This is a genomic window from Paenibacillus rigui (assembly GCF_002234615.1).
GTDB lineage: Bacteria > Bacillota > Bacilli > Paenibacillales > NBRC-103111 > Paenibacillus_S > Paenibacillus_S rigui.
In genome coordinates this window covers 1-115,343 of sequence record NZ_NMQW01000001.1, presented here as the reverse complement: position 1 = coordinate 115,343, position 115,343 = coordinate 1, and the positions used below count along the sequence as shown (strand labels likewise).

The window sequence follows — 115,343 nt, the reverse complement described above, 5'->3', positions numbered from 1 at the left end:
TTGTTAATAAAGATTTTCATACCCTTCTGGAGAGACAGAAGGAAATGATCAGCCGCAGCCGGATGGGCAAGAAGGGGCAGCTGGAGAAGCTGATGCTTGAGTTTATCCGGTTCGGCTTGGAGAATCCGTATCATTACGAGATCATGTTTATGATCAATGATGCCGAGCTTCAGCTGTATTCCCGGACCCTGCAAGCCCAGTGCCTGGATCTGTTCTCTACGGTTGTACGTTCCGCCCTGTCGCTGCAGCCGGGCAATGAGCAGAAGATGTATACGATGCCCTGGAGCTTGTTCATGTCCATGCACGGCTTTATCTCTTACAATATACGTTACCGGCAGTCATATGAAGATGTGAAGCGGCTTGCGGAGCTGCACGTTGACTTTTTGTGCGAAGGAATTCGGGCATAGGGCGAAGCCTCTCCAAACGTGGTACAATGAGTAAAAGCGAGAGAGGATGAGTCTACCCAAATGAATTTAACTGAGAACACCTTCGAAAATTCGGAATTTATGATCGAGGAAATAAAGAAAAAGCTGCGCATGGCTACCGGTGCGGCGTTGAAGGCAACGGCCTTGAACGATGAGCAGTATGAGGATTTGCGGGATATTTATGAGATGGTAGCGGGAAAAGCCCAATTTAGCATTAGCGAGATTGAGGCCATTACAAAGGAACTGGGACGCCTGCGCAAGGCGTAATCCTTGTCTCCCTGCACGGCAGATTCAGGAAAAATGGGACAGGAAGCGGGCTTTTGAACAAGCAAGCGGACATCTATCTCCGTACAATATAGCGTAGTTCGATTGTTGAAGGGCAGCTGCCCAACGCTACTTGGAGGTGGACGTACTTGCAAAAAGCAGTACTGAAAAAAGATGTCCGTAAGCTGATTGGGAAAACCGTTTATGCGCTAAAAAAGGATGGAACGACCGTTAGCGGCAAGCTGGTTCGGATCAGCGGCAATGAGCTGGTATTAGCTCCGAAGAAGGGGAAGCAAGTGAAGACTTCCGCGCTGATTCCTCTCGTCTTGTTCGATCTGCTTGCTGTCGGAACAGCACCGTATGCAGGCAATTATGCCTACGGGGGTTATCCGGGAGCTGGAATTTATGGTCCCGGCTACGGCGGATTTCCACCGTACGGCGGCTTCTGGTAAGCCGCAGTCAGGGTACGTTGAGATGAAATGAAAAAAGCTCATTCAAGCGTCAGTTATGACGTTTGGATGGGCTTTTTGTTCGTTGAGCCTCGATACTAATGGGCTCTTCAAGATTAATGTGTTTATTTTGTTGTAAATGCAACAAAAATGTTGTATTATTTATTTAAACACCGGTTAACTAAAAAAGATGGAGCTGCATATATGGAGGAAATCCTACGTGAAATTGGGATGATTGCCAGGGCGTTAGATTCGATAAGCAATATTGAATTTAAGGAGTATGACCTTACAAAAGGGCAGTATTTATACCTTGTCCGAATCTGCGAGAACCCAGAAATCATTCAAGAAAAACTAGCTGAAATGATTAAAGTAGACCGAACCACCGCAGCTCGTGCAATCAAAAACCTTGAAATGAATGGCTTTATAGAAAAGAAAAATGATGAACATAACAAAAAAATCAAAAAGCTTGTTCCAACAGAAAAAGGGAAACAAGTATTTCCTTTTATACAAAGAGAAAATGATCATTCGAATCGTGTAGCCTTAGCGGGATTTTCCGAAAGCGAAGTAGAAACCATTTTTCATCTTCTTCAAAGAGTCAGAAAAAATATAGAAATTGACTGGGAATTTGTGAAAAAGGGAAACAAGCGAAATTATTGATTTGATATAAGGAGCAACATTTAAAATGACTGTAAATATAAAAAAGTGCAGCCTTGAAGATTTACAAATACTCCAAAAAATAAGTATTGAAACCTTCAACGATACATTTAAAGATCAGAATTCACCTGAAAATATGAAGGCCTACTTGGAAAAAGCCTTTAACTCTAAACAATTGGAAACGGAATTGTCCAATCGTTCTTCAGAATTCTTTTTCATTTGTCTTAATGAAGAGCTCGCCGGATATTTAAAGGTCAATACCGATGATGCTCAGTCTGAAGAAATGGGGGATGAGTCACTCGAAATCGAGAGGATTTATATTCGATACAAATGTCAAGGAAAAGGACTTGGGAAATACCTGCTAAACAAAGCGGTGGACATAGCCCTCAGACAAAACAAAAAGAATATGTGGCTTGGTGTTTGGGAAAAGAATGAGAACGCAATTGCCTTTTATAAAAAAATGGGTTTTGCTCATACTGGAGCTCACTCTTTTTATATGGGCGATGAAAAACAAATTGATTTTATTATGACCAAAGTGCTGGTATAGCGAGCAGGCTGGAGGATGCCCCATTTTCTTTGGGGAAACGGGCAGAATAGTGGGGGAAATTGTGAATTGACATACATTACATCGCGTGTTAGTATGGCCTTATTCAATAACTGAATAAAAATGTTTTCTAGGGTTCCGCAGCTTCAAGACTGGACTGGTCCGAGAGAAAACGCACAGCCGCTTGGTTGTGACACGGAGGGATAAAAGCCTGGGAGATAGACTGCATGATGCGGTTTATGTCTCAGGCTTTTTTTTATGGCCCAAATAACCAAGAAAGTTTAAGGAGGAGCATGTCATGAACAAAACGTGGGTTTCAGTCATTCTAGCGGCTATTTTCGAGGTTGCTTGGGTTATAGGGTTAAAGCATGCGGATCGCTTTGTGGAATGGGGTGGTACAGTTATCGCTATGTGCATCAGTTTTTATTTGATGCTAAAGGCGGCCCGTTCCTTAGCGGTTGGAACGGTATACGCTGTGTTTGTCGGCCTAGGGACCACGGGAACTGTCGTAGCAGAGATCCTATTGTTTCATTCTGCGGTAAGTGTTTTGAAAGTGGCTTTCATTGGACTGTTACTCATCGGAGTGATCGGACTGAAGAAGCTAAGCAAGAAGAAAGAGGAGGTTAGTGGGGGATGAGTTGGATATATTTGATTTTGGCCGGGCTTTTTGAAATGAGCGGAGTATTGCTGATTAACAAATTTAATCAATCCCGCAATTGGAAATCGTTCATACTTTTGATTTCCGGGTTTGGTCTTAGTTTTATATTTTTGTCGTTGGCCATGAAAACACTTCCGATGGGTACGGCTTACGCTGTATGGACAGGAATCGGCGCTTCAGGAGGTGCGATCCTCGGAATGATCTTTTACAAGGAGCCGCGCAGTTTCATGCGTATCTTGTGTATCGGCTTGGTCCTTAGTTCTGCAGTCGGGCTGAAACTAGCCGGTTAGAGTGGCGCTCTTTTCGTTGGCGGACAAATAAAGAAACAGGCCTCCCATGAAGCTCTGAGGGAAGCCTGTTTTGCAAGTGATTAATGTGCTACCTGATTGTAAGTCATGATCCAGATCGATCCGGCAATGATAGTCAGCAGGATGATCAGACCGAGAATCAAGGTCATCATATTCCATCGTGCGTTCTCGCCTTCTTTCAAATGCATGAAGAAGAACAACTGCACGACGAATTGAAGAATAGCCATGATGAGAATAATAACAATTCGCGTCGTCTCGCCGAACATATGATTCAGAATGACGACAAGCGGAATGATGGTCAGCACGATCGACAGCAGGAAACCGATGACATAAGACTTGAGCGATCCGTGCGAGCCGGAATGCGAGTCGTGACCATGTCCGTGACCGTGGGAATTGGAATTCGCTTGACTCATCTTACATCACCCCCATCAAATAGACGACCGTGAAGACGAAAATCCATACGACGTCCAAAAAGTGCCAGTACAAGCTGATGACATCGACTTTCCGTTTCGTAACAGGTGTGATGCCGTGTTTCTTCAGCTGAATCATCAATCCGATCATCCAGCATAGACCGAGCGATACGTGCAAACCATGCGTACCGACAAGTGTAAAGAAGGCGGACAGGAAGCCGCTTGTCGCGATAGTCGCCCCTTCGTTCGTCACCATGTGCACGAACTCGGTAACCTCTAAAGCGATAAAGGATGCGCCCAGCAGCGCGGTTACGGCCAACCAGCCGATCAGCTGGTTTTTGTTGCCCTTGTGCATGGCCAGTACGGCCAAACCGCTGGTGAAGCTGCTCGTCAGCAGGATGAACGTTTCCGCGATAATACCGGGTATTTGGAACAGCTCCTCGGCGGTAGGGCCGCCGGCTGTGTTGCCCCGCAGTACAATATAAGTGGCGAACAAGGTGCCGAATAAGATACAGTCTGTAATCAGGAATATCCAGAATCCGAATGTTTTGAGCGATTCGTGATCATGGTGCTCGTGCTCATGATGGTCATGCCCGTGCTGAGTTACCGCATGTGCCATTAGACCTTCGCCCCCCTTAGCTTTGCTTCTGTCTGTCTAATCTCATCTACCGGAATGTAATAGTCCGTATCGTAAGAGAACGAACGTACCAGCATGCAGATGAGGACACCGATCATCGATGGGATCGCCAGCCACAGCCAGCCCCATGTAAAGCCGAATCCGGCAAAGAACCAAAGAGCTGATTTAATAAATGGAATCGCTGAGTTTTTCGGCATATGGATCGGCTCCAACGGCGCCTGCGGCGCAGGTGCGATGCCTTTAGCGCGTTCTTCCTTCGTCTCCCACCAGTCATCGGTATGCTTCACTTGAGGCAGTACCGCAAAGTTGTACACCGGTGCAGGGGAAGGAATCGACCATTCCAGCGTGCGGCCGTTCCAGGCATCGCCAGTCACGTCGCGTTTGTTATGCTTAATGCTGTAAGCAATTTGCCATACTTGGAAAATGAACCCGATCCCCATCAAGAAACCGCCGACGGTGGATACCATGTTCAACGGGCCCCAGCCCATATCGAAATCGTACGAATACGTACGGCGTGTCATTCCATCAAGACCCAAGAAATATTGCGGCATGAAGCATACATAGAAACCGATGTTCCACAGCCAGAAAGCCCATTTGCCCAGGTGCTCGTTCAATGAGAAGCCGAACATTTTTGGCCACCAGTAGTACAGACCTGCGAAGTAACCGAAGGCAACGCCGCCGATCAACACTTGGTGGAAGTGAGCGATCAGGAAGTAGCTGTTATGGAACTGGAAGTCCGCCGGTGCAACCGAGAGCAGAACCCCGGTCATCCCGCCGATGACAAAGCACGGAATGAAGGCGACCGTCCACAGCATCGGAGTCGGATACGAAACCCGTCCGCGGAACATGGTGAACAGCCAGTTAAATATTTTCACCCCGGTCGGGATGGCAATGGCCATCGTCGTGATAGCAAAGAAGACGTTCACGTCTGCGCCGGAGCCCATCGTGAAGAAGTGATGCACCCAGGTGAAGAAGGAAAGGACGCTTATAATCAGCATGGCAAAAACCATTGATTTATAACCAAACAACTTTTTCTTCGAGAACGTAGCTACGACTTCGGAGAAAATACCGAATGCCGGTACGACGACAATGTACACCTCGGGGTGACCCCACATCCAGATCAGGTTGATATACATCATCGGATTCCCGCCGCCGGCAAGTGTAAAGAAGTGAGCGCCCATGAAGCGGTCCAGGAACAGCAATGCCAAGGTTACAGTCAAAATCGGGAAAGCGAAAATGATCATGATACAGCTGGAAAATACAGACCAGGTAAACATCGGCATTTGCATCATTTTCATGCCGGGAGTACGCATTTTGAGGATCGTGACGATAAAGTTGATCCCTGTTGCCAAGCTCCCGATACCGGAGATTTGAATGCCCCAGATGTAAAAGTTTTGTCCGACGCCCGGGCTATGAGACAGCTCGGAGAGCGGAGGATAAGCCAGCCAGCCTGCATCCGGCGATCCGCCGATGATGAAGGAGACGTTGAACAGCATGGCGCCCCAGAAGAACATCCAGAAGCTGAGCGAGTTCAAGAATGGATAGGCAACGTCGCGTGCGCCGATTTGCAAAGGTACGACAACGTTGAACAAACCGAACATGAGCGGCATCGCCATGAACAAAATCATGATAACGCCATGCGTCGTAAAGATTTGGTTGTAATGCTCCGGCTCCAGGAACTGGGCATTAGGCACCGCTAACTGAACCCGCATGAGCAGGGCGTCTACCCCGCCGCGGAACAGCATAAGAATAGAACATAAAATATACATAATACCGATACGTTTATGGTCAACCGTGGTAAGCCATTCGCGCCACAGCCAGCCCCATTTTTTGAAATACGTCAGCACGAACACGATGGCTACCATAGCAAGCGCGATACTAACCTGTGCGCCGAGAATCATCGGGTCGCCGGTAACGAAAAACCATGATGCAAAATCTTTAATAGCATCCAACATAGAAGTGCCCCCTTTCATGATGATTAATGTCCTGAATGATTCGTCATGTCCATTTTCATACTGCTATGGTCCATGCTAGTTTTTTTGCCTTCAGTCGATTTCGGTGCTTCTTGTTTCGGAGTTGTCTCCCCACCGCTGCCGGAACCATGATGAGCGTGTCCGCTGCCAGCCGTGTATTTCGTTACAATAAAGTTAAACAGTCCGTCCGGGAAAGCAGAGTAGAGCTCCTTGTTCGCTTTACCTGGAAGCGCCAATTGATTGTAGCCTTCCATCGTAAGCGGAGTGGCGGTTTGTTTCACGTCTTTGACCCAGTTATTGAACTGTTCGTCGGACGTGGCATGAACCTGGAATTTCATATCGGCAAAGTGCTCGCCGGAGAAGTTAGCGCCTGTACCGAAGTAATCGCCTTGCTCATCCGCTTGCAGGAACAAGGTCATCGCCATGCCGGACATCGTGTACATTTGGCCGCCCAGCTGCGGAATCCAGAACGAGTTCATCGGCGCATCCGAGGTCAGCTCGAATTTGATCGGCGTATCTTCCGGAATGGCGATGTAGTTCACCGTTGCAATGCCTTGATCCGGATAAGTGAACAACCATTTCCAGTCGAGGGACGTAGCTTGGATCGTAATCGGCTTTTTCTCGGAAACGATGGGTTTGGATGGTTCCAAAGCATACGTGTCACGAGCCGTTACAGCTGCCAGCGCAATGATGATAATGATCGGAATACTCCACCAAACGATCTCCATAGTTGTGCTGTGGGACCAGTTTGGCTTATAGGAAGCTTTATTGTCCGGCTTATCACGATACCGCCAAACAATATAAGCGGTCAGTATCAGAACGGGAACCAAAATAATGCCGCATAGAATGGATGCGGTAATGATGAGATCCCTTTGACCCGCCGCGATCGGGCCCTTCGGATCCATGACCATCATGGATTCCCCGCAGCCTGAGAGAAGAACGAGCATCAGCAGGAAAGCCAGCGGAGCCACAAATCGTGCAGCCTTTTTCGTTAATCGCATGTAATATCATCTCCTCAAGTTCTCTGAACGCTCGGATCTCATGTGAAATATGGAACGTTCTTATCTATTTCTTAAGATAACAGATATTAAACGAGATTTCGCTGCTGTTAACAAATACGTCAAGGTTTCGTCTTTTTTCTGTAAAATAAAGTTCACGAAAAAGATGATTATTAATTTTTGGCAAACAAAAACCCCTCTAAGATTCAATCTTAAAGGGGTTTCATGGTAAAAACCTGTATGGTCTTGTCAAATATTAGAGTTGGATGTCGTCCGAGTCCGATTGCTGCATCCGGGAATGGACGAGGTGGATGGCTGTGCGGATAACATAAATGAAGACGCTGCCCACCAAAAAGCCGAGTCCCACCATGAGCGATGGATTGCGGTCGCTAAAATGTTGAACATTGGATAGACACAGCAGGATACCGATCGTAAGAATAGACCATGCTGCTCCTGTCATCCAGTTAACTAAACGTTGTACATCCCTCTCATTGTGACGTACGCTGCTGACAGTTACGGTTTTCGTCGTCATAATGATCACTTCCGTTTCCTTTGTAAGTGTTTTCTTTTTCTTAGTATAGCACACTTTGCAAGTTTTGTTCAAGGAATGTTCAATATTTGATCGAAATTCAGACAAATTTGGGTGAAGGTACAAGGTTGAGTAACCCTGCTTCTAATTTACCCTGTTCAGAAGCGAATCATTCAAGTCAGCAAGCCTTCCAGACCGCTCACACTGATCGATATTCCTTCCTTCCGGGATCCGATTGTAATCGATGCACTGGCAGCGGGGATCGAAGCAAGCGTTGAATTTTTAAAATTGTTCATGTTCATTTTAGAAATTGTTAATATGTTGTTTCGAGGCTGTTTATTTCTCTCCTCTATGATAAAGGTACAGGCAACAACAACCCATGAGGAGGAATAATGGAATGAAACGACATCATAAAAAAGCAGCCGCCCTGATGGTGGCCGCAGTCCTGGGGCTCACCTCCCTGCCTTACGCCGTAATGAATGTTCAGGCGGCAGGCAATGATAAGGAAACCGCAGCTGTTTCCTCGGAATTATCGAATCAAGCTATCGAAGCCGCTGTAACTGCATTGTCTGAGCTCGGCATTTTACATGGCTATGAGGATCAATCGATGCGTCAGCAAAATCAAGTAACGCGCGCCGAAATTGCCAAAATGGTCGCCTTGACCTTTAAATTGCAAGGACAAGCTAAAAGTACTGCAGCCCTTACAGATGTGGACGCCCATGCTTGGTATTACAGCTATGCATCGCAGTTAGTAGGGCTTGATATTATGCAGGCGCCGGATGGGAAATTTAATCCGAATGGACTTGTAACGGATGCTGAATTGGTACAGATCGTAGCTAAGGCACTCAAACGCGATGTCAAATCCGTCAACTACTGGATGGAAAAGTTTTATTCGGCCAACAGCAACGTGTCCCGCGGCGAGGCTGCTTATTTGCTGAAGACGGCGCATGAAGCCATCTCTTCGGAGAAAGCGAGAGTAACCAGCGTGAAAGCATTGAATGCCATCACATTGATCGTGACCTTCGACGCTCCTCTGACCGGCACGGATGAGGCGTTTGATAAAGCCAAAGCGGACTTCGCATTCAACGATGGTTTGACCTTGACGAATATGCCGCGCTTGAAAACCGGCTCCATCGCAACCTATATCGTGCCTACATCCGTGCAAAAAGCGGGTGCTTCCTATGAGTTGAGCTACAAAGGTCAAAAGGCCGGCGCATTCACAGGCAGCGATATCAAGCTCGATATGACTCAGCCGACACAGGTGACGAGCGATACGTTTGAGATTGAATCGTTGAAAGCCAATGGAGTGGTCGATTACGGTTATGTCATCTCCGCCTACAGCGGCGGTCGCGGCGCCAACGCCTTCGTATTGGATGAGAACAACCAGGCGAACGGGACGACATATCAGGTGATTTCCTCGATGCAGGCTCGTCAAGTCACGATTACACCGGAAGGCGGGCAGCCGATCGTAGCCAAGTATGTGCCTTTCACGCAGTCTACGGACGGGAAGCAGGAGCCGAAATTCCGTATGCCTGAAGGGCAAGTCCTCACACCTGGTGTGAAATATACCGTCACCTCGGATTGGGCGAACGTGGCCAACTCCAGCTTTGTCGCCAAAGCATTTGACGCATTGCAGCTTACCGGAGCGGAAGCCGTCAGCGATTCCTCTATTAACGTGACGTTAGCGCAGGATCCGGGCGATGAGCTGTTCTCCGGCCGCAGCGTGACCTTGACGGCACCGAACGGGGAAAAGCTGACAGCGAGCTACAAATATCAAAGCCGCAAGGGTGCGGTCGGGGTGTTCGATATTCAGCAAAACGGCAAGCTGACGGCGGGTACGACGTACACGGTAACCCCGGTTGGGAATTGGGCAACCGCAGCCAATGTGCTGCTGACAGCGAAGTAAGAATAGGCTTGTGGAAGACTAAGACTGCCTTCACGTTGTTTTTTGTGGAGGCGGTCTTTTGTTATTTTTTAATAAAAAACCTCTTGCGTTAGAGCGCGCTCTAAGATGTAGCATCTAGCTATGCAGCTGCTATTTACTATATTTGGAGGGATTAGAATGACGACAACGGAACGTTATGAGCGCGGTTGGGAGAAGCTGAGACAAATTGACGGAGAAGCGGGGCCGAATGTGGTCGAGTCCTTAAAGGACATTGCTCCGGATCTGGGGAAATATGTGGTGGAATTCGCCTTTGGGGATGTATATTCCAGGGAGGGCTTGGATTTAAGGCAGAGGGAGCTTGTCTCGATATCGACCTTGGTTACCCAAGGGGGATGCGAGCCGCAGCTGCAAGTTCACATTCATGCGGGGTTAAATGTAGGGCTTTCTCCGCAAGAGATTGTGGAGGCGATTACTCACTGCCTGCCGTACGTCGGCTTCCCGCGGGTACTCAATGCGATGTTTACGGCTAAGCAGGTGTTTCAAGAACGTAAAGTAACCGTATGAAAAAAAGGCCATGCATCAACAGGGATGAATGTACCAGTGTTGATGCATGGCCTTTAGATTTGTGCCTTGTCGTCTTAAAGGCGGCAAGGCCGTTTATCCATTAATGAAGGAATTAAATCAGATCAGACTTTTGAAGCAAACGTTGAATAATCACTGCAACCTCGGCTCTCGTGATGTAAGCGCCCGCTGCAAGCTCTGTGCCGCTTCTTCCGGCTACAATGCCGGACTGGACGCTATCCGCGATGCCGTTCTTGGCCCAACCGGATGCGTTAGCTGCATCTGTGTACGGGCGAAGCGTTTCGTCCGCCGATTGGCTCGGAAGCTTCGACTTCAGGTTCGTGATCGTCATCGCTTTGGCAACAATGACCATGGCCTGTTCACGGGTGATGCGGTCGTTCGGACGGAACGTTCCGTCCTCGAAGCCGTTAATCAGCTGATACGCATAGGCTGTATGGATTGCACCGTTGTACCAATCTGCCGTATTCACGTCGGAGAAGGGCGAGGCTCCATTTTCTGGCTTGAGCCCTAAGCCGCGAACGAGAATTGCCGCAAATTCAGCACGGGTAATATCCCGGTCCGGACTGAATAGACTATCGCCTGTTCCATCAATGATCATCCGGGAGCCCATATCGTTCGCCGTATTTTTGGCCCAGTGATTCGAGACATCTTTGAATTCCAGCGGGTGCCACACGATAGCGTATGTGCTGTTTGTCAAGCTGCTGACTTTCGCGTAATACTTGCCGTCGATGGCAACAATTTTGGTAGGCACGTGGCGAACAGTGCCATCCGGATCCACAACGGTACCTGTTGTTATTTTGTTCGGATCCACCTCTGCCGGAAGGGCGATGGTGCGTTCTACATAAGCACTGAATGCTGAAGCCTCGGTCGATGTGCCGCCATAAACAGCACGGATCGTAAAGTCAACCGGCGGAACAACGAGCGTGAACGTTCCTTTTGCGGCTGCATGCTCAGCCATTTGTATGGTACCGGCCGTCGGTTCGGCAATTTCGATCTGAAGCTTGATATCTTGCAGAGCGACTGATTTTCCGAGTTTATCCGATAAAGAGGCGATGTTGATTTGCTGTGCAGGCAGCGTATAAGCTGCTTGATCTGTTTTTAATACCAGAATGGCTTGCTTGTCTTCCATGCTTTTAATCATTTGACCGGTGAGCTCGGCAATGACAACGTCGGATTGGCTATAAACAGGAATTGTGACGGTAGCATGCTGGCCTTCGGCTGCGAGTTTTTCTTCCAGCTTCGCCCGGTCCACAATAATGGTAGTTACGGATTGCTCATTGCGCTTGGATGTCACCGCAGTGCCTGCACTTTCCGCTTTGCCGTTAACCAGAATATCTACACCGGTCGTGTCGGGTTCAGCTGCATCCGTCGGTGTGGAAGGCTGCGATGTGCTGCTGCTTCCCCCATGGTTGGATCTTGATGCTGGCACGACCGCATTAGATTCGGCAGAAGGCGTACTGCTTCCAAGTCCGTTCATCGCCGTCACTGTAAAGGTATAACTCAAGCCATTCGTTAATCCAGTGACCGTGATGGGACTTTCCGTACCTGAAATGACAAGGTTGCCAGGCAAGGCTGTCACCGTGTACCCCGTAATGGCACTTCCGCCATTGTCCGTCGGAGGGGTAAAGGTGATTACAGCCAGTCCGTTCCCGGCAACGGCCGTGACGTCAGCAGGTGCAGCCGGAACCGTCGCAGGCGTAGCGCTCGCCTCGTTGGAATTGCCGCTTAAGCCGCCAAGGTTGCCCGCTCTTACTACAAAGGCATAGGTCGTTCCATTGATCAGGTTCGGAATCGTATAAGTAGTATAGGTTACGTTCGTTACGGTCGCCAGGCTGAATTGGCCTCCAGGGGAATCCATATAAATACTGTAATAGGTTGCTCCGGTTACACTGCTCCAGTTCAAAGTCACTTGTTTGCTGCCGGCGGCAGCCGTTAAATGGACAGGGGCAGGCAGGGACGGCACGGTCACAATTTTTGTGGGTGCGCTGATCACACCGTTGATGCTCTGTACGGCATAATAGGAGTGGGTTGCGGCCAATCCGTCAAATCGTACCGTTCCGGATCCCATAGCAGTTGGATTGCTCGATATTTCAAGACCGGTGTACTCATACAGCGTTACGTGTGCTCCCGGGTATATATTGCTAACGTCGACGCGGCCGATATCTGTACTGGCAGCAGGGGTCCTGAGGCTAGCTGACACAAAGCTGGAGTTCTGACTCTCTTCGCCGTTCACTGTTTGGGTTACATAATAACCGAGGCTATTCGGCTCCACATTTGGGAAGATGTAAGTGGAAGCTGTAACCGAAGGCTCAGTAGCCTTCAACGTGCCGTTGGTCAGATACAGCTTCAAGGTTGCACCCGAAGTGAAGCTGCTGACGCTGATGCTTTCTTCGCCGTTCGCAGCTGTCGGCGCATCCGGCATCGCTGGAAGTATGGTTACGAAGTTGGAGTTGACACTGGATACGCCGTTGATGCTTTGTATGGCATAATAGGTGCTTCTTGCAGCCAATCCGCTAAAGCGAACCGTTCCGTTGCCTTGATCCGCAGGAGAAATCGACAGGGGATTGCCCCCGAGATCATACAGCGTGACTACAGCACCCGGATACACGTTACTGACATCGACATGACCGATGCCCACGCTAGCCGCTGGTGTCCGAAGGCTGGCAGCAGCAAAGTTGGAGTTGACGCTCTCTTCTCCGTTTACTGTCTGGGTGACGTAGTAGCCGAGGCTGTTCGGCTCGACATTCGGGAAGATGTAAGTGGAAGTTGTAACCGAAGGCTCAGTAGCCTTCAGCGTGCCGTTGGTCAGATAGAGCTTCAAGGTTGCGCCTGAAGTGAAGCTGCTGACGCTGATGCTTTCTTCGCCGTTCGCAGCTGTCGGCGCATCCGGCACCGCTGGCAGTACCGTTGCAAAGCTGGAGTTGACGCTGCTCACCCCATTGATGCTTTGAATGACATAATACGTGGTTCTTGCCGTTAATCCGCTGAATCGGTACGTACCATTGCCTTGATCCGCAGGTGTGCTCGGTATAGAATGACCGTCTGCGTCATATAGCGTAATGGCCGCTCCCGGATAGATGTTGCCTGCGTCTATGTATCCGATGCCGCCACTGGCGGATGGCGTTCGCAGACTCGCAGCAGCAAAGTTGGAGTTGACGCTTTCTTCACCGTTTACTGTCTGGGTAACGTAGTAGCCGGGGCCGTTCGGCTCGACATTCGGGAACGTGTAGGTTGCAGCTGTGACCGAAGGCTCTGTTGCTTTTAGCGTACCGTTGGTCAAGTACAGCTTCAAGGTAGCACCTGAGGTAAAGCTGCTGACGCCGATGCTTTCTTCGCCATTCGCTGCCACAGGTGCATCCGGTATGGCCGGCAGTACCGTTACGAAGCTGGAGTTGACGCTGTTCACCCCATTGATGCTTTGAATGACGTAGTAGGTCGTTCTAGCGGTCAACCCGCTGAATCGATACGTTCCGTTGCCTTGATCCACAGGGGTGCTTGAGATCGTATGCCCGCCAAGATCATACAGCGTAACCGTGGCACCGGGATACACGTTGCTGGCGTCCACGTAGCCGATGCCTGCAGTGGCGGAAGGCGTTCGCAGACTTGCCGAGACGAAGGGGGAGTTGGCGCTTTCTTCAAGACCAACGGTCTGAGTCACGTAATAGCCGAGACTGTTCGGCTCGACATTCAGGAAGGTGTACGTCGGACCGGCAACCGAGGCTTGTGTAGCCTTTAACGTGTTATCGGTCAGGTACAGTTTCAAGGTTGCGCCCGAAGTAAAGCCGCTGACGCTGATGCTTTCTTCGCCGTTCGCCGCTAAGGGATTGCTGATCGCGGCAGAAGCTGTGTTTGTAAAGGTCGCACTGCCAACAAATACAAATGCGGTACAAAGCCATAAAATAAACAATTTTTTTATCATAAAATCCTCCTTTTAAGGTGTAATCGCAGGCATCGGTGTTGTGATGATAGATGATAGAATAGATACATGAAAATAATAGCATAAAATGTCGATAATAAGCCTAAAGTCCTTGTAAAATAATGAAAATATACAGCAAAGTTCATGAATTTTATAAAATTTTACCTATATCGAGCTATTTGTGCAAAAAAAGAGTCAAGAGACTCCTCCGGGCCTCTGACTCTTTCAAGTTCTGTTATATCTATCGAAGCACCCAATTTTTATAAACATACATAGAAATCCACACACCGGCCAAAACCCAGATCAGGATGAACAAGGCAGCCGTAAACCAGTTCTTCGGTCTGCTTTGAAGTTCTTGTGCTCGGGCCCGGTTGCCCTCAATCACTTCTCTTGGAATCATCTTGAGCGCGAGGTAAATCCCTAACGGGACGAGTATCAAATCGTCTACATAGCCGAGGATGGGGATAAAGTCAGGAATAAGGTCGATCGGGCTGAACGCATAAGCCACAACGCACAACACAAAAAGCTTGGCGTACCATTTGACCCTCGGATCGCTATAGGATAAATACAAAACGATCAAATTCGACTTGAGCTGCTTTGCTTTTTGCTTGAAATTCGTTAGAATGGCGGATTCTCCTCTCGTTATACACTGCGGATCCATTGAAATGTACGATACCGGCGCCACAACAGGATGGCCCGGACATAATTATCTAATCCGATTGCGATCCAAACCCCCATCAGACCCAACCCAAAGTACACGCCCAGCAGGTACACTCCCGCTGTTCGAATAAGCCAAATCCCTGCCGCGGTAACGTACATCGGATATTTGGTGTCTCCGCCTGCCTGCAGGACAGAAGTCAGGGAGGTGACAACGGCCGTGGCCGGCTGTGTCAACGTATCGATGCCCAATACTGTCACGATAAGGAGGATGACGGCGTGGTTGTCTGTAAACAGCCTTGCCGTCAACGGTGCGCTGGCAAACAAAAGGAAGAGGATGAAAGTCATGATGAGCATCTGGAGAGAAACGGATGCTTTGCTGTACAGCTTCACCGACTGCATATCCCGCGCGCCGAGCTGCTGCCCGATCAGTGCCGACGTGGCTGTGGCAATGCCGCCGCCGATAATCGTCGAAAATAATGTGAAATTGCCGGCCAGTGTATGGGCGGAATAGATTTCGACACCCATGCGGATAATCATGCCGAAATATATGACTTGACCGAACCGCATGAACAAGCGCTCTAAAGCGGCAGGGAAGCCGAGCCGTATCAGAGACCTCAGGATGTCCCGGTTCACCTTCCATACCTTAGCCTTCCAGGCTACCAGGCTCCGCTTGTGCAGGTACCAAAGCAGTAGAAGGACGCCGATGACTCGGGCACATACTGTAGCAACGGCTGCTCCGACGATACCGAATCCATGAAAGAACAGGCCGAACATGAGTACGTAATCCAGCAAAATATGCACGACGTTCATTAGGAGGCCGACTTTCATCGGTGTTCTCGTATCGCCGGTTCCTCTGAATAACGCTCCGAGCGTATACATCATGGCAATGAACAGGGAGGGGGTTGCTACGATACGGAAATAGGTGGTGCCAGAGTCCATGACCTCCGGGCCGGCGCCCATTAGTTGTAAAATCTGCTCCGCGAAGCAAAAGGATACGACGCCGAACAGGCAGCCTATAAGGCCTGTCAGCAGGATGGCGTTAGAGCAAATTCTCATGACCTGCTCCCGGTTGCCTTCTCCGCAGGAGCGGGACACGAGGATGGTCGAGCATGCAGCCATAGCCAGGAATACGGCAAAATAAATTTGCAGCATCGTATTGGCGATACCGACTGCCGCCACTTCGTGCAGTCCAAGCTGAGACAGGAATAATGTGTCTACGAAGCCGACCATGCTTTGAAGGAAGTTTTCCACTATGGCCGGGACTGCCAGAACGAGGATGGCCTTCCAGCTGGAAAGGATGTTATTCAAGAATCGATCGCCGCCCTACATCAATGTATACATAAGTATACAGCAGGTGGAGTGGGTTGGTATAACTCAGTTTGAGGCCGTATGCTGTCGTTGGATTTCAACTTTGTGCCGGATATGCAAACGCAGTGACCCCAATCTGCAGCGCATCTTCGTAAACAATCGTCCCGGGGGGCTTGTTGGCGACCGATTTAATGATTTCTACGCTATACTTTTCAGCTAGATCAAAGAATGGTTGTAAATTGTTGATCATGTGCCGGGTTGACTCGTTGTCCTTGAACCATGTCACTGCCCGTATGGAGTTATTGAGATCATCGTAGTAGGGGGGATTGGGCAGGTGTTCCTCAAACCAGTTAACGGTCGTTTCGTACAGCTGGAGGTCGAGGGACGACAATTTTCCATCACGCTTAAGAAAATAAATGACCGCAAATATACCGTAAGGCTGGTTTGTAAATGGGCTTATAGCTTTTCCATGAAATCTTATGAACATTACTGTGCACCTCCTGGTGAAGCAGGTTGTGGTTGTGATATTCGATTTATCGCTTCCTGTACTGTGATGATGACTTCGGACTCAAGCGTTATTCAGAGCTGCTTTCCTTTCCTAACAGATCATAGGCACGCAGGGCTATCTCGAGACAAATCCGATTGTCCGGCCGCAAGTAGTTTTCGCCCAGCAGCTCCTCCAATTTTTCCAGCCTATGGTAAAGGGTTTGCCGATGAATGAACAGTTGTTCGGCAGTTTCCTGCTTGGCCCCCATGCATGAGAGAAATTTATCCAGCGTTTCCAATAAGCTTGAATGGTTCCGCTTATCGTACTCGATAACGTCCCCCAAATGATACGTTACAAAATAGGAAAGCTGCTGTACATCGGACATTCCCTTGAATAATTGATAAATGCCTATTTCTTCATAGAATGGACTTGTCTGCGCGTCAGGCAGCTTCCGGGCTACCGACAGCGCGTCGAACGCTTCTTTAAAGCTTTGGGACGTATGTACAAGCTGCTCTTTCATAAGCCCAAATCCCGACCGGATGCGAATGTGCTTCGATAAATTATGCTTGATCGCGTTTTGTAACTGTTCCAGCGTTTTTAAGAGCGGTTCCTTTAAGATCGTGGGGGAGACGGCGGAAGCGAACGATTCCCGGATACAGAGCAAGTAAATTTGGTTATTTTTGGACAAAACCAGGTTATATATGCCATTTTTCGACAATAGCGAACGAAGCAGGACGACAATATCTTGGTTTTTGGCTTCGAGTTCCTCTTCATCGATAATCAGACTGTGCTCGATTTCGATTATGCCGGCTATAAACAGATACTTGCCTTTGTTTAGAGGACGAAGTCCGATTCGTGCCATTGCTTGTTCTTCGTTTTCGACCTTGTACTGGAGAATGTCGTTGATCAGTTGGGTATGGTTTTCCGATGTTTTTTGCTCGAGAAAAAGCTTGCGCAGTAAAATATGGGCTACGGCTTTACCTGCGTAATCAAGCAGCAGGACCATGTAATCCGTCGGTGCCTGATCGTGCACAATGATGCCGACATGGGATAAGGTTTGACCTAAGCAAATGACAGGCTGGGAAACGATGGTCTTTTTCTCGTTAATGGTCAGTAATGAATTTTCCGGTGAGGAGGACGGATTGCTGTCTACTTCGAAACGGTACCGTGCGATCAGGTCCTGGGCGATCTTGGGTGAAACGGAAGGGGAGAAGATAGGCTTGTCGATCAAAGAATAATAGATGACTTGGGCCGAAGTATGCTCATGCAGCAGCCGGAGAATGGCTTGAATATTCGTCGATTCCAAGGTCAATTGCTGGAGTTTGCGGGAAAATAATTCAAGGTCCTTTAGAATCTGATACTGCTTGTTGATCAGCAGGGCATGGATATCCTGCGTAATGTCGACAAACCGGACTGGCGTCTCGAAAACGATTAGCGGAAAGTCATGCTGCTCCGCCAAATCGATCATATCCTGCGGTACGGAAGGCAAATAAGGCCCAAGTTCAATGCATAAACCGGCCGCTTTTTGGTTGATCAGCTCCTGCAGGTACATCATGCGGATTTCGGTATGCTCGTGGATGCCGAGTCCGGTGGTAAGGATGAGGTCGTGTTGATTCGTGAAAAGCTTGGCATTCGTGATCTCCAGAATGTGAATCCACCCGACGCTGCGTGTAATCCCTTTGTTTCCGGCGATCAGTTTGGCTTGCAGAAACAAGGGGCGTTGTAAAATATCACGTACCGTAAGCGTTTGTTCGCTTTTCACTACAATCTCCTCCAAACGGGCGTTTAAGGTTGGTTTTACATATTGTAACTACATTTAAGGTCAACATCAATCATTTTGTATGATGAAAAGAACCCGTATCCGAGATACCATGTGAGTATTAAATCTAGGTTTAAAGGCGGTTATGTGCATGGGAGAACATCAAGTGGAAGCAATGAATCAAATCGATGCTCCGGGTTTAGACAAGGAAACGCTGCTGGAAAAAGATCGTCAGTATGTTTGGCATCATATTTCGCCTCATAACCCGAACCCGATGATCATTACGTCAGGGGAAGGCAGTTGGATTACTGATATTGATGGGCAGCGTTACTTCGACGGGATGTCGGGCTTGTGGTGTGTCAATGTCGGACATGGGCGGGAGGCGATTGCCGATGCGGCCGCAGCGCAGATGAAGACGCTGGCTTATTATCCGTTAATGCAAAGTCATCTTCCGGCGATTCAATTGTCGGAGAAGGTGAACGAATGGCTGGGCGGCGGGTTCCGGATCTTTTATTCCAATTCCGGCTCGGACGCCAATGAGGTAGCTTTCAAGATCGCCCGCCAGTATCACCATCAGAACGGAGAACCGTCCCGGTACAAATTTATTTCTCGGCACCGTGCCTACCACGGGAATTCAATGGGCGCTTTGGGAGCAACCGGCCAAGCCCAACGGAAACTAAAATATGAGCCGCTCAGTACGGGGTTTCAGCATATTGCGCCGCCGTATTGCTACCGCTGTCCCTTTGGCAAAAATGATAAAAGCTGTCATATGGAATGTGCGCAGGCTTACGATGATGTGATTAACTGGGAGGGCGCGGAATCCGTGGCAGGGATCATTCTGGAGCCTGTGATTACCGGGGGAGGTGTGCTCGTTCCGCCGCAGGAATATTTGGCTTCGGTCCGGGAAATATGCGATAAACACGGTGTTCTTATGATCGTGGATGAGGTGATTTGCGGATTCGGACGATCCGGCAAACGTTTCGGCCATCAGAACTTTGGCGTTAAACCGGATATCGTTACGATGGCAAAAGGAATTACGAGCGCCTATTCCCCGCTTTCGGCAACGGCCGTAAGGGAAGAGCTGTATGAAAAGTTTACAGGTTCCGGGGCCGACTCGCATTTTCGCCACGTCAATACGTTCGGAGGAAATCCGGTTTCCTGTGCGGTGGCATTGAAAAACCTGGAGATCCTTGAGGATGAACGATTAGTGGAACGTGCGGCCGCTTTGGGTGAGGCGCTGCGCCGGAAGCTGGAAGTGCTGGAGGAGCACCCGAATGTAGGGGATATCCGCAGTTTTGGCTTCATTGCCGGGATCGAAATGGTTGAAGATAAGGAAAGCAAGATTCCCGCATCGGCGGGCAAAGTAATGCAGGTCATTGCCGAATGCAAAAAGCGCGGTTTGCTTATAGGGAAGAATGGCGACACGGTGCCGGGGTTTAACAACATTTTGACATTAAGTCCGCCCTTTGTGACAACCGACGAGGAACTGGACTTTATAGTAAATACGCTAGTGGAAGCTTTCGCAACGTTAGCTTAATGAGCGAAATGTGATACGGAAACGACTGCTGAATCCGAGAGGGGAAATGATCAATGTCAATCTCAACCCAAGTAACCAGGCTCAAAAATTATATAGGCGGTCAATGGCTCGAATCGAGCTCCGGGCAGCAGGAGGCTGTGGTCAACCCGGCAACGGAGGAAGTGTTGGCCTATGTTCCGATATCCAATCGGGCGGATTTGGAGCAAGCGGTTGCTGCGGCGAAGGAGGCTTTTCAAGTATGGGGGAAAACGCCGGTCCCCAAAAGAGCGCGTACGCTCTTTAAATATCAGCAGCTGCTGCATGATCACTGGGAGGAGCTGGCCCGGCTGATCACTGTCGAGAACGGCAAAAGCTATGAGGAAGCCTACGGGGAAGTGCAGCGTGGCATCGAGTGCGTGGAGTTTGCCGCAGGTGCCCCCAGCCTGATGATGGGGAAGCAGCTCCCGGATATTGCGACGAATATCGAGTCCGGTATGTATCGCTATCCGATCGGCGTCGTGGGAGGCATCACGCCATTTAATTTCCCTATGATGGTTCCATGCTGGATGTTCCCTTTAGCTATTGCGTGCGGCAATACCTTTGTTATGAAGCCATCGGAGCGTACTCCGCTGCTGGCGATGAGGCTGGCCGAGCTTTTCGCTGAAGCGGGTCTGCCGGCAGGCGTATTGAACATCGTGCACGGTGCTCATGATGTAGTGAACGGACTGCTGGAGCATCCGGATGTAAGGGCCATCTCCTTCGTCGGCTCGCAGCCTGTTGCGGAGTATGTGTATAAAACGGCCGCAGCCCACGGGAAACGCGTGCAAGCGCTGGGCGGTGCGAAAAATCATTCCATCGTGATGCCGGATGCGGATTTGGGCCAGGCCGTGCAACAGATTGTGAATGCGGCATTCGGCTCGGCGGGCGAAAGGTGTATGGCGGCTTCGGTGGTCGTTGCGGTCGGCGATGTTGCCGAAAACTTAATCGACCAGCTGAAGAAAGCAGCCGATGGGCTAAGTATCGGGAACGGATTAGAGCAAGGCATTTTCCTTGGCCCTGTCATTCGTGAGTCGCATAAGCAAAGGACGGTCAAATATATTGAAACCGGGGAAGCCGAAGGGGCGGTACTTGTCCGGGATGGGCGGAAGGATACCGCCTATGAGGATAAAGGCTATTTTGTAGGACCTACGCTCTTTGACCGGGTGACAGCAGAGATGTCCATTTGGAAGGACGAGATTTTCGCGCCGGTTCTTTCCATCGCCCGTGTCGAAACGCTGGCCGAAGCGGTGGAGCTGAGCAATCAGTCGCCGTTTGCAAACGGGGCTTGCATATACACGAAGAACGGAAGTCATGTGCGCTATTTCCGTGAAAATATAGAGGCCGGCATGCTTGGCGTAAACTTGGGCGTACCAGCGCCTATGGCTTTCTTTCCATTCTCAGGGTGGAAAAATTCGTTTTATGGGGACCTTCATGCGAACGGACAGGACGGTGTTGAATTTTTCACCCGAAAAAAGATGATCACCGCTCGTTGGTAAGAAAGACAGCTTGAACTGTGCAAGGAAATGAATGAGGTGTCTTATGCGAAATATGTTAGTTTACGCAGCGCTTATCGGATCAGCTTTGTTTTGGGGTGCGAATTTTAATTTGGGCAAGCTGGCCATCGATGTCATGGATCCGATGAGTGTTATTGCGTGGAGGTTTGTCTTAGCATCGTTTTGTATGCTGCTGTTATTCTGGTTTAAGGAACGGCCATCCTGGAGCGGGATTCGTCCCTACTTAGCCAAGTATGCGCTGATTGGATTGATAGGTGTGTTTGGTACTAATGCGCTGGTATTCGCCGGTCTGAAGCATACCTCCTCTATTAATGCCGCATTAATTACGGCAACGAATCCATCCGTTACGGTCATTTTATCCGTATGGCTCCTTAGAGAAAAAATCGCTGTACGGCAAATGGCAGGGATCGTAATTTCCTTCCTGGGGGTTTTGTTTGTTATCACCGGGGGCTCCTTGGCCATGCTGCGTGCCATCTCGGTCGGAGATTTGATGGTATTTATCGGCAACGCTTCTTGGGCCGTTTACGGAGTTTTGGGGAGAAAGCTGCTGTCACAGAGCACACCGCTCGCCACCAGCGCGATTACGATGCTTGCCGGCTCTCTCTGCTTGCTGCCCTTTATCCGGCTTTCGCATGCGGAAGCTGGGGCCGGATATGTTCTGCAAATGTGGTTAGCCATCGGGTGTATGGCTATCTTCGGGACTTTCATGGCTTACTTATGGTGGAACTGGGGCATTTCGCGTATTGGCACCAATCGGACTGCCGTGTTTTTTAATCTGGTCCCCATTTCGACAATGCTCATCACTTTGCTTAGCGGCGGGACTATTGTTTACAGTCAATCCCTTGGTGTCATTATTGTTATTATCGGCGTGGTCCTATCTACCTGGAAACCCGATCCGGTCGGCTCGGTTCATACAGTTCATCGTCTGCAAACAGAAATCGGCAAGGGCGGCAAATAGCTGCCCTTGCCGATTTTTCTCATTTTTTGCGGCCGAGTTTTCCTGAAGGCCATTCAATGTACACAATGCAACAAAATATAGTAATTCTATAGTACATTTAGTATATTTTTAAACAGAAAAAATGTTATATAATATATACATTGGATGTGAATTATAAATGAAAAATCCCAAAATTTTGTCTTGGAAAGCTGGAAACAAGGGGAGGTAAGCGATTTTATTCTGAAAAATAGAATATTTATGTAAGGTAATATTACATAAAAGTATATAAGGAGGTGTTAACCTTTCTGTTTTTACACCAAGTCATCTATTGAAACATGGGCCACGCTATTCAGAAAGAAAAAACATAAAGGGAGTGGGTAACGTGAGAAGAGGAACATGGTGTACCTTGATGTTAATGTTATCGTTTGTTGTAGCTTTGGTCGGCTGTAGTTCGGACAAGCCTTCATCAAGCCCGGATGCAGCGAAGTCCAAGGAGTCCGCATCGGCGGCGGCCGGAGGAACGCTGAGAATTGCATACAGCGCATTGCCGAAGACGCTGGACCCGCATATGACGACCGCCAATGCCACGACACATACGGCGAGACAAATTTTTGAAGCGCTCGTTACGATCAACGAAAAATATGAAGTGGTTCCTATGCTGGCAAAGTCCTACGAAATCAGTAAAGACGGCAAGACCATTACCTTTGCGTTAAGACAGGGGGTCAAATTTCATAACGGCAAAGAAATGAAGGCGGAGGATGTCATCGCCTCCATGCAGAAGTGGCAAAAAATCGCTTCTACGGCAAAAGCCAATCTTGGTAATTCAACCTGGGAAGCGAAAGATGACTATACGGTTATTCTTCATGTAGAAACTCCGTCTTATGTTCTGATGTATGCGTTGGCCGAGATGCAGCAATTCCCCGCAATTATGCCTAAAGAGGCCATTGATGGAGCGGATGCAACAGGTGTGAAGGAATACATCGGAACCGGCCCGTTCCAATTTAAAGAATTGAAGCCAAACCAGTATCTTCTGCTTACGAAGTTTAAGGATTATCAACCCTTAACTACGCCTTCCAGCGGATTGTCCGGTAAGAAAGAAGCCCTCGTCGATGAATTGTATTACTATAATGTTCCGGATAGCTCCACAGCCATTAATGGGCTGATTAGCGGAGAATACGATATGGTATCCCAAGTGGCGCTGGATGCCCTCCCTCAATTAAAAAATGCTAAAAACGTTAGCCCCATTCTGTATCCATTCGGACTTCAAACGTTAGTTTTTAATAAAAAACAAGGACTATTCACGAACGTAAAGGCGCGGCAGGCGATAAATATGGCGCTGGATAAAAAGGCACTGATGACAGCCGGCTTTACGGGTCCTGATTATTTCCGGCTGGATCCGGGCTTGATGATGAGCGAGCAATCCGCCTGGTATACGAATGCCGGCAAAGAAAATTACGACAAGCATGACGCTGCACAAGCGAAGCAGCTGCTCAAGGAAGCTGGATATAACGGGGAAGAAGTGCGGATTATGACATCCAAGGAATATCCGAACCTGTATAATCCGGCGGTTGCGGCGCAGCAGCAGCTTCAGGAAATCGGTATGAACGTCAAGCTTGAGGTCATGGATTGGTCTACACTGCTTGACCGCCGGACAAAGTCCGACCAGTGGGAAATGTTCTTCACCGGCTTCCCGGCGAACGCCACGCCGCTCCAATTCCCGTTCCTGGATTCGAAGGCGAATTGGCCCGGCTGGACGAACAGTCCGGAAATTGACAAGCTTTTGGCGAAAATTAAAGCCTCGACGACGCAAGAAGAAGCGAAAACCGCTTTCGCTGAATTGCAAACGGCATTTTGGCAGGAAAATCCGGTTCTGGTGGTAGGCCAATATTTGCAGATTACAGCTGCTTCCAATAAGGTAAAAGGCTTCAAGGATTTCAACGGTCCGCTATTCTGGAACACGACCATTACACCATAATTTCAAATGATCATCCCCTCTGCTTCGTGTCCTGATGGTCAGGCGCGAAGCAGGCGGTTGAATCATAGAAAGGGGAACCGATTTGAAAACGTATATCCTTGGGCGACTTCTTTCTTTGATACCTGTCATATTAATCGTTGCTGTCGTTATCTTTTTTGTTATTCATTTGACGCCGGGCGATCCCGCTGCTGTCATGCTGGGGCCGGAAGCGAGCCCGGATGAGGTCGAAAAGCTGCGCCACGGGCTTGGCCTGGATCTGCCGATATGGAAACAATTTATCATCTGGTTTACAGGTGTTTTTAAAGGGAACCTGGGCATGTCCATTTTTTTAAAAGAGCCTGTCTTAAAGCTGTTTCTGGACCATCTCGGGCCTACTTTGTCATTGGCGATTCTAGCCCAAGGCATTTCTGTTTTGCTTGCGATTCCAATGGGTATTATGGCAGCCAGAAAGAGGGGGACGGGCGTCGACCAAACGTTCATGATCGTATCCCTGCTCGGCATTTCTTTGCCTGGCTTCCTGTTAGCCTTGCTGTTATCCCTGCTCTTTGCGGTAAAGCTCGCCTGGCTTCCCGTTGCAGGCTACCGGCCGTTAAGCGCTGGGCTGTGGATGCACCTCAAGTATCTCATTCTTCCCGCCATATCGTTAGGGTTTATTCAAGCGGCGTTAATTGCCCGGATGACAAGATCGTCGATGCTGGATGTGTTAAGCATGAATTACATGAAGACCGCCTATGCCAAAGGGGTTAGAGAGATTGTTCTAGTCTATAAGCACGCATTAAGAAACGCGTTTATTCCAATTTTAACGGTTATTGGCCAAACCTTCGGAACATTAATCGCCGGAGCCGTTGTCATCGAATCGGTATTCAATATCCCAGGGCTCGGCCAACTGCTCGTCCAGTCGATCAGTCAACGGGATTATGCGGTGATTCAAGGCGTTGTGCTCATGATTGCTGTCTCCTACGTGCTGATCAACTTACTAGTGGATTTGCTGTATGGTGTCATTGATCCGAGGGTGCGCCTAAGTCGAAGATCATGAAGTCGGATAGAAAGGAGATGTGCGATGGATACAAATTCAGCTTTGGAAGGAACGGTTTTCCCTAATGCAAGGCGAAAGCTGCAGGTAGAACGTCGCTCTTTGGTGATCCGCCGATTCGTTTCGAATCGTCTGCTGCTAACCGGAAGCATCGTCATGGCGGTGCTTTGCATCATCGCTTTGTTTGCTCCGTTGCTGGCCTCACATACCCCCTACGAGATGAAAACAGCCGAACGTCTTCAGCCTCCGAGCCTGGCGCACCTTTTCGGCACGGATAATTTCGGCAGGGATGTATTCAGCCGCGTGGTGTACGGTACGAGGGTATCGATGGTCGTCGGATTATTAGTCGCTCTAATTACGATGATCTTGGGAACGGTGGTTGGCTTGTATTCCGCTTATTATAAGGTGCTCGATCATATTTTGATGCGAATTTGCGACGGGTTAATGGCGTTTCCGGGAATTTTGCTGGCTATAGCTCTTACGGCGGCGCTGGGCTCGAATATGATTAATGTCATCATCGCGCTATCAATTATAAGCATACCTGCCATCGCGCGTGTGGTCCGTTCCTCTGCCATGGTTGTGAAAGAACAGGTTTACATTGAGGCGCTGAGAGCGCAGGGGGCCAGTTCCTGGCGAATCATTTGGCAGCATATAGCCCCTAATACAATGTCCCCTTTGATTATACAGATCACCTTCGTCTTCGCTTCTTCCATTCTGATTGAGGCGGCACTCAGCTTTCTCGGAGCAGGTATCGCTCCGCCGAATCCAAGCCTGGGCAACATTTTATTCGACGGCAAGGTAGTTATTTTCTCCGCTTGGTGGATGACGGTTTTTCCTGGCGCGTTCATCCTGTTATCCGTATTGGGGTTGAATCTGTTTGGCGACGGTTTGCGGGATCTGCTCGATCCGTATTCGAAAAAGGCGGCGAAGTAGCGGCTTGACGGCAGGGAATCATCTATCATCCATCCTGAAGGAGGAGAGCCTGATCATGCAAAATGAATGCTTACTGGAGCTTAAGGGGCTGAAAACGACGTTTTTCACGGAAAATGGCCCTGTCACCGTAGTCAACGGCGTCTCTTTCCGGGTATCCGCAGGGGAAACGCTTGGCGTTGTCGGAGAGTCGGGCTGCGGAAAAAGCGTCACTTCGGAATCCATCCTCCGATTGCTGAACGAGAAGACGACAAGGTATGAAGGGGAAATTAACTATAAAAGCAAAAACCTGCTAAGCCTAACGGAAGAAGAGATGAGAGACATCCGGGGAAATGAAATTTCTATGATCTTTCAGGACCCGATGACCTCTTTGAATCCGGTGTATACGATCGGGGATCAAATTGCCGAATCGATCATGATTCACCAAAAGCTGAAGAAGAAGGAAGCTTACGCGAAAGCCATCGACATGCTGCGGTTGACGGGAATTCCTTCGCCAGAGAAAAGAGCGGGTGAATATCCGCACGAATTATCCGGTGGCATGCGCCAAAGGGTCATGATCGCCATCGCGCTCGCCTGTCAGCCGAATCTGTTAATTGCGGATGAACCGACTACCGCACTTGACGTGACGATTCAGTCGCAAATTTTGGACTTGATTCAGGATTTGAAGCAGGAGCTCAAGATGGGCGTCATCCTGATTACCCACGATCTTGGCGTGGTAGCTGAGGTATGCACCCGGGTAGTCGTCATGTACTTGGGGGAAGTGATCGAAGAGGCCAGGGTGGGAGACTTGTTTGCCAATCCGCTTCATCCGTATACGAAAGGGCTGTTGAAGTCCGTTCCACAGCTTGATGGAGACCGTTCGCAGAAATTGTACGTTATTCAGGGCAGCGTGCCTCCATTATCCAACGTGCCCAAAGGCTGCCGGTTCGCTCCAAGATGCGCTTATTCGACGAAGCTGTGCGAAGAATCGGCGCCCGATTTGAGCGGGACAGAGCATAAAGTGCGGTGCTGGCACTATGAGGCCATTGTGCAAAAGGAGGGCGGACTTCATGCGGCACAGTAATGCAGAGGGTGAAGCCCCTCTTCTAACCGTCAAGCATATTAAAAAGTATTACCCGGTGTCCACACCTTTCGGCGGGCCAAAGAAGTATGTGAAGGCCGTAGACGACGTTGAATTTACGCTCCGTAAGCGGGAAACGCTCGGTCTTGTCGGGGAATCCGGCTGCGGGAAGAGCACGACGGGAAGAACCATCATGCGTTTAACGGAGCCTACGGACGGGCAGGCCTTTTACAAGGGTAAGGATCTTTTTCAATTAAAAGGTCAAGAATTGCAGCTGATGCGCCGAGAAATTCAAATGGTATTTCAAGACCCTCATTCCTCGTTGGATCCGAAACAGTATATCGGCCATGCAGTCGAAGAGCCGCTGCAAATTCACAAGATCGGGACGAAGAAGGAACGGTTGGAGCGGGCGATGGATTTGCTCCACAAGGTGGGTTTGAGGGAGGATCAGTATTACCGGTATCCGCATGAATTTTCCGGTGGACAGAGGCAACGGATCGGTATTGCAAGAGCGTTGGCGTTAAATCCGAAAATTGTTATTTGCGACGAGCCTGTCTCAGCGCTGGACGTCTCCATTCAATCGCAGGTCATCAACCTGATGCAGGAATTACAGGAGCAATACGAGCTGTCTTATTTATTTATTGCACACGATCTTAGTGTTGTAAGGCATATTGCGGACAGTATCGGCGTCATGTATTTAGGTAAAATTGTGGAAAAAGCGCCAACGGATGAATTGTTTGCCCAGCCTTTGCATCCTTACACACAAGCTTTATTATCCGCCGTGCCGATCCCGAACCCCGGGCTCAAAAAAAACCGCATTATTCTGAAAGGGGATATTCCTTCTCCCTTGAATCCTCCTGCGGGCTGCATATTTCATACCAGATGTCCTCACGCGACGGAACGGTGTAAGACGGAGGTTCCCCAGCTGAAAGAAAAGGCGTCGAATCATTGGGTGTCCTGCCATTTATATGATTAAACCATAGAAAGGTGAAGAGGAAGATGAGTGAAACGATCGCTGAAAATGTTGTAAACCATGTGGATGCGGAGGAATTGGTGGCTTTGACCCGGGCGCTTGTTCAAATCAAGAGCGTGTATCGTCCGGACGTCGAAGGAGGAAACGAAGAGAAGGTAGCCAGATATGTACAAAAATACCTTACCGAGATGGGGCTTGAGGTTCACTACGAAGAAGTGGTACCCGGCCGGCCGAATGTGATTGCCTTCCTGGATTCAGGGAAACCGGGTAAAACCCTGCTGTTTGAAGGGCACACCGACGTGGTAACGGAAGGGGATCTGGATTCCTGGACGTATGATCCATTCGGTGCGCAAATCGACAACGGAAGAATTTACGGCCGGGGAGCCTGCGATACGAAAAATAATTTGGCCGCCGCCATTTCTGCGGTTCGGGCCATTCAAAAATCCGGAGCTTCTTTTAGCGGGAAAATTTTGCTTTGTGTTCCTTGTGACGAAGAAGGTTTGATGATCGGCATCAAAGATTTCATTAAGAAGGGCTGGGCCAAAGGGGTGGATGGCGCAATCATCTGCGAGCCGGAAGAGAACCAGCTGTGCGTCATGCAGAAGGGAGCCATGCGTGTCATTATTAAGACATTCGGCAAGATGGCGCACGGAGCCATGCCGCTGACGGGGATTAATCCCAATACGAGAATGGCCAGAATTGTAGTGGAGCTTGAAAAATTGGAGCAAAGCGAGAAGGAACGTCTGGGCGCACATCCGATGCTAGGCTGGCCCAGCATTACGCCGACGATTTTGCTGGGGCCGGTCAAAGGCGAACCGCAAATCAATGTAATGCCGGATACTTGTATGACGGCCCTGGACATTCGGACAGTTCCCGGCCAGGACCACGCCATATTGAAACAGCAGATGGAACAAATCTTGGAGCACTTGGGTGAAATGGATCCGGATTTCAAGGCGACGCTGGAAGTTATTGAAGAGCGCCCTTGGACCTTAACAGATCCAAACGAACCGGTGGTCGTGGCTATGGCGGATGCCTACCGCACCGTAACCTGCAAGGAGCCGGTATACAACGGAGTCCCCGGGGCTACGGACGGAACTTTTCTTCACATGGAAGGCATTCCGATTGTGACTACCGGTGCAGGCGGCCGTGACGTTCCGCATCATGCCGATGAATATGTCGAAATAGATGAGCTGATTGAAACGACAAAAATATACGCTGTGTCAGCCTTAAACTTTTTGCGCGCATGAGTGCTTGCTCTCAACCTTCGTCTACCTTGACATTATAGCTGAAAGGGACGATCCCCATGAGGTGGTTAAGTCAACTATCGATCCGCAAGAAAATGATTACGTTATTCGTCATATCTTTGTTTTTTCTGCTGGTCGTCGGTTTGACGGGCTACAAGTATTTAAGCACGGTACAGAAGAACTCGGAGCAAATGTATGCGAATGTTATGGTACCGAAGGAATGGGTAAATGAAATCCGTACCATGACCTTTGAAATCCAGGCGTATACCTATGATATTATCATTTCAACCGACCCCGCACGCAAGAAAAAGCTGGAACAGCTCATTCAAGATCGTAACGCAAAGGTGACAGAGCTGTACAATTCACTTAAAGAGATGAACCAGAATGCTTTCCAGGCGGAGTCACTGGGCAAATACAACAAAATTCGGATTTCGTATATGAGCGCACAAAGCGAGGTTCGCTGGTTATCGACGCAGAATCAAAATAAAGAGTCATATACGTTGTATATTTCCCAAGTCGAGCCGCTGCAGAATGAAATGAACCAAATTTTGTCTGATATTTCCAAAAATAGTGATGAAGCTGCAGAGCAGTTAAATCAGCAAAATGGGAGCGTTGGTTTCAGAGCGCAATGGACGACGATTGGGATCATTGCACTCTCGATGATTTTGCTCGGCTTGCTGAATCTGGTAATCAGCGGGATGATCACGCGTCCGTTAACGGAAATCAAACAATTGATGACGCAGGCTTCCACAGGAAATATGAACGTCAGAGGGACTTATCGTTCCAAGGATGAGCTTGGCGAGATGACACTGTCCTTCAATAAGATGGTGGATTCCATACGAGGTCTGGTCGTGCAAGTCAATGACAACTCGGTCACTTTGTCGGCCAGCGCGGAGCAGCTGACGGCTAGCGCCGAGCAAACCGTCAATGCATCGGAAGTGATTGTCGCAGCAACCGCCGAACTGAGCTTCGGGCTGGAGGAGCAGGTACGGAGTGTGACTACAGCTACCGATGCCGTAACCGGCATGAATGAGCATATCCGGCGGATGGATAGGCAGGCGGCGGATATGCTGAGCTGTACGGCGGAAGCGGCAGAATCCTCGCAGCGCGGGGCGGAGTCGGTCCAGCGGGTCGTGGATCAGATGCAGGAGATTTCCGGTTCCACTGAGCGCACAAGCCTTATCATTGCCGCGCTCAGCGGACATTCGCAGAAAATCGGGGAAATCATCGGTTTGATTAACGAGGTTGCGACGCAAACCAACCTGCTGTCTTTGAATGCGGCGATTGAAGCGGCACGTGCGGGAGCCAGCGGTCGGGGCTTCTCGGTGGTCGCAGATGAAATCCGCAAGCTGGCCGAGCAGTCTTCGGCCTCCTCCAAGCAAATCGGCGAGCTGGTTGGCTTGATTCGCAAGGGGACGATGGAGGCGGCGCAGTCGATGAACGCAGGCACGAAGAGTGTGCAGACGGGGATTGCGCTTGCGGAGAGCGTGCATTCCGCCTTTGCTTTGATTGACCGCTCCGTCATGAATGTGACGCAAAGGGTGGAGGAGGTTTCTGGAGCGATCCGCGAAATTAAGGAAGGCAGCGAAGGCATTGTAAAGGCGATGGACACGGTGAGCGGGGTTACGCAAAAGGGGGCTGCAGCCAGTCAGGAAACCTCGGCGGCGAGTGAGGAGCAGCTTGCGACGATGGAGGATGTCACCCGTTCGTCTAAATTTTTGGCGGAGCTGGCAGAAGACATGCAGAACAAGCTATCCAGCTTTAAGCTGTAACCCTTCTATATACATACAAAGAATGCAGATGGCAAGAAGTACCAACCTTCTATGAGATTGTTGCTACACATTTTTATTTTACTGACTCAATTATCAAATAACATAAAGGGTGCCACTTATTATGCAAGACGAATAGGGTGGAACCCTTTATGGTTACTACCGTTCTTTTTATTTCACCGAAATATCTTCGCCGAACCACTTGGTTGATATTTCTGCATAAGCACCGTCTGCATGCATATCGGCGAGCGCTTTGTTAAATGCCGCAACGGTGGCCTCGTTGCCCTTGGGGAAAGCAAAGGAGGCCGTGTCGTTTTCCTTCGCTTGATCCACTACCTTGATTTTTAGATCAGGGCGATTTTTTTTGAGATCAAGATAATAAAGGTTGTTGTAAATGAGCGCGTCTACACGGTTTGTGCGCAGCAGCTCTACTGCCTCCGAGGACGCGGGCACCAAGGTTGCCCCATATTTCAAAGCAAGCGCCCCTTGAACGGTTTCGGCCTCCCCTTGAGTTTTCTTGCCCTTCAGGTCCTCGAAGCGTTTGATTTCATTATTATTCTCAAGCACAATAAGCGACAAGGAAGAGAACTGATACGGAGCGGTAAAGTCATATTTCTTCTTACGCTCCTCTGTAGCGGCAAGCTGAGGAATCGTATCGAAACGTCCAGCATCCAGCCCGGAGAACATGCCGGCAAATTCAACAACGCTGAATTTTACAGTAATACCAAGCCGCTTCCCGATTTCCTTGGATATATCAATATCAAAGCCGGTCAAGCCTCCGCTGCTCTGAAAAGAATAAGGAGGATACGTTCCGGTAGTTGCAACGACAATTTCGCCTTTCTGGTGCAGACGCGCCAACGAATCTGCTTGACTGGAGTTTCTGGCTTCTTTTCCGCAAGCTGACAAGGTCAAAGCCAAAATGAGCGCAATAAGGATAACGCTTTTGAAATTCATCTTCATGATCTGTAATCCCCTTTTTTTAGTCCGCGTGGATATTGGAATTGGCTTGGCACAAGTTAATTCAGTAATCCTGCAGATAGGCGGCTGACAAAATATCGAAGCTTTTCGTTGTCTTTTTTTGAAAAAACCTCCTGCGGTGATCCGCGTTCGATAATTTCACCCTGGTCCATAAAGAAAACACTATCAGCGACTCGATGGGCAAATGCCATTTCATGCGTGACAACAAACAATGTCATACCTTCACGCTTCAAATCTTTCATTACTTCCAATACTTCTTCGACCAATTCGGGATCCAGGGCCGAGGTAGGTTCATCAAACAACAATATTCTGGGTTCCATGGCCATGGCGCGCGCAATGCCGACCCGCTGCTGCTGTCCCCCGGAAAGCTGATACGGGTAACGCTCGCCGTAAGCATCCAGTCCCACCTTGTGCAGCAACGCTTTGGCGCAGACAAGTGCATCGTTTTTATTCTTTTTTTTGACGGTGACCAAACCGAGCATGATGTTTTGCAAAGCAGTCATGTGCGGGAACAAATGGTTTCCTTGAAACACCATGCCTGTTTGCTGACGAAACTCCAGAATCGTCCGATGGCTAAGCTTCTCGGATGTCGGAAAAGTCAAGGAATGGTCGCCAAGCCGAATGGTGCCCTGTGAGGGCAGCTCCAGCAAATTTATACAATTCAATAACGTGGACTTGCCGGAACCTGAAGGGCCGATGATGGCTGTAGTTGTTCCCTCGGTGATATCGATATTAATGTTTTTAAGGACTTCGCTTCCTTCAAATTGTTTACTCAATTGCCTGATGGTTAACAGCATATCGGACACCTCCTTTCCTAATGAGCTTTGATGTAAACGAAGTTCTTCTCTATTCGGCTTTGAGCGATATTTAATAGAGAGCAAAGTATCAGATAATAAGCGCCCGCAACCAAGTAAAGCAGCATAGGCTCAAAAGTGGAAGCGGCAATCAGTCGGGCTGCACCGAACAAATCAGGAATGGTCACCAGTGCAGCAAGCGAAGTTGTTTTAAATAATGAGATAAACTGATTTCCAAATGACGGTATGCATACCCGAATTGCTTGGGGCAAAATTACTTTTCTTAAAGTCTGGCCGTACGACATTCCCAAGGCGTAACTTGCTTTCCACTGTCCTGCCGCTACCGACTGAATAGACGCGCGGATGATTTCAGAGCAATAGGCTGCCTCGGAGACGGTAAGACTGATCATAACACTGACAAAAGGGTCGAGCACAATACCTAGGTTAGGGAGCCCATAGAATATGATAAACAACTGTACAAGCACGGGCGTACAACGTATAGCCCAGATATAGCTGCGTGATGCGGTATAGATCACCCTATTGCTTGACAAACTGGCCAGCGCGACGAAAAAGGCAAAAGAGATTCCCAGCAAAAAGGATACAATGGCCAGTGGAATTGTGTAATAAACGGCCCCCTTCAGCAGGGGGAGCCATGAGAAAGAGATGATCTCAAGCATGCGTTCAATCCGGTCGAGTGACATAAAATCCTCCGTTGACATTAAGAAATTTGTTGTTAATAATAAAATTATATGATTTATTAAATCCATAAATTTACTTGGTATTAGAGAAAAAATAAAATCTCCAATACTTAATCTACGAAAGGAGATGGATGGAACGATGATAGACTTTAGAAATAAAACGTATCGCTGCACATCGGAAATTGTTTTAAACTTATTAAGTGGAAAATGGAAATTAACGATTTTAAACCACTTAATTAAGGGGCCGGTACGGTTTAATGAACTGCAACGTATGCTTCCTGACGCGACCCAACGCATGCTTACGATGCAATTGAGAGTGCTTGAAAGCGACGGGCTCATTATTCGCAAGGTTTATCCGGTTGCACCGCCGAAGGTAGAATATTATTTGTCCGATCTGGGTGAAGTAATGGTCCCTATGCTTAAAATGCTATGCACATTCGGCACCGCATATATTGAGAGCTTTCCAAATGAAGTAACCGACACGAATTATAAACGTACCTAAGAATAAAACAGACGGCAACTACCACAATCCAAGGTATTGCCGTCCCATCTTCCGCCCATGCGCCAAAAGACTTACAGCACTAAAAACTTGGTGCCGAATCCCTTGCCGACAGCATGTGCTGACTCCAGCTCTTCCTCATCGCCGATGTCCAACAACACTACATTTTCGGGATATAGCTTTCCTAACAAAGCCCATAGCACAAGTTCATTTCCGCCGGTCGGAATGAAATGAATTCCATCTGCATTCGTCACAAGCCCCGGGTGGGAGAGAATATTTGCCGCCTGATGCAGGCTAATTGGGGTTCGCCTCACAACAGTGGCATTGGCATTGTTGTTCTCTTGCGGTCGATATAAAAATCGTTGTCCCCGAAAGAGTTGGCCTAGATCTACCGTAAATTCGCGGTCTTCCATGTTCAGACTGATTCGCAGTGTCGTCCGATCGGAGCCCGCATTCGGCAGCAGCCTAGCGATGGAAGGCTCATCGTAATGGTCTTCAGAAACAGGAAGGATATTTTCGTTCCCTAATATACCTGTTCCTGCCTCGTTACGTGGTGCGGCATAGTAATCGCCATATTCATAATCGAAAGAGACTGCGGCTAAATCTTCTGCGTCTTCTGTTTGTATGGTTTGGACCGGATGCCACTTTAGAAGGTATCTCGCCGCCGTCCGGGCCGACTCTCCCAAGCCAGCCGGCAATACGGTCCCCAGACGATATTGAAAGCCATAGCCGGCAGCGGTCAAACCCGAGCTGACCACATGCTGCGCATACTGGACAATCGATTTGTGAGTTAAATCCTTGCCAAGCAATCGAGTTAAAAAAGTCTTGCGGGCTGGCTCCAGAAAACGAAGCCCTTTGAACTCCGTATGTTCTTGAACTTCAAACGGAACTTGCTCCCAATTAGCGAACGGAAGCAATGCATCCCGCAGCAAAACAAATTGGTGCAGGTATTCATTATATAACTGCATCACCCTTGGGCCGCCTGAGGGTCCGAAAGCCTGTTGAATAGCCGCAGGGGTTAGGGTATGGCCATAACAATGGCTTCTGAATTCCAGTTCTCCGAGCGTTTCTGGCCCGTATTGTGCGAGTGCCCGCTTTTGCGAATTAATTTCCCTAGCCCAGCTTACCAATTGTTCGCTTATGCGCACCGCCTGAGCTGTAAGCTCAACACCAGCCTTATCCTCTAAAGCCAAAGGTCCAAGCGGCAGTGATGACGTTCGCCCGGAAATTGCCAAATTGGCCTGAAGGCTATCCAACAACACCTTCGGATCGCCGTTTGCCGGTTCACCAAGCTGAACCAGCATTGCCTCGAGCAGCTTATCCAGCTCTAGAACTACCTCTTTGGCCCGATATATACCTCCAGGCAGATTCCAATCCAAGGCCGTGTTCACCCCTTGCCTGATGGAATCGTTAGGATATTTGCCAACTAGCGGCTCAATATCAATAGCAGTCCCCCAAATGATACGCTTATCTTTCCAAGTGAGTTGATATTCCGGCACTCTTTTGCACCCCTTATCCTTAAAATGTAAACGACAGCTTCGGGTCGCTTGTTTGTTAGAATACCAGCTATACTTCTTATCGAACAGTACGCACTTTTTTGTATGATCAGATCAACTTTGTATCATAGGAACATTTTTGATACTGTTAATCATCGATGTCTAGAGGCCGTTAAGTTCATCAAGATAAATTAAATGAAATCAAACCTTACACAAAATAATCTAAAATTTATGTTAACATTTACCAAGGGAATCATTGTGCGAGGAGGGGGAATGACATGAAACGAACAGAGGTTTCCTTTGATATAGAGACCATACCTCTAACCATTAGGCAGTTTATAAATGGGGCAACAATTTATGATAGCAGTTGTTCCGAACATGCAAAGACACTTTTTGTTTCGGGCTCAGAGCGTGCTTTTCTAAAGATAAGCAAAAGAGGTACGCTTGAACGTGAATACCATATGACAAAATTTTTACATCAACATAACGTCGCACCGAATGCCATTGCCTACGAATCAGATTTAGATTATGATTATTTATTTACTGAAGCGGTAAGTGGAGAAGACGGAACGGCGGAATTACACCTTGAGAATCCAAGAAAATTGGCGTGTGTGTTCGGCGAATATCTAAAAATGCTGCACTCACTACCTATCGAGGGCTGTCCGTATGGTAATAGAACTCATGAATTGTTAAATGATGCTCAGATTAACGGGATAGACCTTAATATGTTGAATGAGTTCAGCTATTCGGCTATCGACAATGTGGTAATACATGGTGATTACTGCCTGCCTAATATCATAATGGATCACTTTTCATTCAAAGGTTTTATTGATTTAGGATATGGTGGAGTAGGTGACAGACATTACGATATCTATTGGGGAATATGGACCCTAAATTATAACTTGAAGACGGATACATACAGGGATATTTTTTTAGATGCTTATGGGAGAAGTAATATTGACGATGACGGACTGAATTACTTTACAAAACTGAATAAGTTGACGGATTAAAAAGCATCAATTAGCCGTATTCATTCTGACAAAAAGAGGGGCTCGCCGCCCCTCTTTGCTGTTTACGCCAATACATCTCCGATTTAATTGTCCTGCCGCACCAACAGCACGACGGACTCCACATGAACGCGTCCGGCAGGTAAAAATGCTCCTTGCCCCCATGTGCAAGAATAGCAAAAGCTCATTAATCCATATATTGCTCATCTGGCTCATGTAAAGCGGCAGCCAAGATTTTCTCTGCGACGAATTCAGGAGTATCAGCAGGAGTGGGAGCAGTAAAACCTTGTCGCTGCTGACGAACACCGAGAGCGTTTTTGCCAAAATCCGTTGCGGTTGAACGCGGATTGACGGTAATAACACGAATATTCTCTGAGGCTAATTCACCTCGTGCCGTATCGGAAAGCATGTTCAAAGCGGCTTTGGTAGCTGCATAAGCTGCTATTCCAGCAATATGCATCTTGGAGACCACTGAACTTATATTGATGATCAGTCCTCCCCCTTGCTCTCGCATGATAGGGATCGCAGCTTGCATAGCTGCTAGTGGTCCAAACACATTGAGTTCAAGAATTTTTCGGAAGTCATCAGGATTGAGGTCAGCGACCGTTCCAACTGCAGTTTGTCCTGCGTTATTGATGACCACATCCAGGCGACCAAAGTGGCGCATCGTTTCCTCAATGACTTGTTGAATTTGTTTCGAATCGCTCACGTCAGCAGGCAGGGCGATAGCGTCGCTTCCCTGGCTCTGTAATTCCTCGGCAAGATGATGGAGCACATCGGCAGAGCGGGCTACCAGTGCTAATTTAGCACCAGCAGCGGCAAAGCGGCGTACTGTAGCTAAGCCGATACCCGAGGATGCTCCAGTAATAAGAACGACCTTGTTCTGAATTTCCATAATAAATGTTCCTTTCTTTGAGAAGATTGGCCAAACCGTTACTGGGAGGAGGCGATCAAGCACGCTCCTGAAAAAATAACTGGTTATTGAAATGAGCAAAACAGATCGGCGCTTCAAGGTGCTCTGCTTGCTTTCCTCCTTAATCTTACAGTTGGAGCACTTGATACGGAAGTTCAAAAAGGTTAGCATGGTATTAACTAATAGTTTATGCAAAAGGGAGGTTCTATAAATGAATGAACAATTAAATACGTTTATTCAGGTAGCAGAGTCCGGTAGCTTTTCCAAGGCAGCTGAAAAACTTTTTGTTTCTCCAACCGCTGTGATGAAGCAAATGAATTTATTGGAAAAGCAAGTAGGAGTGCCTCTTTTAATTCGTACTAACCATGGTGTTGGGCTCACCGACGCAGGAAAATCCTTTAGCAAGGATGCGGCATTTATTTTGCAGTATTTTCAAGAAGCTGTGCTGCGCATGCGTCAATCCGCACAGGCAAGTCAGCATATTATTCGCGTGGGAACCTCTATGCTTAATCCCTGCAAGGTTTTGCTAGATTTGTGGAATGAAATCAGCGATCAATATCCGCAGTTCAAAATCAAAATTGTCCATTTTGAGGATGATGCTTATACACTCCCAACCACTTATCGCACCATCGGCAAACACTTTGATTTCATCGTAGGGCCAACCCTTACAGAAAACTGGAAGGAACATTTCCATATGCTTGAGTTGGGAAGTTACCGCTTTTGCTTTGCTGTATCTCGTAACCATCGGCTCGCTTCTAAAAAAACATTGTCTGTCAAAGATTTGTATGGAGAGATGCTGGCTGTGGTGAACGGTGGAAAAAGTGCAGTCATTGAGGAAATTCGCGTTTTTTTAAAAAGGAACCATCCTAAAATCCGAATTAAAGATGTTCCGCGCCTTTATGATATTGATGTATTTAATCGTTGTGAGGAAAGTGGTGCTGTCATGCTAACATTGGATGCATGGGCAGATATTCATCCGTCCTTAGTGACCATCCCAAGCGATTTGGACTTTACAATCCCCTATGGTTTGCTATATGCCTTACATCCATCTGAGGATGTCAATACGTTTTTAGAAATCATAAAAGAAATGCAATCTAAGCACAGCGATCTTCTTCACAAAGAGCTTAATAACAGAATTTAAGGGTACACAATCATAAAAACCAATGCATTCGAGCAATACGTATACCTGAAATCCTCCCACATGCACCGTTTCACTAATCCTTACAGCCACAAGGCTTCTCGGTCCTTCCCCCCATTTCTCCCAATTTCCTGGTTAATTAAAGTTTGCATAATAAAAAAAGAGCAGAGGAAAAACAGGAGTGGATCCCTGAATTTCGCTCGGCTCTTAGGCAGACGCTTTAGGCTTTAGGTAAACTTTGATTGCTATTTACAATTAATTCAGAACCATCAAAATTAAGCACTCCACATGCGACGTCTGCGGAAACATGTCCACCGGCTGGGCCCATGCCAGCCGGTAGCCGCTTTCGAGCAGCACCTGGCAATCCTTGGCCAGGGTGCTCGGATTGCACGACACGTACACGAGTCGTGCAGGCCTTGCGGCCGCGATCGCCGAGAGCAGCCGGCGGTCGCAGCCGGTGCGCGGCGGATCCACGACGACGACGTCGGGGCGGATGCCGCGCTTCACCCACTCGGGCAGCAGCGTCTCCGCGTGCCCGACATAGAACTCCGCGTTCGCCGCATGGCTCAAACGCGCATTGCGCCGGGCGTCTTCGACCGCCTCGGGAATAAGCTCGATGCCGCGCACCTGCTTGGCATACGGCGCAAGCCAGAGTCCGATCGTGCCGGTGCCGCAGTAGGCATCGACGACAAGCTCCTCGCCGGTCAAGCCTGCGGCCTCCTTGGCGGCATTGTACAGCTTCACGGTCTGCTCCGGGTTCAGCTGGAAGAATGCCCGCGGCGACAGGGAGAAGCTCAGGTCTCCGAGCTGCTCGTCCAGATGCTCGCTGCCCCACAGCACACGCGTTTCCTCGCCGAAGATCAGCGGCGTGGAGGTGGCGTTGATGTTCTGGGCGATGGTTGTCACCATCGGCAGCTCCTTGCGGATCGCTGCGATCAGCGCCTCCCGGGAGGGCAGCTGCTCGGTCGCCGTAATCAGCGTGAGCTGTACTGTGCCGGATTGGCGGCCGACACGGGTGACGAGCGTCCGGAGCGTGCCCTGACGGGTACGCTCTTGATACGGTGCGATGTTCAGGCGGGTCAGAATCGCTTTGACCGTATCCGTTACTTCATTAATAGCCGGATCCTGTACGGCGCAGCCGGAGATGTCCACGACCCGGTGGGAGCCGGGGGAGTAGAGGCCGGTAATCAGCTGCTCGTCCTGCCAGCCGGCCTGCAGCTGCGCTTTGTTCCGGTAGCCCCACGGGTTGTCCATCCCGAGAATCGGGCGCATCGGCAGCTCCTTTAATGCCGGCGTGTAGCGGGAGAAGGCTTCCCGTACAAGCTCTTCCTTCGCCCGCAGCTGAGCGGGATAGGTCATATGCTGAAGCTGGCAGCCTCCACAGGCGTCGTATACCGGACAAGGCGGCTGCTGGCGGTCCGGCGACCGCTTCTCGATATCCACAAGCCGGGCCGTAATATAATTCGATTCCGCTTTGAGCACGTCTGCCTTGACGACCTCATTCGGAAGCGCGCCGTCGATGAAGACGGCTTTTCTTTTGTAATAACCGACACCCTCGCCGTTGATCCCGATCCGTTTTATGGTGACGATAATACGGTCCCCCGGCTTCACATCCTCACCGGTTCCACCGTAAGGCTTGCTCCCGTTTTTCTGATTAGAAGGAAAAGGCTTGCCACCCAGTCTCTTTGATTTTCGCTGACGGTCAGCTGCCTGATAAGGGGCTGCACCGGCTTTTTCAACCCCACCTGCCGGACGCTTCGTTGGATTGAATGGGTTAGGTTTGTGATGATGATCGTTTTTCTTATTCATTGAAAGGCTCCGCTCCGATACTCATGGAATGTATAGTACCACTATATCATGTTCGGGCAGCCCGATAAACCGAGGTACAGAAGTGCCGTTTCCGGAGGCTTCAAGGCAGGCTTCGGGGGATTGCAAAAAAAGACAATGCCCGGAAATTGGCCGGGGATCCCTTGCTGAGCCTGATGCAGGCTATTCGTATGGGGCCGGGGGGACGGTAAAATAATGGAAGCTTGGGCGGTTCCTGCCGCAGGGACCGGCTTCTTTTGTGTGTTACGGAAGCCGCATATTAAAAAAAGATAACTCACATTAATTCACCGCATCCCTATATTCAAGCTTCCGTTGTACACTTCAGGTATAACAACTTGGATAGGGTGATGACATGAGCTACAGCGCGGTAAAGCCGAGAGCAGGGGAACGGCGGCAGGCGGAACAAAAACGCGGGTGGTTGTCCTACTACGGCAAATATAAAGTGATGTATTTGCTGTCGTTGCCGGGGATCTTATACTTTTTGCTTTTCAAGTATACCCCTTTACTGGGATCGGTGATGGCGTTTCAGAACTATAATATTTTCGCCGGTATTTGGAAGAGCGAATGGGTGGGGTTGGATAATTTTCAACGGATGTTCGAGTATGCGGACTTCCTGAGGATCTTGAACAACACGCTCGCCATCGGCTTCTACAGTCTGGTTTTTGCCTTTCCGATTCCGATCATTTTGGCGCTCATGATGAATGAGCTGCGCAATCAGATGTATAAGCGTTTTGTCCAGACGGCCGTCTATTTGCCGCATTTTTTATCCTGGGTCGTGGTAGGCGGCATCGTGATCGAAATTTTGTCCCCGACCAACGGGGTCGTTAATTACTTAATCCGCCAGACGGGCCATGAGCCGATTTATTTCATGGGGGAGGATTCATACGTCAGATCCATTATCGTAGGCTCGGGCATATGGAGGAATGCAGGTTGGAGCACCATCATTTATTTGGCCGCGATGAGCTCGATCAATCCGGACCTGTATGAGGCTGCCCAAATGGATGGCGCCAACCGCTGGAGACAAGCCTTTTCGATCACGCTTCCGTCGATCCTGCCGACGATTACGGTTCTGTTTTTGCTCCAAATCGGTAATTTTCTCGATCTGGGCTTTGAGAACATCTTCGTTTTCCTCAATCCGTTGAACACGGCCAGAGGCGATATATTGGATACGTACATTTACAGAGTCGGGCTGATCCAGCGGGAATACAGCTATACGACCGCTATCGGACTGTTCAAATCCGTCATCGGCTTCCTTCTGATTGTGACAGCGAACCTGTTCAGCAAGAAGGCGACCGGAGAAGGCTTATATTAAGGTAAGGAGGTAGGCGCTTTGACCAGAATACAACCGGCACACCGCATCGCGGTGCTCAACCCTGTGCTGCTGCTCATCATTTCATTGATCATGATTTTGCCGATCATCAATATTATCGCCCAATCCTTTAGCGGCGCGACGGCCATAAATGCCGGGGAGGTGCTGCTGTGGCCGGTCGAGTTTACCACGTCGAATTATGCGGCGGTGCTGAAGCAGGCAGCGATTTGGCGTGCCTTCGGTGTCAGCGTACAGATCACGGTTCTCGGAACCTTGATCAGTCTATTGATGACGGCGACCCTGGCGTACCCTCTATCCCGGCACGAATACAGAGAACGCAAATTCGTCCTGGTGCTGGTGCTCATCACGATGATTTTCCATGCGCCGTTGATCCCGAATTACTTGCTCATCCGCTCGCTCGGAATGCTGGACAGCTTGTGGGCGTTAATGATTCCCGGCGCGATTAGCGCATTTAACCTGTTCGTGATGCGGTCGTTCTACTTGTCGATTCCGAACGAATTGGTAGAATCCGCCAGAATGGACGGAGCCGGGGAGCTGCGCACACTGTGGAGCATTATTCTCCCATTGTCCAAACCGGCGATGGCGACGATGGCTATCATTTATTCCGTCACACTATGGAACAACTACTCGAATGCGCTTTACTTCATTAATAACCGTGCTCTGTTTCCGCTACAGGTCAAGCTGCGTGAGTTTGTCATCACCGATTCGTCCGATTTGGCCAGCACGGCGGGCGATGTCATGAACTTGTCTCCGGACGGGCTGAAAATGGCGGTCATCGTTATCGCCACTATTCCGATCATGCTGGTGTACCCTTTTTTGCAGAAGCACTTTATTAAAGGCATGCTGATCGGCTCGATCAAATCATGACTTCACTTTTTTATCAAACCTACTATGATTAGGTACAAGGGGGAACGAAGGATGAAACGTTGGCAAAAGGCAGGTATCGTCTCATCATTGGCATGTATGGCGGTTGCAGGCTGCTCCAGCCCGGGCAAGCCTGAGGAGTCAGGCAAGGCACAGGGGCAGGGGGCACAGACTCCGGTAAAGGTATCCTTATCGATGAGTGACGCGCTCAATAAATATGCTCTGGCAAGTCCGGATATCAATAAGGACAAATGGGTCAAAAAGCTTGGCGAAATGACAGGCGTCGAGCTGGACATCAAGCTGGTGCCGCATGCGGACTTCAAGCCCAAGACGGCGCTGATGTTCGCCAGCAACGACATCCCCGATGTGGTCAATACGATCCAGGGTATGTTTCCGGAAGGACCGGATATGGGCGGCGCCATCAAAGGCGGACTGTTTATGCCGCTGGATGACCTATTGAAGGAATATGGACCGGATTTATTGAAAGCGATTCCGAAGGAAGCGTGGGACGAGGTTCGCTATAACGGCAAAATTTACGCGATTCCGGAGTATTTGTCCTCACCTTCCCGCCGCGCTACGTTTATCCGTAAAGATCTGCTCGACAAAACCGGGCTGCCCGTACCCAAAACCGTCGATGATTTGCTGAACGTGCTGCGGGCGATGAAGAAGAACGGCGTGGAGCAGCCGTTTGCCTTCCGTCAAAACTTCGTCTATTCGGACTCCATCTTCGGAGCCTATGATGTGTTGCCTTACAGCACGATGTTCGAGAAGCAGGGAGATCAGATCGTCCCGAAGTTTTTCAAGGTCGAGGCGATGCAGAAGGCGCTGCAGGTATACAAAACAATGTACGACGAGGGCTTGATGGCCAAAGATTTTGCTTCGGTTGACGGAAACAAATGGACGAATAATATTAATGCGGGGAAATCCGGAGTGTGGAACCATAATGCGAACCTGCTGACAACCTGGATTAATAATACGAAGCCGGCCAATCCGAATTCCGAGGTCATTCTTATTCCTTCTCCGGTCGGGGATGACGGCAAGGGCGGGATGATGAAATACAGCTCCACCGGCGGGTTGTCCTATATTAACAGCAAGGTGAGCAAAGAGAAGGCGGCCGCCATCGTCAAAATGTATAACTTTATGGTGACCGATGCGGGAGATAAGCTGTTCAACTTCGGGATTGAAGGCGATACGTACGAGATGAAGGACGGCAAGGTCGTCTACAAGCAGCCAACCACGCCGGAAGGCACGTATGAGGAGCAGTTCCGCTCCGTCATGCTGCGTATGGTCAAGGATACGGCATTGAACCGTACGCTGCTCAGCTTATCCGACGACGGCAAGAAGCTGATCCAACAGTTCGATACCATTGTCGTCAAGGAAGGGCGCGACGGCATTTCGTTCACACCTGAGCTGACAGCCAGTGCGAAATATACGGATGCGGGTCTGAAATTCTCGGATATGCCGCCGGTCATCCTCGATCATATGCTCAAAATGGTGTACGGCAAAGAGCCGATTTCCGATTGGCCGAAGGTGCTGGAGGAGTGGAAGGCCAAGGGAGGCAATGATATAATCAAGGAAGCGACAGAACGGTACAACAAGAAAACCGGCGTGAAGCTGGGTGCGGATTCCAACGTGAAATAGCACCGCCAGATAGGCAGCGTTTTTAATTTCGATCTGCATAACATACGAGCGTGAAGCATTTGTCTGCGGGGAAGACCGGCGGGCAAATGTTTTTTGCCATAGACAGACACGAAGACGGAGGAGGCGGGCGATGAAGCATATTTTGGTGGTAGACGACGAGCCCCTCATTGTGAGAGGCCTTGTGGCCATGCTGAAGCAGTCACAGACGGCGTTCGAATCGATCCGGACGGCCTCGAATGGAAAGCAGGCGCTGGAGCTGATTGAGGAATCGGTGCCTCAGCTTTTGTTAACCGATATCCGCATGCCCAAGATGGACGGATTGGAGCTGTGCAAGCAGGTGCATGAGAAATACCCGCTCGTCCAAAAGGTCATCATCTCGGGGTATAACGATTTCGAATATGCGCAGGCTTGTATTTCTTATGGGGTTAAAGAGTATCTTCTGAAACCGTTTACACCGATGAAAATAAACGACCTTTTGCATAAAATGGTTGTCCAAAGCCAGCCGCTCTTCTCCATTTCGGCCTATGAGGATTGGGTGGAGCGTATTGTAGAGGCCGTGTGGAAGCTGCAAATTCCGGAAGCCGAGTCTCTTCTGGAGCAATGGAAGGCATACTGCGTTTCGGCCTCCACCTCAGATTCGGATTTCATTCAGCTGATGAAGGACGGACTGCCGATGATCATGAGGCGGCTGTCGCTGAGGGGCTTCCAGCCAAGAGCGGGAATGATCTGCGACACCTCCGATAAGCAGCGATGCTTTACCCAGCTTCAGGTTTGCATTCACCAGGTGATCGATGAGCTGGCGCTGCAGCGCGGCGGACTGGATCTGATGAAACAGGCCAAAGCCTATATTGACGCCCATATCACCCAAGAGCTGTCGTTGGAGGAAGTGGCCGAATTTCTGGGGATCAGCGCGCCTTATTTGAGTCTGTTATTCAAAAAGGTGCACCACGAATCCTTCGTGCAGTATCGAATTACGAAACGGATCCAGCTGGCCAAGCAGATGCTGGAAATCCCCCACTACCGTACGACGGACATCGCCTTGGAGGTAGGCTACGAGAATTACCCGCACTTTTCCAGAACGTTCAAGAAAGTGACGGGGGTTTCGCCCTTGGAATACCGCCATAGTATGGGGATCCGGTAAATGAAGCCTTCCTTGGCCCGTACAATATTCGTTTATTTCGCGTCGGTTATCGTGATCTCCATAGCGGCTGTCGGTTTTTTCTCGTATCAGCTTTCTTCCGTTCAGCTGGGCGAGCAGAGCGAGGAGCATTTGACCGAAATCGTCTCGAATGTCGTCAATCAGACGGACTTGTATTTACGCTCCTATGAGCGTGCGCACCTATCTCTTTTTACAAGCAGCGAGGTGAAGGATTTCCTGGACTCGCCGCCCGAAGGTGACTATGCTTACTATCAATTTACGAACGACTTGAAAAAGCATATTATCGATCCGCTCTTTATTAAATCGCCCGATATTATGACGGTCTACTTGATCGACTACAATAATAACTGGGTGTACTACGCGAACCCGGCCTTGAAGCTGATCGAGGACCCGCTGCCGGAGGTGACGCTGGAGGAGCTTGACCGCGAAACCGATCCGAACGGCAGCATGACGATCATTAATAACCGGGTGTTCTCGGAGAGCAACAATCAGCGCATTACTTTGGCGCGCAAAATCCACGGGCAGGTCTTTAACGAGTTTAAAGGCATTCTCGCCATCGAGATCAAATCGGACGATTTTTCCGCTCTGTGGAAAGGAATTAACCTGGGGCAAAAGGGCTTCTTCACCATCGTGGATACCCAGGGGCGTATCGTCTACCATCCCGATAAAAAGTGGATCGGAGCCCCGATCAGCAATGCGCTTGAAGCGAAGCTGAATCAGAGCGAGTCGAGGTCGTTTACGGATGATTTCTTCGGCGACGACCGGATGTTCGTCAGCTCGAAGTCCGCCTATTCCGGATGGAATCTGGTCGCATCCGTCCCGATGAACGATATTAAGCGGCCGATTTCAAGCATCCGCTATTCGTCTTTGCTCGTCGGGGGAGTCACGGTGCTTTTTGCACTGCTGCTGTCCTACCGGTTCGGAAGACATATTACGAAGCCGATTCAAATTTTGAAGAATGGAATGCAGCAGACGGAGCAGGGCAATTGGATCAAGATTCCGCCGCTTCGGACGAACAACGAGCTGGATGAGCTGATTGACCGCTACAACCTGATGGTGATGAGTCTGTCTGAATTAATGGATACGCTGTACAGGACGGAGCTCAGTAAAAAGGACGCCGAACTGGAGCGCCAGAAGGCGGAGCTGCAATCGCTTCAGCTGCAGATCAATCCCCATTTTCTATACAATACGTTCGAAAATATTATTTGCTATGCCGTCATCAAGCAGTCCTCCGAGATTACCGAAATTGTCGAAGCCATCGCCTATATGTTCCGCTATTCGGTGCAGACGCATATCGAGGAAACAGCCATTGTGAACGAATTGAAGCATGTGCTGAATTACATGACGATCATGAAGCACCGTGTAGGGAGGGAGTTTGAGCTCGATGTCCGCATTCCTCCTGCATTTTTCTTGAAAAAAATGGCGCGCCTGACTCTGCAGCCGCTCATTGAGAACATTTTCACCCATGCGTTTGCCGAAGGGATCGAGGAGTACCATTTTATAAGGCTGGACGCCTGGATTAAGGATCAGGATCTGGTGATTGTGCTGGAGGATAACGGGGTGGGCATCCGGCCGGAGCGTCTGGCGTATTTGCGGGCGCAGCTTCATTCCAACCAGCTGGCCGAGTCCGTTCGCCCGGGAACCCGGCGCAGTGGAGGCATTGGCTTAATGAACGTGCATAGGCGAATCCAGCTGGTCTTTGGGGAGAAGTACGGTTTGCAAATCGAGAGCACAGCCGGCATGGGCACCCGGATGATCCTTCGGATTCCGGATATGGGAACCTAACGGGGAGTACCGTGTGCAGCTCCCTGTGTCCGGTGTTGCATGGCCGCGTCAAGCAATCGCACTAGGATGTACACCGCATATTAAAAAACAGCAACAGAGCTTAAATTCGATCATCCTCCCGGCTATACGCGGGGCCTATAATTTAGGTATTCCACGAAAAGGAGTGTGATGGATTTAGTATGAGCTCAGCTGCTGCAAAAAGAAATGTAAGCGTTTTAATTTGTTTATTCCTTATGGTATCGTTCTTCTCATTGGCTGCCCCGGGACAATCCTTAACGGTTTCGGCCCTGGCCTCCAGCTACCCGTTAACCGAAGGCTTTGAAAGCTACGGAACCCAAGCGACAGGCTATACTTCACCGATGGGAAGCTCTGTAACCGCGGTACAGCCTTGGAAGAATGCGGTAGGAGCCAGCTCGAATTGGTCTGTGGGAGAGGAGAGCGTCGCGGGGGCCACATATTCGAATCATATTCTGAAGCAGACGGACGCGTCCACATCTGCTGCCTACGTTGTGACTCATGATTATTGGGGCAGCAGCCAGCCGGAGATCACGAGCCAGAGCATCACGATTTCCGGAAAGCTGAAGGTTACCGGTGCCAACAGCACCTATGCAGGGCTGGTGGCCAAATATTCGCTGATGAACGGCTCGCCTGCTTATTACCGGCTGACGATGAAGAAGAACTCGGCCAGCTACCAATTTTACTTGGAAAAGGTGACGGGCAGCTACAAGACCGCTGTCCCGAAAACAGCAGGGACAACGAATGCCAGCGGAGTTTCGATCAGCAGCACGACGCTGAATCCTTATTTTGACAGCCTCGGCTACATGCCGGTCCAACTGAATGTGATCCACAACATCGACGGCAGCTTGACGCTGGAAGGTTACTACGGCAGTACCTTGGTGCTGTCCGGTACGGATACGACGCCGTATGCAACCGGTCAAGTCGGCCTCTACAGCAATGCCGGTACAACGGCCTTCGACGATGTTCAAGTGGCGCTGTCGAATGCCTCCGGCAATCCGGTGACCGCTCCTGCCGTTACGGGAGCCGCAGCCGGCAGCGGGGAAGCGCAGTTGAGCTGGAGCGTTGTCACAGGCTTGCATTATGACGTTAAACGGCAAGCGCCGGGGGAAAGCGCCTATACCACCATCGCAGCGGATGCTGCAACGAACGCAGCCGCAGGCCCTTTCACCTATACGGTCACCGGACTGACCAACGGGACGGCCTACAGCTTCATTGTCACAGCCCGCAGCAATGACGGACAGTCAGCCGACTCGGCGCCGGTCACGGTGACCCCGCAGCAGCCTTCGCCGCAAATTGTCGTCCACAATTCGACGGAGCTGGGCAGCGCCCTGTCAGCGGCGAATCCGGGCGACACCATTTTGCTCGATGACGGCAATTATGCCGGTCTTACGGTGACGGGACGGAATGGAACGGCGGCCCAGCCGATCGTGGTGAAGGCCAAAAACAAAGGCATGGCCAAGTTCAACTCCAGCGGCCTGCTGCTGAAGAACAGCTCCTACATTACGCTTCAGGACATTGAGTTCGCCATGACGAGCGCAGGCAATTGGGTGCGGTTGACCGGATCCCATCATATCCGTATTACGAACAATTACTTCCACTCGCCGAGCACGACTTCGGTATCCGGTTCCTCCATCTGGATCTTCATCGACGGCTCCGGAAGCCATGATAACCGGGTGGATCATAACTTGATGGAGAACAAGCTGGATCGGGGGAAATTCATCGTATTCGACGGGATCAGCAGCGGAACGGGGCCCTATGAAATCACGCAGCACGATATGGTAGAATACAATATTTTCCGCAATACCGTATCCCGTCAGACGAATGAGTCCGAAAGCATACGGGTTGGGGTATCGACCTTGATCTCGCTCGATGCCTATGCAACGATCCAATACAACATTTTCGACCATTGCGACGCCGATCCTGAGATCGTCTCGATCAAAAGCGGAAGCAACACGGTCCGGTACAATTATTTTATCGAATCGTTAGGCTCATTGTCCTTGCGCGCAGGCAATAGCTCGTCGGCTTACGGCAATATCTTCATCGGCAACGGTCGTACGGCGCCGAATCCGACGGCAGGAGGCGAGCCTTTGGGAACCGGGGGGATCCGGGTTTACGGGGAGAACCATAAGGTATTCAATAATTACTTCGAAGGATTGACGGGGACGGTATGGGATGCGCCGCTTACTTTTACGACAGGGGATAAGGATGACATGCTGAACCATCTGGACACGCCCGGCGCTCACTTCATCGCCAAAAATGTCACCGTCGCCAACAACACGCTCATCAATAATACCTCAGGCATTGAATTGGGTTATGACCGTTATGGCATCCCCCCTGAGAATCTGACGTTCGCCAACAATATCGTCGTCGGGTCACAGCATGAATTGATCAAGATCATGCATGCACCCGTCGGGGTTCAGTGGACCGGGAATATGATGTATCCGCAGCAAGGGATACCGTTAATTACAGGGAATTCAGTCCCTTTGACCGCCTCCGAGGTCCAAGTCGTCTTTCCTAATATGAAGAATGAGGTGCTTCAGCTCAGTCCGCAGGATTATGGCTGGTTGTGGACCTCCTCAAGCTATGAGCGCCTGAGAACGATACCGTATAAAAAGCTGAGCACGGTCAGTCCGGCTATCAACGCATCGCTTGGGGACTACGGAACCAGCGGGGCTTACGGCTTCGTCACCCTGGATATGGAGCGGGAGCAGAGAACCGGAACTCCAGATGTCGGTGCAGACGAATATATACCGGCTGCAGTAAATGATGCTTCCGCACCGGTATGGCCTGCCGGCCAGTCCCTGTCACAAGCGAGCGTGGCTCCGCGCGAGGCCCGTCTCCAGTGGCTGCCCCCTTCCGACGATACGGAAGTGGTGGCCTATCGCATTTACAGAAACAGCGTTCTGTTGGACACGGTCTTCGGGGATGAGCTCAGCTATACTGCACGTGCTTTAGAGCCGGGGGAGACGTATGTATTCCAGGTAGAGGCGCTCGATCAAGGAAATCATACTTCCCGAAGCCATACCTTGAGCTTGTCTACGCCCGGGTATACAGGGATCACTCTATCGGGGCTTCCTGCTCAGATCGCTCTGGGAGGGACGCCGAAGCAGCTCGAGGTCACGTTGCAATTTGCGGATCAGTCTACGGAAGCAGTAACGACAGGCGCGGTATTTGCCAGCAGCAATCCGAATGCGGTGTCCGTCTCACCGACCGGATGGGCAGTGGCCGAAGGGCTGGGAAGCGCGAGCCTTACGGCTTCGTATCTGGGAATGACATCGGCTCCTTTGGCTGTAACGGTGTATCCTTCTTCTCAGCAGACCCAAATCGTGGACGCGGATACGTATGTGGACAATATTATTTCCGCCAATGCGGACACGAACTACAACAATGCGACGGAAATGCTGGTCAAATATTCAGGTGGACGCAGAGACGGCTACCTGCAATCGAGCTTGCCCGTGCTTTCAGGGACGGTGGACACGGTACAGCTTAGGGTGTATGTCGGATCCGTGGAAACCGGCTCGGACCTTCAACTGTACGGCATTATCGACGACAGCTGGAATCCGGCAACGATTACAGCTAATAATCAGCCGGAGAAAGCGGTCACGGACGTCTACTTAGGGCAGGTGACAGCGATTGCGGATAACAGCTACGTCACCTTTGATGTAACGAAGTTCTTTAACAGCCAGTCCGATTCAACGCTCAGCTTCCGCTTGACGATGGCGACAGCCGATAACATGGTTCACGTGAAGACAAGAGAAGGGACGGACATCAATCAAGCGCCGACGCTCATTTTTACGGTAATTCACCCTTAAGGGTATGAAAGGAAAAGGAGTAAGTCGGATTCTGCTAAGCGAGGCCCGGCTTGCTCCTGTCCTAAACAAGTGCACAGCTCTCTAAGCGGGATTGTCCGGAAGCAGCCCTCCCTTTCTCTGAGGTTTTCCAGCCGTAAGCGGCAGCATGCAATTTTTTTTGCATAATCCGCCATCGTTTTACATATATTTCTTCACACCGGGAAAAGATAAAGCCAGAGCTTACAAATCCCGTGATTTTTAACGGTCTGTTTATGTTCCTCTAATCTTGTCTTAATATTGGAGGGCTATACTGCAGATAACGAAACGATTAACGAGAGGAAGAACTACAATGATCTTATATCAATTAGCCAAACGTCTTGAACAGAGGAAGCAGTTGACCCAAACGATCCTTACAACCGAGAGCGAAAGCCATGTGGAACGGTTGGTTTCGCAAAAAGAACAGGTCGAAGAGCAGCTGTTCACGCAAGCGAACCGTTGGAGCACAGAGGGCAATGACGAGTTCGTGCTTGCCGGTTTAGTGCCGGAGGCGGAGTGGACCTCCACAGAGCATACTTGGAATTAACGTGAAAATGGAATGAACCTTACGAGGTGTTCCATTTTCTTTTTTTTGTGTTCGGCCCTTTTTCCGTGTAGAATGAGAGTGCAACGATTCTGCCAAACAAATGAGGGTACCGAGATGAAAGTAGTGCTATCTACATTAAATGCAAAATATATCCACACGTCTTTGGCGCTGCGCTACTTAAAGTCGTTCAGCGAGAAAGATTTCCCTATAGAGATTACCGAATATACGATCAAAGACCCGGCGATGAACATCGTATCCGACCTGTTCCAGAAAGCCCCGGATATTGTAGGGTTTTCCTGTTATATTTGGAACATCGAAGAGACGATTACCGTTATCAGCATGCTCAAAAAAATTAATCCCGAGCTCATCATCGTTCTGGGAGGGCCCGAGGTTTCCTACGATACGGAATACTGGATGAACCGGATTCCCGAAGTAGACTTTATTGTGATGGGCGAAGGAGAAGAGACATTTCATCACCTGCTGCAGGAGCTGACCGGCGACCGCAAATATTACAGTGTGTTCGGTGCAGCTTACCGCAAGGAAGGCAGGGTTATCATTAATCCGCCGCGTCCGAAGCTGGCCTTGGATGACATTCCGACACCGCACCGGTTTGCGGAGGATATCCCAAGTCTGGCCAACCGGGTTGTTTATTTTGAGACAAGCCGGGGCTGCCCTTTCAGCTGTCAGTTTTGTTTATCTTCTATTGAAGTAGGCGTACGGTATTTCGATATGGAGCGGACGAAGAGCGATCTGCTGTTCCTGATTGAATCGGGTGCCAAGCTGATCAAGTTCGTGGACCGTACCTTTAACATTAAGCGGGAATATGCCCTTGAGATCTTCGAATTTTTGATCCAAAACCACCGCGGCTGCGTGTTCCAGTTCGAGATCACCGCAGATATTATGCGCCCGGAGGTGCTGGATTATTTGGCAGAGCATGCCCCGCCGGGTATTTTTCGGTTCGAGGTCGGCGTGCAGTCGACGAACGATTTGACGAACAGCTTAGTAAAGCGCCGGCAAAATTTCTCCAAGCTGACGCGTACTGTGCTGAAGGTGAAGGAAAGCGGCAAAATCGACCAGCATTTGGACTTGATTGCCGGACTGCCGGAGGAAGACTACAACTCGTTCCGCAAAACGTTCAATGATGTGTTCGAGCTGGGGCCTGAGGAGCTGCAGCTGGGCTTCCTCAAAATGCTTCGCGGCACCGGCATGCGCGCGGACGCCGACAAATACGGCTACAAGTTTATGGATCATGCTCCTTATGAGATTCTGGGCAACGATATTTTGCCATTCTCGGATATTGTCAGAATCAAACGTGTTGAGGATGTGCTGGAAAAATACTGGAATTCGCACCGGATGGATCATACCGTAAGCTACTTGATCCGTCAGGAGTTTCCATCGGCCTTTGACTTCTTCCAGCAGTTCGGGGATTACTGGGAATCGCGCGGCTGGCAAAAGATCGGCCATCAGCTGGAGGATTTATTTACCCGGCTTCACGCTTTCCTCGTCCATCGGGGAACAAAAGGAATGAACGTCATCGGAGGCTTGATGAAGCTCGATTATTTCTTGAACCACAAATACAAGCCGCGTAAAATTTGGTGGGAGTTTACGCTGGATAAGAGCACGCAGTCCGACTACATCCGCAGCTTGGCGGAAAAGCCGGAGGACGTGTCGGATACCTTCGCCGCACTGCACATCAGCGAGAAAGAGCTTCACAAGCATGTCATGATCGAGGTGCTGCCATTCCGCTTGGATCACTATTTGGCAACAGGGGAGCTGCTGACCGATGCGGAGCAGCTGCTTATCGTCCATTTCCCGACGGATACCCATTCGCGGGCTCAGTTTTTTACGATGGCACTCGGCTCGATGGAGCCCAGTATATAAACAGAAATGAAGAAAAGCCGGTCTTCGGAGGATGGAGCGCAAGGTTCCTCCCGGGGATCGGCTTTTTCTATGCTTAAGGCAAATAGCTGCGCAGCACGGTCATAGAACCGGTCAGCGTATATTCACCAAGATTGGCAGGGATGAGGCAGCACTGTCCCGGCTTTACGTTCAATTCGCCGTCAGCCCAGCGAATCGTGCCTGTTCCGTCGCAAATAATATGAATGACGAAGCTGGCTTCGGTTGTTTGAAGCTGCCATTCCTGCTCAACCTTTCCTTTTTCCGTAACGAAGAAAGGAGAGTTGGCCAGAGTCAGCCATTCATTGGATGCCTGCAGCTCGGTTTTCATATAGGTGGCTCCGGAGCCCTCGTAGGCAATCACGTTCAAGGAATCCTCGATGTGAAGCTCGCGAGGCTTTCCGTCCAGACCTAAACGGTCGTAATCGTACAGGCGGTACGTGCTGTCCGAGTTTTGTTGAATTTCGGCAACGAGAACCCCTGCGCCAAGCGCATGCACAGTACCGGCAGGAATATAGAACGAATCGCCGGCTTCTACGGCAATTTCGCGAAGACTGCCGAGGATCCGGTTCTCTTCAATCGCCTGAGCAAGCTGTTCACGGGTTACTCCATCGTTCAAGCCATAAATAATTTTAGCGTCAGGCTTGGCGTCCAGGATATACCACATTTCGGTCTTGCCAAGCTCGCCCTTAGGAAGTCTATCATAATGATCGTTAGGGTGTACCTGTACGGACAGATCGTCCTGACAATCCAATAGCTTGATTAATAAAGGAAAACGGCCGTTTTTCTCGGAAAAGCCTTTCGTTCCAAACAGTTCTTTGCCGTACTGCTCGCGGATTTGATCCAAGCCAAGACCGGCCAGCTCCCCGTTGGCCACTTGGGTTGTGCCGTTAGGGTGATCTCCGATCATCCAGCCTTCGCCGATGTGGCCTTCCGGCAGCTCCAGTCCGAACTGCTCCAGATTGCGGCCCCCCCAAACACGTTCTTTCATTTCAGGCTTAAATAATAAAGGATATGGTTTCAATACATTCCCTACTTTCCCGCTTTTTTGCTCGCACTCGATCTCTCTACTTCCTGCGTCTGCCTATGCATGCTATGAAAGCTATTCGGCCGGCTGCAGGAATCTATTAGAATTATATCAATCCGACTATCGTTTTTCTACCGCAATGCAATAAGGAGGATGATTCTTTTGGTTCATAAACCGGTATTCGAGAACCTGATACTGCTTCTGAGACAGCTGCTGGGCCCAGACTCTAACCGCCTCAGCCTCCTGCTCGCCGCCCTCGTGCCCGGTATACAATATAATTGTAACAATGCCGCCTTTACGCAGCCATTCCACAGCTTGCTGGAGCGCAGCCACCGTCGAATCGGCTTGCGTAACGGTCTGGTGGTCATCTCCCGGCAAATAGCCGAGGTTGAACATGACCGCGGCTAAGCTTTCTTGTGCTGCGACAGGCAGCTTTTCCTGCAGCAGCGCATGACTGCAGTGATGCAGCTGCACAGGGGCGTGCTCCGTCAGCTCCTGCTCCAGACGCTGCCGCGTGCGCAGCAGCGCCTGCTCTTGAACGTCAAAGGCATGCACCGAGCCTGCGGGGCCGACGCATTTGGCCAAAAAAAGCGTGTCCACCCCGTTGCCGGCAGTAGCATCCACTACTGTCTCACCCGGGGAGACACGTTCTTGGATCAGCTTATGGGCATAGCTGAGGATCGATAAGAAACCCATAGTATTGTACTCTCCATTCTATGCTTGTTATTTTTGTGTGGCGAGCCAGCTGACCAGCTCTTGAATTTGATCTGCTTGGAGTGTTTTCTGGAAGGGGGGCATCGACTTGCTGCCTAGGTTGATTTTGGCCAGGAGCTGCTCTTTTGTAAGGCGGGTGCCCACTTTGGTCAGGTTCGGGCCGATGTCGCCCTGCAGCTTGTCACCGTGACAGACCATACAGTTATCCTTGTACAGCGCTTCGGCCTTGCCGAAGCCAGAGGAGGAGGAGGCGCTGCTGATCGAAACCGTACCGTCGGCCGACTTCGCTGAAGATGAAGACGAGGACGCCCCGGCCATCGGTGGCGTCACGAGATCCGTCGGCATCGGCGCCGTTGCCGGCTTGGAGCCGCCGCTGCCCGCCTCCGGCGCCGGGCTTGTGCCACTCGACTTCGGCGTCACCAGCTCCGTCGGCATCGGTGCTACCGCCGGCTGCTTGGCCGCCGGTTCATCGAGCCGCGGCAGCTCCGCCTTCGGCAGCTCGGCCTTCGACTTCGACCCGGTCGAAGTCGAAGGGGCCGATGCCGAAGGCTTGGCCGGCTCCGGCGTCGGCTGCCCCGCAGCGGGCTCGCCGCCTGGGGCAGCCGCAGCATCGCTACCGGCGCTGCCGGACAGCGGCAAGGCGTCCGTTCCGGCCTTCGGCGGAACGGTCTGCGCGGCGGTATCGCCGGGGTCCGTCGTCACGGGGCTGGGCGTCTGCACCGCCGGTGCGTCCTTGCAGCCGCCCAACAGAGCAACGACCAAGAGAGCCGTCGCTCCAAGGATATGCTTCCTCATCTTTGTCACTCCTTTACCCTAAGCTGGACCGGGAGGGGGATTCCGTCCATATCTTGAAAAACGCAAGCCGTCTTGAGTGACGGCGAAGCCGTTGATTCTGGCCCGTTAGGTCTCTTTATTGTAACGAATTACTGTTTCTGTTGCAGCTTGCTTCCAATATTTACCCTGCCAAGTATCTCTCAGACGCAGCTCGGCATCTATCGCATTCAGCACTTCCCATTTTTTCAAGCTCCACATGGGACCGATCAGCAGATCCCTGGGAGCGTCTCCGGTCAATCGGTGAACGATCATCTCCGGAGGAAGTATTTCCAACGTATCGACGATTAATTGAACATATTCGTCTTTTTCCAGAAATTGAAGCAGACCGGCTTCATATTGTTTAACCATCGGCGTTTTGCGCATAAGATGGAGCAGATGAATTTTAATCCCCTGCACATCCATTTGGGCTACCGCACGTCCGGTATCGAGCATCATCTCGTGCGTTTCCCCCGGCAGTCCGTAGATGATGTGGGCGCAGGTGCGAATACCATGCTTGCGCAGCTTGGCGACGGCGTCAAGGTAGCATTGGGTATCATGCGCCCGGTTAATGAGCTGGGACGTGGATTCGTGCACTGTCTGCAAGCCCATCTCCACCCAAAGATACGTACGCTCATTTAATTCCGCCAAATATTCCACAACATCGTCCGGTAAGCAGTCGGGTCGGGTGGCGATCGATAAACCGACCACACCGGGCTGCTGTAAAATGACTTCAAAATATTCCCGAAGCTCCTCAACCGGAGCGTAAGTGTTCGTATAAGCTTGAAAATAGCCGATATACTGAGCCTCGGGCCATTTTTTATGCTGAAGGTCGCGGATTTTATTGAATTGGGTCACCAGATCGTCGCGGCGGCTCCCTGCGAAATCGCCGGAGCCCCGGGCACTGCAAAAGGTACAGCCTCCGGTTGCAATGGAACCGTCCCGATTCGGACAAGTGAACCCCGCATCCAGCATGACCTTGAACACTTTAGTGCCGAATTGCTTGCGCATTTCTACATTCCATGTATGAAACCGCTTGTCTCCCCATAGCTCGGGAATGTGGCGGTGTTGTTCGGCTTGCTTCATTATAAAAGACTCCTTTGCTAAACGTAGCTTCCTCCTATTTTACCGTAAATGCCAACCCTTTGCGAATATTTCCTTGACAAAACCCTCCTAGCCGGAAAGAAGGATATTTGATTCCGTCGAAGACCATGCTATAAGTGCACCAATAATACATCGTTGCGAAGGGAGAACGGAACAACATGAACAAGTTTCGTAAAACAGTACTCACTTTGGCTTTGACAGCTTCTTTGGGGATGGGTGGTGCTCAAGCTTTTGCTGAAATGAGCAGCGCGAACGCTACAGGGACTGCCACGGGTACAGGTACAAGCTCCGGTACTTATAGCGGCAGCGGAACGACGGGTTCTTACGGCACTTATGGTACCACGACATCGGGTACAGGAACAGGAACGAACACTACAGGTACAACGACACTTAATCCAACAACAACAACGACAACAGGAACAACAACCGGTACGACAGGAACTACAACGGGAACAACGGCAAACAATGTAACCAATGCCATAACCCACCCGATCAAATCGACCGAGCGTTTGATGGACCGTGCGAATACGTACGGCACGAACCGTGACGGCTACGGCTACGGCGGCAACTATAACACGTATAGCTACCGTGCAAATGCCGATACCACGACACGCAGTACAGGTGGCTGGGGATGGCTGGGTCTGCTGGGTCTTCTGGGCTTGGCAGGCATGAGAAGCCGCAACCGTTCTGAAGATCGTATTGGTGACCGTTAAGCTGAAGCGAAATAGCAGGGGGCAAAGAGCTATGGATGGAGTCCTGGTTCCGTTCGGCAATCAGACTTTGGTGGTGGAGCTTAGCCTGAAGGAAGCTATAGCTTTGAGCAGCGGCGCCGTGTTTTACCAGCAGCCGCAGCTTGCGGCGAATGCACGCAAAAAGCTCAGGTCCCAAGTGGAGCGCCTGATGCTCCCTGACAGCGACAAGATCCATTACCACGCTCTTGAAATGTAACGACGCAGAGGGCGGCTGAGCCATCAGCCGCTCTTTTCATTCCTTGCAATTCAGGGTATAATCGTCTCTAATCGAGAGGTTTTTGTAAACTATTGCACGTTTTTGGAGGATGAAGATGCGTTTACGTGGCAGGAAAGGTATTCGGGAGGCGCTGGAGGCGCAGCCGGATTTGATTGTTTTGGACCCCGCGCAATATAAAGGAAGATGGAAAGAGCTGTTCGGCAATGATCATCCTATTCATGTAGAGCTTGGGATGGGCAAAGGCCGGTTTATTAGCCAGCTGAGCTCGCTGAATCCGAATGTGAATTACATAGGGGTCGATATGTACGATGAATTGATTCGTCGTGCAAGCGAGAAGGCCCAATGGTCCCGGGAAGAAAATGGGGGCACATTAGCGAATTTAAAGCTCGCCTTGTTTAATATTGAGAAAATCGAAGATATGTTTGATACGGATGAGCTTGAGCGCATTTATTTGAATTTCAGCGATCCGTGGCCGAAAAAGCGCCATGCCCGTCGCCGCCTGACTCATTCGGGCTTTGTCCATAAATATATGAGCATTTTAAATCGTAACGGAGAAATTCATTTCAAAACCGATTCCCGTTCTCTTTTTGAATTTTCGTTGAATTCCTTCGCGGACATGGGACTTCGGATGCGTAACATTTCTCTTGACCTTCATGCCGAGGGGACGAGAACCGATTTGGTGATGACCGAGTATGAAACGAAGTTTCATGACAAGGGCGTGAATATCCATCGCGTTGAAGTGGTTATCGGCGAGCAGGCGCTGCAGAAGCATCTGCACCAATTGGAAGCGGCTCAGAAGCACGAGGATGCCCAAGCGGCTGCTGCTGATTCTGAAGATAGCAGCGAAGCGTAATTGAACGATAAAACAGCATGCGGCCCTTTTTTATTCGGGAACCCGCATGCTGTTTTTTACTGTTTAAATATATCGATCGGATTCCATGGCTTCACAGTACCTTACCCGCCGGATGCCGTCTTGGAAGAGGGCGAAGTTTATAACGCGAGAGCCGGTAACGGTTCTACATGGGTTGCTTTCTCCAAGTGGAAGCTAGGCTAAGGTGCGAGCAGCTCCATAATGGCGCGTGGGCAGTCCGAAGGCTTGTAAGAAGGGCGATGGATTAACAAGGCTCTCATTCTTATCACTTCCGGGTAATGGTCGGTTAACAGCCGGAACCATTGCTCTACTGTTGCCCCGGATTTGATCGGCTCCCCGAAGCCCTGCTGGGTGAAATACTGCAAATTTTCTTCCTCCTGCCCGGGAATGGGCTTGTAGAACAGCATGGGGATGCCTTTGGCCAGTGCTTCGGTGCAGGTCATACCTCCTGGCTTCGTAATCAGCAGGTCGGCGACATCCATCCATTTATCGACTTCCTGTGTAAAACCCAGCAGCCGAATATGCTCATGCTGGAAACGGGCATCCTGCGCCATGGCAGCCAATGCTTTTTCATTGCTGCCCAAGCAGACCACCAGCTGAATTTTATCCCGCCATGCGATAAGCTGCTGAAGGAATTCCTCGTTATGGAGCATTCCCCAGCCCCCGCCCATCAGCAGGACGGTAGGCATGGCCTTTAGCTTGAAGCGGGCACGAAGCTCCTCGCGGTTATGGGGCTCCCAAAAGTTCGGATGCACCGGAATGCCTGTGACTTGAATCGATTCTGAAGGGATGCCGCGGTGGATTAGCTTTTCCTTGACATCGGGCGTCGATACCAAATATTTGTTCACTTCGGAGTTCACCCAGGTCCCATGGGCGTCATAGTCCGTAATGACCGTACATAAGGGCATGTTCAAGCCGGCGCGCTTGAGCCGGGAGATGACGGCGTTGGGGAAGGGATGCGTACATACGATCGTGTCGGGCCGAAGCTGGCGTATAATTTCAGCTGTCTGAGCATAAAAGATCCGGTGCAGCGCAAGCCGGGTCAATCGGTTCAGCGATTTTTTATACTGTGCCCGATACATGAGACCATACAATTTGGGCTGGACGGTGACGGTTTTGCGATAGGCGGTCAAGATCCATGGCGCCAGCGTAGGATGGAGGAATGAGCCTAGCTCCAGCACCCTTGTCTGGACGTCCGGAGAAAGCATGCGGAGCCCTACGGATAGTGCATGGGCGGCCTGGGTATGTCCGGCACCGAAGCCTTCGGATAACAACAAGACTCTTTTTTTACGCATGCGGCGTTCACCATACCTTGTGCCATGAATTTGCATAAGAATATCTTCTATTATTGTATACCCGCGTGCTGCTTATACGAAAAATGAAGCCGTTGCCAATGCCGCCGTTGTACCCAATATAGACCCTGCCAAGCAATCGGAGGGGTAATGAAGCCCCAGATAAATACGGGACATGCCGACCAGGCAGGCCAAAGGCAAAACGACTGGAGCCAGCCAGGGGGTGGCGCAAGCCAAAGGAACGGCTACAGAGAAAATAGCGGCCGTATGGCCGGAAGGAAACGAAGGATCGGATAAGGGCTTTTTGCAGGTATGTGTATCGGGAACGACGAGATAAGGTCTTAGTCTTGGATATTTGCGTTTGATCAGAGCGACAGGAATGTGGCTGAGCGCCAGAACGGCGCAGCAGTGAAAGCCTGCAAGCTGCAGGCTGCCCTTTCCGAACAAGCTCAGGCAAAGCGCAATGGCAATCGTTGCCGTTGCTCCCCCGAGGTGGGTGATCGTATTGAAAAGACGATCCAGCCACGTATGCTGAAGCCGTTGGTTCACCCAACAAAACATGCGGTTCTCATGATGCTGAAGCCATGATACAACTCGGCTCACGGCAGTCGCCTCCTTGAATTAATGGGATAAGCTCCCTACAGGGATCATATACATATAATAATCCGCATTTGTTAATGGATGATTAAACGAATGATAAATTCGCGTGAGGGCAGATTTAATATTGTATTGACGTTCTCTTAACACTCCGCGGCTACACTGGTAGGTAATAAGAAGTGATCCATAGCTGATGCTTGCTGCGGCCAGCTAGGACTGGCGCAAAACGCTTAGGAGGGGATGCTGTGCGAGTAGCCTTGTTCACGGACACGTACCTGCCGGATGTCAACGGAGTGGCCAAAACATTGGGTCGCTGGGTTCATTTCCTCGAATCGCGGGGAGTGGAATGCAAAGTATTTGCGCCGCAAGCGGATACCACGGAATCAGCCGGCTCTTCCGGTGTGGAACGATTTTACAGCATACCCTTTTTATTGTATCCCGAATGCCGCATGGCTATCCCCAACCCTCTTCATCTTAAAAAAACGCTTACAGCCTTTTCGCCCGACCTCATTCATGTTGCCACACCGTTCAATCTCGGTCTCCTCGGCCTGCATTATGCCAAAAAGCATCAGGTGCCGCTGGTGGCCTCCTATCACACGCATTTTGACCAGTACTTAAACCACTACAAGCTTCAATGGATGGAGCCGATGCTTTGGAAATATATGCTCTGGTTCCATCAGGAGTGCCACAAAATTTATGTGCCGTCCCATTCGACACTGCTGCATCTGCAGGAGAAAGGGCTCAGGCATCTGGAAATCTGGTCCCGCGGTGTCGAAGTCAATCGTTTTCATCCCTTGGTTGATCGGGAACGGGTATGGGAAGCTTATGGGGTAAAGGCGGACAAATTCGTTATTTTATATGTCGGCAGACTGGCGCCTGAGAAAAGCGTCGACACGCTGCTGCAAACCTATTTGAGCTTATCCGACGAGGTTCGCCAGCATTCGCAGCTTGTTATTGTGGGGGAAGGGCCGCTGTACAAACCGATGCTGGAGCAGTACGGGCAGCGGGACGATATGACTTTCACGGGATTCAAGCAGGGAAAGGCTCTAAGCGACCTTTACGCAGCGGCGGATGTGTTCTTGTTTCCATCCGCTACGGAAACGTTCGGGAATGTGGTGCTTGAATCGATGGCTTCCGGTACGCCGGTGATTGGATCGGCTGCAGGCGGGGTAAAGGATACTATACGCCACGGGGAAAACGGACTGCTCTGCGATCCGGGGCAGGTGGCACAATTTGTGAATGCCGTGGAATTGTTGTATCATGAGGAGGTATATCGTGCGCAGCTGTCTGGCGCCGGCCGCGCATACAGCCTGCGGCAATCGTGGGATCATATTTTTTCGGAGCTGTATGCGAGCTATTTGAATGTTGCGGGAAATTCCGGCAGGATCGTGATGTCGGAATCCATTGTTGCGAAATGACATGAAACTGAAAATCTACGAAAAACGATGAAAACCATATGTAAAAAGCTCTATGGCAGAGAGCATTGCCGTTATCATCCTGATTTTCTTCTTTTATCTTGCAGTTCTGACGTTAAGAGGCAATAATACGCTTTTGACAAAACGGTGTAAAGAGAGGAAAATCATATTCGGCTACCCACACAAATCCAAAAGAGACCATCGAAGTTGTGTAAATAAACAAGTAGAGAGAGAAAAACTTTGAGGTACATAAAAAGGGGGATTTTTGATGCTAGGCAATGTTTTGTTGGGCATTCAGGTTGTCTTGGCGTTGATTGGTGTCTATCAGCTTTTTTTAACGTTTTTCGGCTGGTACCAACGCAAACCGAAAGCGCAGCATGCACCACAAAAGTCGTTCGCCGTTTTGATTGCCGCCCATAACGAGGAGCAGGTCATCGGAGCGTTGATCGACAATTTGAAAGCTTTGGATTATCCGAAGGAACTGTACGATGTATTCGTAATTTGTGACAACTGTACCGACCGTACCGCACAAATTGCCCGCAGCATGGGGGTATACGCCTGCGAGCGTACTAATCCGAAGCTTCGGGGCAAGGGCTACGGCATCGAATGGATGCTGAAGGAGCTTTGGAAAATGCCGCGCAGCTACGACGGGATCGTCATGCTGGATGCGGATAACCTGGTTGCTCCGGATTATCTGACGCATATGAACAACGATCTGTGCAACGGATCGAGAGTTATCCAAGCTTACTTGGATACGAAGAACCCGAATGACTCCTGGATCACAGCGGCTTACGCAGTGACGTATTGGTACTGCAACCGTCTGTGGCAGCTGCCCCGCCAAAACCTCGGTTTGGCGAACTTCCTTGGGGGTACCGGGATGTGCTTCGAGACGAACCTGCTGAAGGAAATCGGCTGGGGCGCAACAAGCCTGGTAGAGGATTTGGAGTTCACCATGCGCTGCGTTCAGCGCGGAATTAACCCGACCTTTAACTTTGATGCCAAAGTGTATGATGAGAAGCCTTTAACGTTCAAAGCTTCGGCAAGACAGCGTTTGAGATGGATGCAGGGTCACTTCGATGTGGCGCGCCGCTACTTCTTCCCCTTGTTCTGGCAGGGGCTGAAGGAAGGCAGCTGGGCCAAGCTCGACACCGCGATCTATGCGTTGAATGTGTATAATGTATTGATCGCATCCGTCGTTACGGTTGTGCTGTGGTGCGATATGATGATGCCGGGCTTACCGTCCTTTGCTTCGCTGTTCGACTACGCGCCGAACCTGTTCATGGTCATCGGCATACTGAGCTACATCCAATTCCCGCTTGCGCTGATCATGGCGAAGGCGCCGGCCAAAACTTGGGCTTACCTGATCACCCTTCCGGTGTTCATGCTTTCCTGGTGGCCGATCACCGTCTATGCCTTCTTCACGCAGAACAACAAGCAGTGGAGCCATACGGAGCATACCCGTGTGATCCGTCTGGAGGAAATGCAGAGCAAACAGGTCAGCTAATGAATGTCCCTTGTGGAAAAAGAGTTGACTTCTATAGCTGGGCTATGGTATGATCTCTTAGTGCAAAAGAAGAAGCGCCAAAACTTCTCACCTGACTGACGCGAGTCGGCTGGTTACAAAGCTAGAGTGAATCAATCATGATATCAATCACTTGAACTTTAACGGACGTGGGCGCTTGCTGCCCGCGTCTTTTTAATTTTACATTAAAGTCTTTTTTGGAGGTGGCAGGTTATTAGTACAGATCATTTAATTAACGATGAGATTCGGGTGAAAGAAGTTCGCCTGATCGGTGCAGATGGTGAGCAGCTGGGAATTAAACCGATTCGTGAAGCGCTACAAATTGCGTTGGATGCGAATCTGGATTTGGTGAACGTGGCTCCTACGGCGAAGCCGCCGGTGTGCCGTATCATGGATTACGGGAAATACCGTTATGAAATGCAGAAGAAAGAAAAGGAAGCCCGTAAGAACCAGAAGATCGTCGAAATTAAAGAAGTACGCTTGAGCGCGACGATTGATGAGCATGACTTCCAAACGAAGCTGCGCAACGTCGTGAAGTTTTTAAATGAAGGCGACAAGGTGAAGCTGAGCGTGCGTTTCCGTGGTCGTGAAATCGCCCATGCAAGCATCGGTCAAAAGGTGCTGGAGCGTATGGCCGCTGAAGTGGATGAACTTTCTGTGATTGAACGCAGGCCGAAGTTGGAAGGCCGCAGCATGATCATGATCTTATCGCCGAAGCAGCAAGCATAAATATTAAGGAGGACTACACATCATGCCAAAAATGAAAACACATAGCAGCCTTAAAGGCCGTTTCAAGATTACAGGTACAGGCAAAGTCATGAGATACAAAGCCTACAAAAACCACCTGTTGTCCGGTAAATCCGCTCGTCAGAAACGTGTATTGGCTACGAACCCAACGATGGCAGCTGGCGATGTAAGACGTTTGAAACAACAATTGTCTAACATCAACGGTTAATTCTACTTTATTCTACTTAACTATTTGGAGGTAATGGATCATGGCAAGAGTCAAGGGCGGGTTCGTAACTCGTCGTCGTCATAAAAAGATTTTGAAATTGGCAAAAGGTTATTTCGGTTCCAAACACCGTTTATTTAAAACAGCTAACGCGCAAGTAATGAAATCCTTGCTGTATGCATACCGTGACCGTCGTCAGAAAAAACGCGATTTCCGCAAATTGTGGATTACTCGTATCAATGCTGCAGCTCGCCAAAACGGCTTGTCCTACAGCAAATTCATGCACGGTCTGAAATTGTCCGGCATCGAAGTAAACCGCAAAATCCTGGCTGACCTGGCCGTTAACGATATCAACGCGTTCAACGATCTGGCAACAGCTGCAAAAGCGAAAGTAAATGCTTAATTAGCATTTTTCATAGGAATACCCCTTGCATTCATCGCGCAATTGCGTAGTGGAGTGGGGGGTATTTTTGTTTTGACGATTGAATTTTTAAGTGAGCGGTGGTAAAAGGCTGCTCTAACTGGCGAAGAACGCGGGTGCTGTGGAGGAACAATTTGGCAGGCTGGTCTCTTGTCGCTGCAGTGGCCCCTCAATCTCATTTTATTTTCAATTATGCAGGGGCTTCTCAGCCGAACTATCCATGAATAAGCCTTGATATATAAGGTTATTTTAGATTCATAAGACTCATGAATTGCTTCAGAGGCGTGGTGTCGCAGGCGCGGCATCCAATTCGAACAAGCAAGAAAGAGGCCTTGACTTCAACATGGTTCCGGCATATAATATTGAAATAGCAACAACGTCGAAATCGGCAATGATGAGGACGAAGTTATAGGGGCTCTTATGTTCAGAGAGCGGAGGACCAGCTGAAACCAACGCCTTAATCCCTTATGTACGAGCTCACCTCGGAGCTGTTTCCCTGAAAAGTATGTTAAGCTACAACAGACATAGCTATTAGGGGGAATCGGAATAGCACACGTTACCGTGCTGAAGGTATGAACGCAGCCCTATGCTGATCTTACCTGCTAAGGTTATTTGCTGTGAGGCAGATAACAAACTCTGGGTGGTACCACGGAAGATCAACCCCTTTCGTCCCTTCAGACGCTATTTATTGGCGTTTTGGGATGAGAGGGGTTTTTTAGTTTTCGAGAGGAGGATAAATCATGATCGTTCAAACCACACAAAAGTCGAAAGAACAATTGCGTAAGGAATTGCTTCAACCCGATGTAATCACAGGATCTGAAATGCTGCTGCGCAGTTTGCTGCTGGAGGACGTGGATTGCGTCTTTGGCTACCCGGGCGGAGCGGTCTTATATATTTACGATGCCATGCACGGCAACCCTGATTTCAAACACCTCCTGACTCGTCACGAGCAAGGCGCGATTCATGCGGCTGACGGCTATGCGCGTTCTACAGGGAAGGTAGGCGTATGTATCGCGACTTCCGGACCGGGGGCAACGAACCTCGTCACAGGTATCGCTACAGCGTACATGGATTCTGTGCCATTGGTCGTCATTACCGGTAACGTGGCAACTTCTGTGATCGGAACCGATGCGTTCCAGGAAGCGGATATTACAGGCATTACGATGCCGATCACCAAGCACAGCTACCTCGTTCGGGACGTTAAAGATTTGCCGCGAATTATTAAAGAGGCATTCCATATCGCCAGCACAGGACGCAAAGGACCGGTTCTGATCGATATTCCGAAGGATGTTTCCAATGAAAAATCGCCGTTCTACTATCCCGAGTCGGTCGATATTCGCGGCTACCACCCAACGGTTCAACCGAACAAGCTGCAGGTAGACCGGATGCTGGAAGCTATTGCCGAGTCGGAACGTCCGGTGATTCTGGCTGGGGGCGGGGTTGTATACTCCAATGCCTCCAAAGAGCTGCTGGAGTTTGTGAACAAGGCCCGCATTCCTGTAACGACCACCTTGCTCGGATTGGGCGGCTTCCCAAGCGCGCACGAGCTGTGGATGGGGATGCCGGGGATGCACGGCGAATATACGGCCAACAATGCGCTGCAAAATTGTGATCTGTTGATCGCTATCGGTGCCCGCTTTGACGATCGTGTTACAATGAAAGTGAACGGCTTTGCACCGCATGCGAAGAAGATTGTTCATATTGATGTCGATCCGGCAGAGATCGGCAAGATTGTCGAAGCGTCTATTCCATGTGTCGGCGATGTGAAAGCCGTGCTGGAAATGGCCTTGACGAAAGTGAAGCCGGCGAAATCCGAAGCTTGGATCAAGCAGGTTCAGGAGAACAAGATGAACCGTCCGCTGCGCTATAAGGATTCGGATACAGAGCTTAAGCCGCAGTACGTGATCGAGATGATCCATGAGACAACGAAGGGTGAAGCTATTGTATCTACGGACGTAGGTCAGCATCAAATGTGGACGGCCCAATACTACAAATTCAACCATCCGCGTTCGTTCCTGACTTCCGGCGGTTTGGGCACGATGGGCTTTGGGTTCCCGTCAGCTATTGGTGCGCAGGTCGCTCATCCGGACCGTCTGGTTGTATCGGTTAATGGGGACGGCGGGATGCAAATGTGCTCCCAGGAGCTTGCTATCTGTGCGATCAACAAAATTCCTGTCAAAATCGTAGTCATCAACAACCAGGTGCTTGGTATGGTTCGTCAGTGGCAGGAAATCATTTACGATAACCGTTACAGTCACATCGATCTGGCCGGCAGCCCGGACTTCGTCAAATTGGCGGAAGCTTACGGTGTTAAAGGCTTAAGAGCGACGAATAAAGAGGAAGCGCGTCAAGCGTGGGCTGAAGCTATGGACACCCCAGGTCCGGTGCTCGTCGAATTCGTGGTCCGCAAGGGTGAGAATGTTTACCCGATGGTCACTCAAGGCTCGACGATAGATGAAATGATAATGGGGGATTCGGAATGATGCACAAACATACCATTTCCGTTTTAGTCAACAACCAACCTGGAGTTCTGCAGCGCGTGTCCGGCTTGTTCGGACGCCGCGGCTTCAATATCGAGAGCATTACGGTCGGTGAGTCCGAGGAAAAAGGCTTGTCGCGTATGGTTATCGTAACGACAGGTGACGATAAAACCTTGGAGCAGGTTTCCAAGCAGCTGTATAAGCTGATCGATGTGATCAAGGTTGTCGATTTAAGTGCCAATCCAATGGTTGCGCGCGAGCTGGCCTTGATCAAAGTGAATGCTGAGCCGAGCGCGCGTCCCGAGGTGCTGGGCGTTGTGGAGACATTCCGTGCGGCGGTAGTCGATATCGGACCTTCCTCCTTGATCGTTCAAGTGGTTGGGGATTCCGAGAAAATCGACGCAATGGTCGAGCTGCTGAAGCCTTACGGCATCCGCGAGCTGTCCAGAACCGGAGCGACGGCGATGATTCGCGGATCGGTTAAATAGGTTGATAGAAAGAACATGAATCATTAATTAGGTTAAGTACCTTTGTGAGTGGGGGATCCAGCGGATGACTCCGCCATAGGGATGGACATTGTCCGTTGGACCGCCCACTCACAGGGTTTTTAAATTAAAGGAGGAGCTATTATCCATGGCAGTTACAACGTATTATGAAAAAGATGCTGATCTGAACGTACTGAAAGGTAAAACCATCGCAATTATCGGTTACGGAAGCCAAGGGCATGCTCAAGCGCAAAACCTGCGTGACAGCGGTCTGAAAGTTATCGTTGGTCTTCGTCAAGGTAAATCCTTCGAGCAAGCGAAAAACGACGGCTTCGAAGTATTCTCCGTTGCAGAAGCTACGAAATTGGCTGATGTAGTTCAAATCTTGATGCCGGATGAGACGCAAGCAAGCGTATACCATAATGAAATCGAACCGAACCTGAAGCAAGGTGCAACCATCATGTTCTCCCACGGTTTCAACGTTCACTTCGGTCAAATCAACCCGTCTTCCGACAAAGACGTGTTGCTGGTAGCTCCTAAATCCCCAGGTCACATGGTTCGCCGTGTGTACGTTGAAGGCTTCGGCGTTCCTGGATTGATCGCTATCCACCAAAATGCAACTGGACAAGCTCAAGCTATCGGTTTGGCTTATGCTAAAGGTATCGGCTGCACACGTGCGGGCGTTATCGAAACTTCGTTCCGTGAAGAAACAGAAACTGACCTGTTCGGTGAGCAAGCCGTTCTTTGCGGTGGTGCTTCCGCATTGGTTAAAGCTGGTTTCGAAACATTGGTTGAAGCTGGCTACGCTCCAGAAATGGCTTACTTCGAGTGCTTGCACGAGCTGAAGCTGATCGTTGACCTGATGTATGAAGGCGGATTGGCTACAATGAGACATTCCATCTCCAACACGGCGGAGTACGGTGACTATGTAACAGGTCCTCGTATCATCACCGAAGAAACGAAAAAAGCAATGAAAGAAGTATTGTCCGATATCCAACAAGGTAAATTCGCTCGCGACTTTATTTTGGAGAACCAATCCGGCCGTGCTTTCTTGACTGCAACTCGCCGTTTGGAATCCGAGCATCCGCTGGAGCAAACAGGCGCGCAATTGCGTGAAATGATGCACTGGATCAAAAAGTAATTTTTATCCGGTTGAGGTAATATATATTGTATGAATGAGGTCGGCTTGAAGACAATGGGGAATGTAAGCGGTGGAGTGTCCTCCGGTTTTCTCACCTTCGAGCCGTACCTTTTTCTGCTTAAAAATACACTTTGCGCAAGCAGGCAAAGCTGTATCGCTTATCCTCGCGAAAACTCCTAAGAGGTGATAAGACTCATGAGAAAAATATATATTTTCGACACGACCCTGCGGGATGGTGAGCAGTCGCCAGGCGTGAACTTAAACATGCAGGAGAAGGTGGAAATCGCCCTGCAGCTGGAGAAGCTCGGGATCGACCGGATCGAAGCAGGTTTCCCTGCAGCATCCCCGGGCGACCTGGCAGGAGTGAACGCCGTAGCTCGCGCAGTCAAAAACGCCTCGATCATCGGCTTGGCCCGTTCCCGCGAGAAGGATTTGGATGCGGTGCATGAGGCTTTGAAGGGTGCTCAGGATCCTTGTGTGCACTTGTTCCTGGCGACATCGCCGATCCATCGGAAGCACAAGCTGCGCATGGAGAAGCACCAGGTGTTGGAAACCGCGGAAGCGGCCATCCGTTACGCAAGAAAATATTTCGACAAGGTCGAATTTTCTCCGGAGGATGCAGGCCGTACCGAGCTGGATTTCCTTTGCGAAGTTACGGCTATGGCCATCCGTGCCGGCGCTACGGTAGTCAACATTCCGGATACCGTCGGTTACATGACGCCGTATGAATATGGCAACATCTTCAAGACGTTGAAGGAAAACGTGCCTGGCATTGAAAAAATCCAGCTGAGCGCGCACTGCCATGACGACTTGGGTATGGCGACGGCGAATGCGCTGGCAGCTGTGCTGAACGGTGCGGATCAAATCGAAGGTACGATCAACGGGATTGGTGAGCGTGCAGGGAACACATCGTTGGAGGAAGTGGCGATGGCTCTGGAGACGCGCCAAGAGTTTTTCCAGGCGAAAACGTCGCTTGTGCTTAATGAAATTGCGCGTACGAGCCGTTTGGTCAGCAAGCTGACAGGAATGGTCGTTCCTGGCAATAAAGCGATCGTAGGGGCCAATGCCTTCGCGCACGAATCCGGGATTCACCAGGACGGCATGCTGAAGGAAAAAACGACGTACGAGATCATGTCGCCGGAAACGATCGGCTTGAAGGAAAGCAAGCTCGTTATGGGCAAGCATTCCGGACGCCATGCTTTCCGGGAGAAGCTGATTGATCTTGGATATGAACTGAACGAGGAGCAAGTGAACGTTGCTTTCGCGAAGTTTAAGGACTTGGCCGACAAGAAGAAGGATGTCAGTGACGAGGATATCCGCGCATTGATTGAAGAAAAGCTGATCGAGACACCGGAAGTGTTCGTTCTGGACACGATTCAGCTGTCCTACGGTAACCAATCCGTACCGACGGCAACGATTCGTGTCAAAAAGATCGATGGCGGCTCGGCAGAGGAAGCGGCGGTCGGCAACGGTTCCGTCGATGCGATCTACAAAGCCATTGATAAGGTAACGAACGAGGAAGTCGAGCTCGAGGACTACTCGATCAAATCCGTTACCCAAGGCAAGGATGCGCTGGGCGAGGTTCACGTAGTGATGCGCCAAGGCGATTATTCCGTTCAAGGCCGCGGCGTCAGTACAGACATTTTGGAAGCAAGTGCCAAGGCGTATATCGATGCAGTAAACCGTTTGATCGACAAACGTAAGGCGCCGGCACGCAGCAAGCGTGACAACGTGTCGCTGATTTAACGTACGCAAGTCAAAGGCGAAATAGAGTAGCCCCCGGTCATAGCTCCTGATTCAGGAGACAGTGACCGGGGGTTTATTTGTTCGTAGATAGGAAAGTATAAGTTTCACAACTTTCGTCTACCTTGACAAACGCGTGCCATCATGAAAGATGGCGAAGCCGTTTATCCTTGCCTGACTATTGTCCTTCCTGGCTATATGCCCCTTTCCTATGAATGCCCAATCCTTTCCCGGGAGCAGCACATACCATACAGTAGTTCCTTTGAGAAGGGAGATGAGAGCTATGGGAGGATTTTTAGGAGCAGGAGTAGGCCCAGGTTGCGGAGTTGGCGGCGCTTTTACTAGCACAGGAGTGATCCTGGTTTTGTTCATTTTGTTGGTTATCGTGACGAAAGGCATTTTGTACTAGTCTAACGAAGCCGAGAAGATACGTGAGTCTTAAGAACTTGTTCTTGAGCTACGCTCAACTATACAAGCAGCACAAAAAGAGAGCCCCCGGCAGAGGAGCCGGGGGCTGGATTGCTGTGTACATATTAAAGGGCTTTGCGAATGACGCGGTTCAGCCGCTCAATCCCTTCAACCATTTTATCGTGGTCGGTATGCGTGAAGTTGAGACGCATCGTATTGCGTTCCGGCGCATCCGCGAAGAAGCTGGCTCCCGGGACGAAGGCTACGCCTTCTTGTACCGCTTGCTTGAGCAGCTGCTCGGTGTCGATATGGGCCGGCAGCTCCAGCCATATAAACATGCCGCCTTTCGGCTCGATCCACCGGGTACCCGGCCAATCTTGCTTTTTAAGCAGGTCCACCATCTGATGCATCCGCTTCTCGTACTCGCTTCGTACCAGATCGATGTGTCCATGAAGGTCGAAATGCTGGAACAGCTGGTGCAGCGCCTGCTGGTCCATTGTGCTGGAGTGCAGATCCGCCGCTTGCTTGGCACGGGTCATGTTGCGGATGACGGTGGCGTCTCCGATCGCCCAGCCCGTACGAAGCGCAGGCGCTACGATTTTGGAGAAGGTGCTTGTATACACGACACAGCTTCCGGTAGGATGCTCATCCAAGGAAAAGATGGAAGGGAACGTTTCCCCGTCTCCAAACTTTAATTCTCCGTACGGATCATCCTCAAGAATCAGTACGTTATTACGCTTGCAGATTTCAAGCGTCCCCTTGCGGCGCTCCAGGCTCCACGCTTTGCCTGACGGGTTGGAGAAGGTAGGAATGACATAAATCATCTTCGGATGATGCTGTTTAATTTTGAGCTCCAGGTCGTTCAGATCCATACCATCGGCATCGCAATCAACCGAGATGATGTTCGCTTTATACGATTGGAAAATTTGGATCGCTGCAAGATAGGTAGGACGTTCAACAAGGATCACGTCACCCGGATCGATCATGACACTGGTCAGAAGGTTGATCGCCTGCTGAGATCCAGTAGTAATGAGCATATCGTCCACGCCGACATGTATATTTTTTCGTTCCAAATGCTTGGCGATGCTTTCACGCAGCGGGGTATACCCTTCGGTTAAGCCGTACTGCAGCACCTGCTTGCCTTCGTCAAACACGCGGGAGAACGCGTCTCTCACCGCATCAATAGGGAAATATTGCTCGTTAGGCAGCCCGCCGGCCAAAGAAATAATAGATTTGCCCTGGGTCAGCTTCAGTATTTCCCGAACTGCCGAGGATTTGAAGCTATCCATCGTACTGGAGAATCGATAATCCATACATAAGCTCCTTTATCGGTCCTTATCGCATAAGGGGGAATTGAATTCACATAAGGCTTATTTTAATCCTTTAAATCCGATAAAACAACCTTCTTCGACACGATTTCAAACTTCGATGCCTAAGACTGCTCCAAGCATTGTTATAGTTAATACCTATGATGATGATAGATTTTATATCTTTGTCATTACGGGACAAATATGGTACAAAGGAGATAATACTATTTTTAGGAGTGAATGAAACGACATGGCAGATGTGAAAAAAATTGCAGTTATCGCTGGTGACGGGATCGGTCCAGAAGTCATTGCTGAAGCGGAGAAGGTTTTGAAAAAGACAGAAGAGGTATTCGGTTACCGGTTCGAGACGGAGCACGGTTTGTTCGGCGGTATTGCCATCGACCAAAAAGGAACACCGCTTCCTCAAGATACATTGGATATGTGTAAAAATTCCGACGCGGTGCTGCTCGGTGCCGTTGGCGGTCCGAAATGGGATAACAATCCGAAGGAGCTTCGTCCGGAAACAGGCTTGCTCGGCATTCGTAAAGCATTGGGCTTGTTCTCCAACATTCGTCCTGCGGTTATTTTTGACTGTCTGAAAGACGCTTCCACGTTGAAGCCGGAAGTGCTGGAAGGCACGGACCTGATCGTGGTTCGTGAATTGACAGGCGGCATTTACTTCGGTGAGAAATTCCGCCGCGAGGGTGCAAACGGAGAAGAAGCCGTAGACACTTGCGTATACAACGTACAAGAAGTGGAGCGCATCGTCCGTCAAGCTTTTGAAATCGCTCAAACCCGCAGCAAGCGTCTTGCTTCTGTAGACAAAGCGAACGTATTGGAAACATCCCGTTTGTGGAGAGAAACAGTAAACCGTATTGCTCCGGACTATCCGGATGTCGAGCTTGAGCACGTACTGGTAGACAACTGCGCAATGCAATTACTGCGCCGTCCATCCAGCTTCGACGTTATCGTCACCGAGAACATGTTCGGCGATATCCTAAGCGACGAAGCGGCTATGCTGACAGGCTCCATCGGTATGCTGTCCTCTGCTTCCCTGGGCGAAGGCGCATTCGGCTTGTACGAGCCGGTACACGGCTCTGCACCTGACATTGCAGGCCAAGGCATTGCGAACCCTATCGCTACCGTTCTTTCCGTTGCGTTGATGTTCCGCCTCACATTCGGCTATCACGATGCGGCTGAAGCGATCGAGCGTGCGGTGAAAGAAGTGCTGGATGCAGGTCACCGTACAGGCGATATTGCCGTTGATAAGAGCAAAGCGATCGGTACGACTGCAATGGGCGATTTGATCGTGAACGCTATCCGTAAATAAGCAAGGCATCAAGTGAAGACTCTTTACATCCTTAATCGGATGATTAAGGGTCTTCATTGTTTATGGAGCTAACAAGCTCATTTATGACATGAAATTGTCTAGATTATAATAATTATAAATTAATAATAATTTTAATCTTGACTTTGAAAGTACCGGATGGTACCATTCTAATTGAGAATTCTACTCAATTAAAGGAGGAAATAAGCAGATGGCAGAACGTTTGGTAGGTAAACAGGCTCCAGATTTCACAATGGAAACAGCAGCAGGTAACGGTGCAGACTTCGGCAAAGTATCTTTGTCCGACTACAAAGGCAAGTGGTTGGTACTGTTCTTCTATCCGCTTGATTTCACTTTTGTATGCCCGACTGAAATCACCGCTTTGAGCGATAACTATGATGAGTTCAAGAAATTGAACACGGAAGTGTTGGGTGTGTCCACAGACAGCATTCACTCCCACCGCGCTTGGATCAACACTCCAAAAGACAGCAATGGCTTGGGTCAGTTGAACTTCCCATTGGCTGCTGACTTGACTAAGAAAGTAGCTCGCGATTACGGCGTATTGATCGAAGAAGAAGGTATCGCGCTTCGCGGTCTGTTCATTATCAATCCAGAAGGCGAATTGAAATACCAGGTTGTGAACCACAACGATGTAGGCCGCAGCGTAGAAGAAACTTTCCGCGTGCTGGAAGCATTGCAATCCGGCGGTTTGTGCCCAATGAACTGGAAAAAAGGCGACAAGCACCTGGTAGCGAAGTAAGCTCATCTTCCTGGACTTGTGCATAAGCATTTCCATATTTCAAAAAATCCCTCCGGTCTGCTATACTGCAGCTAGAGGGATTTTTTTTGTCTGGGATAGAGGCAGAAGAGGTATGAACCGTGAAACAAGGCACGTGTGCTCGCCTTAATGTAAATGGAGCCCTAGTGATTTACTCACTTTTGGGGGATATGTCAGGAGGACAATCAGTGGAAGTATTAAAGAATCTAAAGTATAGCGAGAACCATGAGTGGGTGCGGATGGAAGGGGGCCGGGCGGTCATCGGCATGACGGATTTCGCCCAGGAGGAGCTGGGCACGATCGTGTTTGTCGAGCTGCCGCAGGTGGGGGACCATCTCACTGCAGGCGAGCCGTTCGGCAGCATGGAATCGGTGAAAACCGTGTCCGAGATGTACGCTCCGGTATCAGGGAAAGTGACGGCCGTGAATGCCAAGCTGTTGGACAATCCGGGTGCGATCAACCTTTCGCCGTATGAGCATGGTTGGATGATCATCCTGGAGCCGGATAATGCGACGGAGCTTGATGAGCTGTGGGACGCCGACCGATACCAGGATACATACGGGCACGAATAAACCAAATAACCGTTCAGAGGTCCCGGCCGGAGAAGCGGTGAACTTTAAAGTTCCGCTAAATGATATGGCGGGGCTTTTTTTTACCCATTTACAACGTAACAATGTTATGTTACGATAATTGTAGTAAGGAGGTGCTATCTGGTCATGAACGATCAAGATTTAATTTCCAAAAAGGATTTGCTGGAGCTTACAGGCATTTCATACGGGCAGCTGTACCGCTGGAAACGGAAAAACCTCATCCCGGAGGACTGGTTTATTCGTAAATCGACCTTCACGGGACAGGAGACCTTTTTCCCGAGGCAAAGCATTTTGTCGCGAATCGATAAGATCGTCCATATGAAAGACGATTTATCCTTGGATGAATTGGCCGATGTCTTCTCGCCGAATGTGAACGACCTTATGTTAACGAGCTTGCAAATCAAAGAACGTAACATTGTTTCGGTAGAGGCGATTGGATTTTATATGGAGCAGCAGGGCGCCAGCGGCACGTACAGCTTTCAGGCAATCCTGAGTATGTATATCCTTGATAAACTGCTGCAAACTGGGGAGATGACACTGGATGAAGGGAAGGGGCTGCTCCAAACACTTCACGATCATTATCCGAAGGTGCAGGGAAAACCATGCCGAATCGTTTTTTTTCGGAAAATGGGAGCCTCCGGCTTTGTTCTGGTATCGAACCCGAGCGAGCTGTTTTTTGAATCCAGAATTCGTGTGGTGGTGTCGATTTCGATTGCGGAATGCGTAGAGCAGCTGAACATGAAGCTGACCTCTTCATGAAGCGAATCAACCAAGTGGAGGGATATTGGGATGGAACAAGAACCAAAGCGTGATCAGATTATTAACGGACACGGGACTTCCTCGGGCGGCTCCTTTCGTCATGTGAAAATCAATGGAGCCGGCACCCTGCATGGGGATGTGGAATGCGCGCTGCTGCACATTAACGGCCAGGGTGAAATTGAGGGAGGCTTGAAGGCGGACGCTGTGGAGATCAACGGCTCTGGTCACATCCGCGGGCCGGTTCATGCAGGTAAGATGAGAGTGAATGGTGAAGGTACGTTCGATGGGAAATTTACCTGTAATGAGCTCAAGCTGAAGGGCAGCGTCAACATTCATGGCAATGCGGCATGTGACACGATTCGTTTGGAGGGCGGCGCGACGATTGAAGGTGACTGTGAAGCCGAAACGTTCCATGCCAAGGGCGGATTTCAAATCGATGGGCTGCTGAATGCGGGGTTCATCGATATTACGATGTTCTTCTCCTGCCGGGCCAAAGAAATAGGCGGGGAGAAAATTGAGGTGCGTGCCAAAAGCGGGCTTTCTACGCTGTTGAATCCGTTTCTGCCTCAATTTGCGGCAAAGCATCTGCATGCGGAGATCATCGAGGGCGACGAAATTGTGCTGGAGCATACGACGGCCAAGGTCGTCCGGGGCAATCGGGTAACGATTGGTCCAGGCTGTGATATTGAGCTTGTGGAATACAAGCAATCGTTCGTACCGGATAAAGGCGCTAAGATACAGGACAGCCGGCAGCTATAGCCGGAACGGCGCTGTTCTAAGCTCTCCGTTCGAATCCAAGAGGAAACGGCACGTCGTTTGCGCTCCGCGTGAAAAAGACGCCTCCAAACCGCTTTGCGTGGGATGGAGGCGTCTTCTTCGAGCGATATAAAACCTACCGCTGAACGCGGTCGCTCATCTTTGAAAGGGCTTGACAGCCTTGACAAACGCATGCCACCTGGAAAGATGGCGAAGCCGTTTATCCTTGCGTGCCCTGTCGGACAGCGATGCTTTGTATGCTTACTAGCCCTGGCTTATTTATTGCCTTGGAGCTTTTTGAATTTCTCCGTATACTTAACTACGGTCAGCACATAAGTGGCATGCGACCAGGTCAGCGGGGCTACAGATACCGGCCCGCCGTCGAACGGATCGAGCTGCTCCGGCAGAACGCCGCTCTCCATGGCGTGCTTCACGACCCATTCGAGCGTACGGCGAGGTGTTTCGAGATCCGCCAGCGTCTTCGCACACTCGATTTCCCACTCGGCAATCCACAGGGTACAGATGATCCAGGGATTGCCCGGCACGTTCTCGATATCAGAGGAGCGTTGGAAGTAGTAGTCGTGATAATAACGCGCAACGCCGCCAACGTCGGTCTTGATGGTGAGCCGTTCTTTGTTCGCCCGCATCGTGCTGACGACCCGCTCGTCATCGGCAGGCAGCACGCCGAATTCGAAAATACCGTAGACGCTGCTTTCATAGGTGCGATCCTTAACCCACTGGCCATTCTCCAGATAGAGGCCGCGGACAAAGCGCTTCTCCTCTTCATCCCACAAATGCTTCAGCATGCCGGATTTGATTCGCTCGGCCGTATGGCGGTACCGGCTGCTGCGCTCCTCATCCCCGAACAAGTTACAGAAGTTGGCCGCCGCAATCAAACCGCCGTACACGGCCGAGGCGGTGAAGGTGAAGATGCCGTAACGCTCCTCCCACAAGTCATAGCTTGGCTTAGGCAGGTTCAGCTCCTGATCGATGTAGCTCGACATGAACCGGGCGGAGCCGCGGATCAGCTTGCGATACAAGGCTTGAGGAAGCTCGATGACGGAGTGCTTCTGAAAATCCTGCCACAGGGCGAACAGCACGAGAGCGGTTTCGTCCTCCTGGATCGGAAGCTGCGTTTTCCCTGCATGGATGTAAGGATGCCAGCTGGAGCCGACCGTTCCGTCAGGGTTATACTTGTGATGCAAGTAGCCTTCGGGCGATAACACATTGGCACAAAAATGGAAAAACGGTGTAATCATTCCCTGGTACCCGGCCATGGACATCGCATAGGCGATCAATGCGCCGTCACGCGGCCACATGTAGCTGTAATGGTCGCGGTTGCTCTGCATAATGTCGGAATCATTCGCCGCGATTATCGCCCCGTTCACATCCGTCTGGGTGCGAACGATCAGCAGGCTGTGCTTATACATGCGAATGACGTCGGGATTCAAATCTCCATATTCCCGTTCCGATTTATTTACCCAACGCTGCCAGTACACTTTAACACGGTCGAGCAGCTTCCCAGGATGGCTGTCTTTGACGTATGCATCAAGCTTTTTGACTTCCTCGAGGTTTTTACCTGCGGTCATCCAATAATACATCGTTTCATCCGAATTCGGGGGGACGTGCAGCCGGAAGCTGATCGTGCTGTCGACGGAGCCTTGGGCGATGGCGTTGCCCATCAAATGGCCGTCCTCTGCATCGCGCCAGGTGCCTTCCGCATTATAAAACCGTTTGACACCGGTTGTATACTGATATACGCCTTCAGGGCCGGTACTGCCGCTGAACATGAAATATTTATCTTTTTTATAATGAAACACCGTATTATTGACAGGATAATAGGCTGCCGTATCGCCAACCTCTGTTTCATTAATGACAAGATCCTGGTTGAAGAATACCCGGACCTCGCGTACGGTGTCCCATTGATTGTGAATTTGAACGCGCTTCAAGTAAATGTCTTCCCGCTGGTGCACGCCATCGTTAATGAGCAGCGTGATTCCGAGACGAGGGTGCGTTGCGGTGACTTCAGTAATAAGAGAATCCTCTACATAAGAAAGCTGGAAATCCCATTCCGGATCGCTCAGCCACGAGAAAGCGCCGTCTACCCATAACCCCACTCTGCATTGATATCCACCGACGTGGTTTAATTGCCCTACATAAGGATAATATAAATCTCGCATGTACGTGTGACGGTCTAGGTTGATCAAAAACTTCCCGTTTCCGATGACTAAGTGTCTTGGCAATCGAACCACATCCTTTATATCTGGGAGTGTATCATATCTTTCATTCAGAGTACCTTTTTCTTCCTGGACGGTCAATCCCACCCGAAGCTATGAAAACGGATACTACGGCTCTTTTTGAAAATTTTTTCATAAAATAACGGTTCTTTAAAACCGCCGAAGCCGATTATCCTCGTGAATTCAAATGATAGTCTATGATTCTACTATTGCCTCTTTTGCGAGAACTATACTATCGAGAGGTTATAAAAAATAAAATCTCCACCCGAAAGCGGAGATGGTGGGCCGCAGCAGCCGGCCTTTTGGCGTTATAGGGTTTAAGCTTGCTGAGCGGTCTGGGGGCGATGGGTCCAATGCATAATCAAGTCGTAGGGATTATCCGATTGCAGCAGCCTCTGCACCTGATCCTGGTTGATACCATTACATACCTGGGTTTGCCCCGTATGGTATTGAATGTGGATTTCGGAGGATTGGTCGTCATAGCGTACGAAGGAAATTTGCTTGCAGCCGATCGGAATATACTTCATTGGGATACCCTCTCCCTTCAAAATCGTCTTTTCATTTCAACTTATGCGTGGAAAAAGCAAATTAGACGTTGGCCCATCATAAATGAGGGCTGTAGATTCATACAGTGGAATAATCGGGTAACGAATGATAGCTGCAAGTAATACATAGCAGGGGGACTAACCCGACTGAGTAGTGGAGGAAACATTTAACAGTGGCCGTTCTTGTCAAAAAAAGAGGATTTTGCCCTGGTAAGGTCGAATATCTACGGAATCGGTTTTTTAGCAAGCCGCGGAGCCGCTGTTTCCAATGAAGCTGCTTAAGCAGCGGGGTGGGAGTAAGCAGTGAAGCCGGTTATCCTTGAGGAGGCGTGGTTGATGAGTTTTTGCTGTGGCGCCAGTATGATTGGAACTAAAGGAACCTTAAAACATATACGAACCCAGATTCATAATGTGCCCATCGTTTTTTGTCCGGTATGTCACCGGGTGGAGGTACATCATCTGGTCGAGAACGAATACGATATCCTGGCCGAATATGCGCACGGTGACGGCGCTATGGAGGTTGATTTTCAAGAATATGTAGAGAACCGGAGCGAAGCGGAATTATATGAGAACTGTGTAAACCACGAGGACGAAGATCCTCTTGAGGTGGTACGCAGCCAAATAGACATGTCGTTGGATCTGTTGATGGTAGCCAAGACATGGGGCGATGTCGAGTGGGAAGAGCAGCTGAAACGAAGGCTGAATATCTTAAGCCAGCGCAAGAGCAAGTTGAAGAACAAGAAAACGATGCGTGGCTTGACATAATGGTACATGACGACGTCTCTACTCCAGGGGCGTCGTTTCTTTATTGAAGCGGGTGGACGGGATTCCAGCAATAACCTGTGATATAATGTGGAAGGTAACGCATGCCCTCTCCAAAAGACGGCGAAGACGTTTAGACGATGTACCCCCGTAACCAACACCGTGACAGCGAAAATTTATAAGTGTGAGGTGGAAAGATTGCTGCTCGTTTTATTTAAGAAATTTCTTGGAAAACGTCAGACTCCCCACCCTGAAATATCGGATTCACAAACACCGGAGCAAGTCGTGATTCGGATTCAAGAGGGTGATTTACGCCTGCGCAACCAGTTTATTACGGATTACCAGCCGTATGTTGCGAAGGTCGCAAGCCGATTTTGCAAAAGATATGTGGACCCGGCAAGAGATGATGAATTTAGTATTGCTTTAGGCGCGTTTAACGAAGCGATTAACCAGTTCTCCCCGCAGGCGGGCCGATCGTTTCTAGGCTTTGCCGAGCAGGTGATGCGGCGCCGTCTGATCGATTATGTCCGTAAGGAGCAGCGCTTCTCGCAGCAGATTCCTTACAGCCAGTTCGATGTGGAGGACGAGGAAGATAACATCGTCAATCCGGTGGAAATTCACCAAGCGATTGAGCAGTACGAAAAGCAGAAAGGAATGGAGGAGCGGCGGAGCGAAATTATTGAATTGAACCGTTGTTTGGCTGATTTTGGTATCCAGTTTTCAGATTTGGTGGACGGTTCCCCGAAGCATGACGATTCACGACAAGCGTTATTTGTAATCGGGAAGAAGCTGTCTGCCGACTATAATTTGATGCGGATCATGTTGACGAAACGTATGCTGCCGATCAAGGAGCTGCTCGACATGGTGAAGGTATCCCGGAAGACGCTGGAAAGAAACCGTAAGTTTATTATTGCTGTCGCTTTAATATATAACGGGCCTTATCCTTATCTTCGTGATTATCTCTATATTAAGGATGAAGAAGAACCGACGGAGGGGAGGGAAGTAAATGAATAAAGGCATCGTCATGGAGATGACGGACAAAAGTATCATCGTTATGCGTCAGGACGGCAAATTTGACCGGATTTCCCGCAAAAACCGATCCTGTGAGATCGGAGAGGAAATCATCTACGCTGACACTGGCGTCAATTGGCGCAGTCCGTCTGTAGCCGGCCGTTCAGCATTGGTTGCTGCGGTCGTGTTCTGCCTGGTCGTATTCGCCAGCTTCGCCGGCAAAATGGGCAGCTCCGAAGTCGTTGCCTATGTGTCACTGGACATTAATCCATCTGTTGAGATGGGGATTGATGAAAAGGAGCAAGTGCTCGAGCTTCGCGGCCTGAATGATGACGGCTCAGAGTTGATTCAAGCAATCAACTATAAGGGAAAATCAATGGAATCTGTAACTGCTTCCCTGTTGGATAAGGCGGAGCAGAAGTCTCTCGCGCGGGGCGAGGCGGATATTGTTATCGCGAGCTCTGTCGTAAAAGCACAGGCCAAGCTGAGTGATGAGCAAATCGCCGAGAAGCTTCGACAGCAGGTGACAGACCACATTAAGACGACACATCCGAATCAAGTGAGTGCTTATCAGGTGGAAGCTTTTGCAGCGCCGCAAGAGATTCGTGACGAAGCTAGTAAATCCGGCGTTTCGATGGGGAAATATTCGGTTTACTTGAATGCAAAAAGCAATGGGATCCCTGTAACGATTGACGATCTGAAGAAAGAATCGGTCCATCAATTGGTGAAGGACAATAGTGATGCTAAGGATGCCATAGCGCAGCCGAACAAGATGCCGACCAAAGATGCATTTAAAAAGCTGGTAGAGGAAGAAAAATCGGGAGAGCTTGACAAGAAGCTAGAGGAGAAGAAAAAGGAAAAATCTAACAAAGACAATAGCAAGGGGAACAGCAATACCAAGAACGATCAGAAGAAGCCTGGCTCCGGAAACACCGGCAGCTCAGGCAGCAATAATTCATCTACTAATTCTTCCAAAGATAAAGATAAGAAGGATGATAACAAAAAAGACGACGATAAAAGAGACGATAACAAAAAAGATGATAACAAGAAGGATGACGATAATAAAAAGCCTTCTGTTCCGTCCAAGCCGAATACGTCCTCATCAGGGAGCAATAAGCCGGGAGCCATTACGCCCGGCACACGTCCCGTTGGGGATAAGAACGATGATTCAAATGATGACAACAAGAAGGATGACAACAAGAAGGACGACAGCAATAAAGATGATGGCAAGAAAGACGACAACAAAAAGAATGACAGCAAGAATGATAATAAAAATGACAATAAAAATGACAATAAAAATGACAACAGCAAGAAAGATGACAACAGGAAAAATGACACCAAGGATGACAAGCGTGTAGACGATAATAAGAAAGATAATCAGAATAAAGACAATGACCGCAAAAAAGAGCAGGAAAAGGACAAAAAGTCCGATGATCGCAAAAAGGATGAGGCGGTTCTGGATCAGGTTACATATCCCAGGGTTTCGACGGATGCGTAGTGGAACGAATGAGTAACGAGGGTTTGGTATGTATTCATTTCACTTGAAGCGTTTGTTGAAAGGAAACAACTGGGCTTTAGCGGGTGTAAAAATGCAGCGCGGCGGCCATCATGGGCTGCCGTGTTTTTTTTGCGCAAAATTTAAACGCTGTCATGACGGAGGGGTACAGATGTGATAAAATAGTGAATTGTGGAGAGGGAAAGTAGGAATTAAAAACTACACGAATAGGGGAAAAGAACCATGAGATATAGTATGTTTGGTCAAACCGGGCACCGGGTGTCCGCACTAGGCTTTGGGGCTATGAATTTGCCGGGCGTCCCGTTCGAACAAGCGGATGCGGCTTTGAACTATGCTTTGGATCATGGAATTAATTATATTGATACGGCGGCAGGCTACCGCAACAGCGAAGAAATTATCGGGCAGAGCATCTCGCATCGCCGGTCGGAATATTTTCTCGCGACGAAGACGAACAAGAGGGATTATGCCTCGGCCAAGGAAGAAATCGAACGCAGTCTGGTGCGGATGAAAACGGATGTTATCGACTTGCTGCAAATACACTACGTAAACTATGTCGATGATTATAAGGCAGCCATGGCGGAGAATGGGGCTTATCAGGCGGCACTTGAGATGAAAGCTGCAGGAAAGGTTCGTTTTATCGGCATCACGGGACATCGTCCCGAGCTGTTGACCAAGTGGGTTGCCAAGGGACAGTTCGATCAAGTGTTATTTCATTTGAATCTGGCACAGCCGTTTGCTCTGGATGAATTGATTCCGACCTTAACGAAAATGGGCATGGGCAAAGTCGCCATGAAGCCGTTGTCCGGAGGGTTTATTCAGCCGGTAGAGAAAGCGATCCGTTATCCGTATAGCCAGGATGTGAATGTGATCATCTCGGGAATGGTCAGCGTGGATGAAGTGAAGCAAAACTTGGCCGCAATGGAGCTTGAGGTCGAAGCGGAGGAACGCCAGGAGCTGGAGCAGCTCGCTCAGCAGCTGGGGGCGCATAACTGCAGACGCTGCAATTATTGCTCCTGTCCGATCGGTGTAACGATACCGGATATTATGATCTCCAGCCAGATTCGCAATACGTTCGGCTTGCTGCCCAAGGGCTTGGGATTTTATGAGAAGCAGAAGGAGAGCATCATGTCCTGTGCGGACTACGAGCCCTGTAAAGAGAAACCGCTGTGCGAGCAGAAATGCCCTTACCACTTGCCGATGCAAAAGGTCGTTCAGGAGACGGCGGTTTCGTATTACAAATAAGCTGCACATAGAAAACCGCCTTCACGTCAATGTGCAAGGCGGTTGGGCTGCTGCTAGAGTGTCATAAGATCTCAGGCGGAAATGCTTTTGCTCTTACTTTTGTTCTTAGCAAGGGGAGCAGTTGTGGTAGAACCCATCATCTGCAGGGCGATATCTTCCAAATCCTGTACCTGCATCACGAAGCGGGTTACCTCATCCGTTGTGTAGGACAGATTAGCCAATCGTTGAGTGAGCTGCTCCAGGTCGATTCCGACCCACCCTGTTTTCTTGGGATGGGGCGACAAGTCGAACGCGAGCACGGAAACGGAAGCTTCCGTATCTGTCGAAGAAGCACTTGCGGCCGGGACATCGGTTATTATATCGTTCAGATGGAAGTACAGCTTGCTGCATTCCCAACGGACGAAATCAGGCTCGAACGAAAGAATCATCAGCGGCTCGCCGCTGCCTGTTTGCTGAACCAGCTTGAACTTATCGCGATCTTTGTCGGAGCGGATAAATTGATTTTGCTTGATGTCAGGCAGTACATAAAAGATGACGATTGGAATACCGCTGGCCGCATACAAAAATAGCTCGGATTGCAGAGCGATCGCTGCAGCGATCAAGCCCGCGAAAACGACAATGGAGCTGAACAAGATCCAGTAATGTTTTTTGAACATGAAGGCTGTCCCCCAGATGGAAAGCAAATTGATAAAACGATCAATATTCCTATTCTACCATAAGCGCAACAGCATATTAAAGAGATTTGTCGATTTAAGGCATGTCAATTTTTTGTAAGGGTGGGTCAAAGGGCATATGAAAAAGAGAGTAGGACTTATCGGACTGGGAGATATCGCGCAAAAAGTATACCTGCCGCTTCTATCGGCGGACCCGCAGGTGGAGCTGGCTGCAGTAAGCAGCCGTACGGCATCAACCGTAGAACGGATTGCCGATCAATACCGTATTCAGGGACGGTATCCTTCCCTTGAGGCCATGCTGGAATCGAAGCTGGACGCTGTGTTTATCCATAGCCCGACAGAAACCCATTACGATCTCGTTATGACGTGCTTGCGTCAGGGGACAGCGGTGTATGTAGACAAGCCGTTATCCTACAATTACTCGGAAGCTGTCCGAATGGCAGAGTTCGCTCTTGAGCAGGGCCTTCTGCTTGGTGTCGGCTTTAACCGACGATTTGCACCGATGTACATACAAGCCAAGGCATGGCTCGAGGAAGCAGGCGGGTTTGAGCAATGCACGGTGCTTAAGCACCGGACCAAGCTGCAGCAGCACAGCGCGAAGCATACGCTTTACGATGATTTGATTCACATGCTGGATCTTTTGCTATGGCTGGGTGGTGAACATTACGAGCAATTGCAGTATCACCAGAGCACGAATGAGGAAGACCAGTTGTTATTGGGGACGGGGAGTCTGGTATTCGGTCAACCTGCGGAGGAGGGCGCTTTTGGTGTCCGCTTTGGCCAATTCAGTATGGCCCGCAGGACAGGGAGCGATCTGGAGAAGCTCGAGCTGTATGGAAATTACCGGACGGCTGAGGTTGTCAATATGGAATCCGCCGTATGGTCCGAGCAGGGAGCCGAGCCGCGGGCTGGAGCATTCGGAAGCTGGGACACGATTCTTCATCGGCGCGGATTTGCAGGGGCGGTGCAGCATTTTCTTCAGTGCTTGGATGATCAGGACAGGTGCCTACTTCGTGCCGATCGGGTGCTGCCATCACATGAGCTGGTAGAGCGGCTTGCAAGCAAGGCTGGCAGACGCCAAGAATGAAGCCGCTAGCCTTGGAGGGCTAAAGAGGAAGATTTTGCACATGACCAAAGGAGGCTTTCGAAGCTTGATTCCGTCGGACACAGATTTTCGCATCCATTATGAACAGGCCTTTTGGCAAGCTCCTATCGGGGTGGCCTTAGCCGCAATAGACGGGCAGTGGAAGCAGGTAAATCCTGCCCTATGTCGATTGTTAGGCTATGAGGAAGCCGCATTGGTCAGCTTGAAGACGCCTTTCCTTGTGCACCCTGACGACAGGGAAAAAGCCTGCAGCTATGTAAAGCACATAGTCGAGGGATCCGTCGATTCGGTAAGCCCAGATTTCTCGGCGGAAATCAGATATATTCGTAAATCAGGTGAGATCGTGTGGGTTGCTTTGTGGGGTTCGCCTTTGTTCAGCGCAGATGGGCAGATCGCCTGTGTGAGTCTGCATTTCATGGATATTACCGGGCGGAAGCTGGCCGAGGCAGAGCGGATTCATAAGGATATGAGGCAGAGACTGATTCTCGAGAACGCCATTGATATCTTTACTTACAGCGATGCGAACGGAATTTGTGAATATGTGTCCCCGTCCATAGTAAACGTGTTGGGCTATCAGCCTGAGGAGCTCATCGGCCGTCATCTGCTCGAGATTTTTCATCCCGACGATGTAGAGCCGATTGGCGTTCGCGAATTCGCGGATTCAGATAAGTTTTGCTGTCGTATACGGCATAAGGCTGGGCATTACGTATGGTTCGAAACGACCCTGAAGCTGCTTCGTAACGAACAAGGGGAGCTGCAAACGATTATTGGGGTAGGCCGGGATATTACGGAACGGACATTGACCGAGCAAGCCTTATTGGACAGTGAGAAGAAATTGGCCGAAGCGCAAAAGATTGCATGTATCGGCAGCTGGGAGTGGGATATACAAGAGGGTGAAACGATTTGGTCGGAACAGCTTCTTCGTATTTTTGACGTGCGTGACCCCGGAAAGCTTTCCAACAAGCAGAAGCTGCTCCCGGAGCTCGTCCATCCCGAGGACAAAGAGCTGCTAGACGGCTCCATACATAAGGCGCTAAACGGTGAGTCTTTAAATGTGGAATGCAGGATTATCACATTCGAAGACCAGCTGAAGCATGTACATATTCAAGGCTTACTCTTGCTCGACGAGAATGGAAATCCTGACAAGATGCTGGGCACGCTGCAGGACATTACGGAACGTAAAAAAATACTGCAGCAGCTCGAAGAGGCGGTAGATCGCTATGCGTCGCTGAAAAATTACAGTCCCGATGCAATTATCTCGCTGGATATGGAAGGCTATATTATTTCAGCGAATCCGGCTACGGAAAGAATCTCCGGTTATTGCGCGGAGGAGCTTCGAGGGATTCATTTTACCGGGCTGGTCCCCCCTGATGAGCTGGGGAGTGCCGAGGAGCGAATCCGGTTTATTTTACAAGGCGGGCCAAATCATTGTTATGAGATGCGAATCCGTCATAAGGATGGATCGGATATCGATCTGGTTCTTACACCAGCTCCTATTATCATCCGTCAGGAATTGAAGGGCTGCTATGTATTGATTAAGGATGTGACGGAGCAAAAGAGGAAGGATGAATTTCTGCGCAATTCGGAAAAGCTGTCCGTTGTCGGCCAATTAGCAGCCGGTGTGGCTCATGAGATTCGGAACCCCCTTACAGCGTTGAAAGGCTTCATTCAGCTGATGATAAACTCCGAAGAACCCAGCCCTAAATATTTGGCCATTATGAAGGAAGAGCTGGAGCGCATTGAGCTGATTGTGAGTGAGCTGCTAATGCTCTCCAAGCCGCAGACGATTCACCTTCGTCCTGTCGATATGCAGGAAATGATCGAGGAGGTTTCGGCACTGATCAGCGCGCAGGCGGTCATGAAAAATATTGCCATCGACCTGCATTCGCAGGCAGCCTGCCCGTTGATTTATTGCGATCCGAACCAGATCAAGCAGGTGATGATCAACTTTTTGAAAAATGCGATTGAAGCTATGACGTCGGAAGGCAGTATTGAGGTGGGGCTTACGACAGATAAGTACACAGAACAAGTCGTACTGCGGATTACCGATCAAGGCTGTGGCATTCCTGAAGATCAGTTAAAACGATTAGGCGAGCCGTTCTTTACTACGAAAGAGGGAGGAACGGGGCTTGGACTGATGGTCAGCCGAAGAATTATCGAGCAGCATGGCGGTAAGCTAACGATCACCAGCACCGTTCATGTCGGCACGACGGTTGAGGTTCGGTTTCCGCTGATGAAGGAAGGATTGGTAGAACATGCCGCTGTAGGGATATAATAAGGGAAAAGAGTGCTTTTGAAAAATAGAGACGAAGGAGGCAGAGTATAGAATGATGGAGAACGAAGCGAGGAACAATGTAAGCGATCGGATTCCGCCGGGGCAAACCTTAACCGAAGGCTTTCCGGTACTGCACTACGGCAGCGTACCGTACTATAACGACATGAGCAAATGGGATTTTCGCGTATTCGGGCTGGTCGAGGAGGAAGTAACGCTCAGCTACCAGGATTTCATCGCCCTGCCGCGGAGGGAGTTCAAGAACGATATTCACTGCGTGACGACCTGGTCGAAGCTCGATAACGTATGGGAAGGCGTAGCCGTCAGCGAAGTAATGAAGCGGGTGAAGCTTAAGCCGGAGGCGAAGTACGTGATGCTTCACGCCGAGCATGGCTGGACGACGAATCTGCCGCTGGACGATTTTCTGCGGGATACGTCCTTCTTCGGTCTCAAGCACAATGGTCAACTGCTCTCGCCGGAGCATGGATACCCGGTTCGTGCGGTCGTTCCCCATCTGTATTTCTGGAAAAGCGCCAAATGGATCCGCGGCCTGGAATTTATGGCGAAGGATAAACCAGGCTTCTGGGAGCGTAACGGCTACCATATGTACGGCGATCCTTTTAAAGAGCAGCGCTATGATTTTGATTGACGGGATAAAAAGCTCTGAAATTTAGAAAAAGTGCTTTTTACACCTGGGTTGACAGCCTTTAAGTATACCTTTAAGATTAAATCAACAGATCTCGCCGAGCCTCTGCTTTTTCCAAAAAGCATGCGTAATACGGGCGAGCCATTTTTTTATTCAGGGAGTAATTTGCAGGGGTGCTGATCCCGTTCGGATTCACCGCTTTTAAGGGCGGTAGGCTTTGAATAGGTTCAACGATGGAATAGACCGTTCACCTTTGACCAGGGCGGTCTATTTCTTTTCGGGTAGGTGAGCAGGGCCAGAATAAACGTTCCGAACAGGAACATTTTTTGGTAAAAATTGTATAAAATTTAAGGACTGCTATAGCGTGGATCAGTTCATACTCCTCCCGGGTCAGGTAGAGATTTCGAACGGACGATATGATTTTGATTAGGCGTTAAGTGTAAAAGGTCGGGGAGTCCGCCCTTAGTTGGGGATAGCAGATTTCGTGGGACGAAAACAATTTTGCTTTCCACACTATGGGTATTTTCGTACAAGGTATACAAACGGGGCAGAGGATGTGAACATGTCCCCCTCTTGAAAACTCGATATAGTACACCAAAAACGGGGTTTTCTGGGTATTTGCTGAGTTATTACTGGTAGCTTAGAAGGGAATGGGATTAGATGAGATTATCAATAATCATTCTTGTTCTTACAACTTGTATAGTAATGGGTGCAGGTTGTTCAAAAGAAAAGAACGTATCCACTTACCCAAGCTCTGAACAGATTCGGAAATTCACAGTTCAAAATAATTTAAATGTAATCGATGAAAAGAAAATAGAAGATTCATTCTCAGTTATTTTATACGAAAATGATTCCGAATATGGATACTATATTCTGTACGTTGCCTCAGACGGTACGCTAAGAAATGATCGATACTACAGTTTTAAAAGCAATTCTAAATTATCAATTTCAGGGCAAAGCTCAGGGCATCCATTTACAGTTATTGTCTTTAATGACATGACTTTATTAGAGAAGGCCAATATTATTAAATTTCAGTATGCAAACGGAAAGAGCGATGTAGTCCAATTGGACAAAAAGAATAAAGGTCTAATACATCCTATATTAAATGGGGATACTAAAAGTACCGTTACGCTAATTGAAATCACTGACTCTGATAACAACATTATATTTAAGCAATAGTTGTAGTGTCCATGGATAGATGTAAAGGACGGAATGTAATATTGATTGCTAGGGGACGGTAACCGATGGTTGAAAGATTAATAGTTCAGGTATTTGCCGCGATGGACATCGTACATAAATGGACTGGACGTGTATAAAATTGGGAGCAGATAATCCTCCAACTCTCGGTTTTCTTTACTGATCGCATCGGTCAATATTTACGTTAAAAAGGCTTGAGCAAAGATCTTGACAGACCTGGTGGTTCCGATCTTAAGCCAACAAAAAAAGAAGCACGCTGCAGGCCAGCATGCTTCTTTTTGTTAGTGGCGCTATCTTTACGGTCAAGTCCCGAAAGGCATGAAGGCAGCAGTAGCCTCGCGTCTGTGCTTCTAACCTTGCTTTAATGGCCTGTCGGTGCAGCTAAGCCCACTTGATCCACAAGCCTTTTGCTGTCTTCGTTCAATCCGACAATTGTTACCTTCGTATCGTATTGCTGGTATCTTAAGATCGTTTTCGCGATAGCCGTGACAGCCGAATGGTCCCAGACATGAGAGGAACTAAAATCAATAATGACGGTGGATGGGTCGTTTTTGTAATCGAACAAATCTACGAAATAGGTCATGGTTCCAAAAAATAGCTGTCCGGATATGCGATAAACCTTCGTTCCGTTCTTTTCAATCGATTCATGCGCTTTAATTTTGGCGGATCTCCATCCGAAGATGAGCGCACTTAGTACAACACCTGATACCACCCCGATGGCTAAATCCGAGGTAGCCACGACGATAGCGACGGTTACAACCATCACCATGGCGTCGCTGCGTGGAATTTTGGCGATTGTTTTCAAGGAGCCCCAGTCGAAGGTGCCGATGGAGACCATGAACATGACGCCGACGAGCGCGCCCATTGGAATTTGTTTGACGACATTTCCGAGCACGAGGATCAGGAACAGAAGAAACACTCCCGCAACAAAGGTAGATAAACGGGATCTTCCCCCGGACTTCACGTTAATGACCGTCTGTCCAATCATAGCACAGCCCGCCATGCCGCCGAAAAAGCCGGATACGACATTGGCAATCCCTTGTCCTTTGACCTCCTTGTTCTTATCGCTCTTGGTTTCCGTCATTTCGTCAACGATGGTGGCGGTCATCAAGGATTCGGTAATCCCGACAACGGCAAGCGCAAGCGATATGGGCAAAATGCTCCAAAAGGCATCCCAAGACAGGGTGATATCAGGAACATGGAAAAAGGGCAAAGCCTGCGTGATTTGACCCATATCTCCAACGGTGCGGATATCCAGATGCAGCGTGATGGAGACGATAGTCATGACGATGATGGCGACGAGTGCGGATGGAACGGCCTTGGTCAGCAGCGGCAAAAGATAGATGATCGCAAGCGTGGCTGCAACCATGGCATACATTTGCCAGTTCGCGCCTTTAAAATTAGGCAGCTGGGCCATGAAAATAATGATGGCTAACGCGTTCACAAAGCCGGTTACAACTGAATGAGGGATAAAAGTAATAAACTTCCCGAACTTCAATACCCCCATCAAATACTGAATGACTCCCGTCAGGATCGACGCGGCGAATAAGTATTCGATGCCGTGCTTGGCGATAATCGGTCCCATCAAGGAGGACATAGCCCCAGTAGCAGCGGATATCATCCCCATGCGACCGCCCACAATGGAGATCGTCACCGCGATGCAGAACGATGCGTACAGACCGACCATCGGATCTACTCCGGCCAAGATCGAGAAGGCAATCGCTTCAGGAATAAGAGCCAGGGCAACGGTCATCCCGGACAGCAGGTCCCTTCTGACGTTGAAGAACCAGGCATTTTTCAGTTTTTGGTACAGCAAAGAAACGTCCACTCCTTTTATTTATTTTTGACCTTTCAGTCTCAGAAAAGTCACGGTCCGCTCTGTGGGTCATAGCTCATTCATAGAAAAAAGACTTTCCACTCTCAGAAAAGTCGGGTCCGATAATCAACGCATCCTATTATACACACATTATTCATATATCTCTACCCTTAATTGAAGGTTGGCTTCGTAAGTGATTGCCATGCTGCGGGGACGAGCAGCGGGTCATGGCAGTAAACAGCCTGCAGGTAAGAACGGAGAGAGGTCAGCTCGGATTCAACGACGATTTCCTTGATCTCGGAAGGCTTTTGCGGGACGAAAGGCTCAGCGGGAGCTTGCATGAATTGGCCGATAGGCAAAAACATGCGGCAGCTTTTTCGATAAGAAGTCCTGTGCGGGTAACGGGGCGAGCTGCCGGAGTCGTATTTGGACAGCTTGACCCTATCGAAATGATCGGAAAGCAAGCGGACAGCGTCCAGTTGGAGGATGGCAAAGGCTTCATCGGGTTCGCGGCGGGCATACATAGCGGCCATAGCTTGGCAATCGCGCCAGGTCGGCCAGAAGAACACATGACGGTCGAGACATTGCCTGAATTGCTCCGGCGTTGTATCGGCATCCATGGCCTGGGGGGTGATGTGCAAGTGAGCATTGAGGGTGGCGGTATGCGCTCCATATCGGGCTTGCAGAGTATGGGGGCGGAAAACACCGTTCGAGCTGCCGGGGCTTAGCACTGCTGCAGCGTACAAAGCGTCCGAACAGGCTATCGACGGCAAGTTCCGTGCTCTTGTAAAATGGTATAGCGACCGCCGGAGCGGGCTTTTGGTCATATGCTCGATTAGGCTTCTGTTCATATTGCCATTGTTACCCGAGTCCTGCGAGATTATGCACCCCGGACTGCATGAAGCTTGTACCTCCGGCAATCGGCGTGAAATTCTATGAAGGTGGCTGACCACATGGTATGTCGTCCATTGTCTTATGGTACATTGGGTGATGCGGCTAAAGCCTGCTTTACGGTATGATGAGGGGATACGAAGGTTAGATTAAACTATAAATGAAGGAATCAGGTGAATGCGGATGAAAAAAATTTTCAGCATTTATCAGACGGATTTGCTGAACATTGCCAAAGTTCCTACCGGACTTTTACTTATGATCGCGCTTGCTATTCTGCCCTCTGTCTATGCCTGGATCAATCTGACGGCGATGTGGGACCCCTACAGCCACACTTCGGGGATCCGAATTGCAGTCACGAGCCAGGACAAGGGCGCGGCTGTGCAGGGAAAGGCGTTGAATATCGGCGATGAGGTGGTGGCAAGCCTCAAAAACAACCATCAGCTCGGGTGGACCTTCGTCGAGGATGAGGAAGCACTGCACGGGGTAGAGCAGGGCAAATATTATGCGAGGCTGCTCATTCCGGCCGATTTCTCCGAAAAGATTGCAAGTGTCGTGAATGGGAGCCCGCAGAAGCCGGAAATCGTATACACGGTCAATGAGAAGCTTAATGCGGTGGCGCCGAAGATTACGGATAAGGGCGCGACGAACGTGACTCAGCAGATTAGTGAAAACCTTATCAAGACCGTGAGCGAGACGGTGCTGACACGAATGAAGGAGCTCGGCATCGAGTTCGAGCAGCAGCTGCCGACAATCCGTAAGATCGAGAGCCGTATTCTGGAGCTTGAGCAGCGGCTGCCGGATATCGAGGGTATGGGAAATAAAGCGCTGGAGATCGAACAGAAGCTGCCTGAAATCCGGGAAAAGGGCGATAAAATCGTCGAGCTGGAGCAGCGCATCCCTGAGATCGATCAAGCGGGAGCGGCGATTCTCAAGCTGGAGGAACGGTGGCCGAAAATCAACGAGGCTGGGCAGGAGGTGCTGCTCCTTCAAGAGAAGCTGCCGGAAATTCAGCGGGTAGCTCAGCTTGCGACGAATCTGGACGCCAATTTCGACAAGGTGGAGACGGCGCTCAGCAAGGCCATTGACGATACCCGCAAGGCGGACGGTATTGTAACCGCTGCGCTGGAGGCGCTGCCGAAGCTGGACGCGATAGCGGTGAACGGCGGTGCGTTTGCCGGAACGCTGAACGACTTTTTGCAAAAAAATGAAGCGGCTTTACAGACCATGGCGCCTGTCATTAAACAAAATCTGATTCTGATGCAGCAGGCGGCGGACGCCGTGACGCAAGTCACGGAGCAGCTGCAGCAGGCGAATATCGATCCGAAGCCATTCGTGGCGGTGCTCGGCTTTGCCGCAGATCGGCTGACAACGGCCGTCGCTGTACTGGATCGGCAGATTGATCTGTTTACGCGGCTGAATGAATACTTGCCGGGAGGCGGATTAAGCGATGTCATTAACCGCTTAACAAGCATCAAGACGAACTTCAACGAGCAAGTTCAAACGATCCAAGCCATACGAACAGCGATTCAAAAGGGCGAGCAGCCCGCGAAGGAGCTCGTGGATCGTCTGAACACGTTGTCCAAGGAGGCGAGCAGTGCGCTCGGGAGCCTGCTGGGACGGTACGATACAGAGATCGTGCCCAAGGCAGCAGCGGCGCTGAAGCAGCTGCAAGCCGTTGCCGCGAATGCTTCGGACGTGCTGCAAGCGCTGAAAGGGAAGCTGCCGGACATCCAGGCGATTTTGCAGGATGCGCAGATCGGTATTCGTTTCGCGCAAAAGGAGCTGGACGCGCTGCAAAACGATTTGCCGCTAATCCGGCAGCGGCTGCATGAAGCGGTGGGCACGCTCCAAAGCAGGATGAATGAGTTCACGGCGGCCGTAAACGAGGCGGCACCTTGGATTCAAAGCAACCTGCCGAAGGTGGAGCAGAAGGTTCATCAGGCGGCGGATTTTGTCCGCAACGACCTCCCTGCCGCGGAGGAGGAGCTTCGCAAAGTATCCGATTTGTATCAAAACCGGTTTCCGGAGATCGAAAGCGCGGTGCATCAAACAGCGGACCTGGTCCGCAACGACTTGCCCGATTTCGAGGCGGCGGTGCATAAAGCGGCGGATCAAATCCGGCGACTTGAAGGAAATAACAATCTGGAGGCGCTGTTGGACTGGTTGAAAAACGATACGACGAAGGAAAGCGATTTTCTGGCGAATCCTGTGCTGATCAAGGAAGAGAAAAAATACCCGATCCCGAACTACGGCTCGGCGATGTCGCCTTTTTATACGACGCTGTCGCTATGGGTGGGGGCAATGCTGCTCGTATCCCTGATGAGGGTTGATGTGGAGGATGCGGACAACCGCTACAAGAGCTACGAGGTATACTTCGGCCGAATGTGCATTTTTTTAACGATTGGGCTTTGCCAGGCGTTGATTGTGACGCTGGGCGATTTTTACTTGCTGGGTACGTACGTGGTGAATAAGCTATGTTTTGTTCTATTCGCAATGCTCATTAGTATCGTATTCGTTACAATTACGTATACACTGGTTTCGGTGTTCGGCAATATCGGGAAAGGGCTGGCGATTATTTTCCTGGTGCTTCAGTTTTCAAGCTCGGGAGGTACGTTCCCGGTCAGCACATCTTCGTCATTTTTCCAAATGCTGAACCCGTTCGTCCCGTTTACTTATGCGGTGGGCGTCATGCGGGAGGCGGTAGGAGGCATTCTGTGGAGTACGGCGCTCAAGGATTTGCTAATGCTGCTCGTATTTATTGTGATCTGCTACGTGGTGGCATTGGCTTTGAAAAAGCCGCTCAGCGGTTACACGAAGCGCGTCGCCGAGAAGGCAAGGCAAACAAAGCTCATCCCGTGATCCGGGATTCAGGAGAACAACAAAAAGAGGCTTTCCGCCAAGCGAGGCCACTGATAAAGCTGCGAGCTTCATGGACGGATCCTTCTTCCGATTGCTGTTGTCCCCGGATTTTCTTCATTTCAACCCGCTAATAGGGTTAAATCCGGGGACAAAGGCGAACGCTTACGCTTCTACAGAACGATTCCGTCCACTCCGCCCGTTTTTCAGTGGCCTCCGCCAAGCCATGATCATTGTTATGGCTTTGGCGGAAAGCCTCGTTCTTTGAGCAAAACAACGCTTAATCGATAAAGGTACGGTTAAAACGGGTCAGCAGCTCCGCGAACTTTTGCCGGTCGGTGTCCGACCAGTCCTTCAGCAGCTTGGCGTAGCGCTGCATTCTTGCTTCCCTCGTATCGGCCAGCTCCCGGATGCCCAGCTCGGTAAGCTGAAAGAAGCTTGCTCTCCCGTCCTCCGGATCGGGCAGCCGTTGAATATAGCCTTTGGCCTCCAGCGCTGCGGCTTGCCTGCTTACGGTGGATACGTCCAGATGAAATTCATCGGCCAACGCCTTGACGCCAATGGCCCCGTAGTCCGCCAGATGCTGCATGAGCAAATAGTGGGAACGCTCCAGGTTGCCGAGCTTTTTATCCTGATTCATGGATGTACCCCGGCGGACGAGGATCGCCATCTCATAATTTATAGTTTCGACCAGATCTTTGTTTTCCTTCATACGAGTCACCTTTTTTCTAACGGTGGTCATCCCAACGACCGGTGCACCTGTGGGGGAGGATGCCATAGGTCTGATTGTATCACACAATGAGATGGCAAGAAAATCGGCCGTGTAGGGGTGAGCTGTAACGAAAAAGCTGCGCGCAGAGGCACAAATGGCCTGTACGTGCAGCTTTGTTCAAGGGGTAAGCTTTATTTCCCGTTCACCCAGACTGCAGGCGAATCAGGAGCAGGATACCCGGCTTCCTGGGTTTGATCCGGATTGGCTGCAGAGGAAGGGGAAGAAGACCAGAGGGATTCGATTTCCTCCAGCGATCTGCCCTTCGTCTCCGGAACGACACGCCAAGTGAAGGCGAACGTAATCAGCGACATGATGCCGAAAATCCAGAATGTCATTGCCGGACCCGCCGTGTTCAGCATCGGAGGGAACGACTGGGATACGATGTAATCCGCCATCCATAAAGCCATGGAAGCGATAGCGGTCGCTTTTCCGCGAATGCGGTTCGGGAAAATCTCGGACAGAATAACCCAGACCACCGGACCAAGCGAAACGGCGAAGGAAGCGACGTACAGCAAAATGAAGATCAATATGATCGGACCGGACGTATGGCCTGTATGGAAGGCGGCACCGATCACGAACAAGCTGAGCGCCATCAGGCTGGAGCCTGCGAGCAGCAGCGCTTTGCGTCCGACCTTGTCAATCAGCCACAGAGCGAGAATTGTAAACAGGAAATTAATGAGACCGACGAGAATGGTTTGCACCAGCGATGCGTTCGTCCCGGCTCCGGTTGCCTTGAAAATTTCCGGCGCGTAATACATAACGGCATTAATGCCAGTGACCTGCTGCAGCACAGCCAGCACGACGCCCGCGATCAGGGCCATACGAAGACCGGGCTTGAACAGCTGGCGCAGCGACCCGCTTTCCTGCTGAAACGATGCTTTAATATCCAAAACCTCTTGGCGTGCAAGCGTCTCACCGTGAATTTTAAGCAAAATCGGCAGCGCCTCGACAGGTCTTCCCTGCTTGATCAGCCATCTCGGGCTCTCCGGTACGAAAAACAGCAGAATCAGGAAGAGCAGACCGGGAATCGCGCCTACGCCGAACATCCAGCGCCACCCCATGGCGATATCCCAAGCATCGTCTCCGTAGCCTGCGATACCGGAATTGACGAAATAAACGAGAAAAATTCCGGTTACCGTAGCGAACTGGTTCAAGGCGACAAGTCGGCCGCGGTAGCGGGCCGGAGCGATTTCGGCATTGTACAGTGGGCATAGGGTGGACGTAATGCCTATTCCCAGGCCGCCGATCATCCGGGCGATCACATAGCCTGTGAACGTATCCGGGATGGCGGAGCCGATGGACCCTATAATAAAAAGAAGGGCAGCGGCGATCAGCACTTTTTTGCGGCCGAATCGGTCGCTTAACACACCGGAGGCTGCGGCGCCGACGATACAGCCGATAATCAGACTGGATACGGCCCAGCCGACTTCGACCTCATTCAGATCAAACCTCGTTTGCATGAAGCCGATGGCGCCGGATACGACGGCCGTATCAAAGCCGAACAATAATCCTCCGAGGGCGGCTACGATCGATACAAGCGTGACGAATTTCATGCTGACTTGCTCATGCTCTTGCTCTTGCGCTTGGCTTGTCATGGAGCTCATGTGAGCACAACTCCTTTCAAAATGCGTATTCATGTAAATGAGACCCGCGGACTGTGCGGGATTGATGGTGGGACATCCTTACGCGAAGCCGTTTATCCTCGGGTCGTTAGGCCGTCCTGCAGTGGAAACGAGTCTCATTATATCACGCGGAGTATGCCGCCAAGAGCGCAATCAACAGCACTAAATTGTGTTGTTGCCGCATTAAATTTGGCTGGGCCTTTGCAGACGGTTCGGGAAGAGCAGACTAGCACAATTTTGTGCTGCCAAACGCAAAAAAGTCCATGACCGGTCGTCGGCATGGACGTTTCGCAGTAAATTATTTGGCTTGTCCCCGGTACTCGGTCGGGGTGACGCCGGTCACTTTTTTGAAGACGCGGCTGAAATAGTTCGGGTCCTTGTAGCCGACCTCAAAACAGACCTCCTTCAGGCTTCGTTCACCGGATAAGATCAGCTCCTTGGCCTTCTCGATTCTAAGCCCTGTGAGAAAATCAATAAACGTTGCCCCCACCTGCTGCTTGAAAACCTTACTGAAATAGTGGGGATTGAGATGGACGAAGTCTGCGACCTCCTCCAGCGACAGGTCTTCGGTGTACCGGTCCCGGATGTAGCTCTGCGCCCGGTCAAGCACGGTTAACGTCTGCTGCTCGCGTTCCTCGCGAATACGCTGCAAGGCGGAAATCACATAGGAGCGGCTTGCGATGTCGTCCCCTTGAGAGGCCTGCCTCTCCGTATCGGGGAGCCGGCTGCCGTCCGGCTGCTTGAGCTGCTCGAAATGGCACACTCTCCCGTTGTATTCGAAATAAGTGGAGGCGAACACGGCTTCAAAATACGATTTGCGCAAGCCGTCCGCCCCCTGGCGCGTCGATCCGACGCCGATCGAAACCGGACAATCGAGCTGGCGTTCGGCCAAATCGCACAGCTTTTGCCCGTATTGGCCGATTTTCTCGTTCCATGCCGGTTCTTTATCCTCCGGTGCTTTGCGGACGAAGATCGCCATGTGGCGGTCGATCAGCGAGCTGACGATGCAGGGAGACGAGCTGTGGTGCTTGGCGAAGCTGCGGATGACGTCGTACATCGTTTTTTTGTCGAGCGTGTACACACGCTCAGGGAAGGCGACGACCAGCGCGCAGCCGTGGTCCAGCGGAAAGCCGAGCCACTCGGACAGCTGCTCCGCGCCCGCGTCCAGCACTTGATCGACCATGAACAAAAGAGCCAGCTCATTCTCGACCAAAGGCTGCAGCTGGGATACCTTGTCGCGCAGCTTCAGGTCCTCGGCGCGCCGGTGCTTCTCCCGCTCAAGCTCGTCAACGAGCAGCTGGAGCGTTTGGACGACCTGCTCTCGCCGGGCCGGCTTCACGATATATTCCTTGACGCCGAGCGTTAAAGCCTCCTTCGCGTAGGCGAAGGTATCGTAGGCGGTAACCAGCACGGACTTCGCATCCGGGAGAAACGTGCGAATCTCGCGAAGCGCTTCCAACCCTTGGATGCCGGGCATGTTCACATCCATCAAAATAATATGCGGACGGTGCTCCTCCGCGCGTTCAATGGCAGTGCGGCCGTTCTCCGCATGGATGATCTGGAACGTGTCCGGCATCATGCGCCGGATGATCCATTCCAGCCCTTCACGCTCCAGCGCTTCGTCATCCGCGATTAATAATCGGTACATCCGCAGCTTCCTCCTCCTTTCCGTCGGGAAGACGGATCGTGACCGTCGTTCCTCGTCCCGGCTGGCTGTCAATAGCGACGAGCGATTCGAGTCCGGGGCGCTCATAAAACAGCTGCAGCCGCTTGAATACATTTCTGGTGCCCAGTCCGGTCGATTGGCGGGCTTGTGCTTCCGCAGCAGGCTCCAGACGAAGCAGGGCCATTCGCGTCTCCTCGGTCATTCCCTGTCCGTTATCGGCAACGGACACCGTCACCTCCCCGGACGTGCGGCGGATATCCAGCCGGATGCGTGCGCCCTCCTCCATGCCTTCGATGCCATGGAGGAACGCATTCTCTATTAGCGGCTGAATCGTCAGCGCCGGAACAGGAACCTTCAACGCCTGCTCGTCCGCATGGACCTCGAAGCGCACCCGGTCGCGGAAGCGGGCCTGTTGAATCGTAAAGTATTCCTGCACATGCTTCAGCTCATCCCCGAGGGTCACAGGCTGATCCAGCTTTCGCAGATTGTATCTCAGCAGATTGGACATGGAGATGATAAGATCACTCGTCCGTTCGGCCCCTTCAATCAACGCGAGCTTGGAAAGCACATTTAACGTGTTAAACAAAAAATGCGGATTGATCTGGCTCTGCAAAGCCTGCAGCTCCAGCTCCTTGACGAGCCGGTCCTTCTCCAGGCTCTGCTTGTCCTTCTCGATCAAAGCGAGCAGGTCTGTCAGCATATGGCGAAAGGCATCGGACAAAATGGCCAGCTCGTCCTTGGAGCCGAGAGCCGGAGGGACGACCTGCAGGTCGCCCTTGGCAATGCGGCGGGCGGTATCGACCAGCCGGCTGACCGGCCGGGTGATGCTGCGGGAAATCCAGTATGCGAGGGCGACGCCCATCAGCGTATCGACGACAAACACCGCAGCCCCCAGCCGGTTCAGGCGGGTATGCTCCGCTTGGATTTGCTTGAACACCGGCTCATAAGATTTCAGCTCCAGCGTCACCAGACGCTGACCTTCCTCGCGGATGAAGCCGGTGGTCCGCTCCGCTTCTTCGTAGCGGAGAAGCGCATCCCCTGCGGCTTGATTGCGGGCCGCGGTGAAGGCGCTTTGACTTTGCTCCATCAGCGTATCGAGCATATGAAGATAACCTGTCAGCTCGGAAGCAAGAGGGGATTGCCCCTGCTGTTCAACGAGCCGCGAGCGAAGCTCCTCCAGCTTGGTCTGCGCCTGCGCTCGCTCCCGCACAGCGGCCTCGTCCGCGCTCGGGTTCAGCAGAAAGCCGTACAGCGGCTTAAGCTGATCCTCGGCGGTTTGGGCCGCTTGCTGGTACAGCAAAATGCGGCTCATCATGACATCGTAGCTTTGCTGCACGACGGCACTGCTTTGAAACAGAAAAAACGTGACCGAGTTGGCCAACAGGACGAGCAGAGGGATGAACAGCAGCAGCTTTCGACGGATGGTCATGGGCAGTCCGCTCCTGCCGCTGCTCGGCCGAGGGTGCTGCGGTCCAGCAGGCTGGTAGCGGTAAAGTGCTGCGGCTCCGGTGTCTTGCCGTTAAAGTAATCGTGCAGGAGCGAGACGGCCTCCTGCCCCATTGCTCCCGGCTGTTGGACCAGCGACGCCGTGATGGTGCAGTGCCGGATGCCTTCGACCGTTTCCTCCAGATCGTCGAAGGCGAATACCCGCAGCTGCCCGGCCTTCAAGCGAGCGGCAGCCTCCTGAATGCCGATGCCGTCCAGTGCGCTGAAGCCGACCATCGTGCCGACCTGCGGATGGCGCGCCAGCAGCTCCTCGGTCTGCCGCACAGCTTGCAGCCGCGAAATCTGGGAGGAGCGGACCTCGACGACGGTCAGCTCCGGGTAGCGGCTGATCGCCGACTGAAAGCTGCTCAGCCGCTGCCGCTGATTTTCCGCCTGCTCGCTGCCGAGCAGCACGCCGATCTGCTCCGGCTTGCCCGCGGCAGCCCGGATAACGAGCTCGCCCATGCGCTTGCCGGCATCCAGGTTATCCGTGCCGACGTAAGCGAGCCGCCGGCTCCCGGGCTCATCGGTATCGACCGTGATGACGGGAATGCCGCTCGCGACCGCTTTATCTATCGATTGGCGATAAGCCGGATCGCCGATGCCCTGCACAATGACGGCGTCCGTCCTCGCCGCAATCGCTTTTTCCAGCAGCCTGCTCTGCTCGGCTGGGTTGATGCGCAGCGGGCCGTCATAGCCCAGCTCCATACCGTACTGCGCGGCTGCTTCGCGGGCTCCTTGCTCGACCGACCGCCAGAACGGATTGTCCCGTTCCTGGGAAATGAGTGTGATACGGCGCGAGGCGGCATTGTGCTCTGTCCCTGGCGCCGATAGGGGCTGTACCAGCTGGCGAATATGCCACCCGGACAGCATAAACTGCCAAAGCAGCCAGGCAAACAGGAGGGATAGCAGCAGAAGTCCCAGATAACCTATACGATTCGACATGGTTCCTCCTCTGGGCTGTGTTCCGCAACGAGTTTCATTGGATAATGAGTATAGGCTCATTATACAAAAAACGGAACATAATCCAAAGCCGCCGCGGGATGAAGGGAAGACTTGTGTGCCTGGGTCTGCTCTATTGAAATAAAACTTGTTTTGTTGCCATCCGTTCCTTATCATTTGGGGTAACGGTTTTGCTTAGGAAGGAGAGTTGTCAGATGAGTTTGCGTCACGCCAAGCTTCAGCCGACAGGTGTTTTTCCATCCGTTTGTTCTTTGGATTGTCCCGATCAATGCGGGCTGCTGGTCCATAAGCAGGATGGAAAAATTGTAAAAATAGAGGGAGACCCGTCGCATCCGGTCACTCAAGGCAGCATTTGCAACAAGGTTCGCCATATGGGGGAGCGTATTTATGATCCGAAGCGGCTGCAGTATCCGCTTAAGCGGACGGGCAAGAAGGGTGAGAACCGCTTCGAGCGAATCAGCTGGGAGGAAGCGCTGCACACCATTACGGAGGCGTGGAAGAAGCTTATCGCTGAAGAAGGCGCGGGGGCGGAATCGATTGTGCCGTACAGCTTCTATGGGAATATGGGGAGAATCGGGACGGAAGGAATGGACCGGCGTTTTTTTCACCGGTTAGGCGCGAGCCGTTTGCTGTATTCGATTTGCCAGGCGGCCGGGACGGAAGGGTACAACTACACGATGGGAAGCAGTGTCGGGACGGACCCTGAGGAGACGGTGCATGCGAAGCTTTTTATTATGTGGGGAATCAATGCGGTCAGCACGAATATGCATCAGGTCGTTCTCGCGGAGAAGGCGCGCAAGCAGGGAGCGCAAATTGTCGTGATTGATGTACACAAGAATCAAACCGGGAAATGGGCGGACTGGTTTATTCCGATCCAGCCGGGTACCGATGCGGCTTTGGCTCTTGGGATGATGCATATCCTGTTCGCCGAAGGCCTCGTGGATGAAGCTTTTATGCAGGAATACACGGTAGGTCACGAGGAGCTGCGCGAGCATGTCCGCTCCTATGATCCTTATACGGTGTCCGCCATAACCGGCGTTCCCGTGGACGATATGTACCGTCTGGCCCGGATGTACGGGCAAGCCTCACCTTCGCTGATCCGTATTGGCAACGGACCGCAGCATCACGACAACGGGGGCATGTGCATTCGGACCATTGCCTGCCTGCCTGCACTGACAGGCCAATGGCTGCATCCGGGCGGTGGGGCTATCAAAGGCAATGGGGCTGCGCTGGAGCACAATGCAGCCGCGCTGCAGCGCCCGGATCTGCTCGCCAAAGGGACGCGGCGCTTGAACATGAATTTGCTCGGCAAGCTGCTGCTGGAGGAGCAGGAGCCTCCGATCCGCTCGCTGTATGTATATAATTCGAACCCCGCCGTCGTGGCTCCGGAAGCGAACAAGGTGCGGCAGGGGCTGCAGCGGGACGATTTGTTCACGGTAGTGCACGATTTGTTCCTGACGGAGACGGCGTTGTATGCGGATATTGTGCTGCCTGCCACCTCGGCCTTCGAGAACACGGATTTTTACCGCTCGTACTGGCATCATTATATACAGCTCCAGCAGCCGGTAATTGAGCCTTACGGGGAGAGCAAATCGAATGTGGAAGTATTTCGTTTATTGGCCCGGGCCATGGGCTTCGAGGATGAAGCTTTGCAGGAGACCGAGGCTGACCTGATCCGTCAGGCGCTCGACCATCCGCGCAATCCGGCGATCGAGGACATCACGTACGAGTCGCTGCTGGAGCAACCTTTCATGAAAGCCAAGGTGAAGCCGTTGTTCCCCGGCAAGCTGCGGACGCCGAGCGGCAAAATCGAGCTGTACTCCAAGGCGATGGAGCGAAAGGGCTTCCCGCCGCTGCCGACGTATACGCCGTTGTGCGAGGATGAGGCACTGCCGTTTCTGTTCATTCCGGCGCCGAACCATAACTTCTTGAATTCGACCTTCTCAAACAATGAGAAGCATACCCGGATGGAGAAGGAGCCGAAGCTGCATATGCATACAGCCGATGCTTCCAGACTCGGTATCGTGAGCGGCGATCCGGTCCGGGTATTCAATACAAGAGGCGAGTGCGAGCTCACCGCATCCATAGGAGAGGATGTGCTTCCAGGTGTCGTTGTGAGCCAGGGGCTGTGGGCGGATGCGCCCGGCGGCAAAAGAACGGTCAATGCCTTGACCCCTGACCGCGTTGCGGACATGGGGGGCGGAGCGACCTTTTTCTCCGGCAGGGTGCAGGTAGCGAAACTTGGATAAAGGGGGTGGAGTCGGTTGGGGAAAGGTGTATTTTTTCGAAAAAGCTTGATTCTGATTCTGATCATCTCCAGTATCCCGGGGATTATCGTCGGAGGCCTCATTTATTGGGTTGGAGGCGGCTGGCTGGAGAATGAGCTGCTGCAGCTGCACAAGAATCAGATTGTCCAGCGGGCGGAGAACATCGATGATCAATTTTCGTATATGGAAAATTCTCTTGCCCACTGGGCTTTCGACCCGAAGTTCAACAGCACCTTGCTGGAAACAAACTTTTTTCGGGATTTTGAGGTCGCCCGGGATATTACTAAAACATTAAACGTCATGCAGGGCTCCAATCCGATCGCGAAGCAGGTGGAGCTGTTCTTGAACGGGCCGCAGCCGATCCGCTTCGGTCCCGAGTATGACTTTATTACGGATAAGGACACGGTTCAAAGCTATAATCAAATACTGGGCCAGGGGAAGCTGGCGTTCTGGGACAGGCTCGCGGCCGATCCGAAGCGCCCTGATAAGAAAGATTTGACGCTCGTTCATAAAATACCGGGTGCAGATCTGCATCCGTTTGGCGCCCTGCTTGTCCGGTTGAACGAGGAGAGAGCCTCGAGGCTGTTAAAGACGCTGACCCCCTATAACGTAGGGGAGACGTTCCTGATGCAGAGCGACGGAGAAATTCTTCTGTCCAGCTCGGGAAGCGCTTCCGAAACGACGGAATCAGCGGATTCCTTCGATAAAGTGCTCCAGGCGGAGGTGCTGAAAAGAGGGCAGAAGAGCGGGTCCTTCCTACTGGATTGGAACAAGAGCACGTATACGGTCTCGTACGGTAATTTTGTGCGGATCGGTACGGATTGGACGTATGTGTCCGCCTCCCCGATCAGCGTCATTACGAAGCCTGTCGGGTTTATATCCAAGCTGATCCTGTCGGTCAGCTGTGCAGCCCTGCTGCTGGCCGTTGTGCTGTCGTGGCTCGCATCGCGTAAAATTTATTCTCCGATCGACCGTCTGGTGACGATTTTGACAGGGGACAAGCTGTCCCGAGGCGGATCTGGCGAAACGAAGGACGAGTTCAAGATGATCGAGAAGCAGTGGCTGCATTTATCCAGGGAAAGCCACACGCTGCAAACAAAGCTTGAAGAGCAGCTATCTCACGTGAAGGAGGGCTTTTTGCTGCAGCTGGTGCAGGGGTTCCTCTATTCCTATTCGGAAGCCGATCTTCTGGAAAGAATGCGGTCGTTGGGCTGGGAGGTGGAGGACCGCCAGTTTCTGGTCATGCATCTGCATCTGACGGGGTTTGCCAGCCTGGAGGGCCGGTTCTCGCAGGGAGATGAGGGGCTTGTCACGTTTGCCGCGGCGAATATCATCGAAGAATTGTCCCGCAACCGGATGAAGCAGGTGGATGTCATTAACTTCCATGACCTATCCATCGGGCTGCTGATCATGCTGCCTGCAGATCAGCCTTACAAAGCGGAGCTGCATGCGTTAAGCGAAGAGCTGATGCAGGCGATCAATCATATGCTGAGGCTGCAGGTTTCGATCACCATCGGCAAGCCGTCGGCCTCGATTACCCAAGTGCCTTCCCACTACGAGGAAGCGAAGCAGGCACTGGGGCACCGCAATTTTGAGAATGAGAACCAGATGATTGACCTGGACTCCATAGAAGCATCAGAAGAGATCGGGGAGCAGCGGTACCCGTTTGCACTCGAGAGGGAAATTCTTCAGATGATTCGTACCGGTCAGCAGCAGGAGACGCAGTATTTGATCGCCTCATTCCTGAATGCGCTTCTGGAGCGGGGCGGCAAGGAAATGGACGTACAGCAGGGGATGCTGCAGCTGCTCGGGAGCATTCTGCATGCGATTCGCCACCTCGGGATGGACCCGAGCCGCGTGTTCGGCACAGGCAATCTGTACGAGCAGCTGACGCAAATTCGCGAGCCGCAAAAGATGCTGAACTGGTTCGATCGCAAAATCGTGCATCCTTTCATTCTCGAGTTGGAGGCCCGTTCGGATGTGCAGCTGAAAAAGGCGGTCGAGACGGCCATGGTCTATTTGCAGAAGCATTATATGGACGAAATCTCGCTCGACAGCTGTGCAGATCATATCGGCATCAATGCAGTCACCCTGAGCAAATGGTTTAAGCAGGTGAGCGGCACGAACTTTATCGATTATTTAACGGAGTTAAGAATGGATAAGGCGAAGGAGCTGCTGCAGCAGACCGAGTTGAAAATTAATGATGTCGCGGTCGCCGTCGGCTACCAGCATAGCTATTTTAATCGTATTTTCAAAAAGCACGTCGGGACGACGCCGAGCCAATACCGCGAAATGAGCCGGAGCGGGTAGCGAATTTCCAGCCGATGTCTGTAACGGATTACAGGCATCGGTTTTTTCGTGCCCTTTTGTAAGGATCCGCAAGCCCTTGCTGCATCAGGCTTTTTAAAAAAGTACTAATCGTGATAAATAATCCAAACCTCATGAAACAGCGCTTTCAAAAAAGTGTGGTTGATGGAAAATCCGGTACCCTTTAAGGTTAAGACATCAAGCAAAGCAGGGACCCAAGCTCAGCTGCCGGCCAGCCGCATTCAGGCTGCGCCGTGCACCAGGCCGGAGTCCCGATGAATCGAGACGAGGAGTGAGACGATGGTTAAGACAACCCAAGCCGAAGAGCTCCCCGCAAGCGTTACCGCAGCGAGAGCTCGTCCGAGCAGCTCATTATGGAACCGGATCGTCCGGGACAAATATTTGCTGCTGCTGCTGTTCCCTGGACTGATGTACTTTATCGTGTTCAAGTATATTCCCATGTGGGGCGTACTGCTGGCATTCAAAAATTATCAGCCTTTCCTTGGATTTTTCCAAAGCGAATGGGTCGGGTTCGATAACTTCCGACAATTTTTCCAGGATCCGGTGTTTTTCCGGCTCATGACCAATACGCTGCTGCTGGGGCTGTATGATATCATCTTCTTCTTCCCGGCGCCGATTATATTGGCTCTGCTGCTCAATGAGGTGCGCAAATCTTTTTACAAACGATTCATCCAGACGATCATTTACATTCCGCACTTTATCTCGATGGTTATTGTGGCCAGTATCACCTATTTGATGCTGACGACCGAAGGCGGGGTTGTGAATGAATTGATCGCCCAAGCGACGGGGGCCAAAATCGACTTTTTGACGAGTGAGAACTGGTTCCGTCCGTTAATTATTTCCCAAAGCCTGTGGAAAGAAATGGGCTGGGGCACGATCATCTTCCTCGCTGCACTGGCGGGAGTCGATCAAGAGCAGTATGAGGCCGCCATCGTGGATGGTGCGAGCCGGCTCCGTCAATTGTGGCACATTACCTTGCCTGCGATTCGCGGCACGATTATCGTGCTTCTCATCCTGCGGATGGGCAACTTCCTAGACCGCGGCTTCGAGCAGATTTTGCTGATGAGCAACGCGCTGAACCGCAATGTGGCCGATGTGTTCGATACGTATGTGTACACCGTCGGGATTACGCAGGGGGCATTCAGCTACAGTACCGCGGTAGGCTTGTTCAAATCGGTTATCGGCATCATTCTGATCGTGACGACGAATCATTTGGCCAAGCGGGCAGGACACTCGGGGATTTTTTGAGTGACACTCAAAATCGTAGTTTCATTAGGAGGGAATCACCTTGAGACATAACACGCTGGGAGGAAAAGTATTCGACTGCGCGAACTATATATTTCTTGCTGTCGTAGCGCTTGGAATGCTCCTCCCGATCATGTATATTATCTCCGGATCGTTCGCGACGGAGGTCGAGCTGAGCAGCCGTTCCTTTTTCCTTATTCCGAAAACGGTTACATTGAATGCTTACGAATATGTGTTTAAAGACAATGCGCTGCCGCACAGTCTCATGGTTTCCGTATTTATTACGGTGGCCGGTACCATCGTCAATTTGTTCTTTACCTTCACGATGGCGTACGCGCTGTCGAGGCGTCATATGATCGGCCGCAACATGTTCATGAATATGGTTGTATTCTCCATGCTGTTCAGCGGAGGCATCATCCCGACATTTCTGGTGGTCAAAAGCCTGGGCCTGATCGATTCGTACTTGTCCGTCATGCTGCCGACGGCGATCAGCGCGTTTAATCTGATTGTCATCAAATCGTTCTTTCAGGAAATTCCGGGCGAGCTGATGGAATCCGCGCGCATTGACGGCTGCACGGACCTGGGAGTCTTGTGGCGCATCGTGCTGCCGCTGTCCAAGCCGGTTATCGCTACCTTCGCTCTGTTCTATGCGGTCGGGCACTGGAACGATTTCTTCAACGCCCTGATCTACATCAACGATGCCAAAAAGTGGCCGATGCAGGTGCTGCTGCGCCAAATCATTTTGCTCGCCAGCGGCTCGCTGGATATGTCCACGATGGATCCGACTTATGTGAAGCCGCCGGACCAATCGATCAAAATGGCGGTCATCGTCGTAGGAACGCTGCCGATTCTGCTGGTCTATCCGTTCCTGCAGAAGCATTTTGCCAAAGGTGTGCTGATGGGGGCTGTCAAAGGCTGATTTATAGTTTATGCCGCGCCCGGAGTCATGTTGATCTTCGCGTGTACCATTATGCGCCTCCTGACCTGTCCATCCAGGGTGCACGCGTTATCATATAAATAAACGATTCGTATTTACACACAGCTGTACTCAAAAAAGGGAGGAAATCAAAATGAATTGGAATGCCAAGCATACAAAAAAGACCGCTGCGGCGATGAGTGCCGCGCTGCTTGCCGGCGCCTTGGCCGGATGCAGCTCGGGAGCCAAGCCTGAAGCGACAAAAGCACCGGCTGCAGGCGGGAAAGACGAGCCTTATAAATTTTCGATCATGATGAAGAGCTTTCAGAACGATGCCATTACGTCGGAGAGCAAGATTTGGAAAAAGGTTGAGGAATATACGAATACCAAGCTTGAGGTACAGTTTACGCCGGATGCGGCTTATAACGACAAGCTGAATATTACGCTGGCTTCCGGCTCGATGCCATCGGTTCTGTTCGTGGTGAATACGAAGCTGCCAGCGATCGCGAATGCTATTAAGGGAGGCGCATTCTGGGAAATCGGGCCTTACCTGAAGGATTATCCGAATCTGAAGCAGATGAACCCGACGATTCTGAACAATATTTCGGTGAATGGGAAATATTACGGCTTGTATACGGCGCGCCCGCTCGGCCGCTTCGCAGTTTCCTACCGCAAGGACTGGCTGCAAAACGTTGGCCTGAGCGAGCCGAAGACGATCGACGATTTTTACAATATGTTGAAAGCGTTTAAGGAGAAGGATCCGGACAAGAACGGCAAGGATGATACGTACGGTATGGTCGTAACGAAATACGCCGGTCCTTGGGATATTATGCAGACCTGGTTCGGCGCACCGAACAAGTGGGGCGTTGATAAGGACGGCAAGCTTGTCCCGGCACAGCTGACTCCGGAGTACATGGATGCGCTCAAGTTCTTTAAGAAGCTGTATGACGAGAAGCTGGTCAATCAGGATTTTGCCGTATATGACTCCGCAAAGTGGAACGATCCGATCATTAACAATCAAGCGGGCGTGGCTGTTGACGTCGTAGACCGCTCGTACCAGATTGACGAGAAGATCAAAGCGGGCAATTTGAAGGGCGAGATGGATGTATTCGGCGCCGTCAGCGGACCGAAGGGCTTGTTCACTCCTGCAACGACAGGCTATGGCGGTGTATTCCTGATCTCGAAGTCTTCCGTGAAAACCGAAGCCGAGCTGCGCAAGGTACTGAACTTCTTCGATAAAACATCGGATAAAGATATGCAAATCATGCTCAATTACGGGTTGGAAGGTACGCACTATAAGGTAGAGGACGGCAAGCTGGTTACGATTCTGACACCGGATATGCCGCAGGCGCCGGACATTAACGTGAAGAGCTTCAACCAAATGGCTATCGGCGTTCCAAACGTACTGGATACTGCGTTCAAAGCAGGTACACCTCTGCGTGCGAAAGCGAACGAAGTCAAGGCGGCTAATGAGAAAATCATCGTGCCGAATCCGGGTGAACCTCTGGTCTCCGCTACGTATACGCAAAAAGGCGCCCAGCTCGATCAGCAGGTCGAGGACGCACGGGTGAAATTTATTGTCGGCAAGCTGGATGAAGCCGGCTTCAAGGCCGAGATGGAGCTGTGGAAGAAAAACGGCGGCGAAAGCTACATCAAGGAAATGAACGATGCATACGCCGAAAGCAAGAAGAAATAAGTAATAAGGCTTGTAAGACAAAAAGGGAAGACGAACTGCCTCCGAGGGTGGTCCGTCTTCCCTTTTCTTGGTGGATAAGAAGGTATAAGGTTCACAACCCTCGTCTACCTTGACAAACGCATGCCAGCTGGAAAGATGGCGAAGCCGTTTATCCTTGTACAATCCGGCTTACACGTTGTTCATCGCTTGCTGCTGTTCAGGCTTCAACCGGATGGCGGCCCGTGTGAGCCGAAGGACCAGCAGGGAAGTGAGCAGCAGCAGGGCGCCGATCAGACCGATGACGCCTCCCCAGCCGAACCCTGTGAGGAAAAATCCGCCGGACCATCCGAGAAGACTGGAGCCAGCATAATAGAACAATAAATAAAGAGAGGACGCATAGGCCTTATGCGTGGGAGCGGCCACGCGACCGACCCAGCCGCTGGCGACCGTATGGCCGGCAAAAAAGCCGCAGGCAAACAGGATGATGCCCGCAATCATAAGAAGCATGCTGCCGCACAGCGTCAGAAGCGCGCCTGCCAGGGACAGCGCAATGCCCCAGCCGATCAGCGCCGCGCGGGAGTAACGGTCGGCCAGCTTGCCGAACCAGACGGAGCTCCATGAGCCGACCAGCTGGAATACGAATAGGCAGCCGATCACGGTTTGGCTCAGACTGTAAGGAGGCTGGGAAAGCGGATAGCCGAGATAGTTGAACAGCGTTACGTAAACCCCGAGCAGCAGGAAGCCGATGCCGTAAAGGCTGAGCAGCTTGTTGTCGGCGAAGCCGCTCTTAAAGCCCTCAAGCCAATGCCCGAAGGAAATGCTGACCGGCTTGAAGTTGCGCGACTTCGGCAGGTACAGCCAGAAGCACAAGCTGAGCAGCAGGCTGAACAGTCCAAGCGAGAGCATCGCGGCATGCCAGTCGAGCAGGTCGGTCAGCAGGCTGATGATCACCCGCCCGGCGAAGCCGCCGACGGCCGTTCCAGCCACGTAGACGCCTATCACCCGGCCAAGACTTCGGGGCTCAATCTCTTCATTCAAAAAGGTCATCGCAATGGCAGGGAATCCGGCCAGGCTGATGCCCTCCAGCAGCCGGACCGTCAGCAGCAGATGGAAGCTGGTGCTGAATGAAGAGATAATGGCCAGCACTGAAGTGACGAATAGGGAGACGCTCATCACATTTTTGCGTCCCCAGGCATTTGAAAGCAGCGAGACGAACAGCATACTGACAGCTAGTGTCATCGTTGCGAAGGAGATTATAAAGCTTGCGGTGGAAGGAGAAACCTGAAATTCTCGAGCGAACGTGCCGATCAAGGTTTGCGGGCTATACAAAATCGCGAACGTGACCAAGCTGCCCAGCAGCATGCTCATAAGCGTTCGTCGGTAGTCGCGGGTTCCGAGTTGGATGTATTGCATGGATCAACGCCCTCTTTTCAAATCGTTCTAATCTTTCTTTGGTTTATGTAGCGATCGAGTGTACTTAGTCTACTCCTTGCAAACTCATAACGTCCAATTTATTATTGGTATCATAATGATACCTTTTTGTAATGAAAAGGAAGGAGACGAAGCGTATGGAGTGGCAGCAGCTTGAATATTTCCGTGTCGTGGCGAAGACGGAGCATTTTACAAAGGCTGCAGAGGAGCTGGTCATTTCCCAGCCCGCGCTCAGCCGATCGATTACGAAGCTGGAGGAGGAATTGGGGGTCGCCTTGTTTGACAGGGTAGGACGGTCCGTCCAGTTAAACCCGATGGGCAAGCTGTTCTTGAAGCGGGTGGAACGGGCACTGCAGGAGATACAGGACGGGATTGAAGAAATTTATCAGTTTCACGATCCGCATGCGGGGACCGTGTCGCTTGCTTTTTTGATGACGTTCGGGCTGCACATTTTGCCGGATTTGATCGGCAAGTTCAATCGGATGTACCCGCGGGTCGAGTTTCTGCTGTATCAGAATCCGACGACGACTATTCTGGCGCAGCTGCTGCATAGCGAGGTGGATCTATGCATTGTAGGGCCGCTCGGCAATCAGCAGCGAAGCGTAGTCTGGCATAAGCTGCTCGAAGAGGAGCTGTTTATTTATGTGCCCTCTGGACATCCGCTTGCGGACAGAGCTTCAGTACGGCTCGAGGAGGTCGCGGAGGAGCCATTCATTTCTTTCAAAAAAGGATACGGTATGCGCACGTTAACGGATGAATTTTGCCGACAGGCGGGCTTTGTGCCGCGCATCAAATTCGAGGGTGACGACGTTGCTACCGCGGCAGGACTCGTCTCGGCGGGGCTGGGCATCACGCTCATCCCTGCGTTTACAGGCATCGATGCCAGTAAAATCAAGCAGCTGCGCATAGCCGAGCCGCGCTGCCGCCGCGAGATCGGGCTGGCATGGATCGAGGACCGCAGGCTGTCGCCGTCGGCGGAGCGGTTTCGCCGGTTTATTATGGAGCAGTTTACCTGAGGGCGGACTCCTCACCTAAATTTGTGTCGAAAAAACACAAGCTTTTGCAAAAGAAGCCATCATCTTCCGGGCCTATCTCGATTACGATGAAGGGGAGACAACAATCGACAAAGCCCTTCAAGAGCTTGGTGAATAGGCGAGAGGAGAAAATGATTATGGCAACGAACAAAGGTGAGTATTCCTTTTCGACATGTTGGAATATTAAAGAGCATACGGTCGGGCGGGAGATGATTGAGGAGATTCGGTCCCTCGGCTTTCAGCGTGTGGAGTTGAACTACAATGTGACGACGGACTTAATGAAGACGATTGAGCCGATGATTCATCGTGGCGAAATGGGGGTCTCCAGCGTGCACAACGTATTTCCATTTGTACCGGATAAGCGCTTCGACACGGATTCGGTCATGCTGGGCTTTGAGGAGAAGGAGCTGCGCGAACGTGCGGTGGAGCTGCTTCTTGGTTCGATGGAGCAGGCGTACCGGTTCGGAGCAAAAGCGGTCGTCGTGCACCCGGGCGAGGTGCCGTTCGAAACGAACATTGACGAAGAACTGAAGCGCATATACAAGACCGAGGGCCGTGAATCCGAGGCGTACCAGAAAGTATGGGAGCATATGCTGGCGAAGCGGGAAGCGGACAGCCCGGCCTATTTGGCGCGGATCCGCGACAGCCTGGAGGAAGCCTGCGGGTATGCGGCACGCAAGGGATGGGACGTGGCAATCGGCATCGAGACACGTTCGCGGTGCTACCAGATTCCGACGCTTAAGGAGGCAAGCGATATGATTGACTCGCTGCAAGGGGCGCCGGTTTACTTGTGGTACGATATCGGCCATGGCACGATGATGGGACGGATGGGCTTGTACGACAATGTGAAGGAAGTGCGCGAAATGAAGCACAAGATCGTCGGCGTCCATATTCACGAGACGATCGAATTGTCCGACCATTGGTGCCCGTATGTTAACAGCAAGGACTCTTCCGGCTTCGACGTCTTCCTCGATATTATCGATGCGGCACCGATCAAAGTATACGAGATTAAGGCGGCGTGCACGGCAGAGGACATCGAAGAAAGCCACGGGATCATTACGTCCAAAATCGCTGCCTTAACCGGTTCTGAATCGGGTTCCGCACTATGAACAGGGAGAAGGCCGTGGCTTATATGCCGCAATTGTATTTCGACCGGAACGAACCGTTCTTTCCGGTTCAAATTGGCGTCACCTTTCTTAGCGAGGGGGACACCTCGCCATCTTTTCGCCGAACCTTTGATTGGGATGATGAGAGTGTTGCGACCATCATTGAATATGCGATTTACTGGGACTACGACATTCAGCACATGTATGATTTGGAGCATGTGTGGGTGTACGTCGGACGAGACGGACAGGTCAGTGATGTGGAGGCGAGCTTTCACGGGAAATATGTTCGCGGGCTGCTTCCGGGTGGAAGCAATCTAGCGGACGGCACCCGGGTCAGGCTGTACTCACAGCCTGGCAAGCATGCCTTTCTTCCGCAGCCGGACTGGTTCGCGCTGGTGCCGGGCTTGTTCAAGTCATGCGGCAAGCATGCTGGAAGGGACGGGCTGCTGATTGGCGGACCGTTCGAAGGCGTACTGCATACGGACGAGGAGACGGACCGCATTGTGATGCGGTATTTGCAGTCGAAGGCTTTTACCCCATCCATGGAGTTTATGCCGTATGTCAAGCCTATAGAGGAGCTGCTGGTTCCCTGGGAGGAGCTGTATGAAACGGTGCCTCGGCGCGTGAAGCAGTGTCTTGCGGACATTAGGGCAGTTAATAGTTAATAGTTAATAGCTGTCTCTTTTACACATCTGACGCTGCCGGCATATAGAAGGGGTGGTAGTTTGTAGGGTGGTCAGGA

At 50.7% G+C, this 115,343-nt stretch carries 99 protein-coding genes and 1 riboswitch (1 of these 100 running past the window's edge); of the genes, 65 read left to right on the top strand and 34 right to left on the bottom strand.

Annotation, left to right across the window (positions count from 1 at the left end; genetic code table 11):
• The 7 genes from CF651_RS00500 to CF651_RS00470 form a co-directional block, all read left to right on the top strand.
• Nucleotides 1–407 carry the 3' portion of a TetR/AcrR family transcriptional regulator gene (locus CF651_RS00500; protein ID WP_094012919.1) on the top strand. Its footprint begins 181 nt before the window's first position, so only the last 407 of its 588 coding nucleotides appear in the window; its start codon lies off the left edge, out of view; it ends in the stop codon at nucleotides 405–407.
• A 60-nt stretch (nucleotides 408–467) separates the two neighbouring features.
• On the top strand, nucleotides 468–692 hold the full coding sequence (locus CF651_RS00495) for a DUF1128 domain-containing protein (RefSeq protein ID WP_094012878.1): 225 nt from the start codon (nucleotides 468–470) through the stop codon (nucleotides 690–692).
• A gap of 146 nt (nucleotides 693–838) precedes the next feature.
• Complete coding sequence (locus CF651_RS00490) at nucleotides 839–1,141, top strand: 50S ribosomal protein L33 (RefSeq protein WP_094012877.1); 303 nt, start codon at nucleotides 839–841, stop codon at nucleotides 1,139–1,141.
• A 201-nt stretch (nucleotides 1,142–1,342) separates the two neighbouring features.
• Nucleotides 1,343–1,795: a MarR family winged helix-turn-helix transcriptional regulator gene (locus tag CF651_RS00485; RefSeq protein WP_094012876.1), complete on the top strand. Its 453-nt coding sequence runs from the start codon at nucleotides 1,343–1,345 to the stop codon at nucleotides 1,793–1,795.
• A 25-nt stretch (nucleotides 1,796–1,820) separates the two neighbouring features.
• Nucleotides 1,821–2,339, top strand: a complete 519-nt coding sequence (paiA, locus tag CF651_RS00480; protein WP_094012875.1) for a spermidine/spermine N(1)-acetyltransferase — start codon at nucleotides 1,821–1,823, stop codon at nucleotides 2,337–2,339.
• 116 nt (nucleotides 2,340–2,455) lie between these two features.
• A riboswitch (guanidine-I (ykkC/yxkD leader) is annotated at nucleotides 2,456–2,556 on the top strand.
• Nucleotides 2,557–2,634: 78 nt separating this feature from the next.
• Entirely contained in the window at nucleotides 2,635–2,973 is a 339-nt protein-coding gene (locus CF651_RS00475) for a DMT family transporter (protein WP_094012874.1), read from the top strand.
• Nucleotides 2,970–3,284 (top strand): DMT family transporter, encoded by a 315-nt coding sequence (locus tag CF651_RS00470; RefSeq protein ID WP_094012873.1) that lies wholly within the window; start codon nucleotides 2,970–2,972, stop codon nucleotides 3,282–3,284. The genes CF651_RS00475 and CF651_RS00470 overlap by 4 nt, the downstream gene beginning before the upstream one ends.
• Before the next feature lie 80 nt (nucleotides 3,285–3,364).
• Here the strand turns inward: CF651_RS00470 and cyoD are convergent, their stop codons facing one another.
• The 5 genes from cyoD to CF651_RS00445 form a co-directional block, all read right to left on the bottom strand.
• Nucleotides 3,365–3,715: a cytochrome o ubiquinol oxidase subunit IV gene (gene cyoD, locus CF651_RS00465; protein ID WP_094012872.1), complete on the bottom strand. Its 351-nt coding sequence runs from the start codon at nucleotides 3,713–3,715 to the stop codon at nucleotides 3,365–3,367.
• Nucleotide 3,716: 1 nt separating this feature from the next.
• Nucleotides 3,717–4,331 (bottom strand): cytochrome o ubiquinol oxidase subunit III, encoded by a 615-nt coding sequence (gene cyoC, locus CF651_RS00460; RefSeq protein WP_094012871.1) that lies wholly within the window; start codon nucleotides 4,329–4,331, stop codon nucleotides 3,717–3,719.
• Complete coding sequence (locus tag CF651_RS00455; RefSeq protein WP_094012870.1) at nucleotides 4,331–6,304, bottom strand: cbb3-type cytochrome c oxidase subunit I; 1,974 nt, start codon at nucleotides 6,302–6,304, stop codon at nucleotides 4,331–4,333. Before CF651_RS00455 ends, cyoC begins: the two co-directional genes overlap by 1 nt.
• Nucleotides 6,305–6,327: 23 nt before the next feature.
• The gene (gene cyoA / locus CF651_RS00450; protein ID WP_094012869.1) at nucleotides 6,328–7,323 is read right to left on the bottom strand and encodes a ubiquinol oxidase subunit II; all 996 of its coding nucleotides are present in this window, start codon (nucleotides 7,321–7,323) and stop codon (nucleotides 6,328–6,330) included.
• Nucleotides 7,324–7,576: 253 nt separating this feature from the next.
• On the bottom strand, nucleotides 7,577–7,852 hold the full coding sequence (locus tag CF651_RS00445; RefSeq protein ID WP_094012868.1) for a hypothetical protein: 276 nt from the start codon (nucleotides 7,850–7,852) through the stop codon (nucleotides 7,577–7,579).
• Between the two features lie 394 nt (nucleotides 7,853–8,246).
• Between CF651_RS00445 and CF651_RS00440 the strand changes: the two genes are divergently transcribed.
• Together CF651_RS00440 and CF651_RS00435 are read left to right on the top strand one after the other, a co-directional pair.
• Complete coding sequence (locus tag CF651_RS00440; protein WP_094012867.1) at nucleotides 8,247–9,755, top strand: S-layer homology domain-containing protein; 1,509 nt, start codon at nucleotides 8,247–8,249, stop codon at nucleotides 9,753–9,755.
• A gap of 156 nt (nucleotides 9,756–9,911) precedes the next feature.
• On the top strand, nucleotides 9,912–10,298 hold the full coding sequence (locus CF651_RS00435; protein ID WP_094012866.1) for a carboxymuconolactone decarboxylase family protein: 387 nt from the start codon (nucleotides 9,912–9,914) through the stop codon (nucleotides 10,296–10,298).
• 112 nt (nucleotides 10,299–10,410) lie between these two features.
• Here the strand turns inward: CF651_RS00435 and CF651_RS32710 are convergent, their stop codons facing one another.
• The 5 genes from CF651_RS32710 to CF651_RS00410 form a co-directional block, all read right to left on the bottom strand.
• Nucleotides 10,411–14,235, bottom strand: a complete 3,825-nt coding sequence (locus CF651_RS32710; RefSeq protein WP_094012865.1) for an S-layer homology domain-containing protein — start codon at nucleotides 14,233–14,235, stop codon at nucleotides 10,411–10,413.
• A gap of 238 nt (nucleotides 14,236–14,473) precedes the next feature.
• Nucleotides 14,474–14,893 carry a YkvA family protein gene (locus CF651_RS00425; protein ID WP_179232629.1) on the bottom strand — a complete coding sequence of 140 codons (420 nt, stop codon included), beginning with the start codon at nucleotides 14,891–14,893 and terminating at the stop codon, nucleotides 14,474–14,476.
• Nucleotides 14,875–16,200, bottom strand: a complete 1,326-nt coding sequence (locus CF651_RS00420; protein ID WP_245855572.1) for an MATE family efflux transporter — start codon at nucleotides 16,198–16,200, stop codon at nucleotides 14,875–14,877. The genes CF651_RS00425 and CF651_RS00420 overlap by 19 nt, the downstream gene beginning before the upstream one ends.
• 97 nt (nucleotides 16,201–16,297) lie before the next feature.
• Nucleotides 16,298–16,687 (bottom strand): hypothetical protein, encoded by a 390-nt coding sequence (locus CF651_RS00415; protein ID WP_094012864.1) that lies wholly within the window; start codon nucleotides 16,685–16,687, stop codon nucleotides 16,298–16,300.
• A gap of 88 nt (nucleotides 16,688–16,775) precedes the next feature.
• Entirely contained in the window at nucleotides 16,776–18,449 is a 1,674-nt protein-coding gene (locus CF651_RS00410) for a PucR family transcriptional regulator (protein WP_179232628.1), read from the bottom strand.
• A 148-nt stretch (nucleotides 18,450–18,597) separates the two neighbouring features.
• Here CF651_RS00410 and CF651_RS00405 point away from each other — a divergent pair, with 148 nt between their 5' ends.
• The 10 genes from CF651_RS00405 to CF651_RS00360 all read left to right on the top strand — a co-directional run bounded on the left by CF651_RS00405 (nucleotide 18,598) and on the right by CF651_RS00360 (nucleotide 31,439).
• Complete coding sequence (locus CF651_RS00405) at nucleotides 18,598–19,983, top strand: aspartate aminotransferase family protein (RefSeq protein WP_425436168.1); 1,386 nt, start codon at nucleotides 18,598–18,600, stop codon at nucleotides 19,981–19,983.
• Nucleotides 19,984–20,036: 53 nt separating this feature from the next.
• Nucleotides 20,037–21,497, top strand: coding sequence for a CoA-acylating methylmalonate-semialdehyde dehydrogenase (locus tag CF651_RS00400; protein ID WP_094012862.1), 1,461 nt, complete (start codon nucleotides 20,037–20,039; stop codon nucleotides 21,495–21,497).
• Between the two features lie 43 nt (nucleotides 21,498–21,540).
• A complete protein-coding gene (locus tag CF651_RS00395; RefSeq protein ID WP_179232627.1) occupies nucleotides 21,541–22,473 on the top strand; it encodes a DMT family transporter in 933 nt (310 codons plus the stop codon).
• Between the two features lie 361 nt (nucleotides 22,474–22,834).
• Nucleotides 22,835–24,427, top strand: a complete 1,593-nt coding sequence (locus CF651_RS00390) for an ABC transporter substrate-binding protein (RefSeq protein WP_245855571.1) — start codon at nucleotides 22,835–22,837, stop codon at nucleotides 24,425–24,427.
• 82 nt (nucleotides 24,428–24,509) lie between these two features.
• Nucleotides 24,510–25,463: an ABC transporter permease gene (locus CF651_RS00385; RefSeq protein ID WP_094012859.1), complete on the top strand. Its 954-nt coding sequence runs from the start codon at nucleotides 24,510–24,512 to the stop codon at nucleotides 25,461–25,463.
• 24 nt (nucleotides 25,464–25,487) lie between these two features.
• Nucleotides 25,488–26,393 (top strand): ABC transporter permease, encoded by a 906-nt coding sequence (locus CF651_RS00380; RefSeq protein ID WP_094012858.1) that lies wholly within the window; start codon nucleotides 25,488–25,490, stop codon nucleotides 26,391–26,393.
• Nucleotides 26,394–26,448: 55 nt separating this feature from the next.
• Nucleotides 26,449–27,453, top strand: a complete 1,005-nt coding sequence (locus CF651_RS00375; protein WP_094012857.1) for an ABC transporter ATP-binding protein — start codon at nucleotides 26,449–26,451, stop codon at nucleotides 27,451–27,453.
• Entirely contained in the window at nucleotides 27,440–28,426 is a 987-nt protein-coding gene (locus tag CF651_RS00370) for an ABC transporter ATP-binding protein (protein WP_094012856.1), read from the top strand. The genes CF651_RS00375 and CF651_RS00370 overlap by 14 nt, the downstream gene beginning before the upstream one ends.
• A gap of 23 nt (nucleotides 28,427–28,449) precedes the next feature.
• Nucleotides 28,450–29,670 carry a M20 family metallopeptidase gene (locus CF651_RS00365; RefSeq protein ID WP_094012855.1) on the top strand — a complete coding sequence of 407 codons (1,221 nt, stop codon included), beginning with the start codon at nucleotides 28,450–28,452 and terminating at the stop codon, nucleotides 29,668–29,670.
• A 56-nt stretch (nucleotides 29,671–29,726) separates the two neighbouring features.
• Entirely contained in the window at nucleotides 29,727–31,439 is a 1,713-nt protein-coding gene (locus CF651_RS00360) for a methyl-accepting chemotaxis protein (protein WP_094012854.1), read from the top strand.
• Between the two features lie 168 nt (nucleotides 31,440–31,607).
• Here CF651_RS00360 and CF651_RS00355 read toward each other — a convergent pair whose 3' ends face one another.
• Genes CF651_RS00355 through CF651_RS00345 form a run of 3 tightly spaced genes read right to left on the bottom strand, consistent with a single transcriptional unit; the run spans nucleotide 31,608 to nucleotide 33,909 of the window.
• Nucleotides 31,608–32,396, bottom strand: a complete 789-nt coding sequence (locus tag CF651_RS00355) for a transporter substrate-binding domain-containing protein (RefSeq protein WP_094012853.1) — start codon at nucleotides 32,394–32,396, stop codon at nucleotides 31,608–31,610.
• Nucleotides 32,397–32,452: 56 nt separating this feature from the next.
• Nucleotides 32,453–33,208, bottom strand: a complete 756-nt coding sequence (locus CF651_RS00350; RefSeq protein WP_094012915.1) for an amino acid ABC transporter ATP-binding protein — start codon at nucleotides 33,206–33,208, stop codon at nucleotides 32,453–32,455.
• A 20-nt stretch (nucleotides 33,209–33,228) separates the two neighbouring features.
• Nucleotides 33,229–33,909 carry an amino acid ABC transporter permease gene (locus CF651_RS00345; protein WP_094012852.1) on the bottom strand — a complete coding sequence of 227 codons (681 nt, stop codon included), beginning with the start codon at nucleotides 33,907–33,909 and terminating at the stop codon, nucleotides 33,229–33,231.
• 136 nt (nucleotides 33,910–34,045) lie between these two features.
• On the opposite strand from CF651_RS00345, the gene CF651_RS00340 reads away from it, so the two are divergent.
• Entirely contained in the window at nucleotides 34,046–34,408 is a 363-nt protein-coding gene (locus tag CF651_RS00340; protein WP_094012851.1) for a winged helix-turn-helix transcriptional regulator, read from the top strand.
• Nucleotides 34,409–34,479: 71 nt separating this feature from the next.
• Here the strand turns inward: CF651_RS00340 and CF651_RS00335 are convergent, their stop codons facing one another.
• Entirely contained in the window at nucleotides 34,480–35,904 is a 1,425-nt protein-coding gene (locus CF651_RS00335) for a hypothetical protein (RefSeq protein ID WP_094012850.1), read from the bottom strand.
• 275 nt (nucleotides 35,905–36,179) lie between these two features.
• Between CF651_RS00335 and CF651_RS00330 the strand changes: the two genes are divergently transcribed.
• The gene (locus CF651_RS00330; RefSeq protein WP_094012849.1) at nucleotides 36,180–36,911 is read left to right on the top strand and encodes an aminoglycoside 3'-phosphotransferase; all 732 of its coding nucleotides are present in this window, start codon (nucleotides 36,180–36,182) and stop codon (nucleotides 36,909–36,911) included.
• A gap of 184 nt (nucleotides 36,912–37,095) precedes the next feature.
• Here CF651_RS00330 and CF651_RS00325 read toward each other — a convergent pair whose 3' ends face one another.
• Nucleotides 37,096–37,803: an SDR family NAD(P)-dependent oxidoreductase gene (locus CF651_RS00325; RefSeq protein ID WP_179232626.1), complete on the bottom strand. Its 708-nt coding sequence runs from the start codon at nucleotides 37,801–37,803 to the stop codon at nucleotides 37,096–37,098.
• A 229-nt stretch (nucleotides 37,804–38,032) separates the two neighbouring features.
• Here CF651_RS00325 and CF651_RS00320 point away from each other — a divergent pair, with 229 nt between their 5' ends.
• The gene (locus tag CF651_RS00320; protein ID WP_094012847.1) at nucleotides 38,033–38,962 is read left to right on the top strand and encodes a LysR family transcriptional regulator; all 930 of its coding nucleotides are present in this window, start codon (nucleotides 38,033–38,035) and stop codon (nucleotides 38,960–38,962) included.
• 252 nt (nucleotides 38,963–39,214) lie between these two features.
• On the opposite strand, the gene rlmD is transcribed toward CF651_RS00320, so the two are convergent.
• Nucleotides 39,215–40,768 carry a 23S rRNA (uracil(1939)-C(5))-methyltransferase RlmD gene (gene rlmD, locus CF651_RS00315; protein WP_094012846.1) on the bottom strand — a complete coding sequence of 518 codons (1,554 nt, stop codon included), beginning with the start codon at nucleotides 40,766–40,768 and terminating at the stop codon, nucleotides 39,215–39,217.
• A gap of 370 nt (nucleotides 40,769–41,138) precedes the next feature.
• Between rlmD and CF651_RS00305 the strand changes: the two genes are divergently transcribed.
• The 8 genes from CF651_RS00305 (at nucleotide 41,139) to CF651_RS00270 (ending at nucleotide 53,838) form a co-directional block, all read left to right on the top strand.
• Nucleotides 41,139–42,098, top strand: coding sequence for an ABC transporter permease (locus tag CF651_RS00305; protein ID WP_094012844.1), 960 nt, complete (start codon nucleotides 41,139–41,141; stop codon nucleotides 42,096–42,098).
• A gap of 18 nt (nucleotides 42,099–42,116) precedes the next feature.
• The gene (locus tag CF651_RS00300; protein WP_094012843.1) at nucleotides 42,117–42,983 is read left to right on the top strand and encodes a carbohydrate ABC transporter permease; all 867 of its coding nucleotides are present in this window, start codon (nucleotides 42,117–42,119) and stop codon (nucleotides 42,981–42,983) included.
• Nucleotides 42,984–43,034: 51 nt separating this feature from the next.
• Complete coding sequence (locus CF651_RS00295) at nucleotides 43,035–44,621, top strand: extracellular solute-binding protein (RefSeq protein WP_094012842.1); 1,587 nt, start codon at nucleotides 43,035–43,037, stop codon at nucleotides 44,619–44,621.
• A 130-nt stretch (nucleotides 44,622–44,751) separates the two neighbouring features.
• The gene (locus tag CF651_RS00290) at nucleotides 44,752–45,762 is read left to right on the top strand and encodes a response regulator transcription factor (RefSeq protein WP_094012841.1); all 1,011 of its coding nucleotides are present in this window, start codon (nucleotides 44,752–44,754) and stop codon (nucleotides 45,760–45,762) included.
• Nucleotides 45,763–47,565, top strand: coding sequence for a cache domain-containing sensor histidine kinase (locus tag CF651_RS00285; protein WP_094012840.1), 1,803 nt, complete (start codon nucleotides 45,763–45,765; stop codon nucleotides 47,563–47,565).
• A gap of 179 nt (nucleotides 47,566–47,744) precedes the next feature.
• Entirely contained in the window at nucleotides 47,745–51,395 is a 3,651-nt protein-coding gene (locus CF651_RS00280) for a chondroitinase-B domain-containing protein (protein WP_094012839.1), read from the top strand.
• Between the two features lie 328 nt (nucleotides 51,396–51,723).
• A complete protein-coding gene (locus CF651_RS00275; protein WP_094012838.1) occupies nucleotides 51,724–51,957 on the top strand; it encodes a hypothetical protein in 234 nt (77 codons plus the stop codon).
• Nucleotides 51,958–52,071: 114 nt separating this feature from the next.
• Entirely contained in the window at nucleotides 52,072–53,838 is a 1,767-nt protein-coding gene (locus tag CF651_RS00270) for a B12-binding domain-containing radical SAM protein (protein ID WP_094012837.1), read from the top strand.
• A gap of 73 nt (nucleotides 53,839–53,911) precedes the next feature.
• Here the strand turns inward: CF651_RS00270 and CF651_RS00265 are convergent, their stop codons facing one another.
• From CF651_RS00265 to mnmL, 4 genes are all read right to left on the bottom strand, one after another.
• Nucleotides 53,912–54,877 (bottom strand): type I phosphomannose isomerase catalytic subunit, encoded by a 966-nt coding sequence (locus tag CF651_RS00265; RefSeq protein WP_094012836.1) that lies wholly within the window; start codon nucleotides 54,875–54,877, stop codon nucleotides 53,912–53,914.
• 123 nt (nucleotides 54,878–55,000) lie between these two features.
• Nucleotides 55,001–55,576: a tRNA 5-(aminomethyl)-2-thiouridylate-methyltransferase MnmM gene (mnmM, locus tag CF651_RS00260; protein WP_094012835.1), complete on the bottom strand. Its 576-nt coding sequence runs from the start codon at nucleotides 55,574–55,576 to the stop codon at nucleotides 55,001–55,003.
• A gap of 27 nt (nucleotides 55,577–55,603) precedes the next feature.
• Nucleotides 55,604–56,389, bottom strand: coding sequence for a c-type cytochrome (locus tag CF651_RS00255; protein WP_094012834.1), 786 nt, complete (start codon nucleotides 56,387–56,389; stop codon nucleotides 55,604–55,606).
• 105 nt (nucleotides 56,390–56,494) lie between these two features.
• Entirely contained in the window at nucleotides 56,495–57,490 is a 996-nt protein-coding gene (gene mnmL / locus CF651_RS00250) for a tRNA modification radical SAM protein MnmL/YtqA (RefSeq protein WP_094012833.1), read from the bottom strand.
• A 176-nt stretch (nucleotides 57,491–57,666) separates the two neighbouring features.
• On the opposite strand from mnmL, the gene CF651_RS00245 reads away from it, so the two are divergent.
• From CF651_RS00245 to trmB, 3 genes are all read left to right on the top strand, one after another.
• Nucleotides 57,667–58,221 (top strand): WGxxGxxG-CTERM domain-containing protein, encoded by a 555-nt coding sequence (locus CF651_RS00245; protein ID WP_094012832.1) that lies wholly within the window; start codon nucleotides 57,667–57,669, stop codon nucleotides 58,219–58,221.
• Between the two features lie 31 nt (nucleotides 58,222–58,252).
• Complete coding sequence (locus CF651_RS00240; RefSeq protein WP_094012831.1) at nucleotides 58,253–58,456, top strand: hypothetical protein; 204 nt, start codon at nucleotides 58,253–58,255, stop codon at nucleotides 58,454–58,456.
• A 115-nt stretch (nucleotides 58,457–58,571) separates the two neighbouring features.
• Nucleotides 58,572–59,330, top strand: coding sequence for a tRNA (guanosine(46)-N7)-methyltransferase TrmB (gene trmB / locus CF651_RS00235; RefSeq protein ID WP_094012830.1), 759 nt, complete (start codon nucleotides 58,572–58,574; stop codon nucleotides 59,328–59,330).
• A gap of 197 nt (nucleotides 59,331–59,527) precedes the next feature.
• Here trmB and CF651_RS00225 read toward each other — a convergent pair whose 3' ends face one another.
• The gene (locus CF651_RS00225) at nucleotides 59,528–60,643 is read right to left on the bottom strand and encodes an MGDG synthase family glycosyltransferase (protein WP_094012914.1); all 1,116 of its coding nucleotides are present in this window, start codon (nucleotides 60,641–60,643) and stop codon (nucleotides 59,528–59,530) included.
• Nucleotides 60,644–60,715: 72 nt separating this feature from the next.
• Nucleotides 60,716–61,243 carry a phosphatase PAP2 family protein gene (locus CF651_RS00220; RefSeq protein WP_094012828.1) on the bottom strand — a complete coding sequence of 176 codons (528 nt, stop codon included), beginning with the start codon at nucleotides 61,241–61,243 and terminating at the stop codon, nucleotides 60,716–60,718.
• Nucleotides 61,244–61,482: 239 nt separating this feature from the next.
• On the opposite strand from CF651_RS00220, the gene CF651_RS00215 reads away from it, so the two are divergent.
• The 10 genes from CF651_RS00215 to CF651_RS32705 all read left to right on the top strand — a co-directional run bounded on the left by CF651_RS00215 (nucleotide 61,483) and on the right by CF651_RS32705 (nucleotide 71,805).
• A complete protein-coding gene (locus CF651_RS00215; protein WP_094012827.1) occupies nucleotides 61,483–62,655 on the top strand; it encodes a glycosyltransferase family 4 protein in 1,173 nt (390 codons plus the stop codon).
• Between the two features lie 265 nt (nucleotides 62,656–62,920).
• Nucleotides 62,921–64,156, top strand: coding sequence for a glycosyltransferase family 2 protein (locus CF651_RS00210; protein ID WP_094012826.1), 1,236 nt, complete (start codon nucleotides 62,921–62,923; stop codon nucleotides 64,154–64,156).
• A gap of 231 nt (nucleotides 64,157–64,387) precedes the next feature.
• Nucleotides 64,388–64,903 (top strand): translation initiation factor IF-3, encoded by a 516-nt coding sequence (infC, locus tag CF651_RS00205; protein ID WP_094012825.1) that lies wholly within the window; start codon nucleotides 64,388–64,390, stop codon nucleotides 64,901–64,903.
• A gap of 22 nt (nucleotides 64,904–64,925) precedes the next feature.
• On the top strand, nucleotides 64,926–65,129 hold the full coding sequence (rpmI, locus tag CF651_RS00200) for a 50S ribosomal protein L35 (protein WP_094012824.1): 204 nt from the start codon (nucleotides 64,926–64,928) through the stop codon (nucleotides 65,127–65,129).
• A 40-nt stretch (nucleotides 65,130–65,169) separates the two neighbouring features.
• Nucleotides 65,170–65,529, top strand: a complete 360-nt coding sequence (rplT, locus tag CF651_RS00195) for a 50S ribosomal protein L20 (RefSeq protein WP_094012823.1) — start codon at nucleotides 65,170–65,172, stop codon at nucleotides 65,527–65,529.
• Nucleotides 65,530–66,287: 758 nt separating this feature from the next.
• A complete protein-coding gene (gene ilvB, locus CF651_RS00190) occupies nucleotides 66,288–68,030 on the top strand; it encodes a biosynthetic-type acetolactate synthase large subunit (protein WP_094012822.1) in 1,743 nt (580 codons plus the stop codon).
• A complete protein-coding gene (gene ilvN / locus CF651_RS00185) occupies nucleotides 68,027–68,515 on the top strand; it encodes an acetolactate synthase small subunit (protein WP_094012821.1) in 489 nt (162 codons plus the stop codon). The genes ilvB and ilvN overlap by 4 nt, the downstream gene beginning before the upstream one ends.
• Before the next feature lie 145 nt (nucleotides 68,516–68,660).
• Nucleotides 68,661–69,653, top strand: a complete 993-nt coding sequence (gene ilvC / locus CF651_RS00180; protein ID WP_094012820.1) for a ketol-acid reductoisomerase — start codon at nucleotides 68,661–68,663, stop codon at nucleotides 69,651–69,653.
• Between the two features lie 195 nt (nucleotides 69,654–69,848).
• On the top strand, nucleotides 69,849–71,399 hold the full coding sequence (locus CF651_RS00175; RefSeq protein WP_094012819.1) for a 2-isopropylmalate synthase: 1,551 nt from the start codon (nucleotides 69,849–69,851) through the stop codon (nucleotides 71,397–71,399).
• 280 nt (nucleotides 71,400–71,679) lie between these two features.
• Complete coding sequence (locus tag CF651_RS32705) at nucleotides 71,680–71,805, top strand: YjcZ family sporulation protein (RefSeq protein WP_245855569.1); 126 nt, start codon at nucleotides 71,680–71,682, stop codon at nucleotides 71,803–71,805.
• 124 nt (nucleotides 71,806–71,929) lie between these two features.
• On the opposite strand, the gene CF651_RS00170 is transcribed toward CF651_RS32705, so the two are convergent.
• On the bottom strand, nucleotides 71,930–73,117 hold the full coding sequence (locus tag CF651_RS00170) for an aminotransferase-like domain-containing protein (RefSeq protein ID WP_094012818.1): 1,188 nt from the start codon (nucleotides 73,115–73,117) through the stop codon (nucleotides 71,930–71,932).
• A 244-nt stretch (nucleotides 73,118–73,361) separates the two neighbouring features.
• On the opposite strand from CF651_RS00170, the gene leuB reads away from it, so the two are divergent.
• The 5 genes from leuB to CF651_RS00145 all read left to right on the top strand — a co-directional run bounded on the left by leuB (nucleotide 73,362) and on the right by CF651_RS00145 (nucleotide 77,324).
• A complete protein-coding gene (leuB, locus tag CF651_RS00165; RefSeq protein ID WP_094012817.1) occupies nucleotides 73,362–74,441 on the top strand; it encodes a 3-isopropylmalate dehydrogenase in 1,080 nt (359 codons plus the stop codon).
• 208 nt (nucleotides 74,442–74,649) lie between these two features.
• Nucleotides 74,650–75,198 (top strand): peroxiredoxin, encoded by a 549-nt coding sequence (locus CF651_RS00160; RefSeq protein ID WP_094012816.1) that lies wholly within the window; start codon nucleotides 74,650–74,652, stop codon nucleotides 75,196–75,198.
• 206 nt (nucleotides 75,199–75,404) lie between these two features.
• Nucleotides 75,405–75,788: a glycine cleavage system protein GcvH gene (gene gcvH, locus CF651_RS00155; RefSeq protein ID WP_094012815.1), complete on the top strand. Its 384-nt coding sequence runs from the start codon at nucleotides 75,405–75,407 to the stop codon at nucleotides 75,786–75,788.
• A 144-nt stretch (nucleotides 75,789–75,932) separates the two neighbouring features.
• Nucleotides 75,933–76,565, top strand: a complete 633-nt coding sequence (locus CF651_RS00150) for a YhbD family protein (protein WP_094012814.1) — start codon at nucleotides 75,933–75,935, stop codon at nucleotides 76,563–76,565.
• Nucleotides 76,566–76,595: 30 nt separating this feature from the next.
• Nucleotides 76,596–77,324 (top strand): bactofilin family protein, encoded by a 729-nt coding sequence (locus tag CF651_RS00145; protein ID WP_094012813.1) that lies wholly within the window; start codon nucleotides 76,596–76,598, stop codon nucleotides 77,322–77,324.
• Nucleotides 77,325–77,596: 272 nt separating this feature from the next.
• Here CF651_RS00145 and CF651_RS00140 read toward each other — a convergent pair whose 3' ends face one another.
• Together CF651_RS00140 and CF651_RS00135 are read right to left on the bottom strand one after the other, a co-directional pair.
• The gene (locus tag CF651_RS00140; RefSeq protein WP_179232625.1) at nucleotides 77,597–79,564 is read right to left on the bottom strand and encodes a glycoside hydrolase family 15 protein; all 1,968 of its coding nucleotides are present in this window, start codon (nucleotides 79,562–79,564) and stop codon (nucleotides 77,597–77,599) included.
• Nucleotides 79,565–79,875: 311 nt separating this feature from the next.
• Nucleotides 79,876–80,085, bottom strand: coding sequence for a hypothetical protein (locus CF651_RS00135; RefSeq protein WP_094012812.1), 210 nt, complete (start codon nucleotides 80,083–80,085; stop codon nucleotides 79,876–79,878).
• Between the two features lie 354 nt (nucleotides 80,086–80,439).
• Between CF651_RS00135 and CF651_RS00130 the strand changes: the two genes are divergently transcribed.
• The 4 genes from CF651_RS00130 (at nucleotide 80,440) to CF651_RS00115 (ending at nucleotide 84,634) form a co-directional block, all read left to right on the top strand.
• Nucleotides 80,440–80,868 (top strand): hypothetical protein, encoded by a 429-nt coding sequence (locus tag CF651_RS00130; protein WP_094012811.1) that lies wholly within the window; start codon nucleotides 80,440–80,442, stop codon nucleotides 80,866–80,868.
• A 195-nt stretch (nucleotides 80,869–81,063) separates the two neighbouring features.
• Nucleotides 81,064–81,879 (top strand): RNA polymerase sigma factor SigI, encoded by an 816-nt coding sequence (gene sigI, locus CF651_RS00125; RefSeq protein ID WP_094012810.1) that lies wholly within the window; start codon nucleotides 81,064–81,066, stop codon nucleotides 81,877–81,879.
• Nucleotides 81,872–83,374, top strand: a complete 1,503-nt coding sequence (locus CF651_RS00120) for an anti-sigma-I factor RsgI family protein (RefSeq protein ID WP_094012809.1) — start codon at nucleotides 81,872–81,874, stop codon at nucleotides 83,372–83,374. The genes sigI and CF651_RS00120 overlap by 8 nt, the downstream gene beginning before the upstream one ends.
• 240 nt (nucleotides 83,375–83,614) lie before the next feature.
• The gene (locus tag CF651_RS00115) at nucleotides 83,615–84,634 is read left to right on the top strand and encodes an aldo/keto reductase (RefSeq protein ID WP_094012808.1); all 1,020 of its coding nucleotides are present in this window, start codon (nucleotides 83,615–83,617) and stop codon (nucleotides 84,632–84,634) included.
• Nucleotides 84,635–84,705: 71 nt separating this feature from the next.
• Here CF651_RS00115 and CF651_RS00110 read toward each other — a convergent pair whose 3' ends face one another.
• Complete coding sequence (locus CF651_RS00110; protein WP_094012807.1) at nucleotides 84,706–85,290, bottom strand: hypothetical protein; 585 nt, start codon at nucleotides 85,288–85,290, stop codon at nucleotides 84,706–84,708.
• A gap of 136 nt (nucleotides 85,291–85,426) precedes the next feature.
• On the opposite strand from CF651_RS00110, the gene CF651_RS00105 reads away from it, so the two are divergent.
• The 4 genes from CF651_RS00105 to CF651_RS00090 all read left to right on the top strand — a co-directional run bounded on the left by CF651_RS00105 (nucleotide 85,427) and on the right by CF651_RS00090 (nucleotide 90,510).
• Complete coding sequence (locus CF651_RS00105) at nucleotides 85,427–86,395, top strand: Gfo/Idh/MocA family protein (RefSeq protein WP_094012806.1); 969 nt, start codon at nucleotides 85,427–85,429, stop codon at nucleotides 86,393–86,395.
• Nucleotides 86,396–86,435: 40 nt separating this feature from the next.
• On the top strand, nucleotides 86,436–88,688 hold the full coding sequence (locus CF651_RS00100) for a PAS domain S-box protein (protein ID WP_094012805.1): 2,253 nt from the start codon (nucleotides 86,436–86,438) through the stop codon (nucleotides 88,686–88,688).
• Between the two features lie 52 nt (nucleotides 88,689–88,740).
• Nucleotides 88,741–89,334 carry a sulfite oxidase-like oxidoreductase gene (locus CF651_RS00095; RefSeq protein ID WP_094012804.1) on the top strand — a complete coding sequence of 198 codons (594 nt, stop codon included), beginning with the start codon at nucleotides 88,741–88,743 and terminating at the stop codon, nucleotides 89,332–89,334.
• Nucleotides 89,335–89,991: 657 nt separating this feature from the next.
• Nucleotides 89,992–90,510 carry a hypothetical protein gene (locus CF651_RS00090; RefSeq protein ID WP_094012803.1) on the top strand — a complete coding sequence of 173 codons (519 nt, stop codon included), beginning with the start codon at nucleotides 89,992–89,994 and terminating at the stop codon, nucleotides 90,508–90,510.
• Nucleotides 90,511–90,889: 379 nt separating this feature from the next.
• Here CF651_RS00090 and CF651_RS00085 read toward each other — a convergent pair whose 3' ends face one another.
• Both CF651_RS00085 and CF651_RS31850 read right to left on the bottom strand, forming a co-directional pair.
• On the bottom strand, nucleotides 90,890–92,341 hold the full coding sequence (locus CF651_RS00085; RefSeq protein ID WP_094012912.1) for a SulP family inorganic anion transporter: 1,452 nt from the start codon (nucleotides 92,339–92,341) through the stop codon (nucleotides 90,890–90,892).
• 173 nt (nucleotides 92,342–92,514) lie between these two features.
• On the bottom strand, nucleotides 92,515–93,195 hold the full coding sequence (locus CF651_RS31850; protein ID WP_144028997.1) for a DUF7002 family protein: 681 nt from the start codon (nucleotides 93,193–93,195) through the stop codon (nucleotides 92,515–92,517).
• Between the two features lie 223 nt (nucleotides 93,196–93,418).
• On the opposite strand from CF651_RS31850, the gene CF651_RS00075 reads away from it, so the two are divergent.
• Nucleotides 93,419–96,094 carry a YhgE/Pip domain-containing protein gene (locus CF651_RS00075; RefSeq protein ID WP_094012911.1) on the top strand — a complete coding sequence of 892 codons (2,676 nt, stop codon included), beginning with the start codon at nucleotides 93,419–93,421 and terminating at the stop codon, nucleotides 96,092–96,094.
• 277 nt (nucleotides 96,095–96,371) lie between these two features.
• Here the strand turns inward: CF651_RS00075 and CF651_RS00070 are convergent, their stop codons facing one another.
• The 5 genes from CF651_RS00070 to CF651_RS00050 all read right to left on the bottom strand — a co-directional run bounded on the left by CF651_RS00070 (nucleotide 96,372) and on the right by CF651_RS00050 (nucleotide 102,581).
• Nucleotides 96,372–96,803 (bottom strand): MarR family winged helix-turn-helix transcriptional regulator, encoded by a 432-nt coding sequence (locus CF651_RS00070; protein WP_094012801.1) that lies wholly within the window; start codon nucleotides 96,801–96,803, stop codon nucleotides 96,372–96,374.
• 191 nt (nucleotides 96,804–96,994) lie between these two features.
• Entirely contained in the window at nucleotides 96,995–98,467 is a 1,473-nt protein-coding gene (locus tag CF651_RS00065) for a sugar porter family MFS transporter (RefSeq protein WP_094012800.1), read from the bottom strand.
• A 316-nt stretch (nucleotides 98,468–98,783) separates the two neighbouring features.
• Nucleotides 98,784–100,133 carry an AraC family transcriptional regulator gene (locus tag CF651_RS00060; RefSeq protein WP_179232624.1) on the bottom strand — a complete coding sequence of 450 codons (1,350 nt, stop codon included), beginning with the start codon at nucleotides 100,131–100,133 and terminating at the stop codon, nucleotides 98,784–98,786.
• Nucleotides 100,108–101,580, bottom strand: coding sequence for a sensor histidine kinase (locus CF651_RS00055; RefSeq protein ID WP_094012799.1), 1,473 nt, complete (start codon nucleotides 101,578–101,580; stop codon nucleotides 100,108–100,110). Before CF651_RS00055 ends, CF651_RS00060 begins: the two co-directional genes overlap by 26 nt.
• The gene (locus CF651_RS00050; RefSeq protein ID WP_094012798.1) at nucleotides 101,577–102,581 is read right to left on the bottom strand and encodes a substrate-binding domain-containing protein; all 1,005 of its coding nucleotides are present in this window, start codon (nucleotides 102,579–102,581) and stop codon (nucleotides 101,577–101,579) included. Before CF651_RS00050 ends, CF651_RS00055 begins: the two co-directional genes overlap by 4 nt.
• Nucleotides 102,582–102,793: 212 nt before the next feature.
• On the opposite strand from CF651_RS00050, the gene CF651_RS00045 reads away from it, so the two are divergent.
• From CF651_RS00045 to CF651_RS00025, 5 genes are all read left to right on the top strand, one after another.
• Nucleotides 102,794–104,848, top strand: coding sequence for a molybdopterin-containing oxidoreductase family protein (locus CF651_RS00045; RefSeq protein WP_094012797.1), 2,055 nt, complete (start codon nucleotides 102,794–102,796; stop codon nucleotides 104,846–104,848).
• Nucleotides 104,849–104,863: 15 nt separating this feature from the next.
• The gene (locus tag CF651_RS00040) at nucleotides 104,864–107,176 is read left to right on the top strand and encodes a helix-turn-helix domain-containing protein (protein ID WP_094012796.1); all 2,313 of its coding nucleotides are present in this window, start codon (nucleotides 104,864–104,866) and stop codon (nucleotides 107,174–107,176) included.
• 297 nt (nucleotides 107,177–107,473) lie between these two features.
• Nucleotides 107,474–108,442: an ABC transporter permease gene (locus CF651_RS00035; protein ID WP_094012795.1), complete on the top strand. Its 969-nt coding sequence runs from the start codon at nucleotides 107,474–107,476 to the stop codon at nucleotides 108,440–108,442.
• Nucleotides 108,443–108,476: 34 nt separating this feature from the next.
• Nucleotides 108,477–109,358 (top strand): carbohydrate ABC transporter permease, encoded by an 882-nt coding sequence (locus tag CF651_RS00030; RefSeq protein WP_179232633.1) that lies wholly within the window; start codon nucleotides 108,477–108,479, stop codon nucleotides 109,356–109,358.
• 151 nt (nucleotides 109,359–109,509) lie between these two features.
• The gene (locus CF651_RS00025) at nucleotides 109,510–111,051 is read left to right on the top strand and encodes an extracellular solute-binding protein (RefSeq protein ID WP_094012794.1); all 1,542 of its coding nucleotides are present in this window, start codon (nucleotides 109,510–109,512) and stop codon (nucleotides 111,049–111,051) included.
• Nucleotides 111,052–111,219: 168 nt separating this feature from the next.
• On the opposite strand, the gene CF651_RS00020 is transcribed toward CF651_RS00025, so the two are convergent.
• Entirely contained in the window at nucleotides 111,220–112,443 is a 1,224-nt protein-coding gene (locus tag CF651_RS00020; protein ID WP_094012793.1) for an MFS transporter, read from the bottom strand.
• Between the two features lie 155 nt (nucleotides 112,444–112,598).
• Between CF651_RS00020 and CF651_RS00015 the strand changes: the two genes are divergently transcribed.
• From CF651_RS00015 to CF651_RS00005, 3 genes are all read left to right on the top strand, one after another.
• Entirely contained in the window at nucleotides 112,599–113,477 is an 879-nt protein-coding gene (locus CF651_RS00015; protein WP_094012792.1) for a LysR family transcriptional regulator, read from the top strand.
• A gap of 155 nt (nucleotides 113,478–113,632) precedes the next feature.
• The gene (locus CF651_RS00010; protein ID WP_094012791.1) at nucleotides 113,633–114,604 is read left to right on the top strand and encodes a sugar phosphate isomerase/epimerase family protein; all 972 of its coding nucleotides are present in this window, start codon (nucleotides 113,633–113,635) and stop codon (nucleotides 114,602–114,604) included.
• A 23-nt stretch (nucleotides 114,605–114,627) separates the two neighbouring features.
• Nucleotides 114,628–115,266 (top strand): hypothetical protein, encoded by a 639-nt coding sequence (locus tag CF651_RS00005; protein WP_245855575.1) that lies wholly within the window; start codon nucleotides 114,628–114,630, stop codon nucleotides 115,264–115,266.
• The last annotated feature ends 77 nt before the right edge of the window (nucleotides 115,267–115,343 follow it).

Coding starts and splice junctions, on each gene's coding strand:
- CF651_RS00495 (WP_094012878.1), top strand. CDS start 468: ATGAATTTAACTGAGAACACCTTCGAAAATTCGGAATTTATGATCGAG.
- CF651_RS00485 (WP_094012876.1), top strand. CDS start 1,343: ATGGAGGAAATCCTACGTGAAATTGGGATGATTGCCAGGGCGTTAGAT.
- paiA (WP_094012875.1), top strand. CDS start 1,821: ATGACTGTAAATATAAAAAAGTGCAGCCTTGAAGATTTACAAATACTC.
- CF651_RS00475 (WP_094012874.1), top strand. CDS start 2,635: ATGAACAAAACGTGGGTTTCAGTCATTCTAGCGGCTATTTTCGAGGTT.
- CF651_RS00470 (WP_094012873.1), top strand. CDS start 2,970: ATGAGTTGGATATATTTGATTTTGGCCGGGCTTTTTGAAATGAGCGGA.
- cyoD (WP_094012872.1), bottom strand. CDS start 3,715: ATGAGTCAAGCGAATTCCAATTCCCACGGTCACGGACATGGTCACGAC.
- cyoC (WP_094012871.1), bottom strand. CDS start 4,331: ATGGCACATGCGGTAACTCAGCACGGGCATGACCATCATGAGCACGAG.
- CF651_RS00455 (WP_094012870.1), bottom strand. CDS start 6,304: ATGTTGGATGCTATTAAAGATTTTGCATCATGGTTTTTCGTTACCGGC.
- cyoA (WP_094012869.1), bottom strand. CDS start 7,323: ATGCGATTAACGAAAAAGGCTGCACGATTTGTGGCTCCGCTGGCTTTC.
- CF651_RS00445 (WP_094012868.1), bottom strand. CDS start 7,852: ATGACGACGAAAACCGTAACTGTCAGCAGCGTACGTCACAATGAGAGG.
- CF651_RS00440 (WP_094012867.1), top strand. CDS start 8,247: ATGAAACGACATCATAAAAAAGCAGCCGCCCTGATGGTGGCCGCAGTC.
- CF651_RS00435 (WP_094012866.1), top strand. CDS start 9,912: ATGACGACAACGGAACGTTATGAGCGCGGTTGGGAGAAGCTGAGACAA.
- CF651_RS32710 (WP_094012865.1), bottom strand. CDS start 14,235: ATGATAAAAAAATTGTTTATTTTATGGCTTTGTACCGCATTTGTATTT.
- CF651_RS00425 (WP_179232629.1), bottom strand. CDS start 14,893: ATGGATCCGCAGTGTATAACGAGAGGAGAATCCGCCATTCTAACGAAT.
- CF651_RS00415 (WP_094012864.1), bottom strand. CDS start 16,687: ATGTTCATAAGATTTCATGGAAAAGCTATAAGCCCATTTACAAACCAG.
- CF651_RS00405 (WP_425436168.1), top strand. CDS start 18,598: ATGGGAGAACATCAAGTGGAAGCAATGAATCAAATCGATGCTCCGGGT.
- CF651_RS00400 (WP_094012862.1), top strand. CDS start 20,037: ATGTCAATCTCAACCCAAGTAACCAGGCTCAAAAATTATATAGGCGGT.
- CF651_RS00395 (WP_179232627.1), top strand. CDS start 21,541: ATGCGAAATATGTTAGTTTACGCAGCGCTTATCGGATCAGCTTTGTTT.
- CF651_RS00380 (WP_094012858.1), top strand. CDS start 25,488: ATGGATACAAATTCAGCTTTGGAAGGAACGGTTTTCCCTAATGCAAGG.
- CF651_RS00375 (WP_094012857.1), top strand. CDS start 26,449: ATGCAAAATGAATGCTTACTGGAGCTTAAGGGGCTGAAAACGACGTTT.
- CF651_RS00370 (WP_094012856.1), top strand. CDS start 27,440: ATGCGGCACAGTAATGCAGAGGGTGAAGCCCCTCTTCTAACCGTCAAG.
- CF651_RS00365 (WP_094012855.1), top strand. CDS start 28,450: ATGAGTGAAACGATCGCTGAAAATGTTGTAAACCATGTGGATGCGGAG.
- CF651_RS00360 (WP_094012854.1), top strand. CDS start 29,727: ATGAGGTGGTTAAGTCAACTATCGATCCGCAAGAAAATGATTACGTTA.
- CF651_RS00355 (WP_094012853.1), bottom strand. CDS start 32,396: ATGAAGATGAATTTCAAAAGCGTTATCCTTATTGCGCTCATTTTGGCT.
- CF651_RS00345 (WP_094012852.1), bottom strand. CDS start 33,909: ATGTCACTCGACCGGATTGAACGCATGCTTGAGATCATCTCTTTCTCA.
- CF651_RS00340 (WP_094012851.1), top strand. CDS start 34,046: ATGATAGACTTTAGAAATAAAACGTATCGCTGCACATCGGAAATTGTT.
- CF651_RS00330 (WP_094012849.1), top strand. CDS start 36,180: ATGAAACGAACAGAGGTTTCCTTTGATATAGAGACCATACCTCTAACC.
- CF651_RS00325 (WP_179232626.1), bottom strand. CDS start 37,803: ATGGAAATTCAGAACAAGGTCGTTCTTATTACTGGAGCATCCTCGGGT.
- CF651_RS00320 (WP_094012847.1), top strand. CDS start 38,033: ATGAATGAACAATTAAATACGTTTATTCAGGTAGCAGAGTCCGGTAGC.
- rlmD (WP_094012846.1), bottom strand. CDS start 40,768: ATGAATAAGAAAAACGATCATCATCACAAACCTAACCCATTCAATCCA.
- CF651_RS00305 (WP_094012844.1), top strand. CDS start 41,139: ATGAGCTACAGCGCGGTAAAGCCGAGAGCAGGGGAACGGCGGCAGGCG.
- CF651_RS00295 (WP_094012842.1), top strand. CDS start 43,035: ATGAAACGTTGGCAAAAGGCAGGTATCGTCTCATCATTGGCATGTATG.
- CF651_RS00290 (WP_094012841.1), top strand. CDS start 44,752: ATGAAGCATATTTTGGTGGTAGACGACGAGCCCCTCATTGTGAGAGGC.
- CF651_RS00285 (WP_094012840.1), top strand. CDS start 45,763: ATGAAGCCTTCCTTGGCCCGTACAATATTCGTTTATTTCGCGTCGGTT.
- CF651_RS00280 (WP_094012839.1), top strand. CDS start 47,745: ATGAGCTCAGCTGCTGCAAAAAGAAATGTAAGCGTTTTAATTTGTTTA.
- CF651_RS00275 (WP_094012838.1), top strand. CDS start 51,724: ATGATCTTATATCAATTAGCCAAACGTCTTGAACAGAGGAAGCAGTTG.
- CF651_RS00270 (WP_094012837.1), top strand. CDS start 52,072: ATGAAAGTAGTGCTATCTACATTAAATGCAAAATATATCCACACGTCT.
- mnmM (WP_094012835.1), bottom strand. CDS start 55,576: ATGGGTTTCTTATCGATCCTCAGCTATGCCCATAAGCTGATCCAAGAA.
- CF651_RS00255 (WP_094012834.1), bottom strand. CDS start 56,389: ATGAGGAAGCATATCCTTGGAGCGACGGCTCTCTTGGTCGTTGCTCTG.
- mnmL (WP_094012833.1), bottom strand. CDS start 57,490: ATGAAGCAAGCCGAACAACACCGCCACATTCCCGAGCTATGGGGAGAC.
- CF651_RS00245 (WP_094012832.1), top strand. CDS start 57,667: ATGAACAAGTTTCGTAAAACAGTACTCACTTTGGCTTTGACAGCTTCT.
- CF651_RS00240 (WP_094012831.1), top strand. CDS start 58,253: ATGGATGGAGTCCTGGTTCCGTTCGGCAATCAGACTTTGGTGGTGGAG.
- trmB (WP_094012830.1), top strand. CDS start 58,572: ATGCGTTTACGTGGCAGGAAAGGTATTCGGGAGGCGCTGGAGGCGCAG.
- CF651_RS00225 (WP_094012914.1), bottom strand. CDS start 60,643: ATGCGTAAAAAAAGAGTCTTGTTGTTATCCGAAGGCTTCGGTGCCGGA.
- CF651_RS00210 (WP_094012826.1), top strand. CDS start 62,921: ATGCTAGGCAATGTTTTGTTGGGCATTCAGGTTGTCTTGGCGTTGATT.
- rpmI (WP_094012824.1), top strand. CDS start 64,926: ATGCCAAAAATGAAAACACATAGCAGCCTTAAAGGCCGTTTCAAGATT.
- rplT (WP_094012823.1), top strand. CDS start 65,170: ATGGCAAGAGTCAAGGGCGGGTTCGTAACTCGTCGTCGTCATAAAAAG.
- ilvB (WP_094012822.1), top strand. CDS start 66,288: ATGATCGTTCAAACCACACAAAAGTCGAAAGAACAATTGCGTAAGGAA.
- ilvN (WP_094012821.1), top strand. CDS start 68,027: ATGATGCACAAACATACCATTTCCGTTTTAGTCAACAACCAACCTGGA.
- ilvC (WP_094012820.1), top strand. CDS start 68,661: ATGGCAGTTACAACGTATTATGAAAAAGATGCTGATCTGAACGTACTG.
- CF651_RS00175 (WP_094012819.1), top strand. CDS start 69,849: ATGAGAAAAATATATATTTTCGACACGACCCTGCGGGATGGTGAGCAG.
- CF651_RS32705 (WP_245855569.1), top strand. CDS start 71,680: ATGGGAGGATTTTTAGGAGCAGGAGTAGGCCCAGGTTGCGGAGTTGGC.
- CF651_RS00170 (WP_094012818.1), bottom strand. CDS start 73,117: ATGGATTATCGATTCTCCAGTACGATGGATAGCTTCAAATCCTCGGCA.
- leuB (WP_094012817.1), top strand. CDS start 73,362: ATGGCAGATGTGAAAAAAATTGCAGTTATCGCTGGTGACGGGATCGGT.
- CF651_RS00160 (WP_094012816.1), top strand. CDS start 74,650: ATGGCAGAACGTTTGGTAGGTAAACAGGCTCCAGATTTCACAATGGAA.
- CF651_RS00150 (WP_094012814.1), top strand. CDS start 75,933: ATGAACGATCAAGATTTAATTTCCAAAAAGGATTTGCTGGAGCTTACA.
- CF651_RS00145 (WP_094012813.1), top strand. CDS start 76,596: ATGGAACAAGAACCAAAGCGTGATCAGATTATTAACGGACACGGGACT.
- CF651_RS00135 (WP_094012812.1), bottom strand. CDS start 80,085: ATGAAGTATATTCCGATCGGCTGCAAGCAAATTTCCTTCGTACGCTAT.
- CF651_RS00130 (WP_094012811.1), top strand. CDS start 80,440: ATGAGTTTTTGCTGTGGCGCCAGTATGATTGGAACTAAAGGAACCTTA.
- CF651_RS00120 (WP_094012809.1), top strand. CDS start 81,872: ATGAATAAAGGCATCGTCATGGAGATGACGGACAAAAGTATCATCGTT.
- CF651_RS00115 (WP_094012808.1), top strand. CDS start 83,615: ATGAGATATAGTATGTTTGGTCAAACCGGGCACCGGGTGTCCGCACTA.
- CF651_RS00110 (WP_094012807.1), bottom strand. CDS start 85,290: ATGTTCAAAAAACATTACTGGATCTTGTTCAGCTCCATTGTCGTTTTC.
- CF651_RS00105 (WP_094012806.1), top strand. CDS start 85,427: ATGAAAAAGAGAGTAGGACTTATCGGACTGGGAGATATCGCGCAAAAA.
- CF651_RS00100 (WP_094012805.1), top strand. CDS start 86,436: ATGACCAAAGGAGGCTTTCGAAGCTTGATTCCGTCGGACACAGATTTT.
- CF651_RS00095 (WP_094012804.1), top strand. CDS start 88,741: ATGATGGAGAACGAAGCGAGGAACAATGTAAGCGATCGGATTCCGCCG.
- CF651_RS00090 (WP_094012803.1), top strand. CDS start 89,992: ATGAGATTATCAATAATCATTCTTGTTCTTACAACTTGTATAGTAATG.
- CF651_RS31850 (WP_144028997.1), bottom strand. CDS start 93,195: ATGAACAGAAGCCTAATCGAGCATATGACCAAAAGCCCGCTCCGGCGG.
- CF651_RS00075 (WP_094012911.1), top strand. CDS start 93,419: ATGAAAAAAATTTTCAGCATTTATCAGACGGATTTGCTGAACATTGCC.
- CF651_RS00070 (WP_094012801.1), bottom strand. CDS start 96,803: ATGAAGGAAAACAAAGATCTGGTCGAAACTATAAATTATGAGATGGCG.
- CF651_RS00065 (WP_094012800.1), bottom strand. CDS start 98,467: ATGAGCTCCATGACAAGCCAAGCGCAAGAGCAAGAGCATGAGCAAGTC.
- CF651_RS00060 (WP_179232624.1), bottom strand. CDS start 100,133: ATGTACCGATTATTAATCGCGGATGACGAAGCGCTGGAGCGTGAAGGG.
- CF651_RS00055 (WP_094012799.1), bottom strand. CDS start 101,580: ATGACCATCCGTCGAAAGCTGCTGCTGTTCATCCCTCTGCTCGTCCTG.
- CF651_RS00050 (WP_094012798.1), bottom strand. CDS start 102,581: ATGTCGAATCGTATAGGTTATCTGGGACTTCTGCTGCTATCCCTCCTG.
- CF651_RS00045 (WP_094012797.1), top strand. CDS start 102,794: ATGAGTTTGCGTCACGCCAAGCTTCAGCCGACAGGTGTTTTTCCATCC.
- CF651_RS00035 (WP_094012795.1), top strand. CDS start 107,474: ATGGTTAAGACAACCCAAGCCGAAGAGCTCCCCGCAAGCGTTACCGCA.
- CF651_RS00025 (WP_094012794.1), top strand. CDS start 109,510: ATGAATTGGAATGCCAAGCATACAAAAAAGACCGCTGCGGCGATGAGT.
- CF651_RS00020 (WP_094012793.1), bottom strand. CDS start 112,443: ATGCAATACATCCAACTCGGAACCCGCGACTACCGACGAACGCTTATG.
- CF651_RS00015 (WP_094012792.1), top strand. CDS start 112,599: ATGGAGTGGCAGCAGCTTGAATATTTCCGTGTCGTGGCGAAGACGGAG.
- CF651_RS00010 (WP_094012791.1), top strand. CDS start 113,633: ATGGCAACGAACAAAGGTGAGTATTCCTTTTCGACATGTTGGAATATT.
- CF651_RS00005 (WP_245855575.1), top strand. CDS start 114,628: ATGCCGCAATTGTATTTCGACCGGAACGAACCGTTCTTTCCGGTTCAA.